The 90,532-nt window shown below is 72.3% G+C and carries 84 protein-coding genes and 3 pseudogenes (1 of these 87 cut by a window edge); 42 read left to right on the top strand and 45 right to left on the bottom strand.

The features are described from left to right. A pseudogene (locus ABEA82_RS27405) lies at positions 1-833 on the top strand (transposase); the annotation flags it as partial. Positions 834-1,535: 702 nt separating this feature from the next. On the opposite strand, the gene ABEA82_RS27400 reads toward ABEA82_RS27405, so the two are convergent. Both ABEA82_RS27400 and ABEA82_RS38735 read right to left on the bottom strand, forming a co-directional pair. Beyond that, positions 1,536-4,271 carry a SpoIIE family protein phosphatase gene (locus ABEA82_RS27400; protein ID WP_345664343.1) on the bottom strand — a complete coding sequence of 912 codons (2,736 nt, stop codon included), beginning with the start codon at positions 4,269-4,271 and terminating at the stop codon, positions 1,536-1,538. Between the two features lie 290 nt (positions 4,272-4,561). Then, positions 4,562-4,694: pseudogene (locus ABEA82_RS38735) on the bottom strand (serine/threonine-protein phosphatase); the annotation flags it as partial. 506 nt (positions 4,695-5,200) lie between these two features. On the opposite strand from ABEA82_RS38735, the gene panD reads away from it, so the two are divergent. Further along, positions 5,201-5,620 carry an aspartate 1-decarboxylase gene (panD, locus tag ABEA82_RS27395; protein WP_345664342.1) on the top strand — a complete coding sequence of 140 codons (420 nt, stop codon included), beginning with the start codon at positions 5,201-5,203 and terminating at the stop codon, positions 5,618-5,620. Positions 5,621-5,640: 20 nt separating this feature from the next. Next, the gene (locus ABEA82_RS27390) at positions 5,641-5,985 is read left to right on the top strand and encodes a GNAT family N-acetyltransferase (RefSeq protein ID WP_345664341.1); all 345 of its coding nucleotides are present in this window, start codon (positions 5,641-5,643) and stop codon (positions 5,983-5,985) included. Positions 5,986-6,703: 718 nt separating this feature from the next. Here the strand turns inward: ABEA82_RS27390 and gndA are convergent. Next, positions 6,704-8,143 (bottom strand): NADP-dependent phosphogluconate dehydrogenase, encoded by a 1,440-nt coding sequence (gene gndA / locus ABEA82_RS27385; RefSeq protein ID WP_345664340.1) that lies wholly within the window; start codon positions 8,141-8,143, stop codon positions 6,704-6,706. A 350-nt stretch (positions 8,144-8,493) separates the two neighbouring features. On the opposite strand from gndA, the gene ABEA82_RS27380 reads away from it, so the two are divergent. After that, on the top strand, positions 8,494-9,723 hold the full coding sequence (locus ABEA82_RS27380; RefSeq protein WP_345664339.1) for a peptidoglycan DD-metalloendopeptidase family protein: 1,230 nt from the start codon (positions 8,494-8,496) through the stop codon (positions 9,721-9,723). 1,020 nt (positions 9,724-10,743) lie between these two features. Here the strand turns inward: ABEA82_RS27380 and ABEA82_RS27375 are convergent. Next, a pseudogene (locus tag ABEA82_RS27375) lies at positions 10,744-11,572 on the bottom strand (DMT family transporter); the annotation flags it as partial. 227 nt (positions 11,573-11,799) lie between these two features. Between ABEA82_RS27375 and ABEA82_RS27370 the strand changes: the two are divergent. From ABEA82_RS27370 to ABEA82_RS27345, 6 genes are all read left to right on the top strand, one after another. Beyond that, positions 11,800-12,555 (top strand): (2Fe-2S)-binding protein, encoded by a 756-nt coding sequence (locus ABEA82_RS27370; protein WP_345664338.1) that lies wholly within the window; start codon positions 11,800-11,802, stop codon positions 12,553-12,555. A 39-nt stretch (positions 12,556-12,594) separates the two neighbouring features. Beyond that, the gene (glgA, locus tag ABEA82_RS27365) at positions 12,595-13,746 is read left to right on the top strand and encodes a glycogen synthase (RefSeq protein ID WP_345664337.1); all 1,152 of its coding nucleotides are present in this window, start codon (positions 12,595-12,597) and stop codon (positions 13,744-13,746) included. Positions 13,747-13,797: 51 nt separating this feature from the next. Further along, positions 13,798-15,018: a glucose-1-phosphate adenylyltransferase gene (glgC, locus tag ABEA82_RS27360; protein ID WP_345664335.1), complete on the top strand. Its 1,221-nt coding sequence runs from the start codon at positions 13,798-13,800 to the stop codon at positions 15,016-15,018. Between the two features lie 101 nt (positions 15,019-15,119). Next, positions 15,120-17,738, top strand: a complete 2,619-nt coding sequence (locus tag ABEA82_RS27355) for a PA14 domain-containing protein (protein WP_345664334.1) — start codon at positions 15,120-15,122, stop codon at positions 17,736-17,738. Positions 17,739-17,882: 144 nt separating this feature from the next. Continuing rightward, on the top strand, positions 17,883-19,226 hold the full coding sequence (locus ABEA82_RS27350) for a wax ester/triacylglycerol synthase family O-acyltransferase (protein WP_345664332.1): 1,344 nt from the start codon (positions 17,883-17,885) through the stop codon (positions 19,224-19,226). Between the two features lie 105 nt (positions 19,227-19,331). Continuing rightward, complete coding sequence (locus ABEA82_RS27345) at positions 19,332-20,834, top strand: SDR family NAD(P)-dependent oxidoreductase (protein WP_345664330.1); 1,503 nt, start codon at positions 19,332-19,334, stop codon at positions 20,832-20,834. 57 nt (positions 20,835-20,891) lie between these two features. Here the strand turns inward: ABEA82_RS27345 and ABEA82_RS27340 are convergent, their stop codons facing one another. Both ABEA82_RS27340 and ABEA82_RS27335 read right to left on the bottom strand, forming a co-directional pair. After that, positions 20,892-21,674 (bottom strand): SDR family oxidoreductase, encoded by a 783-nt coding sequence (locus ABEA82_RS27340; RefSeq protein ID WP_345664329.1) that lies wholly within the window; start codon positions 21,672-21,674, stop codon positions 20,892-20,894. A 25-nt stretch (positions 21,675-21,699) separates the two neighbouring features. After that, positions 21,700-22,149, bottom strand: coding sequence for a hypothetical protein (locus tag ABEA82_RS27335; protein WP_345664328.1), 450 nt, complete (start codon positions 22,147-22,149; stop codon positions 21,700-21,702). A gap of 456 nt (positions 22,150-22,605) precedes the next feature. On the opposite strand from ABEA82_RS27335, the gene ABEA82_RS27330 reads away from it, so the two are divergent. The 3 genes from ABEA82_RS27330 to ABEA82_RS27320 are packed head-to-tail and all read left to right on the top strand — an operon-like array spanning position 22,606 to position 23,937. Beyond that, entirely contained in the window at positions 22,606-22,779 is a 174-nt protein-coding gene (locus ABEA82_RS27330; protein ID WP_345664327.1) for a hypothetical protein, read from the top strand. A gap of 54 nt (positions 22,780-22,833) precedes the next feature. Further along, on the top strand, positions 22,834-23,316 hold the full coding sequence (locus ABEA82_RS27325; RefSeq protein WP_345664326.1) for a GNAT family N-acetyltransferase: 483 nt from the start codon (positions 22,834-22,836) through the stop codon (positions 23,314-23,316). Between the two features lie 15 nt (positions 23,317-23,331). Beyond that, positions 23,332-23,937: a GNAT family N-acetyltransferase gene (locus tag ABEA82_RS27320; protein WP_345664325.1), complete on the top strand. Its 606-nt coding sequence runs from the start codon at positions 23,332-23,334 to the stop codon at positions 23,935-23,937. On the opposite strand, the gene ABEA82_RS27315 is transcribed toward ABEA82_RS27320, so the two are convergent. Further along, complete coding sequence (locus ABEA82_RS27315; protein WP_345664324.1) at positions 23,909-24,337, bottom strand: VOC family protein; 429 nt, start codon at positions 24,335-24,337, stop codon at positions 23,909-23,911. The genes ABEA82_RS27320 and ABEA82_RS27315 overlap by 29 nt on opposite strands. A gap of 208 nt (positions 24,338-24,545) precedes the next feature. Continuing rightward, complete coding sequence (locus ABEA82_RS27310; RefSeq protein WP_345664323.1) at positions 24,546-25,889, bottom strand: amidase; 1,344 nt, start codon at positions 25,887-25,889, stop codon at positions 24,546-24,548. Between the two features lie 108 nt (positions 25,890-25,997). Between ABEA82_RS27310 and ABEA82_RS27305 the strand changes: the two genes are divergently transcribed. Together ABEA82_RS27305 and ABEA82_RS27300 are read left to right on the top strand one after the other, a co-directional pair. Further along, entirely contained in the window at positions 25,998-26,153 is a 156-nt protein-coding gene (locus tag ABEA82_RS27305) for a hypothetical protein (RefSeq protein ID WP_345664359.1), read from the top strand. 96 nt (positions 26,154-26,249) lie between these two features. Continuing rightward, the gene (locus ABEA82_RS27300; RefSeq protein ID WP_345664322.1) at positions 26,250-26,723 is read left to right on the top strand and encodes a carboxymuconolactone decarboxylase family protein; all 474 of its coding nucleotides are present in this window, start codon (positions 26,250-26,252) and stop codon (positions 26,721-26,723) included. A 100-nt stretch (positions 26,724-26,823) separates the two neighbouring features. Here ABEA82_RS27300 and ABEA82_RS27295 read toward each other — a convergent pair whose 3' ends face one another. Then, the gene (locus ABEA82_RS27295) at positions 26,824-27,528 is read right to left on the bottom strand and encodes a FadR/GntR family transcriptional regulator (RefSeq protein ID WP_345664321.1); all 705 of its coding nucleotides are present in this window, start codon (positions 27,526-27,528) and stop codon (positions 26,824-26,826) included. A gap of 167 nt (positions 27,529-27,695) precedes the next feature. Here ABEA82_RS27295 and ABEA82_RS27290 point away from each other — a divergent pair, with 167 nt between their 5' ends. From ABEA82_RS27290 to ABEA82_RS27255, 8 genes are read left to right on the top strand one after another with little or no spacing between them, the layout of a single operon-like run. Then, positions 27,696-28,769, top strand: coding sequence for a sugar ABC transporter substrate-binding protein (locus ABEA82_RS27290; protein WP_345664320.1), 1,074 nt, complete (start codon positions 27,696-27,698; stop codon positions 28,767-28,769). Next, a complete protein-coding gene (locus ABEA82_RS27285; protein WP_345664319.1) occupies positions 28,766-30,265 on the top strand; it encodes a sugar ABC transporter ATP-binding protein in 1,500 nt (499 codons plus the stop codon). Before ABEA82_RS27290 ends, ABEA82_RS27285 begins: the two co-directional genes overlap by 4 nt. Further along, positions 30,258-31,286 (top strand): ABC transporter permease, encoded by a 1,029-nt coding sequence (locus ABEA82_RS27280; RefSeq protein WP_345664318.1) that lies wholly within the window; start codon positions 30,258-30,260, stop codon positions 31,284-31,286. The genes ABEA82_RS27285 and ABEA82_RS27280 overlap by 8 nt, the downstream gene beginning before the upstream one ends. A gap of 31 nt (positions 31,287-31,317) precedes the next feature. After that, complete coding sequence (locus tag ABEA82_RS27275) at positions 31,318-32,661, top strand: L-fuconate dehydratase (protein WP_345664317.1); 1,344 nt, start codon at positions 31,318-31,320, stop codon at positions 32,659-32,661. Then, positions 32,658-33,413: an SDR family NAD(P)-dependent oxidoreductase gene (locus ABEA82_RS27270; protein ID WP_345664316.1), complete on the top strand. Its 756-nt coding sequence runs from the start codon at positions 32,658-32,660 to the stop codon at positions 33,411-33,413. The genes ABEA82_RS27275 and ABEA82_RS27270 overlap by 4 nt, the downstream gene beginning before the upstream one ends. Continuing rightward, entirely contained in the window at positions 33,410-34,408 is a 999-nt protein-coding gene (locus tag ABEA82_RS27265) for an aldo/keto reductase (RefSeq protein ID WP_345664315.1), read from the top strand. Before ABEA82_RS27270 ends, ABEA82_RS27265 begins: the two co-directional genes overlap by 4 nt. Continuing rightward, a complete protein-coding gene (locus ABEA82_RS27260; RefSeq protein ID WP_345664314.1) occupies positions 34,405-34,722 on the top strand; it encodes an L-rhamnose mutarotase in 318 nt (105 codons plus the stop codon). Before ABEA82_RS27265 ends, ABEA82_RS27260 begins: the two co-directional genes overlap by 4 nt. Next, positions 34,719-35,552 carry an amidohydrolase family protein gene (locus ABEA82_RS27255; protein WP_345664313.1) on the top strand — a complete coding sequence of 278 codons (834 nt, stop codon included), beginning with the start codon at positions 34,719-34,721 and terminating at the stop codon, positions 35,550-35,552. The genes ABEA82_RS27260 and ABEA82_RS27255 overlap by 4 nt, the downstream gene beginning before the upstream one ends. Here the strand turns inward: ABEA82_RS27255 and ABEA82_RS27250 are convergent. Then, entirely contained in the window at positions 35,540-36,961 is a 1,422-nt protein-coding gene (locus ABEA82_RS27250) for a lipase maturation factor family protein (RefSeq protein ID WP_345664312.1), read from the bottom strand. The two genes, ABEA82_RS27255 and ABEA82_RS27250, sit on opposite strands and share 13 nt — an antisense overlap. 221 nt (positions 36,962-37,182) lie before the next feature. Between ABEA82_RS27250 and ABEA82_RS27245 the strand changes: the two genes are divergently transcribed. Both ABEA82_RS27245 and ABEA82_RS27240 read left to right on the top strand, forming a co-directional pair. Next, complete coding sequence (locus ABEA82_RS27245) at positions 37,183-39,270, top strand: SpoIIE family protein phosphatase (RefSeq protein WP_345664311.1); 2,088 nt, start codon at positions 37,183-37,185, stop codon at positions 39,268-39,270. Positions 39,271-39,292: 22 nt separating this feature from the next. Beyond that, positions 39,293-40,156 (top strand): Fpg/Nei family DNA glycosylase, encoded by an 864-nt coding sequence (locus ABEA82_RS27240; protein ID WP_345664310.1) that lies wholly within the window; start codon positions 39,293-39,295, stop codon positions 40,154-40,156. Here the strand turns inward: ABEA82_RS27240 and ABEA82_RS27235 are convergent, their stop codons facing one another. From ABEA82_RS27235 to ABEA82_RS27215, 5 genes are all read right to left on the bottom strand, one after another. Then, entirely contained in the window at positions 40,157-42,049 is a 1,893-nt protein-coding gene (locus ABEA82_RS27235) for a caspase family protein (protein WP_345664309.1), read from the bottom strand. Then, positions 42,046-42,438: a hypothetical protein gene (locus tag ABEA82_RS27230; RefSeq protein WP_345664307.1), complete on the bottom strand. Its 393-nt coding sequence runs from the start codon at positions 42,436-42,438 to the stop codon at positions 42,046-42,048. The genes ABEA82_RS27235 and ABEA82_RS27230 overlap by 4 nt, the downstream gene beginning before the upstream one ends. A gap of 126 nt (positions 42,439-42,564) precedes the next feature. Then, a complete protein-coding gene (locus tag ABEA82_RS27225; RefSeq protein ID WP_345664306.1) occupies positions 42,565-43,221 on the bottom strand; it encodes a zf-HC2 domain-containing protein in 657 nt (218 codons plus the stop codon). Positions 43,222-43,372: 151 nt separating this feature from the next. Beyond that, positions 43,373-43,885 (bottom strand): hypothetical protein, encoded by a 513-nt coding sequence (locus ABEA82_RS27220; RefSeq protein ID WP_003994551.1) that lies wholly within the window; start codon positions 43,883-43,885, stop codon positions 43,373-43,375. A gap of 152 nt (positions 43,886-44,037) precedes the next feature. Then, positions 44,038-44,583: a sigma-70 family RNA polymerase sigma factor gene (locus ABEA82_RS27215; protein WP_003994552.1), complete on the bottom strand. Its 546-nt coding sequence runs from the start codon at positions 44,581-44,583 to the stop codon at positions 44,038-44,040. A gap of 221 nt (positions 44,584-44,804) precedes the next feature. Here ABEA82_RS27215 and ABEA82_RS27210 point away from each other — a divergent pair, with 221 nt between their 5' ends. Next, entirely contained in the window at positions 44,805-45,959 is a 1,155-nt protein-coding gene (locus tag ABEA82_RS27210; RefSeq protein WP_345664305.1) for a CapA family protein, read from the top strand. A gap of 60 nt (positions 45,960-46,019) precedes the next feature. Here the strand turns inward: ABEA82_RS27210 and ABEA82_RS27205 are convergent, their stop codons facing one another. Then, positions 46,020-46,481: a universal stress protein gene (locus ABEA82_RS27205; protein WP_345664304.1), complete on the bottom strand. Its 462-nt coding sequence runs from the start codon at positions 46,479-46,481 to the stop codon at positions 46,020-46,022. A 179-nt stretch (positions 46,482-46,660) separates the two neighbouring features. Then, positions 46,661-46,846 (bottom strand): hypothetical protein, encoded by a 186-nt coding sequence (locus tag ABEA82_RS27200; protein ID WP_345664303.1) that lies wholly within the window; start codon positions 46,844-46,846, stop codon positions 46,661-46,663. A 92-nt stretch (positions 46,847-46,938) separates the two neighbouring features. Here ABEA82_RS27200 and ABEA82_RS27195 point away from each other — a divergent pair, with 92 nt between their 5' ends. Beyond that, positions 46,939-47,772 carry a polysaccharide deacetylase family protein gene (locus ABEA82_RS27195; protein WP_345664302.1) on the top strand — a complete coding sequence of 278 codons (834 nt, stop codon included), beginning with the start codon at positions 46,939-46,941 and terminating at the stop codon, positions 47,770-47,772. A 36-nt stretch (positions 47,773-47,808) separates the two neighbouring features. Here the strand turns inward: ABEA82_RS27195 and ABEA82_RS27190 are convergent, their stop codons facing one another. Continuing rightward, on the bottom strand, positions 47,809-48,480 hold the full coding sequence (locus tag ABEA82_RS27190) for a class F sortase (protein WP_345664301.1): 672 nt from the start codon (positions 48,478-48,480) through the stop codon (positions 47,809-47,811). A gap of 352 nt (positions 48,481-48,832) precedes the next feature. Between ABEA82_RS27190 and ABEA82_RS27185 the strand changes: the two genes are divergently transcribed. Further along, positions 48,833-49,318, top strand: coding sequence for a hypothetical protein (locus ABEA82_RS27185; RefSeq protein WP_345664300.1), 486 nt, complete (start codon positions 48,833-48,835; stop codon positions 49,316-49,318). A 123-nt stretch (positions 49,319-49,441) separates the two neighbouring features. On the opposite strand, the gene ABEA82_RS27180 is transcribed toward ABEA82_RS27185, so the two are convergent. The 3 genes from ABEA82_RS27180 to ABEA82_RS27170 form a co-directional block, all read right to left on the bottom strand. Further along, complete coding sequence (locus tag ABEA82_RS27180; RefSeq protein WP_345664299.1) at positions 49,442-49,975, bottom strand: hypothetical protein; 534 nt, start codon at positions 49,973-49,975, stop codon at positions 49,442-49,444. A gap of 222 nt (positions 49,976-50,197) precedes the next feature. Continuing rightward, entirely contained in the window at positions 50,198-50,962 is a 765-nt protein-coding gene (locus ABEA82_RS27175) for a bestrophin-like domain (protein ID WP_345664298.1), read from the bottom strand. Positions 50,963-50,986: 24 nt separating this feature from the next. Next, the gene (locus ABEA82_RS27170; RefSeq protein ID WP_345664297.1) at positions 50,987-51,115 is read right to left on the bottom strand and encodes a hypothetical protein; all 129 of its coding nucleotides are present in this window, start codon (positions 51,113-51,115) and stop codon (positions 50,987-50,989) included. A 10-nt stretch (positions 51,116-51,125) separates the two neighbouring features. Between ABEA82_RS27170 and ABEA82_RS27165 the strand changes: the two genes are divergently transcribed. The 4 genes from ABEA82_RS27165 to ABEA82_RS27150 all read left to right on the top strand — a co-directional run bounded on the left by ABEA82_RS27165 (position 51,126) and on the right by ABEA82_RS27150 (position 56,147). Further along, the gene (locus ABEA82_RS27165; RefSeq protein WP_345664295.1) at positions 51,126-51,590 is read left to right on the top strand and encodes a hypothetical protein; all 465 of its coding nucleotides are present in this window, start codon (positions 51,126-51,128) and stop codon (positions 51,588-51,590) included. A 295-nt stretch (positions 51,591-51,885) separates the two neighbouring features. After that, a complete protein-coding gene (locus ABEA82_RS27160; protein WP_345664294.1) occupies positions 51,886-52,860 on the top strand; it encodes an SCO0930 family lipoprotein in 975 nt (324 codons plus the stop codon). 333 nt (positions 52,861-53,193) lie between these two features. After that, a complete protein-coding gene (locus ABEA82_RS27155; protein WP_345664293.1) occupies positions 53,194-54,006 on the top strand; it encodes an SAM-dependent methyltransferase in 813 nt (270 codons plus the stop codon). Then, complete coding sequence (locus tag ABEA82_RS27150) at positions 54,003-56,147, top strand: putative bifunctional diguanylate cyclase/phosphodiesterase (protein ID WP_345664292.1); 2,145 nt, start codon at positions 54,003-54,005, stop codon at positions 56,145-56,147. The genes ABEA82_RS27155 and ABEA82_RS27150 overlap by 4 nt, the downstream gene beginning before the upstream one ends. A gap of 103 nt (positions 56,148-56,250) precedes the next feature. On the opposite strand, the gene ABEA82_RS27145 is transcribed toward ABEA82_RS27150, so the two are convergent. Next, positions 56,251-57,135 carry a LysR family transcriptional regulator gene (locus ABEA82_RS27145; RefSeq protein WP_345664291.1) on the bottom strand — a complete coding sequence of 295 codons (885 nt, stop codon included), beginning with the start codon at positions 57,133-57,135 and terminating at the stop codon, positions 56,251-56,253. 118 nt (positions 57,136-57,253) lie between these two features. Between ABEA82_RS27145 and ABEA82_RS27140 the strand changes: the two genes are divergently transcribed. The 3 genes from ABEA82_RS27140 to ABEA82_RS27130 are packed head-to-tail and all read left to right on the top strand — an operon-like array spanning position 57,254 to position 60,619. Further along, complete coding sequence (locus ABEA82_RS27140) at positions 57,254-57,925, top strand: succinate dehydrogenase (protein ID WP_345664290.1); 672 nt, start codon at positions 57,254-57,256, stop codon at positions 57,923-57,925. Position 57,926: 1 nt separating this feature from the next. Further along, positions 57,927-59,876, top strand: coding sequence for a fumarate reductase/succinate dehydrogenase flavoprotein subunit (locus ABEA82_RS27135; RefSeq protein ID WP_345664289.1), 1,950 nt, complete (start codon positions 57,927-57,929; stop codon positions 59,874-59,876). Continuing rightward, on the top strand, positions 59,873-60,619 hold the full coding sequence (locus ABEA82_RS27130; protein WP_345664288.1) for a succinate dehydrogenase/fumarate reductase iron-sulfur subunit: 747 nt from the start codon (positions 59,873-59,875) through the stop codon (positions 60,617-60,619). The genes ABEA82_RS27135 and ABEA82_RS27130 overlap by 4 nt, the downstream gene beginning before the upstream one ends. 150 nt (positions 60,620-60,769) lie before the next feature. On the opposite strand, the gene ABEA82_RS27125 is transcribed toward ABEA82_RS27130, so the two are convergent. Genes ABEA82_RS27125 through gvpO form a run of 8 tightly spaced genes read right to left on the bottom strand, consistent with a single transcriptional unit; the run spans position 60,770 to position 64,339 of the window. Next, on the bottom strand, positions 60,770-61,063 hold the full coding sequence (locus ABEA82_RS27125) for a gas vesicle protein K (protein WP_030851265.1): 294 nt from the start codon (positions 61,061-61,063) through the stop codon (positions 60,770-60,772). Next, complete coding sequence (locus ABEA82_RS27120; RefSeq protein ID WP_031109229.1) at positions 61,060-61,308, bottom strand: gas vesicle protein; 249 nt, start codon at positions 61,306-61,308, stop codon at positions 61,060-61,062. The genes ABEA82_RS27125 and ABEA82_RS27120 overlap by 4 nt, the downstream gene beginning before the upstream one ends. Continuing rightward, complete coding sequence (locus ABEA82_RS27115) at positions 61,305-62,156, bottom strand: GvpL/GvpF family gas vesicle protein (RefSeq protein ID WP_345664286.1); 852 nt, start codon at positions 62,154-62,156, stop codon at positions 61,305-61,307. The genes ABEA82_RS27120 and ABEA82_RS27115 overlap by 4 nt, the downstream gene beginning before the upstream one ends. After that, on the bottom strand, positions 62,153-62,491 hold the full coding sequence (locus ABEA82_RS27110; RefSeq protein ID WP_345664285.1) for a gas vesicle protein: 339 nt from the start codon (positions 62,489-62,491) through the stop codon (positions 62,153-62,155). Before ABEA82_RS27110 ends, ABEA82_RS27115 begins: the two co-directional genes overlap by 4 nt. Continuing rightward, positions 62,488-62,745, bottom strand: a complete 258-nt coding sequence (locus ABEA82_RS27105) for a gas vesicle protein GvpG (protein ID WP_345664284.1) — start codon at positions 62,743-62,745, stop codon at positions 62,488-62,490. The genes ABEA82_RS27110 and ABEA82_RS27105 overlap by 4 nt, the downstream gene beginning before the upstream one ends. A gap of 4 nt (positions 62,746-62,749) precedes the next feature. After that, the gene (locus ABEA82_RS27100; protein WP_345664283.1) at positions 62,750-63,517 is read right to left on the bottom strand and encodes a GvpL/GvpF family gas vesicle protein; all 768 of its coding nucleotides are present in this window, start codon (positions 63,515-63,517) and stop codon (positions 62,750-62,752) included. Next, positions 63,514-63,978: a gas vesicle structural protein GvpA gene (locus ABEA82_RS27095; protein WP_345664282.1), complete on the bottom strand. Its 465-nt coding sequence runs from the start codon at positions 63,976-63,978 to the stop codon at positions 63,514-63,516. Before ABEA82_RS27095 ends, ABEA82_RS27100 begins: the two co-directional genes overlap by 4 nt. A gap of 37 nt (positions 63,979-64,015) precedes the next feature. After that, entirely contained in the window at positions 64,016-64,339 is a 324-nt protein-coding gene (gvpO, locus tag ABEA82_RS27090; RefSeq protein ID WP_345664281.1) for a gas vesicle protein GvpO, read from the bottom strand. Between the two features lie 237 nt (positions 64,340-64,576). Between gvpO and ABEA82_RS27085 the strand changes: the two genes are divergently transcribed. Continuing rightward, the gene (locus ABEA82_RS27085) at positions 64,577-65,344 is read left to right on the top strand and encodes a GNAT family N-acetyltransferase (protein WP_345664280.1); all 768 of its coding nucleotides are present in this window, start codon (positions 64,577-64,579) and stop codon (positions 65,342-65,344) included. After that, positions 65,344-66,159, top strand: a complete 816-nt coding sequence (locus ABEA82_RS27080; RefSeq protein ID WP_345664279.1) for a lysophospholipid acyltransferase family protein — start codon at positions 65,344-65,346, stop codon at positions 66,157-66,159. Before ABEA82_RS27085 ends, ABEA82_RS27080 begins: the two co-directional genes overlap by 1 nt. 5 nt (positions 66,160-66,164) lie before the next feature. Here the strand turns inward: ABEA82_RS27080 and ABEA82_RS27075 are convergent, their stop codons facing one another. After that, positions 66,165-68,513, bottom strand: a complete 2,349-nt coding sequence (locus ABEA82_RS27075; protein WP_345664278.1) for an ATP-binding cassette domain-containing protein — start codon at positions 68,511-68,513, stop codon at positions 66,165-66,167. A gap of 11 nt (positions 68,514-68,524) precedes the next feature. After that, on the bottom strand, positions 68,525-69,523 hold the full coding sequence (locus ABEA82_RS27070; RefSeq protein ID WP_345664277.1) for an LLM class flavin-dependent oxidoreductase: 999 nt from the start codon (positions 69,521-69,523) through the stop codon (positions 68,525-68,527). Between the two features lie 133 nt (positions 69,524-69,656). On the opposite strand from ABEA82_RS27070, the gene ABEA82_RS27065 reads away from it, so the two are divergent. The 4 genes from ABEA82_RS27065 to ABEA82_RS27050 all read left to right on the top strand — a co-directional run bounded on the left by ABEA82_RS27065 (position 69,657) and on the right by ABEA82_RS27050 (position 77,265). Beyond that, a complete protein-coding gene (locus ABEA82_RS27065; RefSeq protein WP_345664276.1) occupies positions 69,657-71,753 on the top strand; it encodes a hypothetical protein in 2,097 nt (698 codons plus the stop codon). Next, the gene (locus ABEA82_RS27060) at positions 71,750-74,251 is read left to right on the top strand and encodes a WD40 repeat domain-containing protein (protein ID WP_345664275.1); all 2,502 of its coding nucleotides are present in this window, start codon (positions 71,750-71,752) and stop codon (positions 74,249-74,251) included. The genes ABEA82_RS27065 and ABEA82_RS27060 overlap by 4 nt, the downstream gene beginning before the upstream one ends. After that, positions 74,248-75,096 (top strand): hypothetical protein, encoded by an 849-nt coding sequence (locus ABEA82_RS27055; protein WP_345664274.1) that lies wholly within the window; start codon positions 74,248-74,250, stop codon positions 75,094-75,096. Before ABEA82_RS27060 ends, ABEA82_RS27055 begins: the two co-directional genes overlap by 4 nt. Positions 75,097-75,180: 84 nt before the next feature. Then, complete coding sequence (locus ABEA82_RS27050; protein WP_345664272.1) at positions 75,181-77,265, top strand: NACHT domain-containing protein; 2,085 nt, start codon at positions 75,181-75,183, stop codon at positions 77,263-77,265. Between the two features lie 2 nt (positions 77,266-77,267). Here the strand turns inward: ABEA82_RS27050 and rpmF are convergent, their stop codons facing one another. The 4 genes from rpmF to ABEA82_RS27030 all read right to left on the bottom strand — a co-directional run bounded on the left by rpmF (position 77,268) and on the right by ABEA82_RS27030 (position 81,207). Continuing rightward, complete coding sequence (rpmF, locus tag ABEA82_RS27045; protein ID WP_345664271.1) at positions 77,268-77,438, bottom strand: 50S ribosomal protein L32; 171 nt, start codon at positions 77,436-77,438, stop codon at positions 77,268-77,270. Between the two features lie 106 nt (positions 77,439-77,544). Beyond that, on the bottom strand, positions 77,545-79,140 hold the full coding sequence (locus ABEA82_RS27040; RefSeq protein ID WP_345664270.1) for a solute symporter family protein: 1,596 nt from the start codon (positions 79,138-79,140) through the stop codon (positions 77,545-77,547). Then, a complete protein-coding gene (locus ABEA82_RS27035) occupies positions 79,134-79,577 on the bottom strand; it encodes a DUF485 domain-containing protein (RefSeq protein ID WP_345664268.1) in 444 nt (147 codons plus the stop codon). The genes ABEA82_RS27040 and ABEA82_RS27035 overlap by 7 nt, the downstream gene beginning before the upstream one ends. Positions 79,578-80,007: 430 nt before the next feature. Further along, positions 80,008-81,207 (bottom strand): right-handed parallel beta-helix repeat-containing protein, encoded by a 1,200-nt coding sequence (locus ABEA82_RS27030; protein ID WP_345664267.1) that lies wholly within the window; start codon positions 81,205-81,207, stop codon positions 80,008-80,010. A 151-nt stretch (positions 81,208-81,358) separates the two neighbouring features. On the opposite strand from ABEA82_RS27030, the gene ABEA82_RS27025 reads away from it, so the two are divergent. Continuing rightward, positions 81,359-81,853: a phosphatase domain-containing protein gene (locus tag ABEA82_RS27025; protein WP_345664266.1), complete on the top strand. Its 495-nt coding sequence runs from the start codon at positions 81,359-81,361 to the stop codon at positions 81,851-81,853. A gap of 37 nt (positions 81,854-81,890) precedes the next feature. Here the strand turns inward: ABEA82_RS27025 and ABEA82_RS27020 are convergent, their stop codons facing one another. The 9 genes from ABEA82_RS27020 to ABEA82_RS26980 all read right to left on the bottom strand — a co-directional run. Next, a complete protein-coding gene (locus ABEA82_RS27020; protein ID WP_345664265.1) occupies positions 81,891-82,106 on the bottom strand; it encodes a dodecin in 216 nt (71 codons plus the stop codon). Between the two features lie 114 nt (positions 82,107-82,220). Beyond that, positions 82,221-83,183 (bottom strand): L-histidine N(alpha)-methyltransferase, encoded by a 963-nt coding sequence (egtD, locus tag ABEA82_RS27015; RefSeq protein WP_345664264.1) that lies wholly within the window; start codon positions 83,181-83,183, stop codon positions 82,221-82,223. Then, on the bottom strand, positions 83,180-83,971 hold the full coding sequence (egtC, locus tag ABEA82_RS27010; protein WP_345664263.1) for an ergothioneine biosynthesis protein EgtC: 792 nt from the start codon (positions 83,969-83,971) through the stop codon (positions 83,180-83,182). Before egtC ends, egtD begins: the two co-directional genes overlap by 4 nt. Next, positions 83,971-85,308 carry an ergothioneine biosynthesis protein EgtB gene (gene egtB / locus ABEA82_RS27005; protein WP_345664262.1) on the bottom strand — a complete coding sequence of 446 codons (1,338 nt, stop codon included), beginning with the start codon at positions 85,306-85,308 and terminating at the stop codon, positions 83,971-83,973. Before egtB ends, egtC begins: the two co-directional genes overlap by 1 nt. Then, positions 85,305-86,618: an ergothioneine biosynthesis glutamate--cysteine ligase EgtA gene (gene egtA / locus ABEA82_RS27000; RefSeq protein ID WP_345664261.1), complete on the bottom strand. Its 1,314-nt coding sequence runs from the start codon at positions 86,616-86,618 to the stop codon at positions 85,305-85,307. Before egtA ends, egtB begins: the two co-directional genes overlap by 4 nt. Positions 86,619-87,123: 505 nt before the next feature. After that, a complete protein-coding gene (locus ABEA82_RS26995) occupies positions 87,124-87,561 on the bottom strand; it encodes a type II toxin-antitoxin system PemK/MazF family toxin (RefSeq protein WP_425588562.1) in 438 nt (145 codons plus the stop codon). 52 nt (positions 87,562-87,613) lie between these two features. Further along, positions 87,614-89,083, bottom strand: a complete 1,470-nt coding sequence (locus ABEA82_RS26990) for an SPFH domain-containing protein (protein ID WP_345664358.1) — start codon at positions 89,081-89,083, stop codon at positions 87,614-87,616. A gap of 134 nt (positions 89,084-89,217) precedes the next feature. Beyond that, complete coding sequence (locus ABEA82_RS26985) at positions 89,218-89,436, bottom strand: hypothetical protein (RefSeq protein WP_345664259.1); 219 nt, start codon at positions 89,434-89,436, stop codon at positions 89,218-89,220. 20 nt (positions 89,437-89,456) lie between these two features. Continuing rightward, a protein-coding gene (locus tag ABEA82_RS26980) for an amidase (protein ID WP_345664258.1) crosses the window boundary here: on the bottom strand, positions 89,457-90,532 show its 3' portion. It continues 349 nt past the right edge of the window; the window shows 1,076 of its 1,425 coding nt (coding positions 350-1,425); the start codon falls outside the window, past its right edge; the stop codon is at positions 89,457-89,459.

The raw sequence follows: 90,532 nt of genomic DNA, 5'->3' as shown, positions 1-90,532 counted from the left end.
CCATCCGCTGATGGGGTTCGTCGACCACGGCCGCGGCGGGTCCGGTGAGCCGGTGGTGGGCCTGCTGCGGCCCGGCAACGCGGGCTCCAACACCGCCGCCGACCACATCGAGGCCACCAGGCTGGCCCTGGCCCAGCTGCCGAAGCGGCTCCGGCGGGGGCGGAAGACGCTGATCCGCACCGACTCCGGGGGCGGCACCCACGAGTTCGTCGCCTGGCTCACCAAGCGTGGGCGGTGGCTGTCGTACTCGGTCGGGATGACCATCACCGATGCCATCCACCGAGCCGTCCTGAAGGTCCCGGCCTCGGCCTGGACACCGGCCGTGGAACCCGACGGCGAGATCCGCGACGGTGCCTGGGTCGCCGAACTCGCCGGCGACTGCCTGACCGGCTGGCCGAAGGGGCTGCGGCTGATCGTGCGCAAGGAACGGCAGCACCCCGGCGCCCAGTTGCGCTTCACCGACGCTGACGGCATGCGGCTGCCCTGCTTTGCCACCAACACGGCCGGCGAGGCAAACGCCGCCCTCGAACTACGCCATCGCCAGCGGGCCCGCGCCGAGGACCGCATCCGCGCCGCCCGCGCCACCGGCCTGCGCAACCTCCCCCTCCATGACGCCGCGCAGAACCAGGTCTGGCTGGAGATCGTCCAGATCGCCCTGGACCTGCTGGCCTGGATGCCTCTGCTCGCCCTGACCGGCGCCGCCCGGCTCTGGGAGCCCCGCCGCCTGCACCACTGGCCGCCGCCGCTACCTCCGCCTGGCCCAGCACTGGCCCTGGACCGACGTGATCACCGATGCCCTGGACCGGCTCCACGCCCTCCCGAACCCTGGCTGACCAGGACCTCCCCGTCCCTGCGAGCAGCACCAGCCCACCGAAGCCGTGGCACCCGGCGTACACCGACGCGACATAAAACCCCCCACCGACACCCACCACAAAGGGTCCGTCACCAAACTGACGGACCCTCATGAATGATCGAGGCTAGCCGGTTTGCGCGTGGGCCTGGCCGCTGCTGTCTCGCCGGGGGATGGGGCCGCTTGGTCTGGCACAACTCACCTATGCCGTCCCCGAGCAGGATCTGACCATCTCGTTGCATCGCAGCCCGACCAGCCCTTGCAGTGGCTTCGTCGTCACCGACGTGCATGTCCCGGCCCACTGCGCCCTCACGGAGTGACCGGCTGACGGGGCCCCGGGCGGACGCAAGCAATCAGCGCGCCTACAGGCGTACGACCACCAGGCCGACGTCTCTCGGCCGCCGTCCGCTGCGCCGACCCGGAAGAGCAGGGCTTCGGCGAGGTCGCGGGGGAGGGGGGCTGCGTCGCGGGCGAGGGCGAGGGCGTGGGTGAGACGGTGACCGGCGCCGATGTCCTCGCCGCGGAGTTCGACGAGCGCGCCGAGGGCTGGGATAAGAAGCGAGTCCCGACAGCCGCCGAGCGAGCCGGGCGACGCCGGTCCCAGAGTCAAGCCACGTCGAACGGGCCAAAGGGGTTCGTTACGCCGGACATGCCGCTGTCCATGGCGCTCGGGGTCGACGTCGGCTCACAAACCGGGATCATCGAACTGGTCGAGGTCGAACTGGTCGAGAAGGAAGTCGACCGGTGCGAGGCCCGAGGCGGTGGATTCGCCGTCGTGAAGAAGCTGCTCCGTCCAGATGACCTTGCCGCGGGTCGTGTACCGCGTTCCCCATCGCTGCGCGAACTGCGCCACCAGAAAGAGCCCCCGCCCGCCTTCGTCGGTGGTCGCCGCCCGCCGCAGGCGCGGCGAGGTACCGCTGGCGTCCGAGACCTCGCAGATCAGACAGCGTCCGTGCAACAACCGCACGCCGACCGGCGGCGAGCCGTACCGGATCGCGTTCGTGACCAACTCGCTGACGATCAGCTCCGTGGCGAATCCGATCTCCTCCAGCCCCCACTCCCGCAACGTCTCCCTGCAGCGCGCCCGCACCGAGGGAACCAACGCCGGATCGGGCGGCACGTCCCACTCGGCCACGCGCGAGGGCGGGAACATCCGGGTACGTGCCGTCAGCAGCGCGATGTCGTCGGAGGGGCGTGACGGCTTCAGCGCGTCGATCACCGCCTGACACACCTCCTCCGGAGTGCGTTTCCCGGACCCGCCCAAAGCCCGGCGCAGCCTCTCCATCCCGACGTCGAAGTCGTGGGCGCGGTTCTCCACCAGGCCGTCGGTGTACAGCACCAGTTGTGAACCCTCCGGCAGGGACACCTCGGTGCTCTCGAAGGGGTAGCCGCCCAGACCGAGGGGCGCCGAGACCGGCACACCAAGGGAGGTGACCGTCCCGTCCGGGCCCACCACCACCGGTTCCGGGTGTCCCGCACGGGCCGTCGTGCAGGTCCCCGCCACCGGGTCGTAGACCGCGTACAGACAGGTCGCTCCGGTCACCGCCTCCCCTTCGTGGCCATCCACGGCATCACCGTCGTTCTCCTCGTTGTCCATGCGCACGACCAGGTCGTCCAGGTTCCCGAGCACCTCGTCCACGGGCAGGTCCAGGGTGGAGAAGTTGTGCACAGCGGTGCGCAGCCGACCCATCGTCGCCGCCGCGTGCAGCCCGTGACCGACGACGTCACCCATCACCAGGGCCACGCGCGCGCCTGGAAGCGGGATGACGTCGAACCAGTCCCCGCCCACCCCCGCCTCCGAGGGCAGATACCGCCAGGCCACCTCCAGCGCGTCCTGCTCCGGCTGTCCACGCGGCAGCAGACTGCGCTGCAGCGCCACCGCCATCGCGTGCTCCCGGGTGAACCTCCGGGCGTTGTCGATGGCTACCGCCGCCCGTACGGCCAGTTCCTCCGCGAAGGTGACATCCTCCGGCTCGAACGCGGGGGAATCCGCCGTCCGGTAGAAGTTCGCCACGCCCAGCGGTACGTTCCGCGCCCGCAGCGGCACGGCCACCAACGACCGCAGCCCGCCCTCCAGGGCCTTCCGGGCGCGCTCCGGGTCCTGTTCCCGCCAGCCGTGTGCCCGGCGCAGGTCCGTCTCCAGCATCCCCCGCCCCTCCTGCAGCGTCCGCATCTGCGGGGTGCGGGGCGAGAACGCGATCACTTCGTCCAGCGGATACACCGGCATCATCCGCTGTTCGCCGCCGATCGCCGCCCGGCGCAGATGCCGCCAGCCCTCCGCCGTCGGCTCCCACCCCCGCAGCACCGCGTCGAGCAGATCCACCGTCACGAGGTCGGCGAACTGCGGCGCCGCCACGTCGGCCAGCTCCTGGGCCGTACGCCTCACATCCAGCGTCGTCCCGATCCTCACCCCGGCCTCGTACAGCAGCTTCAGCCGCTCCCGCACGACCTCGGCCCGACCCGAGATCTCCGCCAGCTCCGTGGTGTCCCGGAGGGTCACCACGCTGCCTCCCCGGTCGCCCTGCGGGTACGTCGGCCGTTTGTTCACCGCCAGCAGTCGGTCCCCCGCGCGAAGCACCTCGTCGGTGACCTCCTCCGGCGACGACAGCAGGCTCGTGACCGGCTCCGGCAGTCCCAGCTCCCGCACCGAGCGCCCCCGCACGTCAGCCGGCAGTCCGAGAAGCCGCGTCGCCTCGTCGTTCGCCAACAGCAGCCGTCCGTCGGAGTCGGTGATCAGCACCCCTTCCCGCACCGCGTGCAGGACCGCGTCGTGGTGCTCGTACATCTGTGCCAGCTCCACCGGAGCCAGGCCAAAGGTCTGCCGCCGCAGCCGCCGGGACACCAGCGTCGTTCCCGTCATGGCCAGCGCCAGCGCGACCGCGCCGCTGGCCAAGATGATCGGCAGCTGCGGCAGCCACCGCCCCGCCACGTTCTTGACCGTGATTCCGGCGGAGACCAGGCCGACCACCTTGCCGCGCGAGTCGGTCACCGGGACCACCGCCTGCACGCCCGTCCCCCGGCCCGCGGGCAGAGGCGGCCCACCGGCCTGCTCGACGACGGTACGGCCCTTCAGTGCCGGTGCGATCTCGCCGACGAACTTCTTCCCGATCTCCCGCGGATAGGGGTAGGTGTAACGAATCCCCTTCGTGCTCATGACGACGACGAAATCCATGCCTGTGCGCTTGCGCGCCGCCTCGGCCCGCGGCTGGAGCACCGCTGAGGGGTCCCGGCTCTGCAGTGCCGCGGCCATGCCAGGGGCACTGGCGAACGACTGGGCCGCGATGACCGACTCCCGTCGCCCCTGCTGCAGAGCGTCATTCGCCGTCTGGACCACCATGCCCACCACCGCGGCCACCACCAGCAGGACCACGATGACGACCTGGAGGAGGAACACCTGACCGGCCGCACTGCGCAGGTTCATGCGGGAAGCGCGACCTTTGCGCGAGCGGCCGACGGGCGGATGACGTTCCGGGCTCAGAGGGCGTCCGGAGAATGCCTCCATACACCCTTGATAACACCATTGTGGGCAAGCCGACGCTGATCGAATCCGTCGCGCGGCTGCCGCGTCGCAGCAGCAGAGGGCGTCGGTGCGGGAAGGAACGAGCTGAGCGGGAGCAGGGCGTCGAGAGCGGATACCCGTCGGCGCCGCACCGCTGGCGCGGTCGCCTGCTCACCGGGAGCAGACGCAGCCGTAACACCGCTTCCAGCCACCTACGCGGAGCACTCTGGAGTCCCGGGGCGCCTACAGCGGACGGCGACGCCCCGCGATGTCGTCATCGAGCCTTCCGCCGCTGTGATGGAGTAGGTCTCGGTGAAGCCGGTCCAGCAGCTCACGGGGCGTCGCGGGGCCGAGCTGCCGCATCCGCATCTGGTCGCCGGATCCGCCCCATCGGGGCGGGCTGAGCGGCCATCACCTCCAAGAGCCGACAAACCTCGTAGGCGGGGTAGGCGTTCGGAGCTGTGTCACCGAGGCTGATGGAACTGCGGAAGTCCCCCTCTCCGGCCCAGCGACCCGTCGGCGGGAAGGGAAGTACCACACGGCACTGGCCTGGGCGTCTTCCGCTACGTCGTCGAGCGCATGATCGCCTGGCTCCGCGGCTGTTCTGGAACCCTCGACTTACCTGATGACTCATCAGGTAAGTCAGCATCCAATCAGCATCGGGCCCGGACAGTCATCCGCATATGTAAGTGCTCGGCGGCTTCGCGGCGGTTTGTTCGCGCAGGTGAGCAGCCTGCTGCCATCGCGCACGATGTTTTGAAACCTCTTCGAGGCGAAGGCATGCCGATGTACACTACGGGGCGCCCCTGACCTGCAGATGCTAGCGGGGAGCCGTCCTTCAGGAGTCCAAAGTGCTGCGCACCATGTTCAAGTCCAAGATCCACCGCGCCACCGTCACCCAGGCCGACCTGCACTACGTGGGATCCGTGACCATCGACGCCGACCTGCTCGACGCCGCCGACCTGCTGCCCGGCGAGCTCGTGCACATCGTGGACATCACCAACGGTGCCCGGCTGGAGACGTACGTCATCGAGGGCGAGCGCGGGTCCGGCGTGATCGGGATCAACGGGGCCGCCGCCCATCTCGTCCACCCCGGCGATCTGGTGATCATCATCAGCTACGCCCAGGTGACGGACGCCGAGGCGCGGGCACTCGTCCCCCGGGTCGTGCACGTGGATCACGACAACCGGATCGTGGACCTGGGCACCGACCCGTCCGAGCCGGTACCGGGCTCGGACCAGCAGCGCAGCCCGCAGGCCGTCCGGGCCTGACCGACACGAGGAGCGTGGGTATGAGTGAGCCGGAGATCCGCGACGACCGGGCGGCGGGCCGCCTGGAGGCGGTGGCCGACGGTGAAGTCGTCGGCCGTATCGAGTACTTCGTCCTCGACAGCCCCGAGCGCGCGCTCGTACCCGTCCACACGATCGTCGAGCCGGCCCACGAGGGCAAGGGCATCGCCGGCTCCCTGGCCCGCGAGCTCTACGGCATCGCCGGGCGCGAGGACAGCGCGGTCGTTCCGTTGTGCCCGTACGTCGCCAAGTGGGCGGAGCGCCACCCCGAGGAGGCTCCACCCGCGGGCCAGGACCTGTTGACCGCGGCGAAGGAGTGGCTGGCGGCGCATCCGGACCGTTTCTGATCGACCGCCGATCACCGACTGCCGACCGCCGACCGTCGGCCGCCCGACCTGGCCCTGCGCCGGGGTGGGGCGTTCGTCCACGGCCGGAGTACCGCCGCCGTCGCGTCCGGCACCGGCATCCCCGATGACGCGGTCCGACGATCAGTATCAGTACAGGCGGGGCGCGTGCCCTCCAACCGCCCTTGTGGCGCACGCCCCTGAGCGCCGCCCCGACGCGCCTCCACCCCCTGCCGGTGCACGCACCTCCCGCCCCGGCAGCACCACGCACCGACCCCGCTACCCCACCTGGTCCCCTCGCCGTCCCGCGCCGGAGTGACTGGGGACGCGGGCGCAGGGTAGGCGGGGGAGTAGTCCAGAGCCGGAGACGAGCCACTGGCTGGAGGACCTCATGACGAACCCGTATCCCGACCCCGTGTCGCCGGCACCGACACCGGGCCCGGATCCCCAGCACCCCGAGCCACCGCACCCCGATCCGGTGCCGAACCCGCAGCCCCCGCCGGGCCCCGAGCCGACGCCGCCTCCGCCGTCGCCCACACCACCGCCGGGCCCTGACCCCGTGCCGGGCCCCGACCCGTCCCCGATCCCCCCGGGACCGGAACCCGTACCGAACCCCGAGCCAGGGCCGCCGCTGTCCTGAACCACGGCAAGGAGACGGGGCCGGTGGACTGCCCTCCCGGGCAGTCCACCGGCCCCGTTCCGGTTTCTCAGCGCGGAGCGCCTACGCGGAGACCTCCGACCGGTCCTGACCCCACAGCGTGTGGAACGACCCGTCCCGGTCGACCCGCCGGTAGGTGTGCGCACCGAAGTAGTCCCGCTGCCCCTGTGTCAGGGCCGCCGGCAGCCGCTCGGCGCGCAGGGCGTCGTAGTAGGCGAGGGCCGCGGAGAAGCCCGGCGTCGGCACGCCCTGCCGCGTCGCGGCGACCAGCACCTCGCGCCAGTCGTCCTGCGCGTCCGCGATCTCCTGCGCGAACGTCGCGTCCGACAGCAGGCTCGGCAGGTCCGGCCGGGTGTCGTACGCGGACCGGATCCGGTCCAGGAACGCCGCGCGGATGATGCAGCCGCCCCGCCACAGCGCGGACACCGCACCCAGGTCGATGTCCCAGCCGTACTCGCCGCGCGCCGCGTCGATCTCGTGGAAGCCCTGCGTGTACGACACGATCTTCGAGGCGTACAGCGCCTGCTCCACCCGGTCGGCGAAGGCCCGGGCCTCCGCCTCGCCCAGCGGCTTCGCCTGCGGCCCGGCCAGCCCGCGGGAGGCGTCCCGGAGCGCCGCGTGACCGGAGAGGGAACGGGCGAAGACGGCCTCCGCGATGCCGGACACCGGAACGCCCAGGTCGAGGGCGATCTGGACCGTCCAGCGGCCGGTGCCCTTCTGCTCGGCCTGGTCCACCACCACGTCGACGAACGGCTTGCCCGTCTCCGCGTCCACGTGCGACAGCACCTCGGCCGTGATCTCGATCAGGTAGGAGTCGAGACGGCCCTGGTTCCAGGTGCGGAAGATCTCCGCGATCTGGGCGGGGGAGTAGCCGGCGACGTCCCGCAGCAGCTGGTACGCCTCGCCGATGAGCTGCATGTCGGCGTACTCGATGCCGTTGTGCACCATCTTCACGAAGTGGCCGGCACCGTCCGGACCCACGTGGGACACGCACGGCGAGCCGTCGGCCGCCTTCGCCGAGATCTTCTCCAGCATCGGGCCCAGCGAGTCGTACGACTCCTTCGGGCCGCCCGGCATGATGCTCGGGCCGTTGAGCGCGCCCTCCTCACCGCCGGAGACGCCCATGCCGACGAAGTGGATGCCCTGCTCGCGCAGGTCGCGCTCCCGGCGCCGGGTGTCGGCGAAGTGGGCGTTGCCACCGTCGATGATCATGTCGCCGGGCTCCAGCAGCGGGGCGAACTCCTGGATCACCGCGTCCGTCGGCTCACCGGCCTTCACCATCACGACCAGACGCCGCGGCCGCTCCAGCGCGGCCACGAACTCCTTGGCCGTCTCACACGCGACGAAGTCCCCCTCGCCGCCGAACTCCTCGACCAGCGTCCGCGTGCGCGCGGGCGTCCTGTTGTGCACCGCCACCGTGTAGCCGTTGCGGGCGAAGTTGCGCGCGAGGTTGCGGCCCATGACCGCGAGACCCGTGACGCCGATCTGCGCTGTACTGCTCATTCGGTTGGCTCCTAAATACCTCGGTATCGGTGCTGCCGCGTGGGGCCCTACCAGCATGCCCCGCCGACCATCCTGACGTGCCGCTATCTCGACCGCACGCGCGGGTCGCACGACGTCGCGCAGGCACATACGCACAAGAGCCCCCGTCGCACTCAGCCGATGTATGCGTCCCCGCGCACGCCGCACCCGCGCACGGCGTGGCGTACACGGTGCAGAGCCGTGGCGCACGTCGCGCAACAGGGGCCTCATACCAGCCATTTGGGCAACCGGGCGGCCGATAGCCGCCTTGTCCTGGCCGATTGGCAACGCTTACTTTTGCCCCTCCTGACGCATGTCTAGGGGGGCTCTCGATGGCCGTACGCGGCCGGCATCGCCGGTACCAGCCGAACAGGATCAACCGCGCCTCGCTCACCGTCACGGCGGGCGGCGCGGGCATGGCGCTTCCCCTCATGGGCGCCGGAACCGCCCAGGCGGCGGACGTCGGCACCTGGAACAAGGTCGCCGCCTGCGAGTCCAGCAACAACTGGGACATCAACTCCGGCAACGGGTTCTACGGCGGACTGCAGTTCACCCAGTCCACCTGGGAGGCCTACGGCGGCCGGGCCTACGCGGCTCGTGCGGATCTGGCCGGCAAGGACCAGCAGATCGCGGTGGCCGAGAAGGTGCTCGACGGGCAGGGCCCGGGCGCCTGGCCGGTGTGCTCGGTCCGGGCGGGACTGACCCGGGGCGGGGCCGAGCCGGAGATCCGGCCGGCGGCGGAGCGGACCGGGAAGCACGCGAAGAAGAAGGCGAAGACGTCCATCGAGGACGTGCGGCCGCAGTCCACACCGCAGGCCCGGGCGGGCAGCGCCGAGATGTACACCGTGGTCCGCGGCGACACCCTCTCCGGTATCGCTCAGGAGCGCGAGGTGCGCGGCGGTTGGCGAGGCCTGTACGCCGCGAACCGCTCGGCCATAGGAGCCGACCCCGACCTGATCGTGCCGGGGCAGCGGCTCGCCCTGCGCGGCGAGGGCGCCACCAAGACGCGTCCCGCGCCCGAGCGGGTTCCGTCGGCCAAGCCGTCGCCCCAGAAGCCGTCGTCGAAGAAGCCGTCCACGCCCCGCACCGAGGAACGCGCGAAGGAACGGTCGAGGGGCGAGAGCAAGGAGCGCGCCGCACGGTCCACGACCACCCGGCAGGGTGTGGTCGCCCCCGTCAGCGCGTCCCTGGGGACGCCCTACCGCAAGGCGGGCTCCGCCTGGTCGAAGGGCTACCACACGGGCGTCGACTTCCCCGTGCCGACCGGCACGTCCGTCAGGTCGGTCGCGGCGGGCAGCGTCGTCAGTGCCGGGTGGGGCGGTTCGTTCGGCTACCAGGTGGTGGTCCGGCACGGTGACGGCCGCTACAGCCAGTACGCCCACCTGTCGGCGATCTCCGTGCGGGACGGTCAGACGGTGAGCGCCGGTCAGCGCATCGGCCGGTCCGGTTCCACCGGCAACAGCTCGGGCCCGCATCTGCACTTCGAGGTGCGGACGGGGCCCGGTTTCGGCACGGACGTCGACCCGATCGCTTACCTGAGGGCCGCCGGGGTCAGGATCTGACGCGCCTGCGGTGCCGGTCGACGGTGGGCAGGGCGACGTACGGGATGCCGAAGAAGGGCACGTAGGAGAGCACGCGTTCGTCGGAGTCCGCCGACGCTTCCCCGCTCTCGTACGTGACGTCCGGGCCGGCCCTGAGTCCATCGGCAGCCAGGGGCCGAGGCACGGACACCGGTTCCTCGCCGTCCCGTCCCGCCCCGGTTCCTCCGGCCCGCGCGCCACCGGCCCCGCCCAACGCCTTGGACAGCGAACCGACGGCGATGGGCGGCGCGCCCACGGTCTCGGGGAGCGTGCCCCTGGTGTCGGAGGGTGTGCCGGTGCCGGTGCTCCCGGGCAGCGTGTCCGTGGTCTCGGCGAGCGTGCCGACGGCGATGGGCGGCGCGCCCACGGTCTCGGGTAGTGCGACCCCGGTTTCGGGTTGTGCGCGCGTGGTTTCGGCGAGCGTGCCGACCGCGACAGGCAGCCCGGCGGTGCGGGGTGCCGCTGCGCCCGCCGGTGCCGCCCCGGCGGTACGACTGCCCACAGCGGCACGCGGGTTCTCCGGCGCGATCGCGCCCCTGCGCCCGGGCATTGCGCCCTCGCTCCCGGGCATCGCACCCCCGGTGTCGGGCATCGCACCCCCGACCCCCGGCAGCGCGCCCACGCTCTCAGACAGCGCACCCGCCCCGGGCGAGGCGCCCACGGGACCCGCCGAGGCGCCCAAGCCCTCCAGCGACGCCGAGGCGCCCAAGCCCTGCAGCGACGTGCCGACCACGGCCAAGAGGTCGTCGCGCGGCACGACCGACGGGTCGGACGGCCCGACGCCGCTTCCGGGCAGGCTGCCCACAACCCCGGCCAGGCTGCCCCCGGATCCGGACACGGCCCCCACCGGCTCCGGCAGGCGCTTCCCGCCCCCGGCCGTTCCCCTGGCCGGCCCCGGCAGGATGACCGGCGTCGTGAGATCCCGGTCCGCGAGCCCCGTGTCGGCCGGGACCAGACCCGTCCCGGCGACCTCCAGGCCCGTCCCCGCCCGCTCCGGCCGGTCCTGCGCGAGCCGCTCCGTCGTCAGCAGGATCAGGCCGCCCGCCGCCACCACGCCGCAGCTCAGGGCGAGCACGGTGCCCGTCGTGCCGTAGCGGAAGGTTTCACCGAACATCGTGATGCCGACGGCGGCCGCCACCACCGGGTTCACGACCGTCAGGGTGGCCAGTGGAGCCGCGAGGCCGGCGCCCCGGTAGGAGGCCTGCGACAGCAGCATGCCGGCCGTGGCGAGGACACCGATCACGGCGAGGGACGGCACGTCCGCCGGCGACACCCCGCCGGTCCAGTCGACCGCGACGGTCTTGGTGAACACCGAGGACATGCCGAACGCGACACCGGAGGCGGTCGCCAGCAGCATGCTGCGGACCGCCGGGTGCCGGTGCGCGGCCCGGGCGGCGATCGTCAGCGCGACGACGGCAGCGGCGGTGACGACCGCCACGGCCACCCGCTGCGCCGTGTCCAGCGACCGCGCGTCGGCCGCGGCGACCAGGGACAGCAGACCGGCGAGCCCCACCGTCGCCATGATCGCGCCCCGCCACGCCGTGGAACCCGCCTTGCGGCCGACGAACAGCGCCGCCATGGGCAGCGCCACCACGATGGTCAGCGCACCGAGCGGCTGCACCAGGCTGAGCGGGCCGTAGGCCAGCGCCACCACGTGCAGCAGTCCGCCGAGGCCGTTGAGCCCGACAGCCGCCCACCAGCCCGGCCGGCGCAGCGGCGCGTACTGCTCGCCCGGCGAGGACTCCGCCACCCGCTCCTGCACGATCGCCCCGCCCGCGTAGGCGACCGCGGAGACGAGGGACAGCAGAACGGACAACGCGAGGGCGCTCATCGGCTGCTCCTCTGCGGCAGGCGGGGCCTCTCGACCCGGCGCGGCGAACTGTCGGCTTTCATGACCAACACCCTGCCGTGTCCAGGTCTTCCCGTCGTCGTCCCTGAGCACTCATTGGGTCCTACTGCCGATGGAGTACGAGGGGAACCCCGTCATCCCCAGGGTGGGCGGCACCGGTCGGGGGCCACCGGGTCGCGTCCCTCAGGGGCCTTGGTACTACTGCTCTCGTGGACCTCGACCCCGACCTCGCCGCGCTCCGCCCGCTCGGCGGCTTCTTCGTGCTGCGCACGGAAGGAGCGGCGGCAGGGCCTCTTCCCACTCTCGCACAGGCCTACGCCGACGCGTCACCGGACGTATGCGGAAATCCCCTGATTTTCCGTGTGCGAAAGGTCGCGAACGCCCTGCGTGCCCCGGAGTTGCGCGTCGCCGCGTCCGTCGCCCACCAGGGGCTCGCGGCCCGCCTGTGGTCCGTGGCCCTCGGCTGCGCCGCGCTCTACGGCCACGTCCCCGACCTCGACGCCCGGCTGCTGCACTGGGACGCCGACTCCAGCGCCCCCGACGACCTGTGGCTCACCGACGTACGGGCGCTCCCCGGGGACGCTGCGACCCTCGTGGACGTCGTCCTGCACGGCCACCTCGAACCCCTGTCGGCGGCCCTGCGCGCCCACCACCGCCTCGCCCCGGGCCTGCTGTGGGGCAACGCCGCCTCCGCCCTGGCGGGTGCCGCCCGCGAGCTCGACCGCTGGGCCCGGCGGCACGGCCGTACGGACACCGCGGCCCGGGCCCGTGACCTGGCCGCGGAACTCCTCGCCCACCCCCTGCTCGCCGGCACCGGAACGCTGACCGGCCCCGGAACCCTCACCGGCCCCTCCTTCCGGCGCCGCAGCTGCTGTCTCTACTACCGGGTGCCCGGCGGGGGCGTCTGCGGCGACTGTTGCTTCACACGGCCGCCTCGCTCTTCCCCACACGCCCCATCTGGGTGACCATGAAAGGGAACAGCCGCTGAGAGCAGGGAGTTGCGGGTGCGAGTGGGACTGCTGACCCGGGAGTACCCGCCGGACGTGTACGGCGGTGCCGGCGTCCACGTGGAGTTCCTCGCCCGGGAGCTGAGACCCCTGGTCGACCTCGACGTGCACTGCTGGGGCGAGGGCCGCGTCGACGGCGTGCGGCGCCACCGGCCCTGGTCGGCGCTGGACGGCGCCAACGACGCGCTGCGCACCTTCTCCGTCGACCTCGCCATGGCGGCCGCCCTGGAAGGCCGCGAGCTGGTCCACTCCCACACCTGGTACGCCAACCTCGGCGGCCACCTCGCCAAGCTGCTGTACGGCATACCGCACGTGGTGACCGCCCACTCCCTGGAGCCCCTGCGCCCCTGGAAGGCCGAGCAGCTCGGCGGTGGCTACGAGCTGTCGAGCTGGGCGGAGCGCACCGCGATCGAGGCCGCCGACGCGGTGGTCGCCGTGTCGGCCGCCATGCGCGAAGACATCCTCGGCTGTTATCCCGGGCTGGATCCGGAGCGGGTCCACGTGGTGCACAACGGCATCGACACGGGCCTGTACCGACCCGACCACGGCACGGACGCCCTGGACCGGATCGGCCTCGACCGCTCCCGCCCGTACGTGTTGTTCGTCGGGCGGATCACCCGCCAGAAGGGCGTGCCCCACCTGCTGCGCGCGGTGCGGGACATCGACCCGGCCGCACAGGTCGTGCTGTGCGCGGGCGCACCGGACACGCCGGAGATCGACCAGGAGTTCCGCGAGCTGTTCGGGGAGCTGAGCCGGGTTCGCGACGGCGTGTTCTGGATCCCGAAGATGCTGCCGCGCCCGGAGGTGATCCAGCTCCTCACGAACGCCGCCCTGTTCGTCTGCCCGTCGGTCTACGAGCCCCTCGGCATCGTGAACCTGGAGGCGATGGCGTGCGGGACGCCCGTGGTGGCCTCGGCGGTCGGCGGCATCCCCGAGGTCGTGGACGACGGCAGGACGGGCCTGCTGGTCCCGGCCGACGACGGCTTCGAGGCGGGTCTCGCCCGGGCCATGGACACCGTCCTGGGCGATCCGGAGACCGCCGGGCGGATGGGCGCGGCCGGGCGGGAGCGCGCGGTCGGCGAGTTCGGCTGGGACGCGGTGGCCCGCCGCACGGTCCGGCTCTACGAGGAGATCGTGAAACAGGCTTAGCGCGTCCTGCTCAGGGGCAGGCATCGGGAAATCGGCGTGAGGGGAGCGGCCATGCGGCGTGGTGGTCCTTCGGTCCTGGGAATCGTGCTGGCCGGTGGCGAGGGCAAACGCCTGATGCCGCTGACCGCGGACCGCGCCAAACCCGCGGTCACCTTCGGTGGTACGTACCGCCTGGTCGACTTCGTTTTGTCCAACCTTGTCAACGGCGACATCCTGCGCATCTGCGTCCTGACGCAGTACAAGTCGCACTCGCTGGACCGGCACATCACGACCACCTGGCGGATGTCCAACCTGCTGGGCAACTACGTGACGCCCGTGCCCGCCCAGCAGCGCCTCGGCCCCCGCTGGTACCTCGGCAGCGCCGACGCGATCCTTCAGTCGCTGAACCTCGTCTACGACGAGCAGCCCGAGTACGTCGCCGTCTTCGGCGCCGACCACGTCTACCGCATGGACCCGCGCCAGATGCTCGCCCAGCACATCGAGAGCGGCGCGGGCGTGACGGTGGCCGGGATCCGGGTGCCGCGCACCGAGTCCTCGGCCTTCGGGGTGATCACGCCGGGCTCCGACGGCCAGACGGTGGAGCGCTTCCTGGAGAAGCCGGCCGACCCGCCGGGGCTCGCGGACGACCCCAGCTGCGTCTTCGCCTCGATGGGCAACTACATCTTCACCACCAAGGCCCTCATCGAGGCGCTCAAGCGGGACGCGGAGGACGAGTCCTCCGTGCACGACATGGGCGGCTCGATCCTGCCCCAGCTCACCGACCGGGGCGAGGCCGCGCTGTACGACTTCAGCGCCAACCACGTGCCCGGCGAGACCACTCGCGACCAGGGCTACTGGCGGGACGTCGGAACGCTCGACGCCTACTACGAGGCCCACATGGACCTGATCGCCGAGCGCCCCGCGTTCAATCTGTTCAACCGCAGCTGGCCGATCTACACGCACTCGTACCAGCTCTCGCCGGCCCGCTTCAACGCCGGCGGCATCGCCAGCGAGTCCATCATCAGCGCGGGCTGCCTCGTCCGCGGGCAGGTCACGCGGTCGGTGCTGTCGCCGGGTGTCGTGGTCGACCCGGGAGCCGTGGTGCAGGGCTCGGTGCTGCACGACAACGTGCACATCGGCCGGGGCGCCGTGGTGCGCGGCGCCGTCCTCGACAAGAACGTCGAGGTGCCGCCCGGCGCGACGATCGGCGTCAACCCGGAGCGGGACGCCGAGCTGTACACGGTGTCCAAGGGCGGGGTCATCGCCTTGGGGAAGGGCCAACTGGTCACCTGACGGGACGCGGCCCGGGAGACTTTGTCCTGCCACTGGACGAAGAGCGGAATCCGTGTTGTCATGCCACCTCCTGTACATGACAACGTTGTTACGGAGGTTCCGTGCGTACCGGACGCCTCAGAAACCGGACCGCGTTACTGCTCGCCGCGCTCCTCGCCCTCACCGGCCTGACCGCGGCACCCGCCCTGGCGGACGACCCCGAGGAGATCCACGGCCTCAAGGGTGAGTACTACACCCAGTCCGCCCCCGGCGCCTTCGACTTCCACACCCTCAAGGCGACGACCTTCGACCAGGACCTCGACTTCGACAACCTGGAGCCGCGCCTGAACTTCACCACCGGCCGGTCGGACGACGTCAGCGTCCGCTGGACCGGGAAGCTCGTCCCGGAGAAGACCGGCGCCCACACCTTCTCGATCATCGGCGACAACGGCTTCCGCCTCTGGATCGACGGCAAGCTCGCCATCGACCACTGGGTGGACGACTGGGACCGCGAACAGACCGCCCAGCCCGTCGAACTGACCGCCGGCCAGGCCTACGACATCAAGGTCGAGTACTTCGAGCACTACGGCGGCTCCAACCTCCACCTGCGCTGGACCCGGCCCGGCGGCGCCAAGGAGCCCGTCCCGCAGTCGGCGTTCCGCCTCCCCGACGGCTTCGACTACGACGGGGCCCTCGCGGCCACCGTCCAGTCCACCGGCCGCACCCTGAAGCTCGACTTCGCCCAGCCCCTCGCCACACCCCCGTCCGGTTTCACCGACCACCTCAAGGCGGTGATCGGCGGCGCCGAGTGGCCCCTGGGCGCGGCCCGGCCGGACCCCTCCGACCCCACGTCCCTCCTGGTCGCCCTCGACGAACCCGTCGTCGGCAACAAGACCGGCACGGCCCGCGGTACGGCCGACATCCGCTACGACGGCCGAGGGGGCCTCTCCGATACCGACGGCAACGTTGTCAAGGAGTTCCTGAGCAGCGGCTCCAACCACTCGACGTACCGGCTGCGCACCCGCTGGGCCGACGAGGTCACACCCGGCAACGCCCACCCGGAGTACCCGCGCCCGCAGCTGACCCGGGACGCCTGGCAGAACCTCAACGGCCGCTGGCAGTTCGCCGCCGCGGAGCCGGGCGAGCAGCCGCCCGTCGGGAAGACCCTGAGGGAGCGCATCCTCGTCCCGTACCCGGTGGAGTCCCAGCTCTCCGGCATCGAACGGCACGAGGACCGCATGTGGTACCGCCGCACCTTCACGGTCCCCGCCGACTGGCACATCGGCTCCGGCAAGCGGCTCAGGCTCAACTTCGGTGCCGTCGACTGGCGCTCCGAGGTGTACGTCAACGGCACGAAGGTCACCGAGCACGAGGGCGGCTACGACAAGTTCAGTGCCGACATCACCGACGCGCTGAAGCCCGGCCGCACCCAGGAGCTGATCGTCGGCGTGTACGACCCGACCGACGCGGCCTCCGGCGAGAACCCGCCGCTCGGCAAGCAGCGCCTGGACCCGAGCGGCATCTGGTACACCCCGTCCTCCGGCATCTGGCAGACCGTCTGGATGGAGCCGGTGGCCCGTGACCACGTGGACGCGCTCAAGCTCACGCCCGACGTGGCCGGCGAGAAGCTCACCGTGGAGGCGAAGGGCGTCCGGGACGGCGTACCGGTCACGGCGACGGCGTACGACGGCCGGCGCGCGGTGGCCACCGCGAGCGGCCGCACCGGCCGTCCCCTGACCCTGACCGTCCACGACCCGCGCCTGTGGTCCCCCGACCACCCGTTCCTCTACGACCTGAAGGTGCGGGTCGGCTCGGACCGCGTCGGCAGCTACTTCGGGATGCGCTCCATCGCCGTCGAGAAGATCAACGGCGTCCCGCGCACGGTCCTCAACGGTGAGCCCGTCTTCATGATGGCCACCCTCGACCAGGGGTTCTGGCCCGACGGCCTGCACACCGCGCCCACCGACGAGGCCCTCGCCCACGACCTGTTGGTGCACAAGCGGCTCGGCTTCAACTCCGTCCGCAAGCACATCAAGGTCGAGCCGGACCGGTGGTTCTACTGGGCCGACCGGCTGGGTCTGCTGGTGTGGCAGGACATGCCGGCGATGACGGCCGGGGTGAACCCCGGCACCGCCTCCCGTGCCCGCTACGAGCGCGAGATGAAGGAGATGATCGACGAGCACGTCAGCAGCCCGTCGGTGATCATGTGGGTCACCTTCAACGAGGGCTGGGGTCAGTACGACGTCGGCCGGGTGGCCGAACAGGCCAAGGCCTGGGACCCCACCCGGCTGGTCAACGGCCAGTCCGGGCTCAACCTCGGCGCCGACGGCGGCACCGGCGACATCATGGACGAGCACGGCTACCCCAGCCCGGCCCTGCCGCCCCGCCCCGACGGCGAGCGTGCCCTGGTCAGCGGCGAGTACGGCGGCCTGGGCCTGGCGGTGCCCGGCCATGCCTGGTCGGTGCAGCAGTCGTACGTCGACGTCGACCCGGCCACCTACACGGAGGACTACCTGACGAAGCTGGACGAGGTCCGGGCGCTGGCCTGCAAGGGCGGCAACGGCGCCGTGTACACCCAGATCGCGGACGTCGAGGGCGAGCTGAACGGCTTCCTCACCTACGACCGGGCGGTGCTGAAACCCGACACGGCCCGGCTGAAGTCCGCCCACGAGGCGTTGATCCGTGACGCCTCCCGGGTGACTCCCACGGGGTGCCCGGCGCCGCAACCTGTGTTGGACTGACCACACATGCACCATAAGTCCCGCCCCTCTTCCAGGGGCGGGACTTAATCTGCTGTTAACTGTATGTAGCGTGATCGTACTTGACCGTAATCGGCGTAGGGCGATTGACTGCTGGCCCACCCGTCGTCGACGCGAGGCAAGCCCTTGACTGCTGACCTGCTCGCTCCTCTCGACCTGGCGTTCTGGAACATCGAGTCCGCGGAACACCCGATGCACCTCGGCGCGCTCGGGATCTTCACCGCCAACTCGCCGGCCGCCGGCGCCCACGCGGCGGACCTGCTCGCGGCCCGTGCCGCCGGCGTGTCCGGCCTGCGGATGCGCATCCGTGACGTGTGGCCGCCGCTCGCCGCCGCCCTGCGCCGGCCGCTCGCCTTCGGCGGCGCGGCCCGCGAGCCCGACCCGGACTTCGACCCCCTGAACCACGTGCGGCTGCACGCCCCGACCGCCGACTTCCACCGGGTGGCGGGCCGGCTCATGGAGCGCCCGCTGGAGCGCGGACGGCCTCCGTGGGAGGCCCATGTGGTGCCGGGCGAGGACGGCGTCTCCTACGCGGTGCTGTTCAAGTTCCACCACGCCCTGGCCGACGGGCTGCGGGCGCTGACCCTCGCCGCCGGCGTCCTGGACCCCATGGACCTGCCGGCCCCCCGGCCCCGTCCCGCCGAGCCCGCCCGCCCGCTGCTGCCGGACGTGCGCGAGCTGCCGGGCCTGGTGCGCGGTGCCCTCTCCGACGTGGGACGGGCCCTGGACATCGGCGCCGCCGTCGCCCGCTCCTCCCTGGACGCGCGCTCCGTCCCCGCGCTCACCTGCGAGCCGAGCGGCACCCGCCGCACCGCCGGGGTGCTCCTCGACCTCGACGACGTGCACCGCGTCCGCAAGAGCGTCGGCGGCACCGTCAACGACGTCCTGATCGCGGTCGTCGCGGGCGCCCTGCGCCGCTGGCTCGACGAGCGTGGCGACGGCAGCGAGGAGGTCGCGCCCCGCGCCCTGATCCCCGTCTCCAAGCGCCGCCCGCGCACCGCCTACCCGCAGGGCAACCGGCTCTCCGGCTACCTGATACGGCTTCCGGTGGACGACCCGGACCCGCTGGCCCGTCTCGCCGCGGTCCGCACCGCCATGGACCGCAACAAGGACGCCGGCCCCAACCGGGGCGCGGGCGCCGTCGCGCTGCTCGCCGACCACGTCCCGGCGCTCGGCCACCGGCTCGGCGGGCCCCTGGTCGGCCAGGCGGCCCGGCTCTGGTTCGACATCCTGGTCACCAGCGTGCCCCTGCCCAGCCTCGGCCTCAGGCTCGGCGGCAACCCGCTCACCGCCGTCTTCCCCTTCGCCCCGCTCGCCCCGGGCCACTCCCTGGCCGTGGCGGTCTCGACGTACCGGGGGAGCGTCCACTACGGCCTCGTGGCCGACGGCCGGGCCGTGCCGGACCTCGACCGGCTCGCCGCCGCCTTCACGGAGGAGGTGCGGACGCTGAGCGCGGCCTGCCGGCCCTGAATCGAGCGGGTTTGGCGGTGCGGCCCGGCGCTGAAGTAAAATCCGCCGTTCGAAAGCGGGCGCGACCGGCGCGCCGCGACGGCAGAGCAGGGAACTACAGCGGCGATGACGGTGACACAGGACGGCCCGCAGGCCATGGACGAGGCGAGCGGGCTCTCGTACGGACCCGGCATCGACCCGGAGCGTCTGGCCGTCTGCCTCAGCGTGCTCGAGGAACTCGACAAGCTGGAGGTCGACCACCCGGACGCCATCGCCGTGCGCCGGGCCACCGCGGGCATCTACCGCACGGTCAAGCAGCGCCGCCGCCAGGAGCGCCGGGCCGCCAAGACCGCCCACGACAAGGCGGTCACGGAGGCCACGGCGACGGGGTCGGCCCAGCGCATCGACGACGAGACCGAGGGCCTGTTGCCGTCGTCGAACACCGAGGAGGGCAGGATCGCGGGGATACTCCAGCGCCCGCGCTCCTGCTACACCTGCAAGACCCGGTACGTGGAAGTCGACTACTTCTACCACCAGCTCTGTCCGGACTGCGCCCGCCTGAACCGCGAGAAGCGCGACGTCCGCGCCGACCTCACCGGCAAGCGCGCCCTGCTCACCGGCGGCCGCGCCAAGATCGGCATGTACATCGCGCTGCGGCTGCTGCGCGACGGCGCGCACACCACGATCACCACCCGGTTCCCCAAGGACGCCATCCGCCGCTTCAAGGCCATGGACGACTCGGCGGACTGGCTGCACCGCCTGGAGGTCGTCGGTATCGACCTGCGCGACCCGGCCCAGGCGGTGGCGCTCGCCGAGCAGGTCGCCGAGGCGGGCCCGCTCGACATCCTCGTCAACAACGCGACCCAGACCGTACGCCGGCTGCCGTCCGCCTACGCCGCCCTGGTCGAGGGCGAGAGCGCCCCGCTGCCCGCGGGTGAGCTGCCCGCCCACCACGTCATCGGCGCCTTCAACTCCGGCGCGGTCGACGGCCTGGCCGCCCTGCCCCTCGGGACCAGCGGGCTCGACGCCCAGAAGGTCGCCGACCTGGCCCTGGTCGCGGGCAACGCCAGCGTCGAGCGGCACCTCGCCGGCACGGCCATCGACGCGGGCGGGCTGGTCCCCGACGTCGTCGACTCCAACACCTGGGTGCAGACGATCGACCAGATCTCCCCGGTGGAGCTGCTGGAGACGCAGCTCTGCAACTACACGTCGCCGTTCATCCTGATCAGCGCCTTGCGCCCGGCCATGGCCGCGGCCGCGAAGAAGGCGGAGAGCGGGCGCGCGTACGTCGTGAACGTCTCGGCGATGGAGGGCGTCTTCGGGCGCGGTTACAAGGGTGCGGGGCACCCCAACACGAACGCCGCGAAGGCCGCGATGAACATGGTGACGCGCACCAGTGCGCAGGAGATGTTCCAGACCGACGGGATCCTGATGACCTCGGTCGACACGGGGTGGATCACGGACGAGCGGCCTCACTACGACAAGCTGCGGCTTGCCGAGGCGGGGTTTCATGCGCCGCTCGATCTTGTGGACGGGGCGGCGCGTGTATACGACCCGATCGTCCGGGGTGAGGCGGGGGAGGATCTGTACGGGGTGTTCCTGAAGGATTACGCGCCCGGGAAGTGGTAGGGCCTCGGGTGCGGGGTTGAGTGTGGTTGCTCGCGCCCACGCGGCGGAGCCGCACATCTACACAGCCCCGCGCCCCTTGAGGGGCGGGACGCGTGCTGCTCTTGCTCGGGTGCCGCCGTCGACCAGCAGGTCGGCTCCCGTCACCCACTCCGCCGCGTCCGAGGCGAGCCACAGCACCGCTCGGGCGACGTCCTCCGGTTCGCCGATCCTGCCGAGCGGCAGGCCGGACGCCACCTCGTCCTCACCGGGCTCCCACACGAACCGGGCCATCTCGGTACGTACCAGGCCGGGGGAGACGGAGTTCACCCGGACCCGGGGGCCCAGCTCGCCCGCGAGCTGCTGGGTCAGGTGGAGCAGCGCCGCCTTGCTCGTGCCGTAGGCGCCCACGTTCGGGCCGACATGCGCGGCGCCCTCCGTGCACACGTTGATCACCGCGCCGCCGTGCTCCGCCATCCAGGCCCGCCAGGCGCACTGCGCGAACCTGAGCGGGGCCTCGACGTTGATCACGAAGGCCGTGCGCCAGTCGCCGGGGTCGGCCTCCATCAGCGGCCCGTACGGCTGGTTCGTCGCCGCGTTGCTGACCAGGACGTCGAGGCGGCCGAACTCGCGCAGGGCCAGGTCGGTCACGCGGCGGGGATGGCCGGGGTCGGCGACGTCGCCCGCGAGGCCGACGCCGCCCAGCTCCGCGGCGGTGCGCCGCACCTCGTCGGCGTCCCGCGCGGTGACGCACACCAGTGCCCCTGCCGACGCGAGGGCCTCCGCGACCGCGCGTCCGATGCCGCGTGTGGCGCCCGTGACCACGGCGGCTCTGCCCTGGAGTCCGTACGGTGCCGGCGTCATCGACGTACCGTCTCATGACGATCCGTCAGTCGACAGCCCCGAGACGGGAGTTGCGGGCCGCCAGCAGTTCCAGGACCGTGCGCCAGTCCTCCAGGACCCCGGCGTCGAACCCGGCCGTGCGGCCCTCCTCGGCCGCCTGGCGCAGGGTGAGGAGGTCGTCGTCGGCCGGGATGTCCCGGTGTGGGCAGCGGCGCACGAGGTGGGCGACCCGCTCGCCGAGCAGGGCGCGCACCGCCACCGCGGCGTGGTCCGCGCGACCGGCCGGGGCGCCGGGTCGCAGCAGTCCGCCGACGGGCTGCACCAGCCCCGCCACCTGGAGCTCCTTGTCCGCCGGCCGGCTGCGGCGCAGCAGCGCGGCGGTCCGCAGCGCGTGATCGTGCAGGTCGACCGGTGGGCGGTCACGGTCCGGGACGTCCCTGGTGCCCCGGCAGGCGTACAGCAGGTCCATCAGCTCCTCGACGCTGCGCAGCTCCATGCGTCAGTCCTCCAGCGAGACAGCCGTTGCCGTGCGGCAGCAGATCATGGCGAGCTTTCGACTCGGCCAACGGCGTTTGAACTGCACAACCGGCTCGAAAACGTCGCCGTGGACATACGCCGATCGGGTGATCCACAAAAGGGACTCAGAGTGACGAATCGGTCCCTGAACCCGAGTTGAACACCAGATGACGCGCGATTGTTACCGCTCGTTTTCAGCCCCATCGAGCGGGGGCATGCTCATTTGGTTAATCTGAGGCAGGCGGACAGCAGCACGGGTCCTACCCACACCCACGGTCCGTCATGGGACAAGCCGGTTCACCACTGCCTGCGCTCCCGCGAGTTACCGGCGCCACCGCGTCCGAACTGCATTTGGCATCAGAAGCCCCCGTGGGCGTCAGGCGCAGCAGGACCGGCGCACACGTCCCGAGGGTGACCGACACATAAGGAGTGCGCGGTGACACCGGAGAAGACGAATCGCGAGCAACGCCCCAAGGAACGCACCGAGGGCAAGGGCCGTCGGTCCGACGAGCTCGGCAGCCTCGATGTGTGGGCCCGCTCGGCCCCGATCCGCCTCGCGGGTTACGAGGAGGACCTCGCCGAGCCCCACATCCTGCCCAGCGTCGACTGACGGGGGCGGCCCCTTCGCGATCGCCGAGCGCATGGGCGTGCCAGACTCGCACCCATGCTGATCAGGGAAGCAACGGCTGACGACTGGACTCGCATCTGGCCGTTCTGGCGCCGCATCGTCGCCGCGGGCGAGACCTACGCCTGGGACCCGGGCACCTCCGAGGAGGAGGCCCGGGTCCTGTGGATGAACCCGGCGAAACGCGTCTACGTCGTCGAGGACGACAACGCCACCGTCGTCGCCTCCGCCTACCTCACCCCCAACTACGGCGGCCCCGCCGTCGGCATCGCCAACGCCGGCTTCATGGTCGACCCCGACCGGGGCGGCCGCGGCTACGGCCGGGCCCTCGCCGAACACCTCCTGGCCGAAGCCGGGGCGGCCGGCTACCGCGGCATGGTGTTCAACGCCGTGGTCGAGACCAACCCGGCCGTGAAACTGTGGACCTCCCTGGGCTTCACGATCCTCGGCACCGTGCCCGACGCGTTCGAGCACCCCCGGCACGGCCTCGTGGGACTGCACATCATGTACCGGGCGCTCTAGAACATCGGAGGGTTCATGGCCGGCTTCGGGATCAGACCTCTGGAAGCGGCCACCTGGCCGGACTTCGCCGGCCTCGTCGAGCGGCACAAGGGTGTGTGGGGCGGCTGCTGGTGCATGGCCTTCCACGCCGAGGGGGTGGGCCGCGCCAGGACCCCGGAGCAGAACCGCTCGGCGAAGGAGGCCCGGGTCCGCGAGGGCCGCGCGCACGCCGCCCTCGTCTACGACGGCCCGGACTGCGTCGGCTGGTGCCAGTTCGGACCGCCCTCCGAACTGCCCCGCATCAAACACCGGCGGGCCTACGACAAAGACCTCGGCGCCCTTCCGGACTGGCGGATCACCTGCTTCTTCGTCGACCGCGCGCACCGCCGCGGGGGCGTGGCCGCCGCCGCCCTCGAGGGCGCCCTCCAGGAGATCGCGCGGCTCGGCGGCGGCGGTGTGGAGGGCTACCCCGAGGACGCCGAGGGCCGGTCGGTCTCCGCGTCCTTCCTCTACAGCGGCACGGTGACGCTGTTCCAGCGGCAGGGCTTCGAACGGGTCCGGCGCCTCGGCAAGAACCACTGGGTGGTCGCCCGGACGGTTCAGCCGGTGACCGTCAGGGACGGACGTACGGCCGGGTCATGATCTCCATGTTGTGGCCGTCGGGGTCGTCGAAGTAGGCGCCGCGACCGCCGAAGAGGTCGTTGACCCGGCCGGGCTCGGTGTGGGCCGGGTCGGCGTAGTAGGTGACCCCCAGCGCCTCCAGGCGGGCGATCATGGCGTCGAACTGGTCCTCGGGCACCAGGAACGCGTAGTGCTGCGACTGGACCGGCTCGTCGCGCTTCTCGTAGTAGTCGAGGGTCACGCCGTTGCCCAGGTCGACCGGGAGGAACGGGCCGAAGGGGGCGCCCACCTCCAGGCCAAGGACGGCCGCCAGGAACTCGGCGGACAGGCGGCGGTCCGAGGCGTAGACAGCGGTGTGGTTCAGGTGGGCGACCGTCGTGGGCGGTTCGGGTGCGTGCTGTGCGTGCTGTGCGTGGGACATGCGTGGGTGCGTCTCCAGTCTTGGGATCCGTGTGCCGCGCCGCGGTGGCGCGAGGAGAGGGGGGGAACACGGAGACGGGAGGCGGGGCTCGTGCCCTCTCCGGCTCTCGGCGGAGCCTGCGCGGGGTCACCCCCGCCGCGCTCACGCCGAGGCCGGGCGCCTCACTCGTGCATGGCCTACGGCCGACCCGGCAGTCACCCGGCCGACCTTAGTCCACCGGCGCCGTACGCCGCCACGGGTTTCGTTCCTGCAATTGCTCCGCCAGAGCGAGGAGTTGCCGCTCCGAGCCGGGGCGGCCGACCAGCTGCACGGCACAGGGCGCACCGGACGGGAGGGTTCCGCACGGGATCGACATGGCCGGCCAACCGGTCAGGTTCCACGGGGGCGTCATCGGTGAGTGGTTGGTGTTCGCCAGCAGGTTGCTCAGCCAGCCCCGCTCGTGCCAGGGCCCGGCCTTCGGTGAGCGGCGGGCGAGCGCGGGCGTGAGCAGCACGTCGTACTCGGCGAAGAACGGCTCCAGCCGTCGGCGCAGCCGCTCCCGGCTCGCCCCCGAGCGCACGGTGGCGACGAAGGGCCGGCCGAGTCCCGCGTGGACCCGGGTGCGCCGGGCCAGCAGACGGGGGTCGAGGCGCTGGGCGTCGGCCGCGGTGCCCGCCGTCCAGTGGGCCAGCGACGTCAGGGGCAGCGACGCCGGGTAGGGCGGGTCGGCGCGCCGGACCTGGTGGCCCGCCTTCATCAGCACCCCGGCCGCCTCCCGGGTGGCCGCCGCGTACGGCCTGCTCACGGTGACGCCGGCCAGGGGGCTGCGCAGCGACACGGCGACCCTGAGGGCCCCGGGTTCGGCGCGCCGGGCGGGCGCGTCGTCCGCGAGCACCGCGAGCATCAGCCGGGCGTCCTCGACGGTGGTGGCGAGCGGCCCGTTCTCCGACATGCCGAACCAGTCGCTGTCACCGACACCGGCCGGGACCACTCCCCGGCCCGGCTTGATGGTGACGAGGCCGCAGTTGGCGGCCGGTATGCGCAGCGAGCCCATGCCGTCGTTGCCGAGGGCGATCGGCACCATTCCGGCGGCGACGGCGGCGGCACTGCCGCCCGACGAACCGCCGGCCGTACGGGACGGGTCCCAGGGGTTGCGCGCCGTGCCGAACACCCCGTCCGTGGTGGCGAAGACGCACAGCTCCGGCACGTTCGTCAGGCCCACGACCACCGCGCCAGCCGCCCGCAGCCGGGCCACCGTCACATGGTCCTCCTCGGCCGGTGTGTCCGGGGTCGCGGCCGAGCCGACACGGACGGACTCGCCGCGCACCGCGAGGTTGTCCTTGACGGCCACCGGCACCCCGGCCAGGGGCAGTTCGGCGAAGTCGCCGCGCGCCGCCACCTCTTCGGCCTCGGCCAGCGCCGCCTCGGCGCGCACCGTGCGGAAGGCCCCGACCCGGGCGTCGAGCCGCTCGATCCGTTCGAGGTGCTCGGCCACCACCTCGCGCGGGGTGACCCGCTTCTCGCGGACGGCGGCGGATATCTCGGCGGCGGTGCGGCCGGCCCAGGTGGTCACAGGAGCTCCTCGGAGTGTGCGGCGGGACGGGCTTACTGGCGAGTACGTAGGGAGAACTGTGCACCGGCGAGGGGCGCACGTCGAGGCCACCGGCCGGTCGATGCGCCTTTGCTCGCCCGACGCGCCCTCGGACAGGTGATCGGCGCGAGCCGCATTCTGCGGCTGCCCGCCGCCGTGCCGGCCCGGCGGTGGCGGACGCGGGTGACCGGGGCGCGAGGGTCCGTGCGCGTCGCCGAGTTCGGGCTGTACCGGTCCCGGGTCTGACGGGGTCGTGGCACAGGTCACATGCGTCGATGTCACATCGTGGGGAGCCGCTGACTCATAGGGGTGTACGCACCGACAACGACAGAGGAGCTCATCATGAGCGCGCGTCTGGACCCCTTCGCCACCCCGAGTGCCGGCAAGCTCGTCAAGCAGTTCAGCTCCGTGGGGCGGCTGGTGGTGGAGTCACCGCTGCCGGCCGCGACACGCGAACTGGTCTCGCTGCGTGTCAGCCAGATCAACGGGTGCGCGGTCTGCATCGACATGCACACCAAGGAGGCCGCAGCCGCGGGCGAATCCTCCGTGCGGCTGCATCTGGTCGCGGGGTGGCGGGAGGCCACGGTCTTCACCGAGGCCGAGCGTGCCGCGCTGGAGCTGGCCGAGCAGGCGACCCGTATCGCGGACGGGGCCGGCGGGGTCCCGGACGAGGTCTGGGAGCGGGCCGTCAAGCACTACGACGAGGACCAGCTGATGGCGCTGGTGACCCTGATCGCCTTCATGAACGCGGCGAACCGGCTGAACGTCGTCCTCCAGCAGCCCGCCGGGGACTACCGGCCCGGCCAGTTCAAGTAGCGGGCGGCGCACCGGGCCCTGGGCCGGATCCAGGGCCCGGCGGCGCACCGGGCCTTGGGCCGGAGCTACGGCGCGGCGACGCACCGGGCCCCGGCCGGTCCTAGGGCCCGAGCTGGGCCCGCATCCACTCCTCCACCTCGCCCACGTGCGCGGCCGCCGCCGCGCGGGCCGCCTCCGGGTCGTGGGCGGCCAGGGCGCGGTGGATCGCCGCGTGTTCGCGGCGGGTGCGGGCGAAGGCGCCCTCCTCCTGGTAGCCACGCCAGACGCGGGCCCGGAAGGTCCGTGACGACAGGCCCTCCAGGATCGCGGCCATGGTCTCGTTGCCCGCCGCCACCGCGATCACACGGTGGAAGGCCAGGTCGTGGGCGATGATCTCCTCCGGATCGTCCGTGGCGTTCATCGCCGCCAGGTGCCGCTCGACCTCGGCGAGCTGGTCCTCGCTGATACGGGCGGCGGCCAGCGCCGTCGCCGTCGACTCCAGGATCCGCCGCACCTCCAGCAGTTCCACCAGGCGCGGACCGCGCGACAGGTCCGCCACCACGCCGAAGGTCTCCAGCAGGTCGCCGGCCTCCAAACGGGTCACATAGATGCCCGACCCGTGCCGGGCCTCCAGCACGCCCAGCACCGTCAGCGCGCGGATCGCCTCCCGCATCGAGCTGCGGGAGATGCCGAGCTGGGCGGCCAGGTCCCGTTCCGTCGGCAGCCGCTGGCCCGGCTCCAGCAGGCCCTCGCCGATCATCGCCTTGATCCGCTCGATGGCGCGCTGCGTCACGGTGCCCTTCTGCGGGGCTGTCTCGTCGTCCACGCCGTTCCTCCGATCACGCGCTCCGGCGCAGTCTAACCAGCAGGGTGGTCGGACCACTATGAGTCGAGAACGCGAAAATCTGGCGTCGCAGGGTGTTCTGGCGGGCGAGTGGTCTGATAAGTATGCGGGCATCTGCTGGAACACCCGGTCGATGGGAGCCCCCTGAGATGCCCGGAAGCACAGTGCGGAAGCCGAACACGTCCCGGATCCTCGGCGCGGTGGCCCTGGCCGCCGGAGCCTCGCTGGTGCTCGCCGCGTGCGGCAGCACCAAGGACACCGGCGCCTCCGGGGCGGGCGGTGGAGGCGGCAGCGGCAAGGTCGGGGTCGTCCTGCCCCTGCTGACCTCGCCGTTCTGGCAGTCGTACAACGACTACGTGCCGAAGATGGCGAAGTCCGAGGGCGTCGACGCGATGAAGACCGTCAACTCCAACAGCGACCCCTCGCAGCAGATCACCGACATCAACAACCAGCTCAACCAGGGCGTCAAGGGCCTGGTCGTCGCCCCGCTGGACAGCGCCGCCATCGAGGCGGGCCTCGACCAGGCCGAACGCAAGGGCGTGCCGGTCGTCGCCGTGGACGTGGCGCCCGACAAGGGCAAGGTCGCGATGGTGGTCCGGGCGAACAACGTGGCCTACGGCGAGAAGGCCTGCCAGTACCTGGGCGAGCACGTCGGCTCCGGCAAGGTCGTGCAGATCATGGGCGACCTCGCCTCGGTCAACGGCCGCGACCGCTCCGAGGCGTTCCGCGCCTGCGTGAAGAAGAACTTCCCGAAGCTGAAGGTCCTGGAGATCCCCGCCAAGTGGGAGTCCGACACCGCGGCCTCCAAACTCGACACCCTCCTCAACGCCAACCCCGACATCAAGGGCATCTACATGCAGGCGGGCGGTGTGTACCTCGCGCCGACCCTCCAGACCCTCAAGTCCAAGGGGATGCTGAAGAAGGCCGGGCAGAAGGGCCACATCACCGTCGTCTCCAACGACGGAATCCCGCAGGAGTTCGACGCGATCCGCAAGGGCGAGATCGACGCGACCGTCTCGCAGCCCGCCGACGCCTACGCCAAGTACGGCATGTACTACATCAAGGCGGCGATGGCGGGGAAGACCTTCGAGCCCGGCCCGACCGACCACGACTCGACCATCGTCAAGCTGCCCAGCGGCATCCTGGAGGACCAGCTGCCCGCGCCGCTGGTGACCAAGGACAACGTCGACGACCCCAAGCTCTGGGGCAACACGGTCAAATGAGCACCCCACTGGTTGAAGCGCGCGGCGTCGTCAAGCGGTACGGCCCCACCACCGCCCTCGCCGACGGCCGGCTCGCCGTCCTGCCCGGTGAGTCCCACGCCCTCGTCGGCCGCAACGGCGCCGGCAAGTCGACACTCGTCCGGATCCTCACCGGCCTCGAAGCGCCCGACGAGGGCACCGTCCGCTTCGACGGCGAACCCGCGCCCCCGCTCACCGACCGCGACGCCTGGCGCGCCAAGGTCGCCTGCGTCTACCAGCACCCGACGGTCGTCCCCGAACTGACGGTCGCCGAGAACCTGTTCATCAACCGTCAGCCGCTCCGGCGGGGATTCATCAGCTGGCGCAGTCTGAAGACCGAGGCGGCCCGGCTCCTCGACACCTGGGACGTGCGCGTCGACCCCGACGCCCGCACCGCCGACCTCAAGGTCGAGGACCGGCAGATGGTCGAGATCGCCCGGGCCCTGAGCTTCGGCGCCCGCTTCATCATCCTCGACGAACCCACCGCCCAGCTCGACAACCGGGAGATCGAGCGGCTGTTCGGCCGTATGCGGGCCCTCCAGGACTCCGGCGTCACGTTCCTGTTCATCTCGCACCACCTTCAGGAGGTGTACGAGGTCTGCCAGGCCGTCACGGTCCTGCGTGACGCCCGCTGGATCACCACCGCGCCCGTCGCCGACCTCCCACGCCGGGACCTGGTGGAGGCCATGGCCGGGGAGTCGATCGAGGTCCTCGCCGAGCAGGCCGTGGACCCCGGGGACGCCGACCGCGACGCCCCCGTGCTCCTCGACGCCCGCGGCCTCACCTCACCGGCGTACCGGGACATCGACCTCACCGTCCGCCGCGGCGAGGTCGTCGGACTCGCCGGTTCCAGCGCCAGCGGCAAGATCGAGCTGGCCGAGTCCTTCACCGGGCTGCACACCCCCACGAGCGGCACGGCCCGCATCGACGGCGCGCCGCTGCCGTTCGGCGACGTCCAGGCCACCCTGAAGGCCGGCGTCGGCTTCGTCCCCCGCGACCGGCACGACCAGGGCCTGGTCTTCGGCATGTCCATCGGCGACAACGCCACCCTCAGTGTCCTGGACCGGCTCGGCCGCTTCGGCTTCGTCGGCACCGACCACAAGCGCGGTGTCGCCACCGCCCTGATCGAACGCCTCGACATCCACGCCGCGGGGCCCGACCAGCCCGTCTCCGACCTGTCCGGCGGCAACGCGCAGAAGGTCGTCATGGCCCGGGCCCTCGCCTCCGACCCCCGGCTCCTCGTCCTCGTCAACCCCACCGCGGGCGTCGACGTGAAGTCCAAGGAGTCCCTGCTCGCCCGGGTGGACAGCGCCCGCGACGACGGCACCGCCGTGCTCGTCGTCTCCGACGAACTCGACGACCTCAGGCGCTGCGACCGCGTCCTCGTCCTCTTCCACGGCCGAATCGTCGCCGAGCACCGGGCGGGCTGGCGCGACCACGAGCTCATCGCCTCCATCGAAGGAGTGGACCATGGCTGACACCAAGGCGGCCCCGCCGCTCGCGCCCGCGCGAGCCACCGACCCGCGCGCCGCCAAGGCAGTCCTGCTCCGCCGGGCCCGCGAACTCGCCCTCGTCCCGGCCCTGTTGCTCCTCCTGGTGCTCGGCGCGGTGGTCAACGACTCGTTCCTCACCGAACGCAACCTCATCTCCATCCTCGGCGCTTCCGCCGCCCTCGCCATGGTCGTGCTCGCCGAGTCGCTCGTGCTGATCACGGGCAAGTTCGACCTGTCCCTGGAATCGGTCGTGGGCATCGCGCCCGCCGTCGGCGCGCTGCTCGTGCTGCCCGCCGCCCAGTCCGGCTGGGGCACCGAACTCCCGGCCGCACTAGCACTGTTGGCCGTCCTGGTGGCCGGTGCGGCCGTCGGCGCCTTCAACGGCATACTCGTCGTGAAGTTCAAGCTCAACGCGTTCATCGTGACGCTCGCGATGCTGATCGTGCTGCGCGGTCTGCTGGTCGGCGCCACCAAGGGCAAGACGCTGTTCGGGATGCCCGACAGCTTCTACTCGCTGGCGACCACCACCTTCCTCACCGTCCCGCTGTCGGTGTGGGTGGCCGCGCTCGCCTTCGCCGTCGCCGGGCTGGTCCTGAAGTACCACCGCGTGGGGCGGGCCCTGTACGCCATCGGCGGCAACGCGGACGCCGCCCGGGCGGCGGGCATCCGGGTGGAACGCGTCATGCTCGGCGTGTTCGTCGTCGCGGGTGCCCTCGCCGCGGTCGGCGGCATCATGCAGACCGGGTACGTCGGCGCGATCAGCGCCAACCAGGGCCAGAACATGATCTTCACGGTGTTCGCGGCCGCGGTGATCGGCGGCATCGCCCTCGACGGCGGCAAGGGCACCATGTTCGGCGCCCTGACCGGCGTACTCCTTCTGGGGGTCGTGCAGAACCTGCTCACCCTCGCCCAGGTGCCGTCGTTCTGGATCCAGGCCATCTACGGCGGGATCATCCTGGTCGCCCTCATGATCGCCCGGGTCACCACCGGCCGGGCCCAGGACTGACGCCCCCGCCCCTGCAACCGAAAGGCCCCCCGTGTCCCCGACGCCCGCCCGCATCACCGCGGTCGACACCCACGACATCCGCTTCCCCACCTCGCGCGAGCTCGACGGCTCCGACGCGATGAACCCGGACCCCGACTACTCGGCGGCCTACGTCGTCCTGCGCACCGACGCGGCCGACGGGCACGAGGGGCACGGATTCGCCTTCACCATCGGGCGGGGCAACGACGTGCAGGTCGCCGCGATCGACGCGCTCCGCGGACACCTGCTCGGCCGCTCCGTCGACGACCTGTGCGCCGACCCGTCCACCCTCAACCGCGACCTGATCGGCGACAGCCAGCTGCGCTGGCTCGGCCCCGAGAAGGGCGTGATGCACATGGCGATCGGCGCGGTCGTCAACGCCGTGTGGGACCTCGCCGCCAAGCGTGCCGGCCTGCCGCTGTGGCGGCTGCTCGCCGAGGCCGAGCCCGAATGGCTGGTGCGCCAGATCGACTTCCGCTACCTCACCGACGCCCTCACCCCCGAGGAGGCCCTGGCCCTCCTGCGCCTGGGCGGACAGGGCGCCGAGGAGCGCACCGCCCGGCTCCTGGAGCGCGGCTACCCCGCCTACACCACCTCGCCCGGCTGGCTCGGCTACGACGACGACAAGCTCACCCGGCTCGCCGCCCAGGCCGTCGCCGACGGCTTCCGGCAGATCAAGCTCAAGGTCGGCGCCGACCTCGACGACGACATCCGCCGCTGCCGCGTCGCCCGGTCCGTCATCGGCCCCGACCTCCGCATGGCCGTCGACGCCAACCAGCGCTGGGACGTCGACGAGGCGATCCGCTGGACCAAGGCCCTCGCTGAGTTCGACCCGTACTGGATCGAGGAACCGACCAGCCCCGACGACATCCTCGGCCACGCGGCGATCCGCCGTGCCGTCGCCCCCGTGAAGGTCGCCACCGGCGAGCACGTGCACAACCGGATCGTCTTCAAACAACTCCTCCAGGCCGGCGCGCTCGACGTCGTCCAGATCGACGCGGCCCGCGTCGGCGGCGTCCCCGAGAACCTCGCGATCCTGCTGCTCTCGGCCAAGTTCGGCGTCCCGGTCTGCCCGCACGCGGGCGGTGTCGGCCTGTGCGAACTCGTCCAGCACCTGTCGATGTTCGACTACGTGGCCCTGTCCGGAACCACCGAGGACCGGGTCATCGAATACGTCGATCATCTGCACGACCACTTCCTCGATCCGGTGGTCATCCGCGAAGGTCATTACACGGCACCGACCGCGCCGGGCTTCTCGGCCGCCATGCGGCCCGAGTCGCTGGCGCGCTACACGTACCCGGGCGGCGAGTTCTGGGCCGCCGACCTCGACGAGCGGAAGAAGGGTCAGGCCGCATGAGCGACTTCGAGGGCCTCAAAGCCCTGGTGACGGGCGGCGCCTCCGGCATCGGCCGGGCCACCGCCGACCTCCTGGCCGAGCGCGGCGCCCAGGTCGCCGTCCTCGACCTGGATCCGTCGCCGGTCGACAAGCCACTGCTCGCCCATCGCGCGGACGTCACCGACGACGCGTCCGTGCGCCAGGCCGTGGCGGCCGCGGTCGCCGACCTCGGCGGACTCGACATCCTGGTCAACAACGCCGGCATCGGGGCCCAGGGCACCGTCGAGGACAACCCCGACGACGACTGGCACCGCGTCTACGACGTCAACGTCGTCGGCATGGTCCGCACCACCCGGGCCTGCCTGCCGCACCTGCGCGCATCCGGGCACGCGGCGATCGTCAACACCTGCTCCATCGCCGCCACCGCGGGCCTGCCGCAGCGCGCCCTGTACAGCGCCACCAAGGGAGCCGTGTACTCCCTCACCCTCGCCATGGCCGCCGACCACGTCCGCGAGGGCATCCGCGTCAACTGCGTCAACCCGGGCACGGTCGACACCCCGTGGGTCGGCCGTCTCCTGGACGCCGCCCCCGACCCGGCCGCCGAACGCGCCGCCCTGGAGGCCCGCCAGCCCACCGGCCGGCTGGTCGCCGCCGCCGAGGTCGCCGGCGCCATCGCCTACCTGGCGAGCCCCCTGTCCGGCGCCACCACGGGCACCGCCCTCGCCGTCGACGGCGGCATGCAGGGCCTGCGGCTGCGCCCGGTGGCCCGATGAACCGGCTCGGCGGCAGTGGCGTCGAGGTCAGCGCCCTGTCCTTCGGCGCCGCCGCCATCGGCAACCTGTACACCGCGGTCGGCGAGGCCCAGGCGCACGAGGCCGTGGAGGCCGCCTGGCAGCGGGGCGTCCGCTACTTCGACACCGCCCCGCACTACGGCCTCGGCCTGTCCGAACGCCGCCTCGGCGCCGCCCTGCGCGAGCACCCCCGCGACCTCTACACCGTCTCCACCAAGGTGGGCCGCCGCCTGGAACCCGCGGACGGCACCGGCGACGACCTCGCGGGCGGCTTCGCCGTACCCGCCACCCACCGGCGCGTCTGGGACTTCAGCGCCGACGGCATCCGCCGCACCCTGGAGTCCAGCCTGGAACGGCTCGGCCTCGACCGGGTGGACGTCGTCTACCTCCACGACCCTGACGAGCACGCCGAGTGGGCCTTCCGCGAGGGCTACCCGGCCCTGGAGAAGCTCCGCTCGGAGGGCGTGGTCGGCGCGATCGGCGCCGGAATGAACCAGGCCGAGATGCTCACCCGCTTCGTCCGCGACACCGACGTCGACGTGGTGCTGTGCGCCGGGCGCTACACCCTGCTCGACCAGAGCGCCCTCACCGAGCTGCTGCCCGCCGCACACGAGCGCGGCGCCTCCGTCGTCATCGGCGGCGCCTTCAACTCCGGCCTGCTGGCGAACCCCAGGCCCGGTGCCACGTACAACTACACGGCGGCGCCTTCCGAGCTGGTCGAGCGGGCCCTGCGGCTGAAGGCCGTCGCCCACCGCCACGGCACCACGCTGCGCGCCGCCGCCCTGGCCTTCTGCGCCGCCCACCCGGCCGTCGCGAGCGTCCTCGTGGGAGCCCGCTCCGCTCACGAAGTGCGCGACTGCGCCCACCAGTTCGCCGCCCACGTGCCCGACGGGTTCTGGCAGGAGCTGCGCACCAAGGGCCTGCTGCCCGCCGACGCCCCCGTCCCCGCCGGGTCGACGTCCAAGGAGCCGTCATGAGAGTCGCCCTGCACACCAAGGTCCGCCCCGACCGCGTCGCCGCGTACGAGGCCGCCCACCGCGAGGTCCCCGAGGAACTCACCGACGCCATCCGTGCCGCCGGTGCCACTTCCTGGACCATCTGGCGCAGCGGCACCGACCTGTTCCACGTCCTGGAGTGCGAGGACTACGCCCTTCTCCTCGCCGAACTGGAGAAACTGCCCGTCAACGTCGCCTGGCAGGCCCGTATGGCGGAACTGCTGGACGTCGTGCACGACTACTCCGGCGAGGGCGCGGACGCCGGTCTGCCCGTCGTGTGGGAGCTGCCGGCATGACCGTGGTCGACGCCCACCACCATGTGTGGGACCTGTCCGTACGGGACCAGGACTGGATCAGCGGTCCCGAACTCGATCCACTGCGCCGCGACTTCACAGTCAAGGATCTCGAACCCGAGGCGAGCGCCGCCGGAGTGGGCCGCACGGTCCTCGTCCAGACCGTCACCGTGCCCGAGGAGACCCCGGAGTTCCTGGCCCTGGCCGAGGCGCACGAGCTGATCGCGGGCGTCGTCGGCTGGACCGACCTCACCCGCCCCGACGTCGCCGACGCACTGGCCCGGCTGCGGGAGCTTCCCGGCGGCCGATACCTCAAGGGCATCCGCCACCAGGTCCAGGGCGAACCCGACCCGGAGTGGCTACTGCGCCCGGACGTCCTGCGGGGACTGGCCGCCGTCGCCGACGCCGGGCTCGTCTACGACCTCGTCGTCCTGCCGCACCAGCTCCCCGCCTGCGCGCGGGCGGCCGCCGCCCTGCCCGGCCTCACCTTCGTCCTCGACCACCTGGGCAAACCGCCCGTCGCCGCCGGCACCCTCGAACCCTGGGCGTCGGACCTGCGCGCCCTCGCCACCCTGCCCAACACCGTCGCCAAACTGTCCGGCCTGGTCACCGAGGCCGACCCCGCCTCCTGGACGCCGGCGGACCTGCGCCCGTACGCCGAGGTGGCGCTGGAGGCCTTCGGACCGGACCGACTGATGTACGGCTCGGACTGGCCGGTCTGCACGCTCGGCGTCGCCTACGGCGACACCCTCCGCCTCACCCGTGACCTGACGTCCCCACGCGAACACGAGCAGATCCTCACGGCCACGGCCACCCGCGTCTACGGCCTCTGAGCGGTCTTCGCCAGCCGCGTCGGCGGCAGGTACTCCCGCACGAACGTCCTCTCCCAGCACGCGCCCGTCTCCCGCAGCTCGCGCCACGTCGTGTAGCGGTAGCGGAACAGGCGGGCGCGCACATGGCGCGGGGGCTCGTCGGGCGGGAACGGCGAGCGGCGCAGCAGCTTCAGCGTGTCCCGGTCGTTCTCCAGGAGCCGCTCCACGAACGTGCCGAACCAGGAGTCGGCGTAGGCGGGGGAGAGGGCCGCGAACCACATCATCCAGTCGAGCCGCAGATGGTAGGGGGCGAACTGGCGCGGCCAGCGTCGCGGATCGCCCGGCTTGCCCTTGAACTCGTACTCCCGCCAGTCCGAGTCCGCACGCGGCACGTCGTCCCGGGTGCCCTCGACCACCACCTCGTGGCGGACCCGGCTCACACTGCCGAACGCCCCGTAGGTGTTGACCAGATGGAGCGGGTCGAAGGAGCGGTTCATCACCTGGCGGCGGGAGACCATGTTGCGCACCGGCTGGTAGCTGAGGCCCAGCAGCAGCGCCGCCACCGCGAGGACCACGACCACGTACCACAGCGGAGCGCCGGGCACGTCCGGCGCATCGGCCGGGAAGCGCACCACCGGCAGGGCCAGCACGATCGTGATCCAGTTCAGCCAGGCGAAGTTCCCCGACAGCACCAGCCACAGCTGGGTGAGGATCATCAGTGCGGCGGCGGCCGTCGCGACGGGCTGCGGGGCGAACAGCAGGAACGGCACCACGAGCTGGGTGACGTGGTTCGCGGCCACCTCGACACGGTGCGCCGGCCCGGGCAGATGATGGAAGAACCAGCTCAGCGGGCCCGGCATCGGCTGGGTCTCGTGATGGTGGTCCAGGCAGGTCAGCTTCCGCCAGCACTCGTCCCCACGCATCTTGATCAGCCCGGCGCCGAACTCCACCCGGAACAGGATCCAGCGCAGCAGGAACAGCACGACGACCGGGGGCGCCACCTCGTCGTTGCCGAGGAACACGGCGAGGAAGCCGACCTCCAGCAGCAGCGACTCCCAGCCGAACGAGTACCAGGTCTGCCCCACGTTGACGATCGACAGGTACAGCACCCACGGCACCAACCACAGCAGCATGCCGCCCCACAGCGGCAGCAGCGAGTCCAGCCCGGCCAGCAGCGCCGCCGACACCGCGCAGCCCGCCCAGGCGCAGAACGCGAAGAAGTGGTCCGAGTAGTGCAGCTGGAACAGGCTCGGCGCCCGCTTGAACGGCACCCGCCCCACGAACCGCGGCACCGGCAGCATCCCGCGCCGCCCGATCAGCGCGCGGAACTGCCACGCGGCCGTCAGGAACGCGACCAGGTACACGGCGGCCAGCGCCCGCTGGAAGACCAGCCGGCTCAGCCAGTACTCGGATGCGGTGAACCAGTCCACTGCCGTGTGCTCCTCCCGGTGCGGCGCCGGACCCCAGTGTCACGCTCCGTGTACCACCGCTCCGGACGCGTACCCCGAGCGAGTGAACCGAATGCCGCGGACGGTCGGCCCGGCACCCTTGCGGGCGTCTTGACCAACAGAAGGGGGCCGGTGCCGCCGAGCGGCCCGTAAACTCGGCGCATCCGGTCGAAGAATCGGACGAATCCTGGCAAGGTGGGCCCATGGCTGATCGGGGAGCGAGCGCCCTGTCACCCCCGGACGACTGGCCCGCCCAGCCGGACCCGATCCTCGCGCTCAACCGGATGGGCAGCTTCGACTGGGATCTGGACACCGGCCTGATGGCGATGGACGCCCAGGCCCACGCGGTCTTCGACGTGCGCCCCGATGAGTACGACGACCACCCCGAGACCCTCTCCCAGCGCGTCCCGCCCGACGAGGCCCGGCGTCTGGACACCGCCGTCTCCCAGGCCCTGAAGGACGGCAGCGAGAACTACGGCGCCTACTTCCGTCTCCGCCGCCGCGACGGCACGCTGCGCTGGACCCACACCCAGGGCTACATCCGGCGCGACGACACCGGACGCCCCCGCCGCATCATCGGCATCATCCGGGACGCCACCCAGGAGCTCGGCGAGAGCGACGCCCGCCTCGACCAGGCCGCCCAGGACGGGGCCCGCCGGCAGCAGGCCAGCGTCGTCGAACTCACCACGGCCGCCCTCGCCCACGCCCGCACCGTCCAGGACGTCATCGACGTCCTCAAGGACACCCACGGCGTGACCCACCTGGGTGCCACCAGCCTCGTCATGGGCCTGGTCGAGGCCGGCCGCATCCGCCTGGTCGCCGAGGGGCCCGTGGGCAGCTTCGTCCCCGGCACCAGGGTCACCCGGATCGACGATCCCTACCCGATGAGCGAGGCCGTACGAACCCTCGGCCCCTGCTTCATCGAGTCGCCGGAGGAGTTCGCCGAGCGCTACCCGGTCCTGTGGCCGCACCTCACCGACCTGAAGATCACATCGGCCGCCTATCTGCCGCTCATCGTCCAGGCCAGGCCGATCGGCGCGATGGGCCTGCTCTACAGCGACCGGCGAGGCTTCACCACCGAGGAACGCGACATCCTCGTCGCGCTCGGCAGCAGCATCGCGCAGAGCATGCAGCGGGCGATGTTCTACGAGCAGGAGATGGACCTCGCGCAAGGCCTCCAGCAGGCCATGCTGCCCCGGACCATCCCGAGCGTGCCCGGGGCCGACGTGGCCGTCCGTTACCGCGCGGCCACGATCGGCGGCTCCGTCGGCCGTGACATCGGCGGCGACTGGTACGACCTGATCCCGCTGCCCGGCGGCCGGGTCGGCGCCGTCATCGGCGACGTCCAGGGCCACGACACGCACGCCGCCGCCGTCATGGGCCAGTTGCGCATCGTGCTGCGCGCCTACGCAGCCGAGGGGCACACCCCGGCCGCCGTGATGGCCCGCGCCTCCGTCTTCCTGCACGAACTCGACACCGACCGGTCCGCCACCTGCCTCTACGCGGAGGCCGACCTGACCACGGGCGTCCTCCAGGTGGTCCGGGCCGGCCACATCGATCCGCTCGTGCGCCCCACCGACGGCAGCTGCCGGCGTGTCACCGTCCCGGGCGGACTGCCGCTCGGCCTGTCCGCCGAGTTCGGCCGCCTCGACTACCCCGTGGCCACCCTGGAGCTCGACCCCGGCGACACCCTGCTGCTGTGCACCGACGGCCTGGTGGAGCAGCCGGGCGCCGACCTCGACGACGGCATGCGCACCCTGACCGCGCTCGTCGCCACCGGCCCCGACGACGTACGGGACCTCGCCGACCGGCTCATCGACGTGGCCGCCGAACGCGGCGGCGACGACGACGTGGCGCTGCTCCTGCTGCGCCGGCGCGGCCCCGAGGGCCCGCAGTCCGGCCGCCGGCTCCAGCGGCACGTGGCGCCCGGCGACCCGGCGGCCCTGACCGAGGCCCGCCACATGATCCGCACCGCGGTCGGCGCCTGGGGCGCCCGGGACCGCGCCGACGAGATCGAACTGGTCGCCGACGAGCTGATCACCAACGCCCTGATGCACACCGAGGGCTCCGCGATCGTCACGCTCCGGGCCCTCACCGGCTCCGAGCACCGGCTGCGCGTCGAGGTCGAGGACTCCTCCAGCGCCCTGCCGCGCCGCCGCGAGGCGGGCGAGTCGGGCGTGTCCGGGCGGGGTCTGCTGCTGGTCGACCTGCTCACCGACGTCTGGGGCGTGGAGGCCCGGGGCGGCGGCAAGGCCGTGTGGTGCGAGTTCGTGGTGCCGGGCCACGACTGACCTCGCGTGGCACTCTGGACCCATGCCGGAACTCCCCGAGGTCGAGGCGCTCAAGGACTTCCTGGCCGAGCACCTCGTCGGCCACGAGATCGTCCGCGTGCTGCCCGTCGCGATCAGCGTGCTGAAGACGTTCGACCCGCCGCTGTCCGCCGTCGAGGGCCACGAGGTCACCGCCGTACGCCGGTACGGCAAGTTCCTCGACATCGCGACCGCGGACGGCCCGCATCTCGTGACCCACCTGGCGCGCGCCGGCTGGCTTCAGTGGAAGGACCGCCTCCCGGACGGCCCGCCCCGCCCCGGCAAGGGCCCCCTCGCGCTGCGCGTGGCCCTGGAGACCGGCGCCGGCTTCGACCTGACCGAGGCCGGAACGCAGAAGCGGCTCGCGGTGTACGTCGTGGGGGACCCGCAGGAGGTCCCGGGCGTCGCCCGGCTCGGCCCGGACCCGCTGGCCGACGACTTCGACGAGCGGCGCCTCGCGGAACTCCTGGCCGGTGAACGGCGGCAGCTCAAGGGCGCCTTGCGCGACCAGAGCCTGATCGCGGGCGTGGGCAACGCCTACAGCGACGAGATCCTGCACGCGGCGAAGATGTCGCCCTTCAAACTGGCCGCGTCCCTGAGCGCGGCGGAGACGGGGCGGCTGTACGCGGCCCTGCGCGACACCCTCACCGACGCGGTCGAGCGCTCCCGGGGCGTCGCGGCCGGCCGGCTGAAGGCCGAGAAGAAGAGCGGCCTGCGGGTCCACGGCCGTGCCGGCGAGCCCTGCCCGGTGTGTGGCGACACCGTCCGCGAGGTGTCCTTCAGCGACTCCTCGCTCCAGTACTGCCCGACCTGCCAGACCGGTGGCAAGCCGCTGGCGGACCGCAGGATGTCCCGGCTGCTGAAGTAGTCACCAGTAGCCGCTGCCCACCAGGTAGGCGATGCCCATGAGGACGGCCAGGATCAGCACCGGGATCGCCAGCCCCTTGGCGACCGAGGTCGACGTCCGGGTGCCGCCGGCCGCCCGCTCGGAGTAGAGCTCCCGCCGTTCGCCCAGCTCGTGCCGGGCGAGCACGCCGACGACCAGGGCGAGCGCGGCGGTGATCAGGGACACGATCAGCGGCGTGAACGCTCCGTGGGCTCGCAGGTTGTCCTCGATGTTGCCGTCGACCCCCTCGTCGCTCCGTTCCGCGACGGCCACCGCCGCCGCCTGGACGGCCATGACGAGGGTGATGACCGCGGTGACCGCGAGGGCGAGGGCGGCGCCGGCGAGGGCAGGGGCGAGGGGGCGGGGCTGTGCTCGGGCCGGTGTGGTGCGGGTCCTCGGGGGTGGTGAGGTCGGGGGCTTGCGCGCGGAGGGTGGCGAGGACGGGGGCTTGTGCGCGGAGGGCGGGGGAGTCGCGGGCTCGCGCGCGGGCGGCCGGGAAGGCGGGGGCTCGATGATCGCCGTTTCCTGGTCGTGCGCTCCCTGGCCCGGCACACGCTGTCGCGGTGGGTGGGGTGGGGCCTCGACGTCGGGCCCGGCGGGGGGTGCGGACTCGTGCGCCGGCCCCACCACGGCCTCGACGTGGACCACCGCCTCGTCGGCCACGCCCTTCAGCGTGATCTCCCCGGACAGCCGCCCCTCGGCGGCCGTGTCGACGTGGACCCGGAGGCCGTCCGCGGCCGGCTCGACGCGCAGCCACGGCTGGGCGGGCTGGGCCACGCAGTGCCTGGCCAGCGGCGGGCCCTGCATCGTCACGGACTTCTCCCGCGAGGGCGAGCCCCTCGGCACCAGGCCGAAGTCCAGGTGGTCCGGGGACGGCGCGAGGTGTATCTCACGCAGGGCGCGGTGTGCCAGAGCGGCGATCTGGCGGATGTCGTTGCCCGCGACCTCCACCAGGGTCTGGCGCGCCCCCTCCGCCACGGGCAGGCTCTCGTCCCGCACCCGGTTGTCCAGCTCCAGGACCGCCCCCTGCCGGGTGAGGACGTTGTCGCTGTCGAGGGCGGCCCGCAGCGAGGCCGGTGTGGGCACGGCGGCGATCTTGATGCGGCCGCGCCGGCTGTGCGCCAGATGGAACTCACCCCGCATCTCCACCGTCTTCTTCGGCGTCTGGTTGGGGTTCTGCTCCCGGACGTGCTCGTAGACGTAGTCGTACAGGTCGTCGAGGGACACCTCGCCGTCCGCGTCGAGGTCGGCCTCGCCGGTCCCCAGGCCCTGCACCACCGCGTGCGTGAACACCGAGGGACGCGGAGCGGAGTTCTCGGCGAGCTGGTCCCCTTCGAAGGCGTACTCCATGGAGTCGGACGCCGTGATGACGGCCCAGCCGCGCCCGCCGGCCGGCTTGTCGCTCGGGAAGGACTCGAGGACGTTCACGTCCCCCGAGGCGCGCACGGAGGAGGAGCCCCGGGAGAAGGCGCCCCCGTAGCAGCAGTCCAGGAACAGGACGGTCCGGCCGGCCTTCGTGCGGGACATGCACCCGCGGACGAACTGGGCGGGAATCGCCGTGGCGTCCAGCATCCGGGGCTCGGTGTCGCCGGCGGCGAAGTACAGCTCGCCGGACTCGCTCTTGAGGCCGTGGCAGGAGAAGTGCAGCAGGAGGGTGTCGTCGCGACGGCGGTCGTTGAAGAAGCGCTGGATGTGCCTGCGCATGGCGTCGGCGGACGCGTTGCGCACCACCTCCACGTCGAAGTCGCCGATCCGCGCGTCGTGCAGGACCCCGGCCAGAGCCGTGGCGTCCTGGGCGGGTGCCCGGAGCTTCTTGAGCCCTTGGTCGGCGTAGCGGTCGTTGGCGATGATCAGCGCGTGCCGGGAGTCGGTCATGGCGGGGCTCCGGCCGTGGCATGGCGTTGGACGAAGGCCTTGAACGCCTCCTCGACCTGCTCGTCGGTCGCCTCGGACACCTCCAGGACGTCGCCGTCCATCTCCAGGTGCAACGAGGGACGGGTGTCATGGGTCCTGTGCAGCCACGACCGGATCACGGTCACGACCTGGTTCAGGGCCGTCGCCGAGCTGCCCAGGGCCACGAGCAGCGCACCGACCTGCGTCACGTCCACGGCTCGCGCGCCGGGCGGTACCTCCCCGGCGGGCAGCGCGCTGACGTCGTCCACCTCGACGTCGAGTAGTTCCTCACGCAAATAGCCGGTCAGTTCCGCCACACGTTCGGCGTCCGCGTCCTCTTCGGAAAGGAGGATCGTCAGTTCGTTCTCCACCGGCTCAGCCCCTTCGTGCGTTCTCGCAGGGGCGGCGCGGAGCCCACCGTCGACGGACCAACAGACGCTCCGCGTCGGTACTTTCAGTCTCCGTCCGGCGCTGTGCGCTGGCAAATCAGCACGGGGTCAGCGTGGCGGCTCCAGCGACACCAGACGTTCGCCGGTCGCCGTGCGGATCTCGTAGCGGGCGATCTCGCCGGGGTGCTTGGAGGAGCTGGCCATCATCGTGTGGGGCTGTGCGTCGTGTCCCGGCCCGTGCCAGCTCGTCGCGGTCTCCTCGCTGCCGTCATGACCGACGATGACCAGATGGCAGGCGCGGGAGTCCGCCGAGTCCTTCACCTTCAGCTCGACCTGGCTGCCCGAGGCCCCGTCCTCCGTGGTGACCTGCGCCCACACCCCGGTCCGCGCGTCGGTCGCCGTGAGCCGCGCGGGCGCCTCGTCGCTGCCCTCGGCCATCATCGCGATCCCCGGCACCGACACCGCGAACGCCACCGACGCGGCCATGGCGAACAACAGTCTCCGGCGTCCGGCCCGGCGCCGCGTCGCCACCTCGGCCAGCAGCCCGTCCAGCATGCGCGGACCGGGCTGCGTCATGGGGTGCACGAACCGTGGCGTCGACCGCCGGTACAGCATCAACTGCCGTGTCGTCGCGCCGAATTCCGTCACCTCTGCAGCGCACCGAGGGCACTCCATGAGGTGGTCCTCGAAGCGGAAGGCCTCCGCCTCGTCCAGCACGCCGAGCGCGTAGGCGCCGACGTCGCGATGCCTTTCCAGGGACCTCATGCCGAATCCTCGTGCCGTTGGGTGCGGGTGGGGTTACTCCTTGCTCCCACCGGTACGGACCAGGCAGCGGAATCACTCAAGCCGGTGACACAATCGCAACCTAAGGATTCGGAGCGCTCCGGCCCGCGGATTGGTCCCGGGTCGCAGAAATCTAAAAAAGATGGATGGCGAGGTGTCCCAGCGGCAGTCCGAGCTGCCAGGCGGGCGTCCAGACCTTCGGCCCCTCGTCCTCGCCGACCACCGGAGCGCCGCCCGGCACCGCGTTCAGATCGGGCGCGAGCAGCTCCGTCTCCTGGAGCCAGCGCCAGGCCTCCTGAGCCAGTTCCAGGTCCGGCGCGGGCCGGCCGGACCCGGCGGCCTCGGCCGCGAGCTCGGCCAGCCGGTCGCGCACCCACTCCTGCCACGGCTGGTCGTACGCGGTCAGCGACAGCCAGGTCTCCAGCTGCGTGACCACCCGGATGCCCGACAGCTCCCCCTCGGTGTCGGAGAGGAAGATGGTCAGCGCCAGGGCATCCCGCCCGGCGCGGAACTCGAAGGACGTCGGCGGCATCAGATCGCCGGTCCGCAGCAGCTCGTCGGCGATGTACTCGGCGTACAACCACGCCATGGGAACGGTCAGTTCACCGCCGCTGCCGTCCGTGCTCTCCTGCCCTCTGTGCTGCATCCCTTCCTGCCTTCCTCCGGTACGTGCGCGTCGCCCGACACCGGGCCCCGAGGGCGCTGACGGCCCCCTCCGGAACACGGATGAGAACAGCCGATTACTCAACCGGGGTCCTCAGCAAGGCGCTTTACGGAGACTTGACCCGTCCGTTGGTTTCAGCGCAGGTCGGTGGCGTAGCCCGGAAGCACCCGGCGCAGGGCGCGCAGCGCGTAGTACGCGCGGGACTTCACGGTACCGGGCGGGATTCCGAGGGCGGCCGCGGCTTCCGCCACACTCGCCCCCTGGAAGTACACGAGCACCAGGACTTCACGGTGCTCCGGAGTGAGTGTCTTCACAGCCCGGCGGACGTCGAGCGTGGCCGCGGCCCGCTCCGCGTGGTCGGAGATGACCCGCGCGTTCTCCAGCACCGCGTCGCCGACCTCGGCCGGCCGGGCCTGCCGGGCGCGCCGGGCGTCGATCGCGAGGCGCCGCCCGACGGTCATCAGCCAGGGCCGTACGGACTCGAAGTCGTCGGCGCGCAGGGCCTCGGGATGCTGCCAGGCGCGCACGAGCGTCTCCTGGACCAGGTCCTCCGCGCGCTGCCGGTCGCCGTCGGAGAGCCGGAGCAGGAGTGCGAAGAGGGGCCGGCCGTGCTCCCGCTGCAGTGCGGCGAGCTCGTGCTCGGCGGTCGTCCCGTTCGTGAGCGTGGATCCGGCCGTCATGGCCGTATGCCACCGCAGGGCGCGGTTCGGGGACAGGGCACGTACCCGGCTGTGCGGCGGACGGTCGATCGCGTCGACGAACGGTTCGACGAACGGTCGCGGCCGTCCGCCGGGGCGCGCCAGACGGGCTAAAGAGCGTGTCGGAGCCGCGTGAGGCGACGTGAGCCTTCTTTCCTGATTGTCCGCAAATACGACAACAGTGCTCACGACGGGGTGAACGGATGATCGCACGCAGCCGACAGGTGGCCCTCGCCCTGACCGTCCTCCTCGCCGCGGGCGCCGCCTGCCAGGCCCGCGGCCACGAGACGCCCGGCCCCGGCCGCCCGGCACCGTCCTCTGCCGGGCTCCGCGGCTTCACCCTGGTCGCCTCCGGCGACGTCCTCCCGCACAGCTCGATCATCGACCGGGCCCGCTTCGACGCGGGCGGCACCGGCTACGACTTCGGGCCGATGCTCGCGGGGATCCGCTCCGTGGTCTCCCCGGCCGACGTGGCCCTGTGCCACATGGAGACCGTGTACGGCGCGAACGGCGTCTACACCGGCTACCCCACCTTCAAGTCCCCGCCCGAGGTGGCCGGTGCCCTCGCCGCCACCGGCTACGACGGCTGCTCCACCGCCTCCAACCACACCCTCGACGACGGCGCCGGCGGCATCCGCCGCACCCTCGACGCCCTCGACCGCGCGGGCGTACGGCACGCCGGCTCGGCCCGGACCGAGGACGAGGCGAACACGGTGACGACGCTCCGGGCCGGTTCGGCGAAGATCGCACACCTCGCCTACACGTACGACACGAACGGCCTGCCGCTCCCGGCCGGGCAGCCCTGGGCCGTCAACCTCATCGACGAGACCAAGATCCTCGCCGACGCCCGGGCCGCGCGCCGGGCCGGCGCCGACGTGGTCGTCGTCTCCCTGCACTGGGGCACCGAATGGCAGGACGCCCCCGACCAGCGGCAACTGACCCTCGCCCGGAGCCTCACCGCCGCGCGGACCGGGAAGCGCCCCGACATCGACCTGATCCTCGGCACCCACGCACACGTCCCGCAGGCGTACGAGAAGGTCAACGGCACCTGGGTCGTCTACGGCATGGGCGACCAGATCGCCGGCGCGATGTACAACCACCAGGGCGTCCAGGACCCGCGCGGCAACCAGTCCAGCCTCGGCCGCTTCACCTTCGCCCCGCCCGCACGGCCGGGCGGCCGCTGGGAGGTCACGAAGGCCGAGTTCGTCCCCCAGCTGTTCGACGTCGACGCCGGCCGGGTCGTCAACCTCAACCGGGCGATCGCCCAGGGCGCCGAGGCGCAGGGCGTCCGCGACCGCATCCGCGACGTCGTGCTCAGCCGGGGCGCGGCCCAGGACGGCCTGGTGATGGGGGAGTAGGCCCTGCCGGCCTCAGGGGGCCACGGTGCACGACGCGGACGCGGGGCCAAACGACAGGCCCTAGGGCACCACCGTCACCGGCCAGCGGCCGGCCTTCACCAGACGTATCGCCACCGAACCGACGATCCGGTGGCCCGCCTGCTCGGACGCGCCCACCACCACCGCGTCCGCCTTCAGTTCGTCCGCCGCCTGTACCAGGCCGTTGTACGGGTCGCCGCGGAACGTGTGGAACTCCCAGCGGACCTCGAACACCCCCTTGAGCCGCTCCGCCGCGTCCCGGATCTGCGCCACCAGCTCCTCGGCGATCTCGTCGGTCGTCTCGGCCACCGGCGCCCCGAGCGCGGCGCCCGCCGCCAGCACCGGCTGCACGTACACCACCGCGAGCAGCGCGTGCTGCCGCCGGGCCAGACCGCCGGCGTAGGCCGCGGCCCGCAGGGAGGAGTCGGAGCCGTCCACCCCGACCACGATCACCTTCGGGCCGTCCGTGCCCCGCTCGAACTGATGGGAGTGCTGTTCCGTCACGCGGCGAGGCTATCGGAAGCCGCAGGTCCGGCCGTCGGGCGGGAGCACTCGAGAGGCGGGAGGACGCGGGTGTTCCTGGAGCCGACACATGAGTGCTCTCGCGGACACCGGGAGCAAGTCGCGGGGAAGAGGGCACCCGAAGGGGGGACGGCGGCCCGCCGCCACGAGAGGGGCCGCCGTCATCGGCGGCGCTCGGCCTCGCCGGAGGGGACGGGACCGAGCCCGCCGACCCCTTCACCGGCCTGGCCGGCCAGGTTCGCGTCCGGCGCGGCAGACTCGACCAGTTGCGCGCGCCCGTCGAACAGCGCCGCCTCACCGGACTGACGATCCGGGAGACCCTGCCGTTCCCCCTGGTGCGCCGTCACTGACCCGTCCGCGTCGGCCTTCCGGGTGAAACCGTGCCGCCGCACCGGTGTTGCTCAGGTGCGTCGGCCTCTCGCCGGGCGACTGATGAGTCATGAAGAAGGATCAGTTGCTCACCCGGCGCCGGGTGTTGATCGCCGGCACCGGCGTCGTGGGAGCGGCCGCCACGGCCGGTGTCCTCACGAGAGTCACCGGGGACGCCCCCGCCGGGTCCGTCCCGGCCGGAGGCCCGCAGGCCCGCGGCCCGCTCAACTCCAGCGCGTACCGGCTCCAGCCCCTGACCGGATACGCCCCGCCGCGCGCCGCGCCCCGCCGGACCCTGGTCCGCCGCGAACCGCTGCTGCGCCTCTCCGGACGCGGCCGCACCATGGTGCTGACCTTCGACGACGGCCCCGACCCCCGCTACACCCCGGCCATCCTCGACACCCTCGCCGCGTACGACGTACGCGCGATGTTCTTCGTATGCGGCGAGATGGCCGCCGACCACAGGGAACTGCTGGCCCGGATGGCCGACGAGGGCCATGTCGTCGGGAACCACACCTGGTCCCACCCGCTGCTCACCCGCCTGAGCCGTCGGCAGATCCACTCCGAGATGGCACGCACCAGCGACGTCATCGAGGACGCTTACGGGGAGCGCCCCGAGTGGTTCCGCGCCCCCTACGGCGCCTGGAACCGCACCGCGTTCCGGCTCGGCGCCGAACTCGGCATGGAACCCCTCGCCTGGACGGTCGACACCCTCGACTGGACGGCGCCCGGCACCCGCTTCATCGTCGACCGGGTCGAGGACGGCGCCGCCCCCGGCGTCGTGGTGCTGTCGCACGACGCCGGGGGCGACCGCTCGCAGAGCGTGCGCGCCCTGCGGCGCTATCTTCCCGAACTGCTGGACTCCGGCTACCACGTCACCGTGCCCCGGCGGGACTACGCGTAGGTGACAGCGGGCCTCCGCCCGCCCGGCCCGGCACGCTCAGCGCGCCTCGACCAGGCGGGCGAAGACCACGACGTTGCCCGCGTAGCCGCTCTGCTGGGAGAAACCGCCACCGCAGGTGATGACCCGCAGTTCCGGCGCGCCCTTGGAACCGTAGACACGGTCGCCGGGGAAGTTGTCCTTCTCGAAGACCTCGATGCCGTAGACCTCGAACACGACGGTCTTCCCGTCCTGCCGGGCGACCTCGACGCGGTTGCCCTTCTTCAGGGCGCCGAGCGCGTAGAACACGGCGGGGCCCTGCTGGTTGTCGACATGGCCGACGACGACCGCGGTGCCCTTCTCGCCGGGGGTGACGGCACCGGTGAACCAGCCGGCCAGGTTCGGGTCCTCCGGCGGCGGCGCGCCGACCCAGCCGTCCGCGTCCAGGCCCACGGGCAGCACGGGCGCGTCGACCCTGATCGCCGGGATCCTGACCCGGGCCGGCGGGGCGAAGGGCAGCGGCCGTACGGCCCCGGCGAAGGCGCCGCCGGGCAGACGGCTGTCCGCCGCGGCCGCGGTCGCCGGCTGCGGCGGGCCCTCGTCGAACTCCCCCGAACCGTTCCGGATGAGCGCGAGGCCGGTCAGCAGAACCAGCGCTATCACGCCCCACGGGACGCGCTTCGCCTTCCGCCGCGCCTCCTCCTCCGCCTCGGCCAGCTCGGACGCAGACATTCGCCATCCCCTCTCGACGCGGCCGTCGCCGTGTCATTCGCGCATACCAGAACGCTAAGCGCCGTGCGCGAAAGCGGCGACGGGGCAGGGGCGAACGGGTGGCGGCCGCGTGATTCGATGCGCCGTCCGAGAAGTGGTGCGCCATCCGAGTTTGCCGCCGCGCGGAAATTTCCGACCTACTGTGACCTGCGGCGATATCCGATCGTGCGGGTTTTTCGCGGCGTGCTTGATCACCAGGACGGACCATTCCCGAAATGCGGCACGTGGAAAGGCAACTGACTGTCTTTCTGGGAGGCGCTTTCTCGCCGATCGACCGGGGACGGGTCCCGGGGCGTCTTCCGCGGAGGTTCTCATGCCCAACACTCGTGCCCTGGCGGTCGCCGGCGCCGCGGTCGCCGCCCTCGGCCTCTCCGCACCCGCGGCCGTCGCCTGGGACACGCCCAGCAACATCGTCGCCATGCCCAACATGATCGCCCGCGGCGGACAGTTGACCATCACGGTCGACGGCTGCCGCAACGGCGGCACGGCGACCTCCAACGCGTTCTCGCCGACGAGGCTCACGCCCATCCGTGGTGCCAACAACACGGCGAGGGGCACCGCCATCATCAACAACAACGCCCGCCCGGGGCCGTACGACATCACGGTCATCTGCGACGGCAGGAGACTGACCAAGCCGCAGGCGTTCACCGTCATCGGCGGAGTCCGCGGCGGTATCGGCGGCGGCAGCACCACCGGCGCGACCCCGACCGACTTGGCCATCGGTGGGGGCCTCGTGGCCGCGGCGGTCGTCGGAGGCGGCGTGTTCTGGATGCGCCGCCGTGCCGAGCGCCGCATCTGACACGACGTCTCCCTCCTCGCTTCCCGGACGGTCGGTCGGTCGCCTCGCACGTGAACGGTCTTCGCCCCGGATCCCTCGACGGATCCGGGGCGAAGACCTGCTGTGGGCGGCACACGGCGCCGGTCAGGTGGCGTCCTCGTCGGTGCGGCGGCGTGTGAAGTGGTACGCCGCGCCGAGCGAACCGGCGATGAGCACGCCGCCGAGGCCGATCTCCTTGAGGTCGAAGCCGGCGAGGGTGCCGCCCTCACCGGCGTGCACGCCCTTCGACGGGTGGCGGCCGTCGTGCCCGGGGTGATGCCCCGGGTGGTCCGCCGGAGGGCGGCCGGAGATCGTCAGGCGTGCGGTGCCGCTCGTCCTCTCGCAGACGAACTCCACGTCGTACACGTCGCCGGGCTCGGCGTTCCAGTCGACCACCGCCGTCGTCCACGACTGCCACGGCGCGATGGTGACCACGTCGAAGACCGGTGAGGAGACCGCCGCCTCCCCTCGGCACGCGTTGCGGTCCACCCGCAGGGTGACCTTGCCGCCCGGATTGACGGTGGAGGGGTCCACGCTGAAGCCGAAATCGCTCTGGACCGCCGCGTCGGCGGCCGGCACGCAGGAGGTGAGGGCGCCGGCGCCCAGCAGTACGGCCGTGGCGACGCATATCCCGCGCATGGTGACCTCCGGGTCCCCGAGGAGCAGCCGCGGACCTGTTCCGCTCGCGTCACAAATGCACCTCGATGCCCGAAACGCTATGAACTCGCGATCGACGGCGCGATCGCAGTCGCGCGAATGGGGCACCCGTGTGGGCCGCCCGGGGGAACCCCCGGTACGGCGGTCGGGGGACGGCGACGGTGTGTCGCTCGCCCCCCGGTCCGTGTCCGTGGTGCGCGGCGGTCAGTCCCCGGCGCCCGGGAAGAGGTTGAGGAAGGGGTCCGCCGAGGCGGTCACACCCCTGCTGTAGGGCGAGTCGAAGTCCCAGATCAGGAACAGCAGGAAGGCGATGAGTGCCGAGAACAGCCCAGCGAGGACCAGTTCCCGCGTGGTTCTGCGGATCTGCAGAGCGAAGATCATCCCGATGGTGATGACGGCTCCGGCGATCAGCCCGAACCACACCACGCCCGGCATGGTCTCCCCGGTCGACTCCGCCCGGGCGATCCGGGCCTGACTGGCCGTGGTCACCTGGTCGAGGAGCGGCTGGTAGGCCTGGGCCTCGAAGTCCGACGTCGGCTCGTAGTCGGTGACGTCCTGGCGGACGCGTGCGAAGAGCTTGTCGCCCCGCTCGGTGACCTCGGCCTTGTCGGCCATGGTGTCCCACTCGGTGGTGACGACATGGCTCACGTACGACTGGATGTCGCCCCGGATGCGGTCGCGTACGTCGGCCGGGTAGACCCGTACCCGTTCCGAGATCTCGTGCAGTGCGGTGGCTTCCGCCTGGACGTGGTCCTGGGCGGCGCTGCGGCCCTCCCAGACTCCGGCGATCGCCAGACCCAGGACGATGGCGTAGACCACGCCGATCCACATCGTCATGTATTCGATGACGTCCGGGGTCTCGCTGGGGTCCTCGTCGTCGGCCGCAGTGCGGTGCCGTACGAGGGTGATCACGACCACCACGGCGCACGCGGCGAGCATCGCGAGGGTGAGAACAAGCCATTCCGGCAAGAGGTGCCTCCAGTGCTTCAGGGATCAGCGCGCGCGCAGCGCGGCGACGGCGACCACCGCGGGCACCGTGATGAGCAGGACGAAGGTGAGTGGCGAGAGGGTGTTGCTCGACCGACGCGGTCGTGGCGCGATGCGGTACGCCGGGTAGTGCACCGGTGCAGCGGTGGGACGCGGCGCGGGCTCGGCGGGCGGCGCGGGTGCCGGAGCCGGGGGTGCCGGGGGTGGCGGAGGTACGGCCCTGGGGACCGGCCGCGGCGGAGGTGCCGCGGGGCGAGGAGCGGGCGGCGGCGGTTTCGGGCGGGCCGTGGGTGTCGGTTTCGCGGGCGGGGGTGAGGGCTTCGGAGGCGGTGTGGGCGTCGGGGTCGGTGTCGGAGTCGGCGTCGGAGCCGGTGTGGGCGTCGGCTTCGGCGGAGGGGGTGACGGCGTGGGGGTGGGGGTCGGTGGCGGTGGTGGGCACGGCGGCTTGGTCGGCCAGGTCTTGCTCCCGGCGTACGCCACCGCCACCGTGCCGTCCGGCCCCGTCGAGGCGTACGCGCAGGCGTCGGCCACCGCCGGTCCGGCCGGTGCGCCGACGAGTGCCCAGGTCAGCGTCGCCACCGCCAAGCCCCGTGCGGCGAGGGCGGATTGAGTCGATAGGGGTCCATACACGACGAAGATCATGAGCTTTGCTCCGCCGGGACGCGCCGGGATGCAAGGGGATTGCCCCGAAAGGGGGATTTCCAGGGGCGGCTGGTTTGATCAGTGGTCGCCCGCGGGGGTCTCGCCGCGCACGGATGTACCGCGGTGTGCGGTGCGCGTCACAGGTTCCCGAAAGAAATTTGGCCGTTGGTTGAACACAGACCTGGCCCCCGTGCGTACTCATGACCGTGCGGCGGCGCAGCAGGGCGCTGCAACACCCTTGCGATTATGGGGAGTTGTTGACGATGAAGACCTCCTGGCGGAGCGCTTCGCTCGTGGCGAGCGCCGCGGCGGTGATGGCGCTGACGACGGCGTGCGGCCAGGACAGCCCTCCGGCGGCCAGTCAGAACGTGGGTGCCACGGCGGCACCCGGAGGCTACGGAAACATCGGCGCCGGCTCGGGCACGGGGGGCACGGGGGCCAGCCCCAGCGCCCCGGCCGCGCCGAGCGCTTCCAGCCCGTCCAACCCCGCGGGCAAGCTGTCGGTCTCCACCGCCGAGAACGTCGGCAAGGTCGTGACCGACAGCCTGGGCCTGACCCTCTACCGGTTCGACCAGGACACCGAAGAGCCGCCCAAGTCGAACTGCGACGGCGACTGCGCCAAGACCTGGCCGCCGGTGCCCGCGGACGACTCCGAGGCCGGCGAGGGCATCGACAAGGCGCTGCTGGGCTCGGTCACCCGCGCCGACGGCACCAAGCAGCTGACCGTCGGCGGCTGGCCGGCCTACCGCTACGCCAAGGACGTCAACGCCGGTGACGTCAAGGGCCAGGGCGTGGGCGGCAAGTGGTACGCGCTCGCCCCCGACGGCAAGAAGGCGCAGGGGGGCGCGGCCGGCGGCGGCGAAGCGGCGCAGGCCGGGCTGTCCACCCGTAAGGACCCCAAGCTCGGCGAGATCGTCGTCGACAAGAACGGCATGACCGTCTACCGGTTCAAGAAGGACGAGGCCTGGCCGAAGCCCGTCTCCAACTGCAGCGGCGAGTGCCTGAAGAAGTGGCCGCTCGTGGAGCCCGTCGACTTCGCCGACACCAAGGGCATCCAGGAGAAGGGCTACATGGTCTTCGACCGGACCGACGGCAAGGGCAAGCAGCAGACGATCAACTGCTCGCCCATCTACACCTTCGCCGGTGACAAGGCTCCCGGCGACACCAACGGCCAGGGCGTCGGCGGCACCTGGTACGCGGTGCGGCCCGACGGAAAGCTGGTCGGCGCGTCGGAGTAGTAGTGAAACCTCCCCAGGGTTGATCAGCTCGTCACCCGGCGACGCCGACCCGGTCCGCCCCTCCGTGCCGCACGGAGGGGCGGACCGTTTTGCCGTGCTTCACCTGAACTCATCGAATTCCTGGCGCTCTTCCCGTTCCACTCCGGAACTCTCCGGAATGCCTCGAACATCGTTCGTCATGTGTTCGAAGGGTATGCGGGCGGGTATCAATTCGGCACGTGCCGCAGGCAGTGACCGGGAACGGATGGTCAATTTCCGTTTAGGGTCGCTCCATTGGCGGGCGATCAGTAGCCTCTGCTCGAACACCGGATCGCCTACGCCTTGGAGAGATAGATGGAGCGTCCCGCCTGGGCTCCACGGAGCATCGACATCTCGGTGCCCAGCGTTTCCCGGATGTACGACTACTACCTGGGTGGATCGCACAACTTCGAGGTCGACCGGGAAGCGGCCCGCAGGGCCATGGAGTTCATGCCGGGACTGCCCAAGATCATGCAGGCGAACCGGGCGTTCATGCGCCGCGCCGTGCGGTACGCGGCCGGCCAGGGGATCACCCAGTTCCTGGACATCGGCTCCGGCATCCCCACCTTCGGCAATGTGCACGAGGTGGCCCAGGCCGCCAGTCCCGGCGCGCGCGTGATGTACGTCGACCACGACCCGGTGGCAGTCGCCCACAGCCAGGCGGTCCTGGAGGGCAACGACGACGCGGACATCGTCGCCGCGGACCTCCGCAAGCCCCAGGACATCCTGAGCGGCGTCGAGCTGGAGGGGCTGATCGACCTGAATCAGCCAGTGGCCCTGCTCCTCGTTGCCATACTGCACTTCGTGGAAGACGAGGACGACCCGTACGGGGCGGTGGCCGAGTTGGGTGAGGCGCTCGCGCCCGGCAGCCTGCTCGTGCTCACCCATGCCTCCTACGAGGGCATCCCACTGCCGCAGGAGCGGGCCGGAGGCGCGGTGAACGTGTACGAGGACATTCGCAGTCCGCTGATCATGCGCTCGCGCGAGGAGATCGCGCGGTTCTTCGAGGGGTACGACATGGTGGAACCCGGACTGGTGGCGATGCCGTGCTGGCGACCCGACACCACACCGGAGGACGAGGATCCGTATGCGTTCTCCGGTTTCGCGGGCGTGGGGCGTACGGCGTGATCGCGGAACCGGACGGGCCGGAGGACAGACTGCGCCGGTTCGCGACGATCTGGAGCCGGGCGGTCTTCCCGGTGACCTCGACGTCGTCGACCCGGCACGAGTTCGAGGAACAACTGCTGCCGCTGGCCCGGCGGTTGAGCGAGGCACTGCGGGCCCGCGCCTTCGACTCCGACGAGGGCCGGACGGTGGGCGCCGCCCTCGTGGAGGCGCACTGCACCGACCCGGAGGCGCTCAGCCGCACGCTGGACTGCGTGGACGCCTACCTGGTCCTGTACTGCGGCGGCGACGGCGACCCAGAGGACCTGCGGGCCCGCTGCGCGCGACTGCAGCACGCGATGGCCGCCGGCTTCGCCCGGGCCCTGCGCCGCCGGACGCTCGCCGAGCAGGAGGCCATCGCCCAGGCCGCCCTCAAGGCGCAGGGCGTGGTGGCGCAGGCCCTGCACGCGAGCGAGGCCCGCTTCCGCGCGGTCTTCGAGGGCGCGGCCATAGGCATCGGCATGGCCGACCTCGAAGGCAACATCCTCCAGGTCAACGGCGCGCTGCTGCGCATGTTCGGAATCTCCGAGCAGGCGCTGCGCAGCCGCAACGTCATGGAGTGGACCCACCCCGACGACGCGCCGCAGACCTGGCGGCTCTACGAGGAACTCGTGCGCGGCGAGCGGGAGCACTACCACGTGGAGAAGGCGTTCTACCGCCCTGACGGAACGGTCCTGTGGACCAATCTGACGGTCTCCCTGCTGCGCGACGCCGACGGCAACCCGCAGTACCAGCTCGCCCTCATGGAGGACACCACCGAGCGGCGGCTGCTCAACCTGCGGCTGCGCTACGAGGCCACGCACGACGCCCTCACCGGCCTGCCGAACCGCACCTTCTTCTTCGAGCGCCTGGAGAAGGCACTGGGCGCCGGGAAGGGCCAGCGGTTCGGGCTGTGCTACCTCGACCTCGACGGCTTCAAGACCGTCAACGACAGTCTCGGCCACGCGGCCGGAGACCGGCTGCTGGTGGAGGTCGCCGACCGGCTCCAGTCCTGCGCCACCGCGCCCGGCGAGATGGTCGCGCGGCTCGGCGGTGACGAGTTCGTGGCGCTGACCACCGGCCCCGACACCCAGCGCGAGGTCGACGAGCTCGCCGCCCGCATCATGAACGCGCTGCTCGCCCCCATCAGCGTCGACGGCCGGGAGCTGACCGTGCGCGGCAGCATCGGCATCGTCGAGGGCCCGGCCGGGGAGCGAAGCCCGGCGGAGGTACTGCGCAGCGCGGACATCACCATGTACCGGGCCAAGTCGGCCGGCGGCAACCGCTTCGAGCTGGCCGACCCCGAGGCGGACGCCCGCGCGATCACCCGCCACGGGCTCACGACCGCGCTGCCGACGGCCCTGGAGCGGGGCGAGTTCTTCATCGAGTACCAGCCGCTGGTCCACCTCGGCGACGGCAGTGTGCGCGGCGCGGAGGCCCTGGTGCGCTGGCTGCACCCGCAGCACGGCGTCCTCGGCCCGGACCGCTTCATCCCGCTCGCCGAACACACCGGGCTGATCGTGCCGCTCGGCCGCTGGGTCCTGGAACAGTCCGTACGGCAGGCCCGCGAGTGGCGGGAACTGCACGGCGGCGCGGAGGCCGTGGGCCCGCTGCGGATCAACGTCAACCTCTCGCCCTGCCAGCTGACCCACCCCGGTCTGGTCCAGGACACCGTCGACATCCTGGAACGCACGGGCATGGCACCGGACGCGCTCTGCCTGGAGGTCACGGAGTCGGCCCTCATCGGCGCGGACGACGACCTCCTGAAGCCGCTGCGCCGCCTGGCCGAAATGGGCGTCGACATCGCCCTCGACGACTTCGGCACGGGTTACTCCAACCTCGCCAACCTCCGCCGCCTGCCGGTCAGCATCCTCAAACTGGACCGCTCCTTCACCCAGAGCATGCAGCAGTTCCCGGCCGACCCCGTCGACCTCAAGATCGTCGAGGGCATCGTCTCCCTCGCCCACAGCCTGGACCTGGCGGTGACGGTCGAGGGCGTGGAGACGGGAGCCCAGGCCGACCAGCTGCGCATCCTCGGCTGTGACACGGCCCAGGGCTGGTACTACGCGAGGCCGGGCCCGCCGGAACGACTGCACGAACTGGCCCTGGTCGACGCAACGGGCTAGAAGTCGACGCCCTCAGGGGCGCGGGGAACTGCGCGAAGAACCACGACGCACCCGCGCCCCCGTACGGCGTTCGCACGCAACGGCGCTCCCGGACAAGACCGCCTCATCGCTCGAGCAACATCCGCTGCAACTCCCGAGCGGCCCGAGGCGGAGCCACATCACTGCGATGCGCCAGCGCGATCGTGCGGTGCAGGCCGGGTCGGGCCAACGGCGTCACCCGAAGGCCACGACCCGACCTCGCCGCCACCATCCGAGGCACCACCGCGACCCCCAGCCCGGCCCGCACGAACCCCAGCACGGCGTCCATCTCCCCACCCTCCACCGCGAAGTCCGGCTCGAACCCCTCCGCGCGACACGCCGCCACCGTCAGCTCCCGCAGGTCGTACCCGTGCCGGAACATCACCATCCGCTCGCCCTCCAGGTCGGAGACCCGCACGGTACGCCGCCCCTGGCCGGGCCTCGGCGCGTCCGGGGACGAGACCACGACGAGGTCCTCCCGCAGCAGCTCCACCGTGGACAGCGCCGGCGACGGCGTCGGCAGGGGCAGCACCACCAGCGCCAGGTCCAGCGCACCCCGCGCCAGCTCCCGCACCAGGTCGTGCGAGCCGCCCTCCTCGATCAGCAGCCGAATCCCCGGATAGCGGTCGTGAAAGGCCCGCAGCACATCCGGCAGCAGACCCGTGCACAGGCTCGGCGTCGCCCCCAGCCGCACCCGCCCGCTCCGCAGCTGCGCCAGCTCCTGCACCTCGTGCCGGGCCGTCTCCGCGTCGGCCAGGATGCGCCGGGCCAGCGGCAGCAGCGCCTCCCCGGCGTCCGTGAGCGTGATGTTGCCGCGTGCGCGCAGGAACAGGTCCGCGCCCAGCTCCCGCTCCAGCGCCTTGATCTGCTGCGACAGCGACGGCTGCGCGACATGGACCAGATCGGCGGCCCGGGTGAAGTGCCGGGTCTCGGCGACGGCCACGAAGTACTGGAGCTGCTGGAACTGCATCCTCGTACGATAGCCGCTCCCTATGGAATCAAGCCGGACCATGTCTTGGACCGATCGGTCGCGAGTCCGTAGCGTCAAGCCCATGGCTCTGGCAACGCGGACGGATCGACGGCCGTCCATGGCACGCACCGTGTGGGACTCCACCGTCGGCAAGAAGACCGTGATGGCGGTCAGTGGGTTGATCATGCTGCTGTACCTGGTCGTCCACATGATCGGAAACCTGAAGATCTTCTTCGGGGCGGGCGAGTTCGACCACTACGCCCACTGGCTGCGCACCGTCGGCGAGCCGTTCATGCACTACGAGTGGACGCTCTGGCTCGTCCGCGTGGTGCTGGTCGTCGCCGTCGTCGCCCACGCCACCTCGGCGTACCAGCTCAGCCGCCGCGACATCAGGGCCCGGCCCAGCAAGTACGTGCACAAGAAGCCGCGCGCCTCCTACGCGACACGCACCATGCGGTGGGGCGGCATCATCCTCGGCCTGTTCATCGTCTGGCACATCCTCGACCTGACGACCGGCACCGTGCACTCCGGCGGCTTCCAGCACGGTCACCCGTACCAGAACGTCGTGGACACCTTCTCCACCTGGTACGGCAACGTCGTCTACATCGTCGCGATGCTCGCGCTCGGCCTGCACGTCCGGCACGGCTTCTGGAGCGCCGCCCAGACCCTCGGCGTCGGCAGCCGCACCCGGGACCGTGCCCTCAAGACCGTCGCGAACGTCCTCGCGCTGCTGCTCACGGCCGGCTTCATCGCCGTACCCGTGGGCGTCATGACCGGACTGGTGAGCTGACATGACCTCTTACACGGACTACGTGACCGGCGAGCCGCTCGCCGACACCAAGGCCCCCTCGGGACCCGTTCACGAGCGCTGGGACAAGCGCCGCTTCGAAGCCAAGCTGGTCAACCCCGCCAACCGGCGCAAGCACACCGTCATCGTCGTCGGCACCGGCCTCGCCGGCGGCTCCGCCGGGGCCACCCTCGCCGAGCAGGGCTACCACGTGGTCCAGTTCTGCTACCAGGACTCCCCGCGCCGCGCCCACTCCATCGCCGCGCAGGGCGGCATCAACGCGGCGAAGAACTACCGCAACGACGGCGACTCCGTTCACCGGCTGTTCTACGACACCGTCAAGGGCGGCGACTTCCGGGCCCGGGAGTCCAACGTGCACCGGCTCGCGCAGATCTCCGTCGAGATCATCGACCAGTGCGTGGCGCAGGGCGTGCCCTTCGCCCGCGAGTACGGCGGCCTGCTCGACACCCGCTCCTTCGGCGGCGTCCAGGTGTCCCGGACGTTCTACGCCCGCGGCCAGACGGGCCAGCAGCTGCTGCTCGGCGCCTACCAGGCGCTCAGCAGGCAGATCGCCGCGGGGAACGTCGAGATGCATCCGCGCACCGAGATGCTCGACCTGATCGTCGTCGACGGGCGGGCGCGCGGCATCGTCGCCCGCGACCTCGTCACGGGCAGGATCGACACGTACTTCGCAGACGCGGTGGTGCTGGCGTCCGGCGGCTACGGCAACGTCTTCTACCTGTCGACGAACGCCATGAACTCCAACGCCACCGCGATCTGGCGGGCCCACCGGCGCGGCGCGTACTTCGCCAACCCCTGCTTCACCCAGATCCACCCCACCTGCATCCCGCGCACCGGCGACCACCAGTCCAAGCTCACGCTGATGAGCGAGTCGCTGCGCAACGACGGCCGGATCTGGGTCCCGAAGGCGAAGGGCGACACCCGGCCGCCGAACGAGATCCCCGAGGCCGAGCGCGACTACTACCTGGAGCGCATCTACCCGTCCTTCGGCAACCTGGTGCCGCGTGACATCGCCTCGCGCGCCGCGAAGAACGTCTGCGACGAGGGCAGGGGCGTCGGCCCCGGCGGCCAGGGCGTCTACCTGGACTTCGCCGACGCGATCAAGCGGATGGGCCGCGAGGCCGTCGAGGCCAGGTACGGCAACCTCTTCGACATGTACCAGCGGATCACCGACGAGGATCCGTACGAATTGCCCATGCGGATCTACCCCGCGGTGCACTACACGATGGGCGGGCTGTGGGTCGACTACGACCTCCAGACCACCGTCCCCGGCCTGTTCGCGATCGGGGAGGCCAACTTCTCCGACCACGGGGCCAACCGGCTCGGCGCGTCCGCGCTGATGCAGGGCCTGGCCGACGGGTACTTCGTCCTCCCCGCGACCATCAACGACTACCTGGCCCGCAACCCGCACCACGACGAGGTGAGCGACGAACACCCCGTCGTCCAGGAAGTTTTGGCCGAGACGCAGGACCGGCTCAACCTGCTGCTGTCCGTGGACGGCGACCGCACCCCCGACTCCTTCCACCGCGAGGTCGGCGAGCTCATGTGGGAGTTCTGCGGCATGGCCCGCACCGACTCGGGGCTGCGCAAGGCGCTGGAGCGGATCCCGCAGATCCGGGAGGAGTTCTGGCGGCGGATCAAGGTGCCCGGCACCGGCGAGGAGTTCAACCAGTCGCTGGAGAAGGCCAACCGCGTCGTCGACTACCTGGAGCTGGCCGAGCTGATGTGCCTCGACGCGCTGCACCGCTCCGAGTCCTGCGGCGGTCACTTCCGCGAGGAGTCCCAGACGCCCGACGGCGAGGCCGCCCGCAAGGACGAGGAGTTCGGCTACGCGGCCGCCTGGGAGTTCACCGGCACGGGCGAGGCTCCGGCCCTGCACAAGGAAGACCTGGTCTTCGAGTACGTCCACCCCACTCAGCGGAGCTACGCATGAAGCTCACCCTGCGCGTCTGGCGCCAGAAGAACGTCGACGCCGACGGCACGATGTCCACGTACGAGGTGGACGGGATCTCGCCCGACATGTCCTTCCTGGAGATGCTCGACACCCTCAACGAGGAGCTCATCCTCAAGGGCGAGGACCCGGTCGCCTTCGACCACGACTGCCGTGAGGGCATCTGCGGCGCGTGTTCACTCGTGATCAACGGTGATGCGCACGGGCCCGAGCGCACCACCACCTGTCAGCTGCACATGCGGTCCTTCAAGGACGGCGACACGATCGACGTGGAGCCGTGGCGGGCGTCCGCCTTCCCGGTGATCAAGGACCTGGTCGTCGACCGGTCGGCGTTCGACCGGATCATCCAGGCCGGTGGCTACATCACCGCGCCGACCGGTGCGGCTCCCGAGGCGCACGCCACGCCGGTGCCCAAGCCGGACGCCGACTTCTCCTTCGAGCACGCCGAGTGCATCGGGTGCGGGGCGTGCGTGGCGGCCTGTCCCAACGGGGCGGCGATGCTGTTCACGTCCGCCAAGATCAACCATCTCAATGTGCTGCCGCAGGGAGCGCCCGAGCGGGAGACGCGGGTGCTGGACATGGTGGAGCAGATGGACGAGGAGGGGTTCGGGGGGTGCACGCTCGCGGGCGAGTGCGCCACGGCCTGCCCGAAGGGGATCCCGTTGATGTCCATCACCAGCATGAACAAGGAGTGGTTGCGGGCTGCGCGGAAGGTGAAGCGGTAGCGCCGTGGCGGGGGACTGTGGTCGGGCGGCTGCGGGTGGGGTGTGGCCGGTCGCGCAGTTCCCCGCGCCCCTGATGAACGTTCGCCGGTAGGTGCGGACGGGCGGGGCCGGGGGGTGGTGCTCTCCCGGTCCCGTCTCGCGTTCTGTCCGTCACGGGCCGGGATCGGCGAGGAGCGGTCCCAGCGGGCCGAGGTCCAGGTTGAGGTCGCTGCGCCGCAGCCCGTGCTGTGCGCACAGTTCGTCCATGCGCTCGTCCAGCAGCATCAGCGCGGTACCGAGCCGGTCCTCCTGCTCGGCGCTGAGCGTCCCCTCGTCGAAACGGCGGACCGCCTGACGTTCCATGAGCTGCCGCAGGAGCTCCACCACGGTCAGCACCAGGGCCGCCAGATCGTTCGTGACGCGCTCGGGATCGAGGTCCAGCGCGTGGGTGCGCGGGGCGGTCACAGCGGCCCGCTGTCCGACCAGGGCGCGGGGACCCGGTCACTGACCGACGCCAGCAGGGCGTGCAGGGAGATCCGCACCAGCGGCACGTCGGCGATGGCCAGCACCAGGTCACCGCTGACCACGACGCCCGTCGCCAGTACCCGGTCGAGCAGGTCGACGAGCGGCACCCCGACGGGTGCGTACGGCTCCGGGCCGTCCCAGGGCACCGCCGTGCGGTCGGCACCGCCGGGGACGGGTACGGTCATGTGCCGGCCTCCTGGTGCGCGTCACGCTCCGCCTCGTCCGCGCGGGCGAAGGAGTACGGGATCCAGGGCCCCGACAGGGTGACCTCCACGGCCGACCGGTGGGCGTCGCGGGCCAGTTCGCCGACGGCCCGGACGAACTCGGCGCGCCTGCCGTCGTCGACCAGATACGCCGCGTTGAGCAGCTGCGGGACGCTCCTGCCGGTCAGCTGCTCGCTCTGCGGCCGGTGTCGCGTCGCCGCGACGGCGTACCGCCGCAGCTCCCGGTCGACGGCGTGGGCCCGCGCCAGCGCCCTCTCGCGCTCCTCGCGCTCGGTGCGCCGCCGCTCGCTCACCCGGCGCAGGTACGACCGCCCGTCGGCGGGCCCGTCTCCGGCGGCGCCGGACGCGTGCGCCGTTCCGGGGCCGTGCACCTTCACCGCCCACTCGGTGCGGTCGCGCAGCCGGTCCAGCAGGGTGCGCAGCGACGCGGCCCGGGCGGTGACGGCCCGCACGGCGTTGTGGTCGTCCAGGTACAGCGTCGCCATCGGCAGGGGGACGACGGGGCCCGCGCTCGCGGCCGTCTCCACGCCCCGGTGGTGGGCACGGGCGCAGCGCTCCAGCTCGTCCGGCCGGTTGAGCCGCTCCGCGAGCGCCTCCTCGCCGAAGGCCGCCGCGGGAACGTCCTGCACGACGAGGTACAGCGGCCCCGCGGCCAGGACGCGCAGCGGACCGCCGCCGTCATGGCCCGCTGTCACCGACACCGCCGCGTTCCGCGGAGGCGTGGCCGTCACGGCGAACGCGCAGGTGACGGTGGGGTGCGGCAGGTCCGGCCCGGTCGCGGAGGCCCGGTCGGCCGGCAGCGTGCTCATCGGGCCACCTCGGAGGCGTCGGCGTCCTCCAGGGCCTCGAGACGCGCGCGCAGCCGCGCGTTCTCCTCGCTGAGCGCGTCACGCGCGGCGCGTGAGGACAGCGCCGGGTCCGTCTCCCACCAGTCGATGCCCGCCTTCTTGGCGGTCTCCACCGAGGCGATGAACAGGCGCAGACGGATGGTGAGCAGTTCGATGTCGAGCAGGTCGATCTTGATGTCGCCCGCGATGACGATGCCCTTGTCCAGGACGCGTTCGAGCAGGTCCGCGAGGCTTCCGGAGGGCGGCCCGGCCGGCTGTACTCCGGGGCCCGCGGGCCAGGTGCCGAGGTCGGTCACGAAGCGCCCCCGCGATGTCCCGTGTACCGGACCGGACTGTCCAGGCGGGCGAGCAACCGCTCCTCCTCTTCCTCGAAGGTCGCCTCGTCGATGGCGCCCTCCTCCAAGGCCCGGTTGAGCGCCGCCAGCCGCGCCTGCACCGCACGCGGGTCGGCGGCCTGGCGTTCGGCCTCCCGGAGCAGGTGGTCGGCGACCCAGAGCGTGCCGCGCACCGGGGCGAGCGGCAGCAGCAGGAGCCCGGTCACGAGTCCCACCGGGTCACCGGCCGGCCGTGGCGGACGGCGCGTCGACGAAGCTGTAGCACGGCAGCGGACCGGTCACGCCGAGCGCCAGCCGGTCCCCGACGTCGCGTGCCTGCGCGGCCACGGCCTGCCGGAAGCGCTGTTCGTCGGCGGACCGCACCAGGAACGACGTGCTGAGCACCTGCTCGTCGTCGACCGGCCCCTGCGCCGTGCGCACGGCGAGCGGCGCCAGGCGGGCGAGCACCTCCCGTGCCGCGCCCCGGGCCTCGCGCGCGACACCCTTGGCGAGCGCCTCGCCCAGCCGCACGTTCGCCTCGTAGCCGGGACGCTCCCGTGTCCGGCGGGCGAGCGTGCGCAGCGTGTCGTCCCTGCGCACGAGGTCGGCGAAGCAGCCGGGCACCACCGTGCCCTTCACGTTCATCTCGACGCAGCCCCGTACCCCGTCGAGCTGGGACATCAAGCGGGCCCGATCGGTGCGCAGTTGGCCGCGCAGCGACTCCGCGTCGGGGGTCAGGACGGCGAACCGCATCGGCAGGACGGGGCCCTGCGCGGCGAGCTCGCCGAGCACCGCCTGATGGGCCATCAGGTCCCGTCGTCGCGCCCGGACGGACTCCGGCGCGTCCGAGACGGCCGCGCACAGCCCGTCCTCGGTCAGCAGCCGCACCGCCGCGCCGTCCACCCCGGGCGCCCGCGGGGTCCGGACGCCCTCGGGGGCGATGCCGTACACGTACAGGGTGCCGAGCGTGCCGGCGGTGGTGAGGGCGGCGGTGGCCGTCACGTTCATTCCTCCTCGGTCTTGCGGCGCCGGGGCCGCGGGCGGTCGTCGTCACTGCGGCGCTTGCGCACCGGACGCGGGGCGCGCTCGGTACCGGAGTCGGCGTCCTCGTCACCCTCGTCGTCGTCCGGGGTGAGGACGTCGCGCACCTTGTCGGTCAGGGAACGGGCGGTGCGTTTGGCGCCCGCCTTGCCGATGGTCCTGGAGACCGGTCCGCCGAACAGCTCGGGCACGGTCGTGGAGCGCGTGTCGTGCTCCAGGTCCAGGCGGTTGCACGCCTCCGCGAAGCGCAGGTAGGTGTCGACGCTGGCGACCACAATGCGCGCGTCGATCTTGAGGATCTCGATCCCGACCAGCGAGACGCGCACGAAGACGTCGATCACCATGCCGCGGTCGAGGATCAGCTCCAGCACGTCGTAGAGGGTCCCGGCGCGGGGAGCACAGACGATCTCGTCGCTGTAGACGGTCATGCGGCGGTCCTTCCGGTGGGCGGTTGCGGCGGTCCGGTCACTGGTCCTGGGCGCCGCGCCGGAAGCGCGCGATCCGGCGGTACTGCACCAGCTCTCCGTCCGAGTCCAGTTCCACCCGGTACGTCGCGAGCAGACTGGTGGTGTCGGGGATGCGGGCCAGTTCGAGCACGTCGACGTCGACGACCCAGCCGTCGTCCTCGCCCCGGCACACCGCGGACACCCCTTCGAGGCGGTGGCTGATCAGCTCCGTCAGCGCCTCGGCGGCGCGCCGGGCGGCCTCACCGGCACCGCGCACGGTGCGCCGGCGCTTGGTGGACGGGGCCGAGCCCCCACGTCGCCCGCCGGCTCCGGGTTCTGTCATGCAGCTCACTCTCGCCGCAGGAGCCGGTGTCCGCGTGCGCAGCTAGGCCATCCGGGCCTCGGTCGCGAAACCGGCCCGGGCACGGGGGCGCGAGCCGTTCAACAACCTCACACCCGTTCTCTCTGCACATGACACGCGAAGGTCAGTCGGCCTCGGGAGAACAGAGGCGGAGGTTCGCACGCCACCGCTCAGCGCCCCGCCCCGCCTCACCGACCGGCCCGTGACCAGGAGAGTGCCATGACCGGCGTACTGACCGTCGACCGCCCCGCGCAGCCCACGGCTCCCACTCGCTACACCGTCGCCCTCGCCCGCAACGAGGAGGACGTGCGTGCCGCCCAGCGGCTGCGGCACGACGTCTTCGCCGGGGAGCTGGGCGCTCTGCTGGCCGGCCCGCAGCCGGGCCTCGACGTCGACTCCTTCGACGCGTACTGCGACCACCTGCTCGTCCGGGAGGAGACGACCGGCCAGGTCGTCGGCACCTACCGGCTGCTGCCGCCGGAGCGCGCGGCGGTCGCCGGTCGGCTGTACTCCGAGGGCGAGTTCGATCTGACCTCGCTCGACGGGATCCGGCCGCAGCTCGTCGAGGTCGGCCGCTCCTGTGTGCACCCCGACCACCGCGACGGCGCGGTCATCAGCCTCATCTGGGCCGGCATCGCCCGCTACATGGTCGACCGCGGCCACGAATGGCTCGCCGGCTGCTGCTCCGTCCCGCTGGCGGACGGCGGCACCCTGGCGTCCGCCACCTGGGACCGGGTCAGCGACAAGCACCTCTCGCCGCAGGAGTTCCGCGTGCGGCCGCTGCTGCCGTGGACGCCGGGCCCCGCGCCCGCCGACCGTCTCGAACTGCCCGCCCTGCTGCGCGGCTACCTGCGCCTCGGTGCCTGGGTGTGCGGCGCACCGGCCCACGACCCGGACTTCGGCGTCGCCGACCTGTACGTGCTGCTGCCGATGAGCCGCGTCAACGCGCGCTACCTGCGCCACTTCCTCTCCCTCGTCCCGGCCTGATGAGCGCCTGGCTGCCCACCGCGCCCTGCACGCCCCGCGCCTGTGTCGAGGCGTCGGCGGCCGTGCGGGCGCGGGCCGTGCCGCGGGCCGTGCTGCGGCTCGGCGCGGTCCTGCTGCTCCTGCTCTCGGGAATCGCGTTGACGCCCTTCGGCGCCCGGATCCCGCCGTCCCTGATCCGGCGCTGGTGCCGGTGGATCGTGCGGGCCGCGGGCGTCCGGGTCCGTATCACCGGTGGCGCCGCTCCCACCGGCGGACTGCTGCTGGTCGCCAACCACATCTCCTGGCTGGACATCCCGCTGCTCGCCGCCGTCCGCCCCGCCCGGATGCTGGCCAAGACGGAGGTACGGCACTGGCCGGTCGCCGGTGCGCTGGCCGCCCGCGGCGGGACCCTGTTCATCGACCGGGACCGGCTGCGGGCCCTCCCGGACACGGTCGCCCGGATCGCCGGGGCGCTGCGCGAGGGCGCCGCGGTCGCGGCCTTCCCCGAGGGCAGCACCTGGTGCGGCCGGGCGCAGGGCACCTTCCGCCGGGCCGTCTTCCAGGCCGCGCTGGACGCCGGGGTGCCGGTCCAGCCGGTGCGCATCGGCTACCGGCTCAGCGGCGGCACGGCCACCACGGCCCCCGCGTACGTCGGCGAGGACACACTGCTCGCCTCCTTGTGGCGGGTGGCGACGACCCGCGGCCTGATCGCGGAGGTCGAGGTCCGCGACCCCATCGCACCGGGCGGCAGCACCGACCGCCGCGCCCTCGCCCGCGCGGCACAGCAGCAGGAGACCGCCGCGCCCGCCTGGACGCACACGGTGCTCGTCGCGTAGAGACCTCAGCGGGAGCCGGTGAGGGTGCGCGTCAGATACGGCGCCGTCCGGCTCTCCGCCGAGCGCGCGACGTCCGCCGGCGGCCCCGCCGCCACGATGCGTCCGCCCGCGTCGCCGCCGCCCGGGCCGAGGTCGATCACCCAGTCCGCGCGGGCGACGACGGACATGTCGTGCTCGACGACGATCACGGTGTGCCCGGCGTCGACGAGGCCGTGCAACTGGCGCAACAGGACGTCCACATCGGCCGGATGGAGACCGGTCGTGGGCTCGTCGAGGAGGTACAGGGTGTGGCCGCGCCGGCCGCGCTGCAGTTCGCTCGCCAGCTTGATGCGCTGCGCCTCGCCGCCGGAGAGCTCCGTCGCGGGCTGGCCGAGGCGCAGATAGCCCAGACCGACGTCGAGCAGCGTGGCGAGGCTGCGGGCCACGGCCGGGGTGTCCGCGAAGAACTCCGCCGCGCTCTCCACCGTCAGATCCAGCACCTGCGCGATGTTCCGCCCCCGGTACGTCACCTCCAGCGTCTGAGGGTTGTAGCGGGCCCCGCCGCAGTCCGGGCAGGGTGCGTACGTGCTCGGCAGGAACAGCAGCTCCACGCTGACGAATCCCTCGCCCTGGCAGGTCTCGCAGCGCCCGCCCGCCACGTTGAAGGAGAACCGCCCGACGCCGAAACCGCGTTCGCGGGCCCCGTCGGTGGCCGCGAACACCTTGCGCACGACGTCGAAGAGGCCCGTGTAGGTGGCGAGGTTGGAGCGCGGCGTGCGGCCGATCGGCCGCTGGTCGACCGAGACCAGCCGGCCCACTCCCGCCGAGTCCTCCGTGATCTCGCCGATGAGCGTGGACTTGCCGGAGCCCGACACGCCGGTCACCGCGGTGAACACGCCGAGCGGGAACTCCGCCGTCACCCCGCGCAGGTTGTGCCGCCTGATCGGGCCGGTCTTGAGCCACCCGGTGGCCTCGCGCACCTCCCGGGCCGGGGCGGGGGAGTGGTCGAACAGATAGCGGGCCGTCGCCGACTCCGCGACTCCGGCCAGCTCGGCCACCGGGCCGCTGTGCAGCACCCGCCCGCCGTGCTCGCCCGCGTCCGGACCCACGTCGACCAGCCAGTCGGCGCCCCGCATGACGTCGAGGTGGTGCTCCACCACGAACACCGAGTTCCCGGACGTCTTCAGCCGTTCCAGCACCGTGAGCAGCGCCTCGGTGTCCGCGGGGTGCAGTCCGGCCGACGGTTCGTCGAGGACGTAGACGACGCCGAACAGGCCGGAGCGCAGCTGGGTGGCGAGGCGCAGGCGCTGCAGTTCGCCCGCGGAGAGGGTGGGGGTGGGCCGGTTGAGACTGAGGTAGCCGAGCCCCAGCTCCAGGACCGGCGCGATACGGGAGCGCAGGTCGTCGGTGAGGACCCGGGCGGCCTCCGAGGTCCCGTCGAGACCGGCGGCCAGCTCCACCAGCGGCAGCGCCGCCAGCTCGGCGATGGTCCGGCCGCCGAACGTCACCGCCAGGGCCTCGGGGCGCAGCCGGCTGCCACCGCACGCCGGGCAGGGCGCACTGGTGAGGAACCGCTCGGCCTTCGCTCGCAGGGTCGGGCTCTTGGAGTCCGAGAACGTCTTCATCACGTACCGGTGGGCGCTCATGTACGTGCCCTGGTACGGCCGTTGGATGCGGTCGGCGTCCCGCACGGGGTGGACGGTGACCACCGGCTGCTCGTCGGTGAACAGGATCCACTCCCGCTCGCCGGCCGGCAGTTCCCGCCACGGCCGGTCCACGTCGTGGCCCAGCGCGTCGAGGATGTCCCGCAGGTTCTTGCCCTGCCAGGCTCCCGGCCACGCCGCGATCGCCCCGTCGCGGATCGACAGCGACGGGTCGGGGACCATGAGCTCCTCGCTCGTACGGTGCACCTGCCCCAGCCCGTGGCACTCCGGGCACGCCCCGACCGCCGTGTTCGGCGAGAAGGCGTCGGAGTCGAGCCGCTCGGCGCCGGGCGGGTAGGTGCCGGCCCGGGAGAACAGCATCCGCAGGGAGTTCGAGAGGTTGGTGACGGTGCCGACGGAGGAGCGCGAGGTGGGCGCCGAGCGGCGCTGCTGGAGCGAGACCGCCGGGGGCAGGCCGGTGATCTCACCGACCTTCGGCGCGCCGACCTGGTGGATCAGCCGCCGTGCGTACGGCGCGACCGACTCGAAGTAGCGCCGCTGCGCCTCCGCGTAGATCGTGCCGAACGCCAGCGACGACTTCCCCGAGCCGGACACGCCGGTGAACACGGCCAGCACGTCCCGGGGAATGTCGACGTCGATTCCCTTGAGGTTGTGCTCGCGGGCTCCGCGGACGCGGACGTACGGGTCGTGGGGGCTGCGGGGGTCGTGCATGGACACCGACTCTAACCGGAGGTGATCGCGGCCAGCCGCCGGTAGGAGTCCAGCAGGGCCTCGCGGTCGTGCGTGCTGGTGGTGACCAGGACCTCCTGCGCCCCGGTCTCCTTCAGCACCGTCTCCAGCTCGTCCGCCACCTGCTCCTCGGTGCCCGCGACGTGACCGGCCATTCCGGCCTCGTAATGACCGCGCTCCTTGGCGGTCATGGAGAGCGCCTCGACCCGCTCGGCGGGCGGCAGGGGCGGGAAGGTGCCGCGGGTCCGGGAGTACGCCATCGACCAGGCCTCCGGGATCAGCAGCCGCCGGGCCTCCTCGGGAGTCCCCGCCACCGCGACCGTGCCGGAGATGACGACGTAGGGCTCGGCCGCCCAGGCGGAGGGACGGAAGTGGTCACGATAGTGGTCGATGCCACGCAGCATCTTCTCCCGGTTCCTGAGGTCGCCGATGACCATGGGCAGACCGAGGCGGGCGGCGATGCCGGCGCCCTCGCCCATGGCCAGGACGAACGGCGGTACGGTCAGCCCCTCGGCGGGGCGGGCGTGCACCCCGGTGGGGGAGGTGCCCTCGAACCAGCCGAGCAGCTCCCGCAGCTGGGCCTCGAAGTCGTCGGCGTCACCCTTGTCGCGGCCCAGTGCCCTGCGCACCCCGTCCGTGAAACCGACGGAGCGTCCGAGCCCCATGTCGATCCGCCCGGGATACAGCGATTCCAGCACCCCGAACTGCTCGGCGACGACCAGCGGCCGGTGGTTGGGCAGCATCACCCCGCCCGTGCCGACCCGGATCGTCCGGGTCGCGCCGGCGACGGCGGCGGCCAGCACGGTCGGCGCCGAACCGGCGACCCCGGGCACACCGTGGTGCTCCGACACCCACACCCGGTGATAACCGAGCCGCTCCAGCTCCCGCGCCAGCCGCACGGTGTCACGCAGCGCCTCGCCGTGCGTGTGCCCCTCACGGGTGCGGGAGCGGTCGAGGACGGAAAAGCGGGTCGACGCGATCAGTGAGCTCACACCGGGTTCAACACCCGTGGAGCGCGGGGATTCCCGGCGGCCTCTTCGCGGGAATGCGGTGCCCGGTGACGAGTCGATCACATACTGTTGTGACCCCCGCAACGGGGCGGGACGAGAGCGGGCCGGGGGAAGCATGACCGTGGACGATTCCCTGGGCCAGGACGCCCCGGCGGACATGCCGACCCTGGTCGTCTCCATGTCCACCTTCCGGCTCCCCGCCGCCCCGGCCGGGGCCGCCGACGTCGAGCACGACGACGAGGATCCCCCCGAGCGCAGCGCCTGGGACGATCTGCCGTTCTCCCAGGAGCTCGGCGAACGGGTCTCGCGGCACCTGGCCCCGCTCGTCCCACCGGCCCCCCGCCACCTGCCCGACCTCGACCACACCACCCTCGGGGAACGGATGGCGGAGATACGCGCGGCCATCAAGGCCGGGGGCTGTGCTGTCGTCCACATCGTCAGCCACGGATTCCTGCGGCGCGGATGCCCGGGCGACCTCATGGTGGTCGCCAGCAACACACGTGACCAGCAGGCGAAGACGGCGTTCGACGTGCGGGCCTTCCTCCAGGGCGTCGACGACGACGGCACGGGACGCGTCCTGCTCCTGCTCGACGTGTGCCACGGGGGCGCCGGCATCGACTGGACCCGGAACCTCCCGCGCGCCGAGCGCCGGCTCTTCGTCATCGCCGCCTGCCCGCCGGGCGCACAGGCCTGGGGCGGCCGCTTCTCCCGCGCCGTGTGCGACGTGCTGGACGATCTGACCAAGGGGCACGCCGGGGTCGATCCGAGTGAACAGTACGTGCGGCTGTCCTGGCTGAAGGACGAGGTCTACCGGCGTCTGCTGCGGCTGTGCGAGGACGACGCCTGCCCCGATCAGGAGGTCGTCGCCAGTGAACTGGACGGACCGGACACCCGGTTCCTCGCCAACCCCTGGTACCGCGAGGATCCGGTGGAGCGGCTGGAACTGCGCGATCGGTGGGCACTTCAGGAGTTCATCGACACCGTCCACCCCTCCCTCGACCTCCACCACTACCTCTCCAGGGCCTCGGGCCGCGAGACGACGCCCGGCCTGGACGTCCCCTGCCACTTCTCCGGACGGAACCGGGAACTGCGTGCCCTCGCCGACTGGCTCGCCCGGCCGGACGGCGACGGCGCCGCGGTCGCGGTCGTCACCGGCAGCCCGGGCACCGGCAAGTCCGCCCTGCTCGGCGTGGTGGTCTGCTGCACCCACCCCAAGCTGTCGAAGGCGTTGGACACGGTGGTGAACCACATCCACGCCCGCAACCGTCCGGACCCCTGGGAGGCCGTCGCCGCCGTCCACGCCCGCGGCATGACCCTGTCCCGGGTCATCGACACCATCGCCGGACAACTGGCCATGACCGCGCCCGACGACGGGTGGAGCACGCAGGGATTCGTGGACGCCGTCGCCGCGCTCCCCGTGGAGCCGCTGATCGTCCTCGACGCGCTCGACGAGGCCAGGGAGAGCGTGCGCATCACCGTGGAACTGCTCGGGCCGCTGGCTCGCCGGGAGTACGCGGACGGGCCGCGCAGCAGACCCTGCCGGCTCCTGGTCGGCGTACGGCCGTACGGGGAATGGCTCCAGCCCCTGCTGCGGGCCGCCGCGGAGCCCGGGCAACTGCTCATCGACCTGGACGACACCGACCGGGAGGACCTCACGGACGCGTTGGCCGAGTACGTCGAGGGACTGCTGCGGGACGCCGGCTCGTACGCGCGGCGCGGCCCGGTCCGGCGTGCCCTCGCAGAGGCCGTGGCACGGCGCATCGAGAGCGCCGGAAGGTCGGCCCCGGCCGGCGGGGGAGGGGAGTTCCTCACGGCACAGCTGGCGGCGCGTTCGATCAGTGCCCTGCCGCCGCTGGACGCCGCGGACGTGGAGGCGGCCGTCGACCGCCTTCCGCTGACCCTCGCCGCCCTGCTCGACGGACAGCTCTTCGCCGCGGACGGTCTGGCCTGGGCGCGCCCGGTGCTGACCGCGATCGCATTCGGCAAGGGGGAGGGGATGCCGGCGGAGCTCGTCCGGAGTGCCGCGGCCGCCTTCCACCCGCGTGGGGACCAACCGAGCCGGGAGGACGTGCTGGAGGTGCTGGCCTCGATGTCGTTCTTCCTGCGCCGGGACATCGACCCCGAGTACGGCACGACGCTGTACCGGCTGTTCCACCAGGAGCTCGTGGACCACCTGACGGCGACCGCCCCGGTGAGCGGAGGGTCGGCATGACCACCCCGGACCAGCCCGCGCCCCGGCACCCGCCCGGAGAGGACGACCTGCGCGAACGGCGCGTCCTGCGGGAGCTGCTGTCGACCGTCCACCGCACCGGCGACACCCTGCGCTGGGACCTGGCGGATCCCTATCTGCGACGGCACGTCGTCGAGCACGCCTCACGCGCCGGCCACCGGCAACTCGTGCGACTCCTCGACGACGGTGAGTTCCTGGTCAACGCCGACCCCACGGCCGTCGCGGCCGTGCTGCCGCCGTTCCGCGACGCCTACCCGCCGCCGGTGCGGCGCACCCTCGACGTCTACTGCGCCTCGATCGGCTGGCACCAGCACGTGGAGGCGGGGGCCCGGCGCCAGATCCTGGCCCTGGACGCCCTGCGGCTGGGCCACCACGAGCTGGCCGAGCGCATGCGGCGGGCCCCGGGCGGGCATGTCCTGCCCTGGCGCTGCCTGTGGTCCACCGCCACCAACATCTCGGCGTCCTCGGGCGCGACCATGACCGGCCACGCCGGACGGATCAACGCCCTCGTCACGACGCGCGGTTCCCACGGCACCCTCGCGGTGACCGGCAGCGAGGACCGTACGGCCCGGGTATGGGATCTCGGCAGCGGAACCACGCGGCACGTCCTGCTGCACGCGCAGGCCGTCAAGGACGTGGCCGTCGCCACGCTCGACGACCGGACGGTGCTGCTCACGGCCGCCGAACGGCTCACCCTGTGGGACCCGGGCACCGGGCGCGCCCTGCGCTCCGTGCCGGTCCCGTCCGGGATCAGGGCGGTCGCCGTCAGTGACGGGACCGGCTGCGCCGTCGTCACGACCGACGGGCCCACCTACGTCGCCGACCTCGGCGGTGGCACGGCCGGCCGGACGTGGCCGGTGCCCGTGGCCGGCGGCCGCGCCAAGCACGTGGCGGTCGGCCGCGAGGGCGGCGAGCACTTCGCCCTGACGGTCACCGCGCAGCACGGCGTCACCGCGTTCAGCCTCCCCGGGCGGAGGCTCCTGCACCGGGGCAACCCGCTTCCCGGGGATCCGGTCACGGCCTTCACCGTCGCCGACGTCGGCGGACAGACCCTGGCGGTGACCGGACACCGCAGCGGGGCCATCGCGGTGGCGCACGCCCACACGGGGGCCGTGCTGCACGTCCTGCGCCTCACCGGTCTCGCGGAGCACTGGCTCGTCCGCGCCGAGGTGCGGGCCCTCGCGGTGTGCCCCGGCGAGTCGTCCTGGCTGGCCTTCTCGGGCCACAAGGACGGGATCCTGCGCGCCTGGGACCTGGCCACCGGCCGACTGCTGTGGGCCGCCAGACAGCACGCGGGCCCGGTCAACGCCCTCGTCCCGGGTGAGGTGCTGGACACCCCGGTGCTGGTGAGCGCCTCCGACGACGACACCGTCCGCTGCTGGGACACGCGCACCGGATCGCTGCGGGACGTGCTGGCCGGACACACCAGCGGCGTGACCGGCGCCGCGCTGACGCGGGTCGGGGCGCGCCCGGTGGCGGTCACGGTGTCGAAGGACCGGACGGTACGGACCTGGGACACGACACGGGAGGAACCCCCGCGCGTGCCCGACGGGCATCCCCGGTGGGTCCGGTCCCTCGCCCTGCACCGCGTCGCGGGCCGACTGTGCGCGGTCACCACCTGCCGCGACGACCAGGTGCGCGTCATCGACGCGGGCGACGGTCAGCTGGTCACACGACTCGAGACGACCCGTAACCTCCCGCTGAACACCGCCGTCCCGATCAGGGCCGGGGACACCACCCTCATCGCCGCCGGAGGGATACAGGGGCACCTCGTCCTGTGGGACGTGCGGCCTCCCGCGGGGACACCGGTGGACACCACGAACCTCGGCACCGCCGACGTCGTGGCGCTCGGCGTGCTGCCCCACGACCGGGGAGGCGTCCAGGTCATCGCCGGCGGCAGCGACGGCAGTGTGACCATCTGGTACCCCGGCGGCCGGGCCCCGCTGCGCGACTTCGTCAGCCGGCGGCGCAGGACCGGGGACATCGCCTGCCTGGACGTGGCCGACACCGGCGGCGAACCCCTGGTGGTCACCGGGGACTTCGACGGCTACGTCCGCGTCAGGTCGCTGCGCACCGCCGACCTCGTCCACACCCGCCTCTACGGCGCCCCGGTCCGGGCCCTGGCCACCGGCACGCTCGGCACCGACCCCTGCCTCGCCGTGGGCACGGCCGACGGGGAGATCCGCGTGCTCCGGCTCGGCGACGCCGCCGTGCTGGCCGAACTCCGGGGCCATACCGGCGCGGTCCGTTCGCTCACCTTCGCCCGCCTCGGCGGCGAGGACGTCCTCTTCTCCGGCAGCGCGGACGGCACGGTCCGCGGCTGGGACCTGCGCGACGGCGAGCAGGCGCACCGGATCGACCTGCCCGACATCGTGCAGACCGTCGCCCACCGGGAGACCTCCCTCGCCATCGGATACGGGCGCGAAGTGTCGGTCTTCACCCCCGTCACCGCACCGCCCAGGGAAAGCAGGAGCCAGTGAGCCGGATCGTCGCCGTGCACGGTGTGAACCAGTACGACCCCACCCGAGACGCGGACGCGGCCGCCGCCCGCCTCGGCGCGGCATGGGCCCGGGCCCTCAGCCACCAGCTGCCGCGGCCCCTGGGCGACGGTGAGCTGTCCATGACGTACTACGCCGATCTGTTGCAGGCGGTCCGACCGGCACCGGACGGCCAGGGCCCCGGGGACGACGTGGACGGACTCGCCCCCGACGCGGTGGACGCGGTGCTGCGCTGGGGCGAGCTGCTGGGGGTGAGCACGCGCGACGCGCAGGGGCGTGTACTGACCCCGGTCCGCTGGGTCGCCGACGGGGTGGCCCGGCGCCACGGGTTCGACCAGGAACTCGTCCGGAGGTTCGTGGCCCGACTCTTCCCCGACCTGCTGGCGTACCTGCACACCCCCGCGGGCCCGCGGGTGCGGAACCGCCTGGCCGACGCCATCGCCCGGCATGAGCCCCGTGTGCTGATCGCGCACTCACTCGGCTCGGTCGTGGCGTACGACACGCTGTGGCGGTACACCGACCTCAAGGTCGATGTCCTCGTCACCCTCGGCTCGCCCCTCGCGATGCCGGACGTCGTCCTGCCGTACCTCGAACACCCGGACGACTCCCGCGCGTTCAGTCGTCCGCCGGGCGCCGCGGCCTGGGTCAACATCGCCGACCCCGGAGACCTCATCGCTGTTCCGCAGCCCCTGACCGACACCTTCCGTGGCGTGACGTCCTGTGTCTCCACGGGGATCGGTGCCTTCCGCATGCACAAGGCGGGCGGCTACCTGCGCAGCGCCGCGACCGCCAAGGCCCTGCTGCCGTATACGGATCCACTCGTCTGAAAGCCCCGGGGCACTGCCGGCCCCGCGTTCAACAGTCGCTGCGGCGGGGGGAGTTCCGTGCTCGGGAGGGGTATGCAGCAAGGCATGGTGGGGATCGGGGGGCGGCGGGAAAGGGAGCGGCGCCGGGCAGGGATCGTGCTCGGTGTGGTGCTGCTGGTGGCGAGCGCCGGTTACGCGGTGTCCCAGCTGGTGCGCGGCGGGCTCGGGCCGGCCGACACCGCCGGTCTGCTGGGGCTGCCGCTCGGGGCCGCGGGTCTGGTGGCCGCGGTGGCGGCGCTGAGACGGCCGGTGCAGGGGACGGACGCCGAGCTGGTGCGGCAGTGGGCCGCGACGCTGGCGGTCCAGGTCCAGGAGACCGAAGGCAAGTTGCGCCGCCAGCTGCTCGGTCGTGACACCCGGCGCATCGACCTGCATTACACCCTGCGGACGGTGCCGGGCCGGGCGGCCGAAGCCCCTGGCGCGGGACGCACCTTCCGAGGCCCGGGCTGCCCCGGCTCCGACCCGGACATCGCGGGGTTCTTCCGGGCCACCCGGCCCCGTCGTCTCGTGATCGCGGGCGTGCCCGGCTCGGGGAAGACGGTCCTGGCCCTGGAACTGGTCCTGGCCCTGGCCGCCGACCGCACCGACACCGACCCGGTGCCCGTGCGCATCCCCATGGCCCAGTGGGACACCGCCCACACCCTGCCCGAACTGCTGACGGACCACCTCACACAGGCGCTGGACTGGCCCGCCGAGATGGCGGAGCGGCTGGTGGCCCACGGCATGGTGCTGCCCGTCCTGGACGGCCTGGACGAGATGGACCCACCACGCGCCGACGGCACGCCGGACCCGGACGCACCCCGTGCGCGGGCCGCGGTGCAGCACCTCAACGCCTACCAGAAGGGCCTGGAGGCGGGCTCCCTGGTGCTCACCAGCCGCGTCGCGAACTACGACGCGCTGCTGACGCACGAACCCCTCGTCGACGCCGCGCTGGTGGTCATCGCGCCCGTGGCGTCCGAGCCCGCGCTGACCTACCTCCGGGACCGATGCCGTGACCCGGCACGCTGGCAGCCTCTGCTGGACCACCTCGAGGCCCATCCGTCCTGCGTGCACGCCCGGGCCCTGTCGACTCCCTGGCGGCTGGGCCTGACCGCCACGGTCTACCGCTACCACGGCGAGCCGGCGGATCTGCTCACGCTGCACGACACCGACGCACTGGACCGGCATCTGCTGGCCCGCTACATCCCCGCCGCAGTCGAACCCGCGGCCGGCGACCCGGCCCCGCCTCCCTACGGGGCGAAGCAGGTCCACCGCTGGCTCCACCATCTCACCGGGCACCTGACCGGAACCGGCGCGACGGCCTATCGGACCACCGACCTCACGGTGCACGGCCTGTGGCCGCTGGCCGGGCCCGGCCGGGTGCGGGCGGCCGACGCGCTGCTGACGTTCTGCACGATCAGCGCGGTCCTGCCCGCCGCCTGGCTGACTCCGGATCCGGGGAAGGTGGCGGCGAGCGTGCTGGCCCTCGCCGTGGCATGCGGCCTGGCCGCGGCGCTCGCCCTCAGCCCCAGCAGACTCGACTGGCAGAAGCGGCACACGCCCGGTGTGCGGGGGCCGTTCCTGCTGGGCCTCGTCGTCAACCCCGTCCTCGCCACCTTCGTGGGCGTCGCGGCCGGGCTCGCGGTGGGTGCGGCGATCGCGGCGGCCGGGCATCCTCGGGCCGCGCTCGTCGCCGGGACGGTCGTCAGCTGGGTCGCCGGGCTCGGCGCCGGTTTCCGGTTCAGCGTGGCCGCCGGGCTGCGCGGGGCCGCGCCGACGACGGCCGTCGTCCCTCCGGTCGCGCTGCGCGACGACACGGTCTACGGACTCGTCTACGCCGTCTCCACCGGGCTGTTCGGCGGTCTGGCCGTCGGTGGCACGGTGGCCCTGGTCCTGGAGCCGAGCACCGGCCTCGTCGTCGGAGCGGCCACCGCGGTCGCCTCCGGCCAGGCCTCGGGTCTCAGCGCCGCGCGGCGCTACCTGGTCTTCCTGCTCTGTTCGCGCAGGCGGCTGCCCTTCCGGCTGGGCCGCTTCCTGGACTGGGCCTGCTCGGCGGGGCTCATGCGCTATTCCGGTCCCGCGTACCAGTTCCGCCACGCCGAACTGCAGCACTGGATAGCGGCCCATCCGGATCCCGTGGTCACGCCGTAGCCTCAGTCCCCGGGCCGCAGCAGTCCGCGCTCGTAGGCCTTGACCAGGTTCTGCGGTACGAGGTGGCGGACGCCGTCGACCGTGACCGGGACCAGTGCCGGTGTGGCCGCCTTCCACTGGGCGCGGCGGTGGCGGGTGTTGCTGCGGGACATCTTCCGCTTCGGGACAGCCATGGGATTCCTCCTCGTCGGGCAGGGCACCGAGGACGCTACATGAAAATGGATCCCATTAACAATGCGTCGCGTCCCCGGTGCCCTGCCCGGCGTCCCCGAGGGCCCGTCAGTCGTCGGCGCCCACCAGCATCCGCACCTCGAACTCCTCGTGGGCGCTGCTCTCCTCGGGCCGGCTCTTGTCCCGCACCGTGCCGAGCCAGCCCAGGAAGAAGCCCGCCGGAATGGAGACGATGCCGGGGTTCTGCAGCGGGAACCAGGCGAAGTCCGCGTCCGGGTAGATCGACGCCTCGGCGGAGGAGACCACCGGCGAGAACACGACGAGCAGGACGGAGCAGGCCAGGCCGCCGTAGAGGCTGAGCAGGGCCCCCTTCGCCGAGAAGCGCCGCCAGAAGAGGGTGTAGGCGATCGTCGGCAGGATGGCGGACGCCGCCATGGCGAACGCCAGGAAGGCCAGCGTCGCGGTGTTCGCGCCCCAGGCGACGAGGGCGAGCAGAATGCCGAGGACGCCGATGACCGCGCCGGACAGCCGGGCGACGGTCAGTTCCTCCGTCTCGCTGGCCCTGCCCTTGCGGATCACCTCGCCGTACAGGTCGTGGGCGAGGGACGAGGCGGCGGCCAGCGTGAGGCCGACGGCCACGGCGAGCAGCGTCAGGTACGCCAGACAGGTCAGCAGCGCGGTGAGGAGGCTGCCGCCGAGTTCGTGGGCGAGGAGCAGGACGGACGCGTTGCCGGTGCGGTCCGTGCCGACGATGGTGTCCTGGCCGACGAGCGCGGTGGCGCCGAGACCGAGGATGCCGGCGCCGAAGCAGACCGCGCCCACCAGGCCGATGGCCCACAGGACGGAGGAGCGCAGGGTGCCGCTGCTGCGCGGGGCGAGCAGCCGCATCAGCACGTGGGGGAGGGCGGCGAGACCGAGGACGATGGCCAGTTCGAGGCTGATGAAGTCCAGCTTGTTGCTGACGGTGCCGCCGTAGCGCAGCCCGGGTTCGAGGAACTGCACCCCGTTTCCGCTGCGGTCGGCCGCCGCGGTGAGCAGGGCGTTGGGGTTCCAGTCGAAGTGGTGCAGCACCCAGCCCGCCGTGAACAGCACGCCCACCACCAGCATCACGGCCTTGATGATCTGGACGACCGTGGCTCCCGGCATGCCGCCGAGGGAGGCGTACAGGATCACGAACGCGCCGATCACGACCACGCACAGGGTCCGGGTGGTGGCGCTGGGGACTCCGGTGAACTGCGTCAGCAGGGCCACGCTGCCGACGAGTTGGGCCACCAGGTACAGCGTCGCGATGGCCAGGATGCACACCGACAGGGCCAGGCGCACCGACCGCTGCTGCCGCGGCAGACGCAGCGCGATGGTGTCGCCCAGCGTGAACTTGCCCGTGCGGTGCAGGGGTTCGGCGATCAGCAGCAGCACCATCATCCAGGCGACCGTGGTGCCGCCGAGGTACATCAGCCCGTCGTACCCGGTCAGGGCCACCAGTCCCGTACTGCCCAGCAGGGTGGCGGCCGACAGGTAGTCGCCGCACATGGCCAGGCCGTTGCGCAGCGGCGACATGGCGCGGTTGCCGAGGTAGAACTCACTGATCTCGTCGCGCTGAGGGGCCGTCAGCAGCGCCGTGAACAGGGTGACGACCACGACGGTCAGGAACAGTACGAACGTCAGCTGAAGGCTGCTGTCGTCGATCGCGGCGACGGTCACCACGCGCGGAACCCCCTCGAACCCTGCTGGAAGAGCCCGGCCTCGGGCTGTGCCGCGGCCTGACGCGTGCGACGGTTCTCGTCCTCCTGCAACCGGGTCCGCAGTCCGCGGGCGAGCGGGTCCACCCGGGTGCGCATGTGCCGGACATAGCACCACGAGGTCACGCCCATGACGACGAACTGCCCGAGACCGAGGACGAGCCCGATCGTGAGGCGGCCGAACAACGGCTGGTTCATCACCAAAGGGGCGAAGAACGACAGCAGCACATACAGCAGGAATCCGCCGACGGAAAGGATCGACGCCCGGATACCGAACCGGCGCTGCGCGCGACGCAGGGAGTGAAATTCGGGATGATCGGATATACGAGACGGCGGAGTGTGTTCGATGTGCGGAAGCGGGAATGTGGGAGTGTCCTCCCGCCGCGGTGGAAATTCGGGCACAGGCGCACCTTCTTCGCTGCTTCGTGCCCCGCACTCGACCCCGACGAGTCAATGGGTGTCCGGCGTTTCGGGCAGGGTGGGGGGTGCCGGACACGCTGTGGGGGTGCGGGCTCTGTGGGGGGCTCGTGAAACCGAAAAACCAGCTGTTCGGAATCACGCGGACGGCCTCGGGGTTCTGAGTGGAGAGCCCCGACCAGCCCCGGCCACGGGTGGTGGCGAGGCTGAGTGCGGAGTATGTCAGTGCTGTGCTTGAGCCATCAACTGTGGTGATGAATTGACGGTTGTGCATGGCTCGTTCACGTCCCCGTTGAGGGGATGGCGGTACTGCGACGGCCTGCACGAAAGCGCCTGCCGGTGAATAGTCCGGACCATTTCTCCGGACAGGCTGTCTCAAAACGCACCGGGGTGCGGCACAGCCCGGCCGGTCGGGTCAGAAACGGGCGCCCACGGCGGTGCCGGACCGCGGGACGAGGAACGCCGGCGCCTTCGGCAGCGAGCCGTCCGCCGCGCGCGGGCCGGTGAGCGGGCCGGGGTCGGTGCTCAGCACCGAGGCGGCGTTCCACGTTCCGCCGATGTTCCAGGTGTTGCCGTCGGCGACGGTCCGGGACCCGACGGCCGCCGGGCGCTGGTCCGCGATCGACAGGTTGCCGGTGAGCCTGGCCGTCCCGCCCGAGACGTCGGCGTCGAACCCCGTACCGCCGTTGCCGTAGGAGGAGTCGCGGCTCAGGGCGACAGACCCCGGGTTGCCGTTGTCGGTGAAGCCGTGCTTGGCGTTCCGGAACGCGACGCTGTCGCGCACGGTGTGGGCTACGGCCGGGGCCGGGCTGCCCCCACCGAGCTTGAAGCCGTTGCCGTCACCCGCGAAGTCGGGGAAGTTCCAGCGGTTGAACCCGTTGCCGTACGCCACCGTGTTCTCGATCGTGACCGGGGAGGCGAACTTCCAGGCGTCGAAACCGTCGTCGACGTTGTTCCACAGCCGGGCACCGCGCACCACGTTGCCCGTGCCGCTGCCCTCCTTGACGGCCAGGCCGTCGGCGCTCTCGCCGTTCTTGCGCGGGTCGCGGTTGCCGTAACTGTCAAGGTTCAGGATCTGGTTGCCGCTGGAGGCGCCCTGGAGCTGGAAGCCGGACTCGTAGTTGTCGTGGGTGCTCAGGCGCGAGAAGACGTTGCCGTCGCAGCCGTCGCAGTACACCCCGTACGGGCCGTTCACGATCTCCAGATCCGAGATCCGCCAGTACGACGCCTCCATGTGCAGCGCCCCGCGCTCGGCGCGCGGGATGCTGCCGCCGACCGGGGTGTGACTGGCGGGCAGCTTCTCGCCGTCCACGACGACCCGCTCGCGCTGATGGGCGGTGAGGGTGATGGGCCGCGCGGCCGTTCCCGAGGAGGCGATGGTGATGTTGTCGGTGAGGGTGTACGTCCCGCCGCGCACGCTGATGGTGTCGCCGGGCGCGGCGAGGTCCACCGCCCGCTGGATGGTCTTGAGCGGCCGGGCGAGCGTACCGGGGCCGGAGTCGTCCCCGTCCGTCGCCACGACCAGCGTCGTGTCGGCGGCGGACGCCGGTCCGGCCAGTGCCATGGCCACCGCGGCTCCCGCCGTCGCCGCCGACCAGATCCTCGCGTTGCGCATTCGATCTCCCGCCTCTGCCTGTGTGGGTGTCGCAGAGCAGTGGCCGCAGAGGCGATGAAGGTTGCAGGCACCCCCTAGGGCCTGTCTGACAAATCCCCGTCGTCCGCCGGAGCAGGCGGGGATTTGTCAGACAGGCCCTAGGGTGGGCAGCGTGAGTGACGACCGCAGCAGGGCCCCGCTGGCCGTGTTCGACCTGGACAACACCCTCGCCGACACCGCGCACCGGCAGCGGTTCCTGGAGCGCAGGCCGCGGGACTGGGACGGCTTCTTCTCGGCGGCCCCGCAGGACCCGCCGCTCCCGGAGGGCGTCGCGCTGGTCAAGCAGAGCGCCGAGGAGTGCGAGATCGTCTATCTCACCGGGCGTCCCGAGCGCTGCCGGCGCGACACACTCGACTGGCTCGCGGCGCAGGAGCTGCCCGAGGGGCGGGTGTACATGCGGCGCGACGCCGACCGCAGGCCGGCCAGGTTCACCAAGCTGGAGATCCTGCGGCGGCTCGCCCGCACGCGCGAGATCCGCGTCCTCGTGGACGACGACGAACTGGTCTGCGAGAACGCCCGGCGCGCGGGCTTCACCGTCCTCCAGGCCGACTGGGCGGCCCGGTCGGCCGAGCTGAAGGCGGCGCAGGAGCGGGAAGGACGGACCTGAGGGTCGCGCCCTGCTCGGGGGCCCCTGCTCGGGGGCCCTACTCGGTCTCCTCCAGCCGGAAGCCCACCTTCAGGCCCACCTGCCAGTGCGCGATCTGCCCGTTCTCCAACTGGCCGCGCACCTGCGTCACCTCGAACCAGTCCAGGTTGCGCAGGGTGTGCGAGGCCCGGTCGATGCCGTTGCGGATGGCCTGGTCGACGCCGTCGGGGGAGGTGCCGACGATCTCCGTGACCCGGTAGATGTGGTCCGACATGCCGCTGCTCCTGTTCGGGGACGGTGTGTCACGCGTTACTCCACCGTGCCCCAAGCGGCGGCGAAGCGCGAGACGTCACCTCGCGCCACGCCGCCGTCAGTGGGATCACCGGTGTCAGCGCGCCACGCTCAGCGACAGCGCGAACCGGCCCGCACCGTCCGTCCACCAGTGGGCCAACTCCAGCCCGGAGGCGAACAGTTCGGCCCGCACGCCCTCCTGCCGGAACTTCGCCGACACCTCGGTGCGCATCTCCTCTCCCGCCGCGAAGTCGACGGCGAGGTCGAGCGCCGGCACCTTCACCGTCTGGGCCGTACGGGAGCGCAGCCGCATCTCGATCCACTCGTGCCCGGCGTCCCACCGGGCCACGTGGTCGAACGCGTCGGGTTCGAAGTCGGCGCCGAGCTCACGGTTGATCACGGTGAGGACGTTCTTGTTGAACGCGGCCGTCACCCCGGCCGCGTCGTCGTACGCCCGGACCAGCACCTCCTCGTCCTTGACCAGGTCCGTGCCCAGCAGCAGGGCGTCGCCCGGGGCGAGCAGCGCACGCACCGACGCGAGGAACGCGGCGCGCTCGGCGGGCAGCAGGTTGCCGATCGTCCCGCCGAGGAACGCCACCAGCCGCGGCCCCGGCGTGTCCGGCAGCGTCAGTTCCGCGGTGAAGTCGGCGATCAGCGCGTGCACGTCGAGCCCCGGCCGCTCGGCGGCGAGCGCCTGCCCGGCCTGGGTGAGGGCGCTCTCGCTGACGTCCACGGGGACGTAGGTGCGCAGCTCCGTCAGGGCGTCCAGCAGATGCCGCGTCTTCTCCGAGGAGCCGGAGCCGAGTTCGACCAGGGTGCGGGCCCGGGTCGCCGCGGCGATGTCCCCGGAGCGCGCGAGCAGGATCTCCCGTTCGGCGCGCGTGGGGTAGTACTCGGGCAGTTCCGTGATCTCCTCGAACAGGTCGCTGCCGTGCGCGTCGTAGAACCACTTCGGCGGCAGCGTCTTGGGACGGCCGGTCAGACCGCGGTGGACGTCGGCGCGCAGCGCGGCGTCCGTGGCGTCCTCGGGCAGGGTGCGGGTGACATGGAACGGACTCACGTACGGGGCTCCTTCGGTGGTACGGGGACGAAGGCGTCGGCCGGTTCCTTCAGCGGCGTGAGCAGCACGTCCGTGCGGCTCGCCGCCAGCAGGGTGCGGTCGGGGGCTTCCCGCCAGTGCGGATCGTCGTCGTAGGGCTCGGAGGCCACGACCGTGCCGCCGCCGGGCCGGGTGAGGTACCAGAGGGTGTCGCCCCAGGCGGTCGCGGTGATGGTGTCACCGTCGGTCAGGAGGAGGTTGAGCCGGGAACCGGGGGCCGCGGCGGCGACCTCCAGGACCGTGTCGGCCAGCGCCTGGCCCGGTTCGTCGCCGCTCCGCAGCCGGGCCAGCGCCAGCGCCCACACGAGCGCCGAGTCGTTGCGGGCCTCCAGCGCCAGCAGGTCCTCGGGCGGCAGGGTGCGGGAGACCGGCGCCAGCGACCCGGGCCAGCCCTTGACCGCCCCGTTGTGGCTGAACAGCCAGGTCCCCGCGGCGAACGGAGCCGCCGCCGCCTCCGCGTCCGCGCCGGACAGGGTCGCGTCCCGTACCGCGGCGAGCAGCGCCGTGCTGCGGACCACCCGGGCGAGATCGGCGAACGACAGGTCGGCCCAGATGGGACCGGCCCGGCGGTAGCGGGCCGGCACCGGGTCGCCCTCCGCGTACCAGCCGACACCGAAACCGTCGGCGTTGACCGTCCCGTACCGCTGCCGCCGGGGCGCCCACGACTGCCGGTACAGACCGTGCTCGGGCTCCACGAGGAGCCGGCCGAGCGGCTCACCGGGGCCCACGTACGCCACATGGCGGCACATCAGACCTCCTCCGACCGGGCCGTGCGGAAGCCGGAGAAGATCTGCCGCCGGATCGGGTAGTCCCAGTTGCGGAACGTGCCCCGGCAGGCCACCGCGTCCACGGCGAAGGAACCGCCGCGCAGCACCTTGTGGTCGGGCCCGAAGAACACCTCCGAGTACTCCTTGTAGGGGAACGCCTTGAACCCCGGGTACGGCAGGAAGTCGCTCGCCGTCCACTCCCACACGTCGCCGATCAACTGCCGTACGCCGAGCGGCGACTCACCGGCCGGATAGCTACCCGCCGGGGCCGGACGCAGGTGCCGCTGGCCGAGGTTGGCGTGCTCGGGCCCCGGGTCGGCGTCGCCCCACGGATAGCGCGTCGAGCGGTCACCGGCCGGGTCGTACCGGGCCGCCTTCTCCCACTCGGCCTCGGTGGGCAGCCGGCGTCCCGCCCAGCGGGCGTAGGCGTCGGCCTCGTACCAGCACACGTGCAGCACCGGCTCGTCCGGCGGGACGACCTCGGTGACCCCGAAGCGCCGGCGCAGCCACTGCTTGCCGTCCCGCCGCCAGTACAGCGGGTGCGCGATGGAGTTCCGGCGGATGTGGGCCCAGCCGTCCGGTGCCCACCAGCGCGGGTCGTCGTAGCCGCCGTCGTCGATGAACGCCTGGTAGGCGCCGTTGGTCACCGGGGTGGTGTCGATCCAGAACGGTGCCACCTCGCGCCGGTGCGCGGGGCGTTCGTTGTCCAGGGCCCAGGGTTCGTCGGAGGTGCCCATGGTGAAGGGTCCTCCGGGCACGAGGACTTCGGACGGGCCGGTGAACAGCGGCACCGGCTCCGGATCGGGCGCGGTCAGCGCCTGCGGCCCACGGCGGAGCTGATGGGTGATCAGCATGGTCTCGTCGTGCTGCTGTTCGTGCTGCGCGATCATCCCGAAGGCGAAACCGGCCTCCGTCAGCCGCGTCCCGTGGAACGCGGCCCGCTCCAGCACGTCGAGCGCCCGGCCGCGTACGTCGGCCGCGTACGAGCGTGCCTCGGCGGGCGACAGCAGGGGCAGCTTCGGGCGCTCGGCCCGCGGGTGCTCGAAGGCGTCGTAGAGGCTGTCGATCTCGGGCCGTATCGCCTCGTGTCCGGCGACGGCCCGCAGCAGCCACTGCTCTTCCTGGTTGCCGATGTGCGCGAGGTCCCACACCAGCGGCGACATCAGTGGCGAGTGCTGCGCCGTCAGGTCGGGCTCCTCGACGCAGCTCGTCAGCAGGGTGGTGCGGTCCCGGGCGACGACCAGCGAGGCGACCGCGCGCTCGCGGAGCACCTCGGGGTCGGCCGTCCCGGTGCCGACGGCGGGGCTGGTGTCGGTCATGGGCGGAGATCCTTCCCGTGGGCGCGGCCGTCCGTGCCGCGCTGTCCGTCGAGCAGGTCGTCGGCGGGGCAGCGGCCCCGGACGACGTAGTGGTCCAGATGGGCCGTGACGGCGTCCGTCACCTCGGGCCCGGCACCGAGCCGTGGCAGGGCCTCCAGCGCCGCCGTGAAGCACGACACGGCCACCTCGCGCAGTTCGGCGTCCGCCAGACCGTCGCGGGCCGCGTCGAGCCACAGCGGGTTGTGCGGCGCGGGCAGGCCCAGGGTGCGTTCGGCCAGTGGCTTCACGGCCCGGTAGGCGGTCTCGGCGGCCTCCGGGTCGTCGAACAGCGCCGCCGTCACGGCCAGCGGCACGATCCAGCCGTCGTCCCCGGGTTGCGCGTCGATCATGCGCAGTTCGAGATGGCCGCGTGGCCTGACCGGCGGGAACAGCGTCGTGAGGTGGTAGTCGAGGTCCTCGTGCGTGGGTGGTCGGGGGAGTCCCTTGCGGGTCCACTCCCGGAAGGTGAGCCCTTCCGGGACGTCCCAGGGCCCGCCGTCGCGCCGTACGCACATCACGGGGGAGTCGAGCACGTGCCGGGCCCAGGCGCCGCGCGGGTCGGCGTCCAGGGGCGGTCCGCCCGCCCGGCCGGGGCCGATCCTGGTCCACGCCAGCTGCCGGGTGGAGACCCAGCCGGTCGGCCGGTGACCGGCGAGCGGGGAGTTGGCGAACGCGGCCACCAGGACCGGGCCCAGATGATGGGCCAGCCACCAGCGCCGCACGAAGCCGAGGGGGCCGGGCTCCTCGTGGCCGGCGTCCAGGCACACCTGCACGGAGGCTGAGGCGCACATCATGGCGCGGCCGGCCGGACCGGTGCGGTCGAGGCAGGCCTCCATGGCGTCGTAGCGGGGTTCGCGCAGGAACCGGCGGGGTTCGTGCCAGGGGTCGTGGCCCAGGCCGACGAGGGCGAGACCGTCGTCGCGCAGGGCCGCGCGGACGGTGTCGAGGTCGGCGGAGACGGTGCGGACGCACTCCGTCAGCGAGGCGGCGGGAGGCGAGCTCAGCTCCAGCTGGCCGCCGGGCTCCACGGTGAGCGCCGACCTCAGGGAGAGGGGCCGCAGTGCGGCGTAGGCCGCTCGGAGTCTTTCGGGTGTGACGGGGAGCTGCGGTGCGCGCAGCTCGTGGACGAGCCATTCCACCTCGACCCCGAGGCGGCGCGGCGGGCCGGTCTTGAAGCAGATGCCGCGGACGAGGGCCTCGACCTCTGCTTCGTTCAGTGCGCTGTGGGGCTGGGTACAGTCACCCGCCGGAGCACTGGACGTATCGGACATGTCTGAATCCTCCTGAGATTCCACCATGCCACCGGTCCGGGGTTCATGACGGCCCGGGCCGGGATCAACTCGTCCCACCCAAGCCTCTGGGATCGCTCGGCACAAGAGGGCAGACCGGGGCGTTCCGGGGCGGTCATCCGCGCCGACCGGGCGTTTTCCCGCGCTTTTCCCGGCGTTCTCCCACGGCGAAAACTCCGTTGCGCCGTGGATCGGGCATCGCCCACGATGCCTGCGTGAGCACGACAAGCAGGACCGCGCGGCACGCGGTCACGGCGCGCACGGGGGTGGCGCCGTGGGCGCGTGGCCGCGCGGAATCGCGCGGCGGAGCTCCGGGCGCCACGCGAGGGCACCCGCCGGCACGGGCCGGAACCGGTGCCGGTGTCCGCCGTCCGGGTGACGCCGACGGCGACGAGGTTGCGGGCGAGGGCAGCCGTGAGGCCGCCCGCCGCCGGGTTCCTGACCCCGGCGGCACGCGGCGTCTTCCGCGACGGCCTCGCGGAGGTCCTCAGGTCCAGCCGTAGCGCTCGTGCAGCCGGTGCCTGACCAGGTTGAACCGGCCTCGGTCCAGGGCGCAGGCCTCTCGGCGCATGCCCTGTTCGTGCAGGCGCAGGATGCGGTCCACCGCGACCCAGGAGTCGCGGCCCGACCGGTCCCAGGGCCCGCTGCCGATGGCCACCCACTCGCGGTCCCCGTCGTGCGCCTTGCTGGAGAGCTGCACCGCGAGGAACGTCCCGGCGGCCTCGCGGGCGACCACGAGCACGGGACGGTCCTTGCCCCGTCCGTCGTTCTCCTCGTAGGGCACCCACGTCCAGACGATCTCCCCGGGGTCGGGGTCGCCGTCATGGGCGGGGGAGTACTCCGTGCGCACCCCGCCGACCGCGCGGGGGTCGGCCTCGGTGGTGGCGGTGGGGCCGTGCCGGCCCGGGACGTGTCCATCGGTCATCGTGCTCACGGGGGCACCCTAGAGGCTGCCCCCGTGAGCTGCGCGTGAAGGGTCACTTGTCGTCCATCGGCACCTTCTGGGCCAGCCCGTTGAGTGGCGAGGTCTCCTTCGCCGGCTGCCCGTTCCGGTCCATCGACGCGAGGAGCTGACGGGCGAGGCCCAGCCCCGTGCCGCCCATGGTGAGGGCCTTGGTGAACATCTCGGCCATCCCGTCGGCGCCGTTGAGCAGCACCATGTTGTCGACGTTGCCGAACGCGGACGCGCCGGCCTTGACGATCTCCGGCCAGTTCTCGGCGAGTTGCTGCGCGACCACGGCCTCCTGGTTCTCGGCGAGGGCGGCGGCCCGGGCCTTGATGGCCTCCGCCGCCGCGAGTCCCTTGGCCCTGGCCGCCTCGGCCTCGGCCAGCCCCCTGGCCTGAGCGGCCGCCGCCTCGGCCTCACCCGTGGCCCGGGTGGCCTGCGCCGCCGCGGCGCCCCGAGCGGTCGTCGCCTCGGCTTCGGCCCCCGCGGCCGTCTTGACCTGGGTCGCCTCGGCGGCCGCCGCCAGTTCCGTCTCCTTCGCCCGGGCCTGGGCCGCCGAGATCCGCGCGTCGCGATCGGCCTCGGCCAGCGTGCGCTTCTCGTAGGCCGCCGCGTCGGCGGGTTTGCGGACGTCCGCCTGGAGTTGCTGCTCGCGCCGGTGCGCCTCCAGCTCCGCCACCCGGGTCTCCTGGACGACGACCTCCTGCCGGGCCCCGGCCTCGGCGAGCGGTCCGGCCTGCCGGGCCTTGGCGGCGGCCTTGTCGCGCTCGGCCTGGTAGCCGGCCTGGAGGATCTCGCTGTCCCGCGTCGCCTCCGCCATCCGGGCGAACGACTGCTGCTCCGCCTCGGTGGCCAGCCGGTTCGCCTCGGCCTGCGCGATCCGCGCGTCCCGCTGCACGGCCGCCGCGTGCGGCATGGCCAGGTTCTGGATGTACCCGGTCGGGTCCTCGATCTCGTGGATCTGCAACGAGTCCACGATCAGGCCCAGCTTCTCCATCTCGGTGCCGCACGCGGCCCGCGTCTGCCCCGTGAGCTTCTCCCGGTCCCGGATCATGTCCTCGACCGTCAGCCCGCCCACGATGGACCGCAGATGACCCGCGAAGACGTTGTGCACCCGCTCCGACATCAGCTTCTGCTGGTCGAGGAAACGGCGGGCCGCGTTCGCGATCGACACGAAGTCGTCGCCCACCTTGAAGATGACCACGCCCCGCACCTTGAGCGGAATGCCCTGGTGCGTCACGCAGTCCACCTGGAGTTCGGTCTCGTTCAGGTCGAGCGACAGCTTGCGCACCGCCTGCACACCGGGCAGCACGAGCGTGCCGCGCCCGGTGACGATACGGAACCCCATGCCCTCCTCGAGGCCCTCCGTGCGGTGCTTGGAACCCGAGATGATCAGTGCCTCGTTGGGTTCGGCGACCCGCCACATGAGCTTGAACAGACCGATCAGAACGAGGACGGCGGCAACGGCCGCCCCCGCAACGACGCCGACGACCATCGGCATTCGCCCCCTCTGCATGGTGCCCTCTCGGCACCGAACGAAGGGGAGTGTGCTCCTGTGCCGAGCCCGGGTACAGACACCGGAGCATCCTTGCCCAAACCTTGACACGTACGGCTCTCACCTGCGCCGCAGCGGGCTCAACTGTCGTACGCCGCCGTGACGTAGACGGTCCGTGGGGGAAGGTACTCGACCACCATCACGACCGTGCCCGGCTCGATGCGGTCCGTCGCGGTGGCGGGGTGGGCGAGGAAGTGCTCGGCCCCGCCGCGCACCCGGACGATCACTTCGCCGACCAGCCCGGGCCCGACCGTTCCGGTGACCCGCCCCATGAGCCCGACCATCGACGCGTCCGCCATGGGGGACAGCGTACGGTCGCTCAGGCGACGGCGGAACGGGCCGTGACCGGCGGCTCGGGCCACTTCTCGGACCAGCGCAGCTCCGCCTCCAACTGCGCCGCCACCTGGACCAGGAGCGGTTCGCTGTCGGCAGGGCCGAGCAGCTGCGCGCCGACCGGCAGTCCGTCCGCGGTGAAACCGGCGGGCACATTGACGCCCGGCCAGCCCAGCACGTTCCACGGCCAGGCGTACGGACAGGCGGCGATCATCGCGCGGTCGGTGGCGAAACCGCTGAGTTCGAGCAGGGCGCCGATACGGGGCGGGGGAGCGGCGGTCGTGGGCGCGAGGACGACGTCGTACGAGGTGAAGAATCCGCCGATCCGGCGGTGCAGCACGGTTTCCGCCCGCCGGGCCGCCCGCAGCGGCGCCCCGCCGAGCAGCCGGCCCAGCCGGGCCGCGTCCCGGGTGCGCCGGTCCAGCAGCGCCGGGAACGGCGCCTCGTCCACCCGCTCGGCGATCCCGGCCGTCGCGCGCGGTACGAAGGTCAGACCGATCTGCCCGTACGGCGGATCCGCCTCCTCGACCGTGTGCCCCAGTGCCGCCAGCCGCTCGGCGAGCGCGACGACCCGGGTCCGCACCTCCGGCAGCAGACGGGCGGGTACGGCCGTGAACGGCGGCTTGAGGGAGAGCGCGACGCGCAGCCGCCCGGGGTCGCGGCCGACGGCCGACAGCACGTCGACGGCCGGGGGCCGGTGCGGATCCTCCGGGTGGTTGCCGCTCGCCGCGTCCAGCAGCAGGGCCGCGTCGGCGACCGTGCGGGCCAGGGTGCCGTTGACGGTGATGCCCTGGAAGGACTCACCGCGCGGCCAGGTGGAGATCCGGCCGCGCTGCGGCTTGATGCCGACCAGATGGGTCCACGCGGCCGGGATCCGCACCGATCCGGCCCCGTCCGAGCCGAGCGCGGCGGGCACCAGACCGGCGGCGACCGCGGCGGCCGAGCCGCCCGAGGAGCCGCCGGGCGTGTGCTCCGTGTTCCACGGATTGCGGGTCGCGCCGAACGCGGGCCCCTCGGTGAAGGGCCACTGCCCGAACTCACAGGTGTTGGTCTTGCCGACGA

The organism is Streptomyces venetus (assembly GCF_039540295.1).
GTDB classification, from domain to species: domain Bacteria; phylum Actinomycetota; class Actinomycetes; order Streptomycetales; family Streptomycetaceae; genus Streptomyces; species Streptomyces venetus.
The sequence above is the reverse complement of the archived record's forward strand: the minus strand, read 5'-3'. Positions and strand labels throughout refer to the sequence as shown.

Excerpts from the sequence above, each read along its gene's own strand:
- ABEA82_RS27245 (WP_345664311.1), top strand. The coding sequence starts at position 37,183 with ATGGCTGATCGGGGAGCGAGCGCCCTGTCACCCCCGGACGACTGGCCC.
- ABEA82_RS27345 (WP_345664330.1), top strand. The coding sequence starts at position 19,332 with ATGACGGTGACACAGGACGGCCCGCAGGCCATGGACGAGGCGAGCGGG.
- ABEA82_RS27225 (WP_345664306.1), bottom strand. The coding sequence starts at position 43,221 with ATGAGGTCCCTGGAAAGGCATCGCGACGTCGGCGCCTACGCGCTCGGC.
- ABEA82_RS27155 (WP_345664293.1), top strand. The coding sequence starts at position 53,194 with ATGGAGCGTCCCGCCTGGGCTCCACGGAGCATCGACATCTCGGTGCCC.
- glgC (WP_345664335.1), top strand. The coding sequence starts at position 13,798 with ATGCGGCGTGGTGGTCCTTCGGTCCTGGGAATCGTGCTGGCCGGTGGC.
- ABEA82_RS27270 (WP_345664316.1), top strand. The coding sequence starts at position 32,658 with ATGAGCGACTTCGAGGGCCTCAAAGCCCTGGTGACGGGCGGCGCCTCC.
- ABEA82_RS27215 (WP_003994552.1), bottom strand. The coding sequence starts at position 44,583 with ATGACGGCCGGATCCACGCTCACGAACGGGACGACCGCCGAGCACGAG.
- ABEA82_RS27100 (WP_345664283.1), bottom strand. The coding sequence starts at position 63,517 with ATGAACGTGACGGCCACCGCCGCCCTCACCACCGCCGGCACGCTCGGC.
- ABEA82_RS27065 (WP_345664276.1), top strand. The coding sequence starts at position 69,657 with ATGACCGTGGACGATTCCCTGGGCCAGGACGCCCCGGCGGACATGCCG.
- ABEA82_RS27325 (WP_345664326.1), top strand. The coding sequence starts at position 22,834 with ATGCTGATCAGGGAAGCAACGGCTGACGACTGGACTCGCATCTGGCCG.
- ABEA82_RS27185 (WP_345664300.1), top strand. The coding sequence starts at position 48,833 with ATGCCCAACACTCGTGCCCTGGCGGTCGCCGGCGCCGCGGTCGCCGCC.
- ABEA82_RS27400 (WP_345664343.1), bottom strand. The coding sequence starts at position 4,271 with ATGAACCTGCGCAGTGCGGCCGGTCAGGTGTTCCTCCTCCAGGTCGTC.
- ABEA82_RS27265 (WP_345664315.1), top strand. The coding sequence starts at position 33,410 with ATGAACCGGCTCGGCGGCAGTGGCGTCGAGGTCAGCGCCCTGTCCTTC.
- ABEA82_RS27335 (WP_345664328.1), bottom strand. The coding sequence starts at position 22,149 with ATGGAGCTGCGCAGCGTCGAGGAGCTGATGGACCTGCTGTACGCCTGC.
- gndA (WP_345664340.1), bottom strand. The coding sequence starts at position 8,143 with ATGAGCAGTACAGCGCAGATCGGCGTCACGGGTCTCGCGGTCATGGGC.
- ABEA82_RS27145 (WP_345664291.1), bottom strand. The coding sequence starts at position 57,135 with ATGCAGTTCCAGCAGCTCCAGTACTTCGTGGCCGTCGCCGAGACCCGG.
- ABEA82_RS26990 (WP_345664358.1), bottom strand. The coding sequence starts at position 89,083 with ATGCCGATGGTCGTCGGCGTCGTTGCGGGGGCGGCCGTTGCCGCCGTC.
- egtA (WP_345664261.1), bottom strand. The coding sequence starts at position 86,618 with ATGTCCGATACGTCCAGTGCTCCGGCGGGTGACTGTACCCAGCCCCAC.
- ABEA82_RS27290 (WP_345664320.1), top strand. The coding sequence starts at position 27,696 with ATGCCCGGAAGCACAGTGCGGAAGCCGAACACGTCCCGGATCCTCGGC.
- ABEA82_RS27390 (WP_345664341.1), top strand. The coding sequence starts at position 5,641 with ATGAGTGAGCCGGAGATCCGCGACGACCGGGCGGCGGGCCGCCTGGAG.
- ABEA82_RS27260 (WP_345664314.1), top strand. The coding sequence starts at position 34,405 with ATGAGAGTCGCCCTGCACACCAAGGTCCGCCCCGACCGCGTCGCCGCG.
- ABEA82_RS27060 (WP_345664275.1), top strand. The coding sequence starts at position 71,750 with ATGACCACCCCGGACCAGCCCGCGCCCCGGCACCCGCCCGGAGAGGAC.
- ABEA82_RS27020 (WP_345664265.1), bottom strand. The coding sequence starts at position 82,106 with ATGTCGGACCACATCTACCGGGTCACGGAGATCGTCGGCACCTCCCCC.
- ABEA82_RS27120 (WP_031109229.1), bottom strand. The coding sequence starts at position 61,308 with ATGACCGTACCCGTCCCCGGCGGTGCCGACCGCACGGCGGTGCCCTGG.
- ABEA82_RS27300 (WP_345664322.1), top strand. The coding sequence starts at position 26,250 with ATGAGCGCGCGTCTGGACCCCTTCGCCACCCCGAGTGCCGGCAAGCTC.
- ABEA82_RS27190 (WP_345664301.1), bottom strand. The coding sequence starts at position 48,480 with ATGTCTGCGTCCGAGCTGGCCGAGGCGGAGGAGGAGGCGCGGCGGAAG.
- ABEA82_RS27340 (WP_345664329.1), bottom strand. The coding sequence starts at position 21,674 with ATGACGCCGGCACCGTACGGACTCCAGGGCAGAGCCGCCGTGGTCACG.
- ABEA82_RS26995 (WP_425588562.1), bottom strand. The coding sequence starts at position 87,561 with ATGACCGATGGACACGTCCCGGGCCGGCACGGCCCCACCGCCACCACC.
- egtC (WP_345664263.1), bottom strand. The coding sequence starts at position 83,971 with ATGTGCCGCCATGTGGCGTACGTGGGCCCCGGTGAGCCGCTCGGCCGG.
- ABEA82_RS27285 (WP_345664319.1), top strand. The coding sequence starts at position 28,766 with ATGAGCACCCCACTGGTTGAAGCGCGCGGCGTCGTCAAGCGGTACGGC.
- ABEA82_RS27050 (WP_345664272.1), top strand. The coding sequence starts at position 75,181 with ATGGTGGGGATCGGGGGGCGGCGGGAAAGGGAGCGGCGCCGGGCAGGG.
- ABEA82_RS27030 (WP_345664267.1), bottom strand. The coding sequence starts at position 81,207 with ATGCGCAACGCGAGGATCTGGTCGGCGGCGACGGCGGGAGCCGCGGTG.
- ABEA82_RS27130 (WP_345664288.1), top strand. The coding sequence starts at position 59,873 with ATGAAGCTCACCCTGCGCGTCTGGCGCCAGAAGAACGTCGACGCCGAC.
- ABEA82_RS27235 (WP_345664309.1), bottom strand. The coding sequence starts at position 42,049 with ATGACCGACTCCCGGCACGCGCTGATCATCGCCAACGACCGCTACGCC.
- ABEA82_RS27380 (WP_345664339.1), top strand. The coding sequence starts at position 8,494 with ATGGCCGTACGCGGCCGGCATCGCCGGTACCAGCCGAACAGGATCAAC.
- ABEA82_RS27085 (WP_345664280.1), top strand. The coding sequence starts at position 64,577 with ATGACCGGCGTACTGACCGTCGACCGCCCCGCGCAGCCCACGGCTCCC.
- ABEA82_RS27280 (WP_345664318.1), top strand. The coding sequence starts at position 30,258 with ATGGCTGACACCAAGGCGGCCCCGCCGCTCGCGCCCGCGCGAGCCACC.
- ABEA82_RS27255 (WP_345664313.1), top strand. The coding sequence starts at position 34,719 with ATGACCGTGGTCGACGCCCACCACCATGTGTGGGACCTGTCCGTACGG.
- ABEA82_RS27210 (WP_345664305.1), top strand. The coding sequence starts at position 44,805 with ATGATCGCACGCAGCCGACAGGTGGCCCTCGCCCTGACCGTCCTCCTC.
- ABEA82_RS27160 (WP_345664294.1), top strand. The coding sequence starts at position 51,886 with ATGAAGACCTCCTGGCGGAGCGCTTCGCTCGTGGCGAGCGCCGCGGCG.
- ABEA82_RS27180 (WP_345664299.1), bottom strand. The coding sequence starts at position 49,975 with ATGCGCGGGATATGCGTCGCCACGGCCGTACTGCTGGGCGCCGGCGCC.
- ABEA82_RS27220 (WP_003994551.1), bottom strand. The coding sequence starts at position 43,885 with ATGCAGCACAGAGGGCAGGAGAGCACGGACGGCAGCGGCGGTGAACTG.
- ABEA82_RS26985 (WP_345664259.1), bottom strand. The coding sequence starts at position 89,436 with ATGGCGGACGCGTCGATGGTCGGGCTCATGGGGCGGGTCACCGGAACG.
- ABEA82_RS27075 (WP_345664278.1), bottom strand. The coding sequence starts at position 68,513 with ATGCACGACCCCCGCAGCCCCCACGACCCGTACGTCCGCGTCCGCGGA.
- ABEA82_RS27115 (WP_345664286.1), bottom strand. The coding sequence starts at position 62,156 with ATGAGCACGCTGCCGGCCGACCGGGCCTCCGCGACCGGGCCGGACCTG.
- ABEA82_RS27080 (WP_345664279.1), top strand. The coding sequence starts at position 65,344 with ATGAGCGCCTGGCTGCCCACCGCGCCCTGCACGCCCCGCGCCTGTGTC.
- rpmF (WP_345664271.1), bottom strand. The coding sequence starts at position 77,438 with ATGGCTGTCCCGAAGCGGAAGATGTCCCGCAGCAACACCCGCCACCGC.
- ABEA82_RS27135 (WP_345664289.1), top strand. The coding sequence starts at position 57,927 with ATGACCTCTTACACGGACTACGTGACCGGCGAGCCGCTCGCCGACACC.
- ABEA82_RS27320 (WP_345664325.1), top strand. The coding sequence starts at position 23,332 with ATGGCCGGCTTCGGGATCAGACCTCTGGAAGCGGCCACCTGGCCGGAC.
- ABEA82_RS27095 (WP_345664282.1), bottom strand. The coding sequence starts at position 63,978 with ATGACCGTCTACAGCGACGAGATCGTCTGTGCTCCCCGCGCCGGGACC.
- egtB (WP_345664262.1), bottom strand. The coding sequence starts at position 85,308 with ATGACCGACACCAGCCCCGCCGTCGGCACCGGGACGGCCGACCCCGAG.
- ABEA82_RS27315 (WP_345664324.1), bottom strand. The coding sequence starts at position 24,337 with ATGTCCCACGCACAGCACGCACAGCACGCACCCGAACCGCCCACGACG.
- gvpO (WP_345664281.1), bottom strand. The coding sequence starts at position 64,339 with ATGACAGAACCCGGAGCCGGCGGGCGACGTGGGGGCTCGGCCCCGTCC.
- ABEA82_RS27240 (WP_345664310.1), top strand. The coding sequence starts at position 39,293 with ATGCCGGAACTCCCCGAGGTCGAGGCGCTCAAGGACTTCCTGGCCGAG.
- ABEA82_RS27140 (WP_345664290.1), top strand. The coding sequence starts at position 57,254 with ATGGCACGCACCGTGTGGGACTCCACCGTCGGCAAGAAGACCGTGATG.
- ABEA82_RS27195 (WP_345664302.1), top strand. The coding sequence starts at position 46,939 with ATGAAGAAGGATCAGTTGCTCACCCGGCGCCGGGTGTTGATCGCCGGC.